This window comes from Ekhidna sp., from assembly GCF_964218185.1.
GTDB lineage: Bacteria > Bacteroidota > Bacteroidia > Cytophagales > Cyclobacteriaceae > Ekhidna.
In genome coordinates, this window is the sequence record NZ_CAXPLV010000008.1 from 519,044 (window position 1) to 606,192 (window position 87,149).

The 87,149-nt window shown below is 42.6% G+C and carries 71 protein-coding genes (1 of these 71 cut by a window edge); 30 read left to right on the plus strand and 41 right to left on the minus strand.

Annotated elements, in window-relative coordinates; genetic code table 11:
* The 4 genes from ACEQZT_RS15125 to ACEQZT_RS15140 form a co-directional block, all read left to right on the plus strand.
* Positions 1-939, plus strand: partial view of a tetratricopeptide repeat protein gene (locus tag ACEQZT_RS15125; RefSeq protein WP_370090295.1) — the 3' portion only. It extends 630 nt beyond the left edge of the window; the window shows 939 of its 1,569 coding nt (coding positions 631-1,569); its start codon lies beyond the left edge, outside the window; its stop codon occupies positions 937-939.
* Positions 920-2,362, plus strand: coding sequence for a LuxR C-terminal-related transcriptional regulator (locus tag ACEQZT_RS15130; protein ID WP_370090296.1), 1,443 nt, complete (start codon positions 920-922; stop codon positions 2,360-2,362). The genes ACEQZT_RS15125 and ACEQZT_RS15130 overlap by 20 nt, the downstream gene beginning before the upstream one ends.
* A gap of 134 nt (positions 2,363-2,496) precedes the next feature.
* Positions 2,497-6,939, plus strand: coding sequence for a T9SS type A sorting domain-containing protein (locus ACEQZT_RS15135; RefSeq protein WP_370090297.1), 4,443 nt, complete (start codon positions 2,497-2,499; stop codon positions 6,937-6,939).
* A 92-nt stretch (positions 6,940-7,031) separates the two neighbouring features.
* Positions 7,032-10,349: a T9SS type A sorting domain-containing protein gene (locus tag ACEQZT_RS15140; protein ID WP_370090298.1), complete on the plus strand. Its 3,318-nt coding sequence runs from the start codon at positions 7,032-7,034 to the stop codon at positions 10,347-10,349.
* Positions 10,350-10,403: 54 nt separating this feature from the next.
* Here ACEQZT_RS15140 and ACEQZT_RS15145 read toward each other — a convergent pair whose 3' ends face one another.
* The 6 genes from ACEQZT_RS15145 to ACEQZT_RS15170 all read right to left on the minus strand — a co-directional run bounded on the left by ACEQZT_RS15145 (position 10,404) and on the right by ACEQZT_RS15170 (position 17,766).
* Complete coding sequence (locus ACEQZT_RS15145; RefSeq protein ID WP_370090299.1) at positions 10,404-10,805, minus strand: nuclear transport factor 2 family protein; 402 nt, start codon at positions 10,803-10,805, stop codon at positions 10,404-10,406.
* A 2-nt stretch (positions 10,806-10,807) separates the two neighbouring features.
* Positions 10,808-11,911, minus strand: a complete 1,104-nt coding sequence (locus tag ACEQZT_RS15150) for a TRAP transporter substrate-binding protein (protein ID WP_370090300.1) — start codon at positions 11,909-11,911, stop codon at positions 10,808-10,810.
* Positions 11,912-11,928: 17 nt separating this feature from the next.
* Positions 11,929-14,928 (minus strand): DNA polymerase III subunit alpha, encoded by a 3,000-nt coding sequence (locus tag ACEQZT_RS15155; RefSeq protein ID WP_370090301.1) that lies wholly within the window; start codon positions 14,926-14,928, stop codon positions 11,929-11,931.
* Positions 14,929-14,931: 3 nt separating this feature from the next.
* Positions 14,932-15,411 carry an endonuclease domain-containing protein gene (locus ACEQZT_RS15160; protein ID WP_370090302.1) on the minus strand — a complete coding sequence of 160 codons (480 nt, stop codon included), beginning with the start codon at positions 15,409-15,411 and terminating at the stop codon, positions 14,932-14,934.
* 54 nt (positions 15,412-15,465) lie between these two features.
* Positions 15,466-16,671 carry a DNA polymerase IV gene (gene dinB, locus ACEQZT_RS15165; RefSeq protein WP_370090303.1) on the minus strand — a complete coding sequence of 402 codons (1,206 nt, stop codon included), beginning with the start codon at positions 16,669-16,671 and terminating at the stop codon, positions 15,466-15,468.
* 93 nt (positions 16,672-16,764) lie between these two features.
* Entirely contained in the window at positions 16,765-17,766 is a 1,002-nt protein-coding gene (locus tag ACEQZT_RS15170; protein ID WP_370090304.1) for a pirin family protein, read from the minus strand.
* Between the two features lie 147 nt (positions 17,767-17,913).
* Between ACEQZT_RS15170 and ACEQZT_RS15175 the strand changes: the two genes are divergently transcribed.
* Positions 17,914-18,453 carry a TIGR00730 family Rossman fold protein gene (locus tag ACEQZT_RS15175; RefSeq protein WP_370090305.1) on the plus strand — a complete coding sequence of 180 codons (540 nt, stop codon included), beginning with the start codon at positions 17,914-17,916 and terminating at the stop codon, positions 18,451-18,453.
* On the opposite strand, the gene ACEQZT_RS15180 is transcribed toward ACEQZT_RS15175, so the two are convergent.
* From ACEQZT_RS15180 to ACEQZT_RS15190, 3 genes are all read right to left on the minus strand, one after another.
* Positions 18,450-19,442: a CBASS cGAMP-activated phospholipase gene (locus tag ACEQZT_RS15180; RefSeq protein WP_370090306.1), complete on the minus strand. Its 993-nt coding sequence runs from the start codon at positions 19,440-19,442 to the stop codon at positions 18,450-18,452. The genes ACEQZT_RS15175 and ACEQZT_RS15180 overlap by 4 nt on opposite strands.
* A 216-nt stretch (positions 19,443-19,658) precedes the next feature.
* Positions 19,659-21,269, minus strand: a complete 1,611-nt coding sequence (locus tag ACEQZT_RS15185; protein WP_370090307.1) for a hypothetical protein — start codon at positions 21,267-21,269, stop codon at positions 19,659-19,661.
* A gap of 75 nt (positions 21,270-21,344) precedes the next feature.
* Entirely contained in the window at positions 21,345-22,094 is a 750-nt protein-coding gene (locus tag ACEQZT_RS15190) for a TMEM175 family protein (protein WP_370090308.1), read from the minus strand.
* A 122-nt stretch (positions 22,095-22,216) separates the two neighbouring features.
* Between ACEQZT_RS15190 and ACEQZT_RS15195 the strand changes: the two genes are divergently transcribed.
* From ACEQZT_RS15195 to ACEQZT_RS15210, 4 genes are all read left to right on the plus strand, one after another.
* A complete protein-coding gene (locus tag ACEQZT_RS15195; RefSeq protein WP_370090309.1) occupies positions 22,217-23,347 on the plus strand; it encodes a DUF2911 domain-containing protein in 1,131 nt (376 codons plus the stop codon).
* 114 nt (positions 23,348-23,461) lie between these two features.
* Positions 23,462-24,604, plus strand: a complete 1,143-nt coding sequence (locus ACEQZT_RS15200) for a hypothetical protein (protein WP_370090310.1) — start codon at positions 23,462-23,464, stop codon at positions 24,602-24,604.
* Positions 24,601-25,752, plus strand: coding sequence for a hypothetical protein (locus ACEQZT_RS15205; protein WP_370090311.1), 1,152 nt, complete (start codon positions 24,601-24,603; stop codon positions 25,750-25,752). The genes ACEQZT_RS15200 and ACEQZT_RS15205 overlap by 4 nt, the downstream gene beginning before the upstream one ends.
* Positions 25,753-25,996: 244 nt before the next feature.
* Positions 25,997-28,558, plus strand: coding sequence for a hypothetical protein (locus ACEQZT_RS15210; RefSeq protein WP_370090312.1), 2,562 nt, complete (start codon positions 25,997-25,999; stop codon positions 28,556-28,558).
* On the opposite strand, the gene coaE is transcribed toward ACEQZT_RS15210, so the two are convergent.
* The 7 genes from coaE to ACEQZT_RS15245 all read right to left on the minus strand — a co-directional run bounded on the left by coaE (position 28,544) and on the right by ACEQZT_RS15245 (position 33,812).
* A complete protein-coding gene (gene coaE, locus ACEQZT_RS15215; protein ID WP_370090313.1) occupies positions 28,544-29,143 on the minus strand; it encodes a dephospho-CoA kinase in 600 nt (199 codons plus the stop codon). The two genes, ACEQZT_RS15210 and coaE, sit on opposite strands and share 15 nt — an antisense overlap.
* A complete protein-coding gene (locus ACEQZT_RS15220; protein WP_370090314.1) occupies positions 29,133-30,065 on the minus strand; it encodes a hypothetical protein in 933 nt (310 codons plus the stop codon). Before ACEQZT_RS15220 ends, coaE begins: the two co-directional genes overlap by 11 nt.
* A 6-nt stretch (positions 30,066-30,071) precedes the next feature.
* Complete coding sequence (yajC, locus tag ACEQZT_RS15225) at positions 30,072-30,398, minus strand: preprotein translocase subunit YajC (RefSeq protein ID WP_370090315.1); 327 nt, start codon at positions 30,396-30,398, stop codon at positions 30,072-30,074.
* A gap of 75 nt (positions 30,399-30,473) precedes the next feature.
* Positions 30,474-31,013 (minus strand): DUF1573 domain-containing protein, encoded by a 540-nt coding sequence (locus ACEQZT_RS15230; RefSeq protein WP_370090316.1) that lies wholly within the window; start codon positions 31,011-31,013, stop codon positions 30,474-30,476.
* A 137-nt stretch (positions 31,014-31,150) separates the two neighbouring features.
* On the minus strand, positions 31,151-31,447 hold the full coding sequence (locus ACEQZT_RS15235) for a YtxH domain-containing protein (protein ID WP_370090317.1): 297 nt from the start codon (positions 31,445-31,447) through the stop codon (positions 31,151-31,153).
* Between the two features lie 11 nt (positions 31,448-31,458).
* Complete coding sequence (gene nusB, locus ACEQZT_RS15240; protein ID WP_370090318.1) at positions 31,459-32,625, minus strand: transcription antitermination factor NusB; 1,167 nt, start codon at positions 32,623-32,625, stop codon at positions 31,459-31,461.
* An 86-nt stretch (positions 32,626-32,711) separates the two neighbouring features.
* Positions 32,712-33,812, minus strand: coding sequence for a Glu/Leu/Phe/Val dehydrogenase (locus tag ACEQZT_RS15245; protein ID WP_370090319.1), 1,101 nt, complete (start codon positions 33,810-33,812; stop codon positions 32,712-32,714).
* Between the two features lie 127 nt (positions 33,813-33,939).
* Between ACEQZT_RS15245 and ACEQZT_RS15250 the strand changes: the two genes are divergently transcribed.
* Positions 33,940-35,724, plus strand: coding sequence for an ABC transporter ATP-binding protein (locus tag ACEQZT_RS15250; RefSeq protein WP_370090320.1), 1,785 nt, complete (start codon positions 33,940-33,942; stop codon positions 35,722-35,724).
* Here the strand turns inward: ACEQZT_RS15250 and ACEQZT_RS15255 are convergent, their stop codons facing one another.
* The 3 genes from ACEQZT_RS15255 to truA are packed head-to-tail and all read right to left on the minus strand — an operon-like array spanning position 35,725 to position 38,788.
* Entirely contained in the window at positions 35,725-36,261 is a 537-nt protein-coding gene (locus ACEQZT_RS15255; protein ID WP_370090321.1) for a hypothetical protein, read from the minus strand.
* Positions 36,262-36,282: 21 nt separating this feature from the next.
* A complete protein-coding gene (locus tag ACEQZT_RS15260; protein WP_370090322.1) occupies positions 36,283-38,052 on the minus strand; it encodes an ABC transporter ATP-binding protein in 1,770 nt (589 codons plus the stop codon).
* A 4-nt stretch (positions 38,053-38,056) separates the two neighbouring features.
* Positions 38,057-38,788, minus strand: coding sequence for a tRNA pseudouridine(38-40) synthase TruA (truA, locus tag ACEQZT_RS15265; protein ID WP_372530167.1), 732 nt, complete (start codon positions 38,786-38,788; stop codon positions 38,057-38,059).
* Between the two features lie 191 nt (positions 38,789-38,979).
* On the opposite strand from truA, the gene ACEQZT_RS15270 reads away from it, so the two are divergent.
* The 5 genes from ACEQZT_RS15270 (at position 38,980) to ACEQZT_RS15290 (ending at position 45,903) form a co-directional block, all read left to right on the plus strand.
* Complete coding sequence (locus ACEQZT_RS15270; RefSeq protein WP_370090324.1) at positions 38,980-39,483, plus strand: DUF4293 domain-containing protein; 504 nt, start codon at positions 38,980-38,982, stop codon at positions 39,481-39,483.
* On the plus strand, positions 39,483-40,073 hold the full coding sequence (locus ACEQZT_RS15275; RefSeq protein WP_372530168.1) for a hypothetical protein: 591 nt from the start codon (positions 39,483-39,485) through the stop codon (positions 40,071-40,073). Before ACEQZT_RS15270 ends, ACEQZT_RS15275 begins: the two co-directional genes overlap by 1 nt.
* A gap of 85 nt (positions 40,074-40,158) precedes the next feature.
* Positions 40,159-42,048, plus strand: coding sequence for a molecular chaperone HtpG (gene htpG / locus ACEQZT_RS15280; protein ID WP_370090325.1), 1,890 nt, complete (start codon positions 40,159-40,161; stop codon positions 42,046-42,048).
* A 414-nt stretch (positions 42,049-42,462) separates the two neighbouring features.
* A complete protein-coding gene (locus tag ACEQZT_RS15285; RefSeq protein WP_370090326.1) occupies positions 42,463-45,027 on the plus strand; it encodes a M14 metallopeptidase family protein in 2,565 nt (854 codons plus the stop codon).
* Between the two features lie 24 nt (positions 45,028-45,051).
* A complete protein-coding gene (locus ACEQZT_RS15290; protein ID WP_370090327.1) occupies positions 45,052-45,903 on the plus strand; it encodes a toxin-antitoxin system YwqK family antitoxin in 852 nt (283 codons plus the stop codon).
* Here ACEQZT_RS15290 and ACEQZT_RS15295 read toward each other — a convergent pair.
* Genes ACEQZT_RS15295 through ACEQZT_RS15330 form a run of 8 tightly spaced genes read right to left on the minus strand, consistent with a single transcriptional unit; the run spans position 45,900 to position 52,760 of the window.
* A complete protein-coding gene (locus ACEQZT_RS15295; RefSeq protein WP_370090328.1) occupies positions 45,900-46,355 on the minus strand; it encodes a GNAT family N-acetyltransferase in 456 nt (151 codons plus the stop codon). The genes ACEQZT_RS15290 and ACEQZT_RS15295 overlap by 4 nt on opposite strands.
* Positions 46,352-47,356, minus strand: coding sequence for a 1-acyl-sn-glycerol-3-phosphate acyltransferase (locus tag ACEQZT_RS15300; protein WP_370090329.1), 1,005 nt, complete (start codon positions 47,354-47,356; stop codon positions 46,352-46,354). The genes ACEQZT_RS15295 and ACEQZT_RS15300 overlap by 4 nt, the downstream gene beginning before the upstream one ends.
* Complete coding sequence (locus ACEQZT_RS15305) at positions 47,357-48,640, minus strand: hemolysin family protein (protein ID WP_370090330.1); 1,284 nt, start codon at positions 48,638-48,640, stop codon at positions 47,357-47,359.
* Positions 48,633-48,854: a hypothetical protein gene (locus tag ACEQZT_RS15310; RefSeq protein ID WP_370090331.1), complete on the minus strand. Its 222-nt coding sequence runs from the start codon at positions 48,852-48,854 to the stop codon at positions 48,633-48,635. Before ACEQZT_RS15310 ends, ACEQZT_RS15305 begins: the two co-directional genes overlap by 8 nt.
* Complete coding sequence (lptC, locus tag ACEQZT_RS15315; RefSeq protein ID WP_370090332.1) at positions 48,854-49,495, minus strand: LPS export ABC transporter periplasmic protein LptC; 642 nt, start codon at positions 49,493-49,495, stop codon at positions 48,854-48,856. Before lptC ends, ACEQZT_RS15310 begins: the two co-directional genes overlap by 1 nt.
* Positions 49,473-50,792 carry a hypothetical protein gene (locus tag ACEQZT_RS15320; protein WP_370090333.1) on the minus strand — a complete coding sequence of 440 codons (1,320 nt, stop codon included), beginning with the start codon at positions 50,790-50,792 and terminating at the stop codon, positions 49,473-49,475. Before ACEQZT_RS15320 ends, lptC begins: the two co-directional genes overlap by 23 nt.
* A 13-nt stretch (positions 50,793-50,805) precedes the next feature.
* Positions 50,806-52,050 (minus strand): hypothetical protein, encoded by a 1,245-nt coding sequence (locus ACEQZT_RS15325; protein ID WP_370090334.1) that lies wholly within the window; start codon positions 52,048-52,050, stop codon positions 50,806-50,808.
* Complete coding sequence (locus ACEQZT_RS15330; protein ID WP_370090335.1) at positions 52,047-52,760, minus strand: type III pantothenate kinase; 714 nt, start codon at positions 52,758-52,760, stop codon at positions 52,047-52,049. The genes ACEQZT_RS15325 and ACEQZT_RS15330 overlap by 4 nt, the downstream gene beginning before the upstream one ends.
* 15 nt (positions 52,761-52,775) lie before the next feature.
* Between ACEQZT_RS15330 and ACEQZT_RS15335 the strand changes: the two genes are divergently transcribed.
* The 4 genes from ACEQZT_RS15335 (at position 52,776) to ACEQZT_RS15350 (ending at position 57,727) form a co-directional block, all read left to right on the plus strand.
* Positions 52,776-53,816, plus strand: coding sequence for an anhydro-N-acetylmuramic acid kinase (locus ACEQZT_RS15335; protein WP_370090336.1), 1,041 nt, complete (start codon positions 52,776-52,778; stop codon positions 53,814-53,816).
* A 38-nt stretch (positions 53,817-53,854) separates the two neighbouring features.
* Positions 53,855-55,087, plus strand: a complete 1,233-nt coding sequence (locus ACEQZT_RS15340) for a Glu/Leu/Phe/Val dehydrogenase dimerization domain-containing protein (RefSeq protein WP_370090337.1) — start codon at positions 53,855-53,857, stop codon at positions 55,085-55,087.
* Between the two features lie 65 nt (positions 55,088-55,152).
* Positions 55,153-56,634 carry a sodium:proton antiporter gene (locus ACEQZT_RS15345; RefSeq protein ID WP_370090338.1) on the plus strand — a complete coding sequence of 494 codons (1,482 nt, stop codon included), beginning with the start codon at positions 55,153-55,155 and terminating at the stop codon, positions 56,632-56,634.
* 106 nt (positions 56,635-56,740) lie between these two features.
* A complete protein-coding gene (locus ACEQZT_RS15350; RefSeq protein WP_370090339.1) occupies positions 56,741-57,727 on the plus strand; it encodes a TerC family protein in 987 nt (328 codons plus the stop codon).
* Position 57,728: 1 nt separating this feature from the next.
* Here the strand turns inward: ACEQZT_RS15350 and purE are convergent, their stop codons facing one another.
* Positions 57,729-58,220, minus strand: a complete 492-nt coding sequence (gene purE / locus ACEQZT_RS15355) for a 5-(carboxyamino)imidazole ribonucleotide mutase (protein ID WP_370090340.1) — start codon at positions 58,218-58,220, stop codon at positions 57,729-57,731.
* Positions 58,220-59,362, minus strand: coding sequence for a 5-(carboxyamino)imidazole ribonucleotide synthase (locus ACEQZT_RS15360; RefSeq protein ID WP_370090341.1), 1,143 nt, complete (start codon positions 59,360-59,362; stop codon positions 58,220-58,222). Before ACEQZT_RS15360 ends, purE begins: the two co-directional genes overlap by 1 nt.
* A gap of 63 nt (positions 59,363-59,425) precedes the next feature.
* Here ACEQZT_RS15360 and ACEQZT_RS15365 point away from each other — a divergent pair, with 63 nt between their 5' ends.
* A complete protein-coding gene (locus ACEQZT_RS15365; RefSeq protein WP_370090342.1) occupies positions 59,426-59,554 on the plus strand; it encodes a hypothetical protein in 129 nt (42 codons plus the stop codon).
* On the opposite strand, the gene ACEQZT_RS15370 is transcribed toward ACEQZT_RS15365, so the two are convergent.
* Genes ACEQZT_RS15370 through ACEQZT_RS15380 form a run of 3 tightly spaced genes read right to left on the minus strand, consistent with a single transcriptional unit; the run spans position 59,537 to position 63,384 of the window.
* Positions 59,537-60,160, minus strand: coding sequence for a DUF2306 domain-containing protein (locus ACEQZT_RS15370; RefSeq protein ID WP_370090343.1), 624 nt, complete (start codon positions 60,158-60,160; stop codon positions 59,537-59,539). The two genes, ACEQZT_RS15365 and ACEQZT_RS15370, sit on opposite strands and share 18 nt — an antisense overlap.
* A 5-nt stretch (positions 60,161-60,165) precedes the next feature.
* Positions 60,166-62,553 carry a bifunctional UDP-N-acetylmuramoyl-tripeptide:D-alanyl-D-alanine ligase/alanine racemase gene (locus ACEQZT_RS15375; protein ID WP_370090344.1) on the minus strand — a complete coding sequence of 796 codons (2,388 nt, stop codon included), beginning with the start codon at positions 62,551-62,553 and terminating at the stop codon, positions 60,166-60,168.
* Positions 62,554-62,556: 3 nt separating this feature from the next.
* Positions 62,557-63,384 carry a GNAT family N-acetyltransferase gene (locus ACEQZT_RS15380; RefSeq protein WP_370090345.1) on the minus strand — a complete coding sequence of 276 codons (828 nt, stop codon included), beginning with the start codon at positions 63,382-63,384 and terminating at the stop codon, positions 62,557-62,559.
* A gap of 100 nt (positions 63,385-63,484) precedes the next feature.
* Between ACEQZT_RS15380 and ACEQZT_RS15385 the strand changes: the two genes are divergently transcribed.
* Positions 63,485-64,747: an adenylate/guanylate cyclase domain-containing protein gene (locus tag ACEQZT_RS15385; RefSeq protein WP_370090346.1), complete on the plus strand. Its 1,263-nt coding sequence runs from the start codon at positions 63,485-63,487 to the stop codon at positions 64,745-64,747.
* Position 64,748: 1 nt separating this feature from the next.
* Positions 64,749-66,722: a polyphosphate kinase 1 gene (gene ppk1 / locus ACEQZT_RS15390; RefSeq protein ID WP_370090347.1), complete on the plus strand. Its 1,974-nt coding sequence runs from the start codon at positions 64,749-64,751 to the stop codon at positions 66,720-66,722.
* Here ppk1 and ACEQZT_RS15395 read toward each other — a convergent pair.
* A complete protein-coding gene (locus ACEQZT_RS15395) occupies positions 66,716-67,339 on the minus strand; it encodes a Pycsar system effector family protein (RefSeq protein ID WP_370090348.1) in 624 nt (207 codons plus the stop codon). The genes ppk1 and ACEQZT_RS15395 overlap by 7 nt on opposite strands.
* Positions 67,318-67,935, minus strand: a complete 618-nt coding sequence (locus ACEQZT_RS15400) for an HD domain-containing protein (protein WP_370090349.1) — start codon at positions 67,933-67,935, stop codon at positions 67,318-67,320. The genes ACEQZT_RS15395 and ACEQZT_RS15400 overlap by 22 nt, the downstream gene beginning before the upstream one ends.
* Positions 67,936-68,009: 74 nt before the next feature.
* Here ACEQZT_RS15400 and ACEQZT_RS15405 point away from each other — a divergent pair, with 74 nt between their 5' ends.
* A complete protein-coding gene (locus ACEQZT_RS15405; RefSeq protein ID WP_370090350.1) occupies positions 68,010-68,936 on the plus strand; it encodes an SdiA-regulated domain-containing protein in 927 nt (308 codons plus the stop codon).
* Positions 68,933-72,520: a metallophosphoesterase gene (locus ACEQZT_RS15410; protein WP_370090351.1), complete on the plus strand. Its 3,588-nt coding sequence runs from the start codon at positions 68,933-68,935 to the stop codon at positions 72,518-72,520. Before ACEQZT_RS15405 ends, ACEQZT_RS15410 begins: the two co-directional genes overlap by 4 nt.
* 36 nt (positions 72,521-72,556) lie before the next feature.
* Here ACEQZT_RS15410 and ACEQZT_RS15415 read toward each other — a convergent pair whose 3' ends face one another.
* Positions 72,557-72,922, minus strand: a complete 366-nt coding sequence (locus tag ACEQZT_RS15415) for a DUF1573 domain-containing protein (RefSeq protein ID WP_370090352.1) — start codon at positions 72,920-72,922, stop codon at positions 72,557-72,559.
* Between the two features lie 129 nt (positions 72,923-73,051).
* On the opposite strand from ACEQZT_RS15415, the gene ACEQZT_RS15420 reads away from it, so the two are divergent.
* Entirely contained in the window at positions 73,052-74,284 is a 1,233-nt protein-coding gene (locus ACEQZT_RS15420) for a sensor histidine kinase (protein WP_370090353.1), read from the plus strand.
* The gene (locus ACEQZT_RS15425) at positions 74,277-74,972 is read left to right on the plus strand and encodes a response regulator transcription factor (protein ID WP_370090354.1); all 696 of its coding nucleotides are present in this window, start codon (positions 74,277-74,279) and stop codon (positions 74,970-74,972) included. The genes ACEQZT_RS15420 and ACEQZT_RS15425 overlap by 8 nt, the downstream gene beginning before the upstream one ends.
* Positions 74,973-75,031: 59 nt before the next feature.
* Here the strand turns inward: ACEQZT_RS15425 and ACEQZT_RS15430 are convergent, their stop codons facing one another.
* Entirely contained in the window at positions 75,032-75,868 is an 837-nt protein-coding gene (locus ACEQZT_RS15430; protein WP_370090355.1) for a T9SS type A sorting domain-containing protein, read from the minus strand.
* 142 nt (positions 75,869-76,010) lie between these two features.
* On the opposite strand from ACEQZT_RS15430, the gene ACEQZT_RS15435 reads away from it, so the two are divergent.
* From ACEQZT_RS15435 to ACEQZT_RS15445, 3 genes are all read left to right on the plus strand, one after another.
* Positions 76,011-77,615 carry a sensor histidine kinase gene (locus ACEQZT_RS15435; RefSeq protein ID WP_370090356.1) on the plus strand — a complete coding sequence of 535 codons (1,605 nt, stop codon included), beginning with the start codon at positions 76,011-76,013 and terminating at the stop codon, positions 77,613-77,615.
* A complete protein-coding gene (locus ACEQZT_RS15440; protein WP_370090357.1) occupies positions 77,605-78,297 on the plus strand; it encodes a response regulator transcription factor in 693 nt (230 codons plus the stop codon). The genes ACEQZT_RS15435 and ACEQZT_RS15440 overlap by 11 nt, the downstream gene beginning before the upstream one ends.
* A 67-nt stretch (positions 78,298-78,364) precedes the next feature.
* On the plus strand, positions 78,365-79,093 hold the full coding sequence (locus ACEQZT_RS15445) for a HisA/HisF-related TIM barrel protein (protein ID WP_370090358.1): 729 nt from the start codon (positions 78,365-78,367) through the stop codon (positions 79,091-79,093).
* On the opposite strand, the gene ACEQZT_RS15450 is transcribed toward ACEQZT_RS15445, so the two are convergent.
* The 5 genes from ACEQZT_RS15450 to rimP form a co-directional block, all read right to left on the minus strand.
* On the minus strand, positions 79,090-79,431 hold the full coding sequence (locus ACEQZT_RS15450) for a hypothetical protein (RefSeq protein WP_370090359.1): 342 nt from the start codon (positions 79,429-79,431) through the stop codon (positions 79,090-79,092). The two genes, ACEQZT_RS15445 and ACEQZT_RS15450, sit on opposite strands and share 4 nt — an antisense overlap.
* A gap of 64 nt (positions 79,432-79,495) precedes the next feature.
* Positions 79,496-80,287, minus strand: a complete 792-nt coding sequence (locus tag ACEQZT_RS15455; RefSeq protein WP_370090360.1) for a DUF3667 domain-containing protein — start codon at positions 80,285-80,287, stop codon at positions 79,496-79,498.
* 76 nt (positions 80,288-80,363) lie between these two features.
* Positions 80,364-83,063: a translation initiation factor IF-2 gene (gene infB / locus ACEQZT_RS15460; protein ID WP_370090361.1), complete on the minus strand. Its 2,700-nt coding sequence runs from the start codon at positions 83,061-83,063 to the stop codon at positions 80,364-80,366.
* 20 nt (positions 83,064-83,083) lie between these two features.
* Positions 83,084-84,325 carry a transcription termination factor NusA gene (nusA, locus tag ACEQZT_RS15465; RefSeq protein WP_370090362.1) on the minus strand — a complete coding sequence of 414 codons (1,242 nt, stop codon included), beginning with the start codon at positions 84,323-84,325 and terminating at the stop codon, positions 83,084-83,086.
* Position 84,326: 1 nt separating this feature from the next.
* Positions 84,327-84,770: a ribosome maturation factor RimP gene (rimP, locus tag ACEQZT_RS15470; RefSeq protein ID WP_370090363.1), complete on the minus strand. Its 444-nt coding sequence runs from the start codon at positions 84,768-84,770 to the stop codon at positions 84,327-84,329.
* Between the two features lie 328 nt (positions 84,771-85,098).
* Here rimP and ACEQZT_RS15475 point away from each other — a divergent pair.
* Positions 85,099-87,149 (plus strand): beta strand repeat-containing protein (locus tag ACEQZT_RS15475; protein WP_370090364.1); only part of this gene is annotated, 2,051 nt, incomplete at its 3' end.

Consider the following 87,149-nt stretch of genomic DNA (forward strand, 5'->3'; position numbering starts at 1 on the left):
AGGTATCGGGAGGCAATCCAATATTATGAGCAATCCCTGGAAATAGCCATCGAATTTGGAGACAAAATAAAAGAAGCCAATGCACACAACAACCTGGCCTCAGTTCTTCACGACATCCCTGATATGCTAAACATGGCTGGAGAACATTATCGAAAATCCATTTCACTAAAAGAGCAGATGGGTGATAAAGCAGGGCTCGCCAATAGCTACGCCAATTACGCCGAATGGCTCATGGACACCAACAACCCCACGGAGGCTCTTGGATTCATAAACAAGTCTGAGCAGTTAGATAATGAGCTGGGCAAAAATCTCTACTCGGCAAAAATCATGAGATTTAAGGGAGAAATTTATCGTGCATTGGGGAGATATAAGGAGGCCTATGAAGCTATGAACACAGCATACTCCACAAGAGAGGATGAATTGAGTGAAGACCTAAACAACAAGGTTGCCGATCTGGAAGTAGCATTTGAAACGCACAGGAAGGAATCAGAGATCACCAGGCTCTCACTTACAAACGAGCTTCAGGCTGCCAACCTGGCTAAGAGCAGGAATGCCATTTACGCAATTGGGGTTGGAGCAGCAATGAGCATCTTGGTATTGGCAGTTTACTTCAACCAGCGCCATAAAAAAATGAAGATCGAGAGGGAAGCTCAGGAGCTCCAAATTGAGGCCTTGAAGAAGCGGTTGATCGATCTCAACATCAGCCCATCAGAGCCTGAAGTAAGTATTGTTGATCTCAATAAAAAAATCAATACGCCACTCTCAGATAGAGAATTTGAAGTTTTACGGCTGACACTGGAAGGAAAATCAAATAGCGAGATCGCTGATGAACTTTCTGTCTCTACAAGTACGGTTAAATTTCACCTGCGCAACACATACGGAAAACTGGGAGTTAACAATAGAAAAGAAGCCTTAGATTATGTGGTTAAAGCCAATTAAATGTTTTGTCATCTTTTTATTCTGCCTCAATGTAGGTGCCCAGACCACCATTGAACAATTGGAGCTGGAGTTGCAAAAGATGTACGAATCAGAACCTTTGTATTTGATCACACTGACCAAGCTTGCCAAAGAGTACGCTGAAACACATCCCGATACAGCTCTGCAGCTTTGCCAAAAGGCCATCACCATTAGTGAGACCTTCAAACGAGACTCACTAAAAGGACAGATTTTTATAGGGTTTTCTACCTCATACAGTTACCTGGCTGACTATGAAAAATCAACAAGGTACTCCTTCCGGGCTATTGAGGTGGCAGAGCAATTTCAGGATACAGTCACCTTGATAGATGCATTCAACAATCTTGGCATTGACTATCTGATGCAGGAAGAAGACGCAAAAGCCGTGGAATACTTTCAACATGTAGAAAGCCTTTCACAACAATTTGGAGACACTCTCAGGTGGGGTCATGCGCTTAATAATTTGGGGATGATGGCTGGATACGCAGATAATTCACAAAGAGAGCTTGACTATTATGAGCAGGCTGCATCGCTATTCATGGCTATCAACGAAAAAGAAGGGTTTGCCAATACCTTGCTAAACTCGGGAACTGTATACTCACTCGTTTTGGAACAATACCAAAAAGCTAATGAACTATATGATCAGGCACTTGAGGTTTTTAGAGAAATAGAAATGTCATCGGGTGTGCAAAACACCTTACAGAGCAAGGCAGAAAACCTGATGTACATGGGCGAACTGGAGCAAGCGAAAAAGCTGGGACTTGAGGCGCTCCAAATTGCTCAAGAATACAAATTTGCTCAGGACGAAGTTTACACTTTTGATCTGCTAAGCAAGATAGCCGTGCAGCAAGGAGATTATCAATCGGCGCTGGAATTTTTGGAAAACAAGAATGAAGTAGCCTCGGAAATATTTACTGAGGAAAAATCCAGACAAATCGCAGAGCTGGAAACCAAATACCAAACCGAAAAAAAGGAGCAAGAACTTGCCATCGCGTCGCTTCAGCTTATCCAACAGCGACGCGAAAAATACCTGCTTGCAGGAGCTATCGTCATCATCTTGCTAGTGGGTATATTTATCATTTATTCCTTAAGGCAAAAGGCTCGACTCGAGCAAAAGCTGTTGGGTGAAGAAATCGAAAATCTGCGACTAAAGATCAATTCACTGCTTGGTGACAGTAGCGCCATTAAGCTAAATCTGGATGAATTGAATTTGAAACTGCACCAGCCCCTCACAGAGCGAGAGTTTGAGATTTTAAACCTTACGGTCTCTGATAAAACCAACAATGAAATAGCCCAGGAGGTCTTTGTATCGGTGAATACCGTAAAATACCACCTCAAAAATGTCTATGAAAAGTTGGGAGTAAACAACAGAAAAGAAGCACTTCACCTCATTGTGGGGCAATCCTAGAAACCCTTCCTACAGCTCCCATTCGATGATTTTTGAAAAACTACCCAAGTGGGTAGGCAAAAACTAGCCCACTAGGTTAGGCTGTTTCTCTTGGTATTGCGACAAGTTTGATTCAAACAAAATCGCAAAACGCCATGACACATGTCTTAGTTAAAAAATTCTTGCTCTTTGCCACCATAGTGGGGGGAATGTATTTAGCGAGTGCTCAAGTATCCGGAACCTTTACCGTTGGACCTGGAGCAAATTATGAAACACTGCCACTAGCCTTCACCGGGATTAACTCTGCAGGAGGAATTGATGGAGATCTCATTCTAGAGCTACAGTCAGATTATGATGTTACTGATTACACCACTTTAGGAGGAATTACAGGTGCAACATCTTACTCGGTCACAATCAGACCAGCCTCTGATGTTACAAACCTTCAAATCAATCACGATTTTAGACTGAATGGAACAGATAATGTCACATTTGATGGGGCCAACCCTGTCACCGGTGATAAGGTCGTTCAAATCAATGGTGAGATCAGAATGTACACTCATGTGAGAGATGTTACTTTCAGAAATTTAAAATTCAACGTCCAAGGTCAATTTGGAATTTATGGATCCAATGGAGGTGCCGCAGCGGGAGCTCAGTATTGGGATGACATCATCATTGAAAACAATGAGTTTTTCACAGAAACTCCTGTTGACCACTCAAACCCTATCTATGTTATCTATTCCAGTCCTGTTTACGGAGCTCAATCTACCTGGCCTAAGAACATAGTAATTCAAAACAACAAGTTTTACGGTTTTGAGCGAACCAACACAGCAGGAGGAGTTATATATATCCGAATGAAATGTGGGGTTAAAGCATACAATAATGTTTTCAGCCATACCTTCACTGAATTCATGACAAGCGCGACAGCTATAAATCATAGCTATGGTCATGGTGAAGCCATCAATAACACCATATACTTTGATGGTGGTAGCACGTCTCAATTTATCAATGCATACGGTTTAAGTTTTTCAGCCGGAACAGGTGGGAGTGGTATTGTCAGAAACAATATCGTGAGTATTAATAGTTCTGGAGATGGAAGCTCCTACAAAAGAGGTATTTCCTTGAACAATAACTACTCGCATAGTAACAACAACATTTATATGTATGACGATGGGGTAAGCACCCCAAACTGGTACAATAGCTATGATCAGGAAGCATCACAAGGGTATTCTCCCTCTGTAACTTTTTCAGAACCGATTTTTACTGATATCGCATCCATTGATTTTTCCTTGGCAGGATCTTCTCTCACAAACCCTGACTTCCGGTCTGCTTATACAACTTCTGTAACAACCGATATTAATGGAGACCCAAGACATAGCAACGTGCCAAGTAAAGGTGCTTTTGAAGCGCCAAATATGATTGCAGATATTACCGCTTTTAATCATGCTAACAAATACGTAGACGCAGTGATAGATAGTGAAAATTCTACCGTCCTGTTAGAAGTAACCAATGGAACGGATCTATCCAACATAGGTCCATCCATTGGCACTTACTTTGGAGCAAATGTTAGTCCAACCAGTGGAACTGTAAGAGACTTCACAACTCCACAGGATTATACAGTTACTGCGGAAGACGGAACGACACAAGACGTTTGGACTGCCACCATCGTTCACCAAAATGACGCCCCAACGGATATTTCACTCAGCTCCATGGACATTGATGAGAATAGCAGTATCGGAACAATCGTTGGGTCGTTTAGCTCTACTGACGTAGACGTATCTGATAGCCATACCTACGAGCTTGTGATGGGTGAAGGAGGTGATGATAATGGGCTGTTTGAAGTCAGTGGCTCGAACCTGATATCAGATTTTGTGTTTGATTACGAAACAAAGAATAGCTACAGCATCAGGGTTAGATCTGACGATAATGTAGCCCATGGTGGAACTTTCGAAAAAGTATTTACCATATCAATCAATGACCTGCCAGACGAAGCTCCAACTGCCATTTACCTGGATAACGACAAAGTAGCAGAAGGGGCTCCAATCGGAACAGTAGTAGGCGTATTGTCATCGGAAGATATTGATGTGGTTGATGATCATGTATATACGCTGGTATCAGGGACAGGTGATGAAGGGAATGGATTCTTCGACATTGTAGACGATCAGCTTGTAACCGCAACCAGTTTTGATTTTGCTGATGGGGCATCTTACTCTGTACTTATCCGAACTACTGATAATGGTGACGCATCCTTTGATCAGGCCTTTACCATCAATATCAAAGAAGTAAATGACGGTCCACAAGGAAGTGCGGCTAGCTCTGAGCATAAAGTCACACCAGCAGTCAGATACAGCTACACATATTTTGGGGAAGATGTAGCCATCTCTGACGGCTATGCGATTGTGGGAGCCCATGCCCATGATTACGACGAAAATGAGGAGAATTGGGTAAGAGATGCAGGGGCTGCATTCGTTTTCGAAAAAGATGAAATGGGTGACTGGGTTCAAACCCAAAAACTTGTACGACCAACTAATCGATCCAGCTATGACAATTTCGGAAAGATATTGGCTATGGATGGCGATTATGCTGCCATTGCCATGCCAAATGAAGATGGAACAAGCACCGGGTTTGGTGATGGAATCATTTTGATGTACGAGAAAAATGAATCAGGCACATGGGAATACAAACAAGAATTAACTCCCTCAGGATCCATTGATGACGGAATCGAATTTGGGTACGATGTGGACCTGGCGGGTGATTACCTTGTTGCATCTGCACCTTATGATGCTTACGACGAAAATGGAGAAAACTACCATAGTGATGCAGGAGCTGCCTACATCTTCAAAAGAAATGCCTCAGGGGTTTGGGAGGAAGTACAAAAGATTGTAGCAAGTGACCGAGAGACATACGGCTATTACTATGGTGAAAGTGTAGCGATTGCTGATGGGTTTGTTGCCATTGGTGCTTATGAGGCAAATTCACTGGCTGAAGATGGTGTTACTACCCTTGAACAAACAGGCGCCATATACATGTATGAAGAAAATGAAAGTGGTGTGTGGTCTGAGGTTGCGAAACTTGTTGCCAGCGATAGAGAAGAATACGATTACCTGGGATATTATATTGATCTCGATGACAATGTGCTGGTCGCCAGTAATTATGAAAAAAATTCATACACGGGTCAGGCATATGTTTTTGAAAGGATAGAAGGTGCTTGGGTGGAGACCCAAATTATTCTTCCTGAAAATTCTTTTGAGGAACAGGAATTTGGAGTTAGTATTTCTCTATCTAATGGTACTCTGGCAGTTGGATCGCTATATGTAGATCCGAATACTGATAGAAGTGGTGTCTACATCTTCTCCAGATCTGGTAGCGAATGGGTACAAAGTGACATTATTACACCTGCGTCCTATGACAACAATTCTAATTTCGGAAACTATATCTCTTTAGATGGTGATAATATTGTCATAGCGGATACTTATGCCAATCTGGATTCTGAGGGTCTCAATGCCATGAGCTATTCGGGAGCAGCATACATCTTTGGTCTTTGTAGCAATCCAGACCTCCCAACCATCGAGGCAAGCGACAATCAAATTTGTGCTGGAACCTCAATTACCCTTTCGGTTGGAGATGTCGGGTTGAACGATGCACTGACCTGGGAGTGGTACTCTGAAAGCTGCGGTGGTACACCTGTCGGAACCGGTACTTCAATCGAAGTAAGCCCTTCAGAAACGACTACCTACTTTGTAAGGGGAGAAGGAGCATGCTCAAGCTCTACTACCTGCTCTTTCATCACCATTGATGTGTATGAAGCATGTCCTGAGGCTAATATTCTGGCTTTTTCATTGACGGAACAAACTGATGAAGCTGTTATTGACAGTGAAAATTATACCATTACAATGGAGGTTGAGTTAGGTACAGATATCACTGCACTGACACCTAGTGTGACAGTTTCACCTGGTGCGAGCTATTCTCCCCAAGGAGCTCAGGACTTTACCAGTGCCGTAACATATACAGTGACGGCAGAGGATGGTGAGACCACTCAAGACTGGGAGGTGACGATTACCGAGGCTCCAAACACAGCACCTACGGTGGCTAACCCAATGAGTGATGCAGAAGAAGATGAAGGATTTGGCACTGTGGAGATAAGCTATTCTGGTGTGTTCTCAGATGCTGATGGTGACGATCTGAATGTTTCAGTCACTAGTAGTAGTGAAGGTGTTGTAACTGCCCAGGTGATTTCTGGAAATCAAATCCGAATTACTGAAGTGGGAACTGGCACAAGCACCATCACTCTTACCGCCAATGATGGCAATGGCGGCACTGTCTCCGATGAGTTCACATTTACTGTCAATGAAGTTTCAGAACCACTAGGACTATCGGATGCAGAAGTAAAAATCTATCCAAACCCTTCATCAGATTTCATTCGAGTGGATGCAAAAGAATCAGTATCAGTGAGGCTGCTTGACCTTAACGGCAGACAGCTGCAAGCGAAAAATGGAAACCAATTAGAGTTGAATATTCAGTCCCTCAAGCCGGGGATGTACATCCTGCAGGTGAGCGATGGTGACCGCTCTACCAGCCACAGGATAATCAAGGCAAACTAAGGCAGCATTAGCTATGGCTATTGCGATGGGTCGGCTCCAGGAGTCGGCCCTTTATTCCCCTCAGAATTAAACTTTCCTCAAATATCAACACCATGAAAAATTTACATAAAATCATATTGCAGTCTTTTCTTCTGTTTGGTATGGCATCTGTCAATGCACAAATAGAACTTGTTTCAGATATCAACTCTTCTTCGGAAGTAAAAGACCTTAGAATTGTCACAGATATTGCAATTGCTGGAGATAAGCCCATTTTCTTTTATGAAGCACATCCGGAATATGGAGATGAGCCCTGGACACTAAACGGTAGCAATGAAGTCGTTTTGATTAAAGATATACTCCCCGGAGCGCAATCTGTGGAACCAAATAACCCGATACAATTTGGCGATAAGGTAATTTTCAGCGTCCAATATCTCAACAGAGGATATTTGCCTACTATAACGGATGGAACAGAAGCGGGAACATTCTCACTAGCTGATTTTGATTCTGGAACGGATGCCTACTCATTCGTACGCCTCAATGAAACTGAATTCATGTTTCAAGTTAGAAAAAGTGATGATAGCCCAATCCAATTATGGAAAACAGATGGCACTGTTAATGGAACTTTGCAAATGGTAACATTACCAGAAGATGTCAACTACATAAATAGTCTGACATTCGCACTAAATAAGATCTTTTTCAGAGCAAGTACAGAATCACTCGGCACAGAGCTTTGGGTTACTGACGGAACAGAAAGCGGCACTAAGCTAGTAAAAGATATTTATGAGGGCACTTCCAGTGGTGACCCCTCAAAATTCACAGAAGCAAATGGCTATCTATACTTCAGAGCGCGAACAGCAACTGAAGGGTACGAATTATGGAAATCAGATGGAACTGTAGAAGGAACCAGCCTTGTAAAGGAGATCCGAACGGGAACAGCGGATGGTTTACCAAGTAACACAGCGCTTGGTGAATTTGATGGCAAGCTATACTTCGCGGCAGATGATGGAATTGTTGGCAATGAGCTATGGATATCGGATGGAACTGAGGAAGGAACTATTCTTTTTAAAGATTTGAGAGAGGCTGGATACGGTTCACCTAACAACTTCTTTGCTTTTGATGATATGCTGCTTTTCAGAGCATACGGTAGTGAAGGAGAAGAACTCTGGAAAACGGACGGCACGGCAGAAGGAACAGAACAGATCTTGGATATCAACACAGGCTCTGGGAGCTCATACGCCAACCACTTTACACTTTTCAATAACAAAGTCTATTTTTCCGCAAAAGGAGCAACCGAAGATGGTCTTTGGGTAACTGATGGGACCTCAGAGGGAACAGAACAAGTGGCAGCCATTGATTTTGGCTCCAGCAGTTCATTTAGAAGTATTGCGGCTTCCAGCACATCATTATTCATAGCCACAGAGCAAGACGGTCCGCAGCTATTTGTCAGTGATGGCACCACTGAAGGGACTATTGGCCTAAGTAACGAAGTGACGATTTTTAATAGCAGTGAACCGCGTGATTTTTTTGCCTTTAGCAATGGCATGATCTTCACAGCCACAAGAGATAATGGAGAAACCAGCTTATGGTATGAGAGCAGTGGTACCGTCGTTGATTTACTACCTGAAGGCGTGGTGGCAAAATCAAGCCTTAATGGCTGGTATTTTCAAGAGGCAATAAATGGCCAATATTTTTTTGTAGCCGACACTGAAGAAGAAGGTGAAGAACTCTGGACTACTGATGGTACCCCTGAGGGAACACAAATGATAAAAGATATAAGACCTGGTTCTTCTTCGTCTGGCATTGAAAGTGTTGCTTTATTCGGAAATAAAATAATTTTTCAAGCCCGAACCGCAGAGGAAGGTCGAGAACCATGGATCTCCGATGGAACTACTGAAGGAACGGTTTTACTCAAGGATGTCAACCCTGGTACAGGTGAAAGCAATCCACGTCATTTCACCGTGATAAATAACAAATGTTACTTCTCTGCTTCAGATGGTAGCACAGGACGTGAAATCTGGATGACTGACGGGACCGAATCAGGTACTGAGCAGTTAGTAGATCTCAATCCGTCCGCTGATGGCGTCCTGCAATTTAAATTCGTATTTAACGACCAACTCATAATCGAAGGATCTGAAGATGCATCTACTTATGGATATGAAGTAGTGATTTCAGACCTTACAGCAGAGGGGACTCAACGAATTACTGATATCAATGAAGGGTCTGGGTTTACCAACATCAGAGACTATGCCATATTTGATTCCTATTTCGTATTCTTTACTTACATCAGTGAGGATCAGAGCTACGAGCTTTGGAAATCGAACGGTACGGCTGAAGGTACTATTCTTTTGCAAGATGGAATTAAGAGATATGTCTTACAGGGCTCTGTAGGTGAGTCAGTTGTATACTTTGCCAAAGACGAAAACGACCTGGTACACCTTCAGGCAACCGATGGTAGCGGTACAACTGTCATGCTGGTTGAAGACATTCCCATTCGCATTGGAGGTGAAGATGATTTGAATGACAAGAACGCAGTTCTGGCGGATGGAAAGTTATTTATCACTGCCGGAATTTTTGAGGATGGTAATGAGTATTTTTCTGCAGGATCCGCACTGTGGGTGACCGATGGTACAGTTGGTGGCACAGTAGAGATATCTGTAGATGCATATGGGAATCCTGTTGCTCCACTAAAAGTATTTGTACACGATGATGAGGTATACTTCAACGGCTACAATACGGAAACCAATGGCTACACCCTGTGGCATACCGATGGCACCACTTGCGGCACACAATCCCTCAATGATGATCCCGTCAGTATTTTGGGAGAGTTAGCGCCTATAAATGGATATCTATACTTTCGCGGATACACTCCTGATCTGGGTTCTGAGCTTTACCGATATAACTTGAGCAGTGACATACCAAGCCTTTTAGTTACATGGTATCGAGATGCTGATGGAGATGGTTTAGGAGATATAAATGATTTCGTTGAGGACTGTAGCCAGCCTGCGGGGTATGTGAGTAATGCAGATGATTGTGTAGATGATGATGCAGAAATTAGCCAGATTACATGGTACAGGGATGGAGACGGAGACGGGCTGGGAGACGAAAATCAAACTATTGAAGCATGCGAGGCGCCAGTAGGATATGTTGATAACTCAACAGACTGTGATGATACTGATGACTCCAATCAATGTGCACTTGGTGTTGGTGATCATCTGGTTAAAATATACCCTAATCCTGCAAGTGATTATATCCATGTGGATTCTAAGGATGCAAAATCTATTCGCTTGATTGATCTTAACGGAAGAACAATATTGTATAACTCGGGAGAGCAATCGAAGATTGATATTCAAAATCTAAGACCGGGTACTTATTTACTAAAAGTGGCTGGAGACAAATCACAATCCACACACAAAATCATAAAGGCAAACTAAGGCAGCATTAGCTATGGCTATTGCGATGGGTCGGCTCCAGGAGTCGGCCCTTTTTTATTCTGCGTTCTTACGATCAAGAAAATGGACCTCCTGAATTTTGCCATTTGATACTTTGTACATCACGATTGCATAGATTTTTCTTCCCTCGCCAAAAGTGACCTCTTCATGTTCTATCACTGTATCACTTACAGCAATGCGGTTCAGGAGATTGCAATTCAGGTCCGGCGTGCTGGCAAACATGCTCCCATATTGTGCCCGCATCGTTTCCTTACCCTGATAAAGCAATTCCCTTTTATCATTAAAAACCTTCACCGAATCCGAATATGGCTCTACAAATGCCTCTATGTCCCGATTGTTATAAGCTTCCAATTGAGCATTGGCTAACTCTTCGGGTGTTTGAGCCAAAACAAGATTTGTAAATAAAACTGTCAGAATAGTTAAAATCGATTTTTTCATTTTTACATAATTCGTTCATAAAACACCCGCTCGCTCACATTCATCCACACACTCACATCTTTTCGAAACTTATCAAATGCCTCATACACTTTTTTGCTGGGCGCATCCTTTTCACAAAGCTCTGCCAAAGCTTCTTTCGTATATCCTTTCAGCGCTTCAAGCACCTCCACTGGAAAAGGGGCCACAGTCACATCGGTTTCATTGATGATCTTTTGAAGGTACTGACCGTTCTTTGCGTCAAACTCCGCCCCCATCCATCGATTGGTTCGGTAGCAAGCCGTTCGAATAATTTCCTGCAAGTCCGATGGTAAAGCATCAAACTTCGGCTTGTTGATCATCATTTCTAATGCCGGACCCGGCTCATGCCATCCTGGATAGTAGTAGTATTTGGCCACATTGTAAAAACCCATCAGGTAGTCATGAAATGGGCCAATCCACTCAGTGGCGTCAATCACTCCTCGCTCCAGGTTGGTATAAATCTCACCACCTGAAACCAATACCGGTGTACCCCCAGCCTTTTCCAGCACTTTTGCACCTAGTCCCGGTATTCGCATTTTCAAGCCCTTCAAATCATCGATCGTTTGGATTTCTTTTTTAAACCATCCTGCCATCTGGACGCCCGTATTTCCACACAGTATTGGTTGAATATTAAATGGTGCATAAAGTTCTTCCCATAGTTCCGCCCCTCCCCCGGAGATAATCCATGAGCCCATCTGCTGGGCATTCATCCCGAAAGGCACAGCTGCAAAAAACTGTGCGGCTGGCACCTTGCCTGCCCAATAATACGCAGCACCGTGATTCATTTCTACGGCTCCATTGCTCACCGCATCAAAGCCTTCCAGTGCTGGAATCAGCTCACCCCCACCATATACGGTGATTTCCATTCGTCCTCCGGACATTTGTTTCACCCAATCTGCCAGGAGCTTACAGCCCTCTCCCACCACAGGAAAATTGGGCGGCCAGGTAGTGGTCATCTTCCACCGGTAGGTATTGTTAAAATTGATGTACGGACCCTGACTCTTTTCTTCAGATTTTACACAGGAGGCCAAGGTGGTTACTCCTGCAGCTGCCAGGGCTGACTTGGTTAGGAAGTTGCGACGTTTCATGGCACTAAAGTTAGTACCTACTTTCCAATGGATTGAAAAGCAGATTCCTGACTTAGCAGTTCCTTCTCCATATTCACATATTGAAGCTTCTCCATCTTGCTTACTTCCAGGGAGTAGAAATCAAATTCTTCCACCACCTTGCCCTGTAAGCGGTATACTCCCGACCCCCGAAATGGCCAGGCTGCTGCCGAAGGTTGAAAATGAACCGTATCTATAAACTGACCTTCCCGATCTACAAACGTCCCGAAGTTCATGCGTTTTCCACTCGATGTGCCGGTATTTTTGATCGCCACTAGATAGCCTATCATGGTCACATTTTTACCAAGGAAATCGGGTAGCTGACAGGAAAGAATCCCACGCTCATCTGCCTCCAGTAAATCAAACGGACTGCAAAGAGGGAATCCCAACAAATCCATTTCATCAAAGGCATTTTCTCTCGGATCCTGGCGGAGACTTGGGAGTTTCCAGGATTTCATGGGCGTATGAAATAGCTGATTCTTCTCCCGAGACACCCCTGATCCCAAAATGAAATGCACCTGCCACAGTATCTCCTTTTTAGAAAGCCCACAAAACCGAAGTGCTCCAATTCTTACCAGCAGCTTAATCTGCTCCAATGAGATTTTCACCCGCTCAATAAAGTCATCCAGATCCAGGTATTGACCATTGACTTCTCGCTCGACCAATATCTGTTCAATCGCTTCCGTATTCAGTCCTTTCACCATGCCCATTCCCAGGTAAATTGTCTTGCCCAGAATGACCGTCAGCCCCTCGCTATGATTCACGCAGGGAGCTTCAATTTCAGCCCCTTGCATCCGTGCCTCATGTACATAAAACTCCACTCGATAAAAGCCTCCTCCATTGTTGATCACCGCCACCATATACTCCAGCGGATAATAGGTCTTCAAAAACAAAGCCTGGTAGCTCTCTACAGCATAGGATGCTGAGTGTCCCTTGGCAAATGCATACCCGGCAAAGCTCTCAATCTGTCGCCAAACATCAGCTGCCAACTCATATGGATGCCCCAGGTCCCTGCAGTTTTCAAAGTACTTATCACGAGCCTTCTGAAATTCGTCCCTCGATCGGTACTTACCCGACATTCCTCTACGCAGAACGTCAGCCTCAGCAAGGGTGAGTTTAGCAAAATAGTGAGCCACCTTGATTACATCCTCCTGATACACCATCACCCCATAAGTATCAGGCATGATCTCTTTCAACACGGGGTGCGCCTCCTCCCTCCGCTCAGGATAGCGATAGCGCAGAATATACTCCCGCATCATCCCAGACTTAGCCACACCCGGGCGGATGATTGAGCTGGCTGCCACCAACCCCATGTACTCCTGCACCTGTAGCTTTTTCAGCAGCATCCGCATCGCAGGTGACTCAATATAAAAACAGCCTATGGCGTCTGCATGCATCAATCGATCCTTGATAACCGGATCATGTTTGAATCGCTTAAAATCATGAATATCAATCGGAGGAGCATCAGGACAATTTTTGGCAATCACGTCTAGTGAATCTTTGATCTTTCCTAGCCCCCGCTGACTCAGAATGTCAAATTTGTACAGTCCCACATCCTCCGCAATGATCATATCAAAATGGGTGAGTGGGTACCCCTTTGGTGGAAGACTGGTGGCGGTAAAGTAATGGATGGGCTTATCGGAAATGAGGATACCCCCCGCGTGGATGCTTAGATGGCTAGGGAAGTCTTTCAGTCGTACACTGTATCGGTGTATCAATCGGCCAATGTGGTCGAGCTTGGATTGATCCTCTTCTGCAGCAATTTTTTCAATCTCATAGCCCGGAAGGCCAAACACTTTCCCTAACTCCCGCATCACCGCCCGGTGCTGAAAAGTACTATAGGTTGCAAGCAATGCCACCTTCTGCCCATCATCAGATCGTCCAAATCGTTCAAAAATATAACGGGTGATATCGTCCCGGTCCTTCCAGGAAAAGTCTATGTCAAAGTCCGGTGGATTCTGACGAAACAGATTAATGAACCGCTCAAAGTAAAGATCCAGATCCACCGGATCTACATCTGTAATTCTAAGCAGATATGCTACGATGCTGTTGGCCCCACTGCCCCGGCCTACATAATAGTAGCCCTTCTTTCGGGCATAATTCAATATGTCCCAGTTCACCAGAAAATAGGAAATAAAACCTTTCGTTTTGATTAGATCCAGCTCCTTTTCTAGCCGCTCGCGAATTTCAGGCTTGGGGCTTTCTCCATATCGGTAGGGCAGCCCTTTCTCGCACAAGTCCACCAACATTTCCCAGTCTTCTTTATCCGAACCTGTATAGGTTTTTATGTTTTGGTGTTTTTCAAAATTCCCAAACTCAAAATCGATTTCACACCGATCAAGCAGACGCTTGGTGTTCACGATAATTTCAGGGTAATCTCGATAATACTCCAGCAATTTCCCCAGCGGGCACATCACATCTTCGGGGTGTCCTTCTTCCGATTTCTGGAGCTTACTGAGTAAGGTATTCTGATCCATCGCACGGAGCAACCGATGCATATTGAAGCTGATCTTTTCATCCCGAAAAGAAACCGTTTGCAAAACCACCAGCTTATCGAGCTGCTTACTCCATTTTGTCATGGAAAACTTGATCATATCACGGGGACGCACACCCAAATATTCATACGGCTTTAGCTCCCAATCAAAATCAAATCGAAAAGGGTAAATGACAAATGCGTGTTCAAACTCAGGTGCCCGATCAGGGAAGTTCTTCTCTTCATGCAGATGTTCAGATAAATACTCATTCAGCTCTCGAAACCCCTCATTGCTTCGGGCAATGCCAACAAATTTCTGTTCATTTCCATTTCGGAAATCGATCCCCAAAATCGGCTTGATCTCTTCTTTCTTTGCTAGTCGTACAAAATTGAGACTCCCAGCTGTGGAGTTGATATCTGTCAACACAAATTCACTGATCCCGAAGGATTTGGCCTGTGCAAGCAAATCTTCCACGGAGAGCGTGCCGTATTTAAAACTGTAGTATGAGTGCGTGTTGAGGTACATGGATTACTCATTTTGGCTGGTTTCCCCCTCTGGAGGCGGTAAGGGGGAGGAAATACTCCTTTTCCTGTTCCGTGGTTTGGGAAGCGGAATATTATTATGAAACATAATTTGCCTTGCCTCATTTTCAATAGCTTGAGCTACACTATTAATTTGAGTTAAAACTGCTTCATCAGAGAATCTAAGTACTTTAAACCCAGCCTGTTCCAACCGATCCTGTTTCTTATGATCTCTTTTCACAACTTCTTCGTAGCTATGCGTAATTCCATCAACTTCAATAATGAGCATCAAATCCTTACACATGAAATCAGCGATGTAATCCAGCACAGGTCTTTGCCGTCGAAAAGTGAACCCCATTACACCCCCGGCTCTAAGGACATATTTCCAAAGACAAGCCTCTGCTTTAGTCATTTCCTTTCTTAACCTATTGGCATTTGTCTTTAAAGCTTTGTTGTATCCGTAGTTGTTTTGGTTAGATGACTTCATTACTTATTCATTAGTTCATTAAATCCACCCCCTACCCCCGCCAGCGGGGGATATTCAGCCCGCTTTCTTCGAAATCCTCAAGTCGCCTTTGAACGGATTAAATGTCCGCAATGCTTTCACGTTCACCGTCTTAGCGCGCACCACTGAGCGGTCTCCGTGTTTCATTCGCATGCGATCAACCGCCTGATAGAGATTGATGATCTCTCCTGTGTCTTCAAATAAGTTGATTTGATAATTTCCATGCACCAGGCTGCTGAAGCGAACACCCACCAATCGAACCCTCAGGCGTCTATCATAAAGCTTATCAAACAGCTCCAAAATTTTCGGAATAAGGATATGATCTGCAGAGGTATACGGTATCCTTATCTGCTGACTGTAGGTATTAAAGTCTGCGTACCTGATCTTGATGGCCACACATGAAGAGAGTTTATTTTCGGATCGAAGCTGAAATGCGAGATGCTCCGTCATAGCCAAAATAATCTCCCTTAGCTTGACAACATCCGTCGTATCCTGATCAAAGGTACGCTCAGTGGAAATCGACTTCCGATCCGAATAAGGAATCACCGGTGAGTTGTCAATCCCGTTGGCTTTTTCCCACATCGCTATGCCATTTTTCCCAAAAATCTGTGCCAGCAAATCACGTGGCATCTCCTGAAGGGTCCGTACCAATCGCACACCCAGACCAATCAACGTTTGGTGGGTTTTATCCCCAATCATTGGAATTTTGTTGACAGGTAGTGGCGCCAGAAAATTTCGCTCCCTGCCGGTCTCGATCCATAGCTTGTTATTGGGTTTAGCCTCTCCGGTGGCTACTTTAGAAACCGTCTTATTGATCGAAAGACCAAAAGAAATCGGAAGCCTCGTTTCCTTGATCACTTTTTCCCTAAGTTCACTGGCCATTTTGTAGCATCCAAAAAACCGATCCATCCCCGACAGATCGGCATAAAATTCATCGATGGAGGTCTTTTCAAAAACGGGAACATTTTCACTAATGATCTCGGTGACATCATTGGAAAACTTGGTGTAATCCGTATGACTCCCTTTGATCACAATCGCTTCCGGACAGAGCTGCATGGCCAACTTCATCGGCATGGCCGAATGAATGCCGAACTTACGCGCCTCATAGCTACAGGCCGCCACCACGCCACGGTCACTCGACCCCCCGATAAGAATAGGTTTTTTCTCCAGTCGACTGTCCCTCAACCGCTCCACAGACACGAAAAACGTGTCCAAATCCATGTGAAGAATAGACCGCTCCATACCTTAAAATTAACTACTTATTTTAGTAATACTAAAAATATTAGTAATTATTGATGGTCTTTTTCTAATAGATTTTTATTGGATAAAATGGGATCAGCTTTTCACCTCTTCCCTGCCATCAGCATGGAGGGCAAAGCGACCTTTGTCTCTAGGATGCACAAATTCGTTTTTTGGCCAGGGCCAGCCACCAAACTGCGTTCGCTGATACTCGCGGATGGTATCATAAATTTCCTCCTGAGAGTTCATCACAAACGGTCCTTGCTGCACTACCGGCTCACCGATTGGTTTGCCTTGAAGTAAGAGCAGATGTGCCTCCTCACTCCCATTTTTCAGTACAACTTTTTGCTCGGCATGAAGGTCAGCTCCCTGCTGCTCAGTCAAGGTTTGTCCATCCACTTCCAACGTATCTCCTTTGTAGAAATAGATCGATCGGTTCACTGCCTCATCAGCAGTTGGAAGTTCTAGTTGCCCGTTTGATTTGATTTTGATCAGCCAAACCGCTACCCCATTTTCAGGGTCTGATGCCCAGGAATCAGGCGTAGTATCGAGTGATTTTGTTTCATTGAAGTCTCCGGCAACAATCGTGACATGAGCATCGTCGGTTTTGTGAATAGGGATATCTTCTGCCCACAGCATTTTGTAGTGTGGCTCTACGAACTTGCTTTTTCGAGGGAGGTTTAGCCAGATCTGAAAAAGCAAAAGCGGATTGTCTTTGTCTGCATTCACCAATGGGAACATTTCCGAATGCAGCACCCCTTTCCCGGCCGTCATCCACTGCACATCTCCCTGACCAAACCTTCCGGTGGCTCCCATGCTATCCGAATGATCCACCAAACCTTCCGGAACTACCGTGATCGTTTCAAAACCACGATGCGGGTGCTGTGGGAAGCCGGGCACCTTGCTACCATGATACATTCGCCAGCCATCTTTGATGGTAAAATCCTGCCCGATCATTCTCCCTTTAAGATGTTCAGGATCGGGTCCCAGCTCATCATTTCCTTTTGGAAAAAGATCTCGGTGATACACACAAAAAAGAAACGGATCTTGTGTCTCCCATGGAAACCCGAGCGGCTTGATTTGCTTGATTGCTGACATTGTATTCAATTTTTAAGATAAACTATTAACCATCGAGTAGAGTTCAAACTTCCAAAGCAGCTTGGTCATTCTGAATTTATTTCAGAATCTAATAAGAGCAGTTCAGGATGACTAAAAACATGCTGAGAGCTTTCTTACCTTTACTGCATGAAGCGAATCGCCATTTTCTGCGGATCAAAAATGGGTAATGATCCTGCCTACAAACAAGCAGCCAAAGAACTTACCGAAGTATTGGTAAAGAAAGGAATTGAGGTTGTATATGGTGGAGGAGATGTAGGACTGATGGGTGTGGTAGCAGAAACCGTATTGGAGAATAATGGCATCATTACCGGAGTGATCCCAGACAAGCTCTATGAAATGGAGGTAGCCCACACAGGCATCACTAAACTGTATCGGGTCAAAGACATGCACGAACGAAAAGCTTTGATGGCTGATCTCTCTGATGGGTTTATTGCCTTACCGGGAGGGGTAGGCACCCTGGAAGAAATGACTGAAGTGATGACCTGGGCACAGATTGGCTATCATAATAAACCCTGCGCATTCCTCAATACCAATGGCTACTACAACCATTTCATCGCCTTCTTCGACCACATGGAAGAGCAAGGGTTTCTGTATAAATCACTTCATGATCAGGCAATTGTGGAGAAAGAGCCCATTAAACTTATTTCACGACTTTTTGAGAATTAAATCTCAAGCCACTCCTTAATCCTTTCTTTATTCTCTTCAAACAGCTGCTGGCCAAATGCCTTTAGCTTGCCCATGTTTTCCTGTGTAGCACAATCCATATCGGGATCAATGTTTGTGGTTTTCAGGTCACCATCAATTCGAAGGTACTGATCAGGATTATCTATGGTGCCGTAGATTTTATTAAGTTGGTAGTGGGCAACCTCCGAAGCTCCGGACATCATGATGTCAATCACGGGTTGTACCCACTCTGCCATTCCCCACTTCTTCGCTTTTTTATACGGATATGACTTTCTGGTATATCCTGTTCCAATAGATAAAATTTTCATATCCTTGGCTGTGGCTTCTTCTCCCTCAATTTCAAAGATATTTCTACCCTCAGCATAGGCAACAAGCGCCGGGTTGTTTACGAAAACTCCTCCATCGATCAGGGTAAAGGCTCCCCCTTTTTCAGACATGATCTGCTCGCACTCAAAATAGGTTGGTGCAGCGGAAGTGGCACGGGCCACATCTTTCACTTTGAAATTGTAGTCAGGGTCATTCTTCGCCTTGTGCTGACCAAAGAAATGTCCCTTTCGGTTGATAATATCGTAAGACGTGACGATGCAAGGCTTGAGCAGGTCTTTAAGCCATGCATCTCCAAAGTACTCTTGCAGGGCCTCTTCAATTCCATCTGCCGGATACTTCTCATCAAGGATGCCTCCAGCCGTACGGATTTTATGAAAAAATGGCACATCAAAAATGGCATCTCCTTTTTTAAAGTAGAGACCTACTACTTCTTCCGCTTTAAATTTTGGAGTATGAGGTTGATTAGGATTTTCAAGGAGAAAGGCGCAAGCCAGAATGCCTCCTGTACTTGTTCCTGCCACCAGATCAAAATCGGCAGCTACTTCTACACCAAACTCCTTTTCTATTTCTACTAAAATCTGACCGGGGATAATTCCCCTGATACCTCCCCCATCAATGGAAAGGATTTTTTTTAATTCTGCCATTTTAGTTTTTATTCACTTTTACTTTCTTGAATCCAAAGAAAGCCAAAAGCAGAGCTAAAGCAACAAAAGCTAGTCGGGATAATTTTCTCATAACTGTAGTGTTTTTATTCAGGTATAAAGTTCGCTAGTTATATCACTGATTATCAATACCCTAATTATGGTAATCTTTCAGAAAACGTGACAATTCACCGAACTATTTGCGGATTATATCGAAAGCTAAAAGTTCCGTTCAAGAAAATGATAGGCATTGTCAAAGCAAATGCCTCTAACAGCTTTTTCCACATCATTGTCATCAGCAAGGTGATATTTCGCCCCATCGATTTCCTTGAGGGTGTGAACCTTTTCATACAGGTCTTTCTCAAAATCATCAAACAAAAGAGAGTTCCCATAATCCTGGGTCGGATCAATGTATCCCTCGAAATCTGTACCCAACGTGAAGTAGCTCCAGCATTTCGATTTTTGTTCATTATTCAATTCACCATTCTCTAAAATCGCATCAACCATCGCTTTCAAATTTTTCCAGATTAGATCAATGCTCTTCACCTTATCTTTCTTATCTCCGAGAATTCGCTGATCAAAGCAAATCCCAACCAAACCTCCGGTTTTAGCTGCCCACATCACATCTTCACCGCATGCGTTGATGTTCCATGGATAGAATCCATCATTAAGCTCGTGATCATTTTCCTGGCCTGCATAGGCAATCGCTTCGTCCAGCGTTTGCCATCCGCTATATCCTACATGGCTCAAAATCACCGGAATGGTGTCTTCTTTACCCAAACATGGAGCAACTACTTTCTCATAATACCATTGTCGAGACAAGGCAGACGTATGCTTCAAATCAACGAGTATTCGCCGACCTAGCGATGGATCCTGATTCAGGTTTTCATTTAATCCAAGAAGTAGTTTAATCGCTTTTTCCCCTTCTGGGAGCATTCCGCCATTCATCCCGTCGGTCTGATCTGATAAGATTCTAAGGGCGTCTGGGAAGCTATGCGCATGCCCACCCAAAAAATTATTAAAGTGATGAGCAAACGTCATGAAAAACACTGGCACTGGCCACTGCTTGATTTCCATAATCCGATCTTCAACTTTATCCAGACTTACATCAGTGCCCAATGCATGCATGCCTTCAATGGTAAGCACCATCGCAATCTGATCATTGTCCAGTGTAGATTTTACTTCGCTATGATCCTTACAGACGATATACCTGCCCGTTGCGTCGAGGGATTCGGGATATTTCTTTCTCAGCTTGCTGGGACTTTTAAACAACCGCTTAATCCCTGGAATGTAAATTTCATTGCGCGTATCATGTCCGCTCTTGCTGAGCAGAAAATCCCTCTCCAAAACCAACTCTTCATAGTAGTCGTAATCGCTGGAAATGAAATGCTTAATTCTTCGTATAGGCATCCGCATCAAAAGCGACTGTAAAAATGCCCGTGCTATTTTTAGAATGGTGGGTGCGCCGGTTGCAAAAGCAAAAATGGCCTGAAACCACTTGAGTGGATTTAAGAGTCCCAACCCCGAAGTTGCCAGCACGTCCAGAATTCTGATTAGCTTACTCTGATCGATCTCTCCACCCTTGTAGAAACCTTTTTCAAAAGGGTAGAGTGAAGCGAAGACCAGCTTGGCTTCACCATTCCACAGCTTCACAGGATCACACTGTGAATAGCTAAAGGCTCGCTTACCTTTTTCCTGTTTTTTAAAATTGCTGAGAACAATATTCCATGGGTGATATTTATCAGCTCTCTGTTCATTTTTGGTGTGGCGCATCCAGTGGAAGGCACGTGAATGAGGGTGACAATGCAGGTCTGCATATTTTTTCTTCATAGCATGGGTGTCGGGTGAATATTAAAGTTCCACATTATTCAACCCAATGCCAATACCATAAATTGGGTATGTTGTCTACCCAAAAAGTTTCTTTGATTTCTTATCGACCATGTATCCAAAAATGATCATCACGGGAGGGTAAAGCATGTAGATGAAGCCTGCAGTTCCGAAATTCAGCCCTCCATGACCAAAGGGGTGAAAGAATGCAATAATGGTTGATAAGAAAGGAATTGAGCTCATGAGAAGATTCTGAACCAGGCTTACTTTGGTTTGAAAAGTTTCATATTCATTCAACTCCAGCTCTTTTCTTTTCTTATAAGCATGCCTGTACAGCCAGGTCATTGCAAGAAAAATCAAGGTTGCGCCAGCACCATAGGCAGTCATGAGCAAGGTCATATTCTCACTATTTATCTCTCCGCCAAAGCCATCCATAAAGTTATCAGGCTTTCCAAAAATCAACCCGGAGTAGAGTTCCACAAGGAATCGAGCGAGAAACTTCAGTGGATAAATGTAGATAAGCACTAAAAAGAGAAGAAAGGTATTTACGGTGACGGTCTTTATGTTTTGAAGACCGTATCGAAGAAAAAACTGGTAATGTTGATACCAGATTACCACGATGAGCACAATACAAATAAAGGAAGGAATGATATCATGAATTGACTTCCTCAACTCCATGAATGTCTCGGGGACGGATGATGACAATACAACTAATGTGAACGCTACCGCAAAAACAGCGTCGCTGAAGGTTTCAATACGCGTTTGGTTGAGTCCACGATACCTGAAGTTTGAATCGAGACCTACAAGTTGATCTTTCAAATTCCTCATAAACGTCTGATTAGGTACTCAATGATAACCATTCACGTACAATATTTTCCCTTGAAAGAAAATAAAAAGGCCAAAGGAGTGGCGGGCGTTTTTAATTATTTGGAAACCAACTCTCAACATACATGAACTACAACAGAAAATTTTTTGGAATGCTAGTCCTCTCATTCGTGAGTTTTGTAGGGTTAGCTCAGCTAAGCACACCTCCAGGTGGAGGTAGTCAGCGATCATATGTGAAACAGCACATCGGTGGTGTGGGTAAGGTTGCTATAGAATACAGCAGCCCTGGAGCCAGAGGAAGAACCATCTATGGCGGTGTAGTGCCCTATGGATTTAATAACCTTGGATTTGGGCTGAGTACAGCAGAAAACCCATCGCCCTGGCGAGCTGGAGCGGATCAAAATACCACTTTCTATTTTTCACATGATGTAAAAATTGAAGGCCAGGATTTACCAGCCGGTAAATATGGATTCTTTGTGGCTCCCGCTGAAGATGGCCCATGGACGGTCATTTTCTCAAAGGACAACAATCACTGGGGAAGCTTTTTCTATAAACCGGAAAATGATGCCCTAAGGGTAGAGGTGGAAGCTGAAGATGCAGAAGCTCGTGAATGGCTCACTTATGACTTTGTTGATCGTCAAAATACCTCGACTACCGTAGCTCTAATCTGGGGTGACAAAAAACTTCCAATCAAGATCGAGCTTGCAGATCCCGTGGGTGCTCATATGGAAGCACTTACTGCAGAACTAAACAATCAGGCCGGGTTTACATTCCAAAATTATGCAGCAGCAGCCATGTATGCCTCCGGAGTAGGTGAGCATGATCAGGCTATTCAGTGGGCTGATGCTGCAATAAACGCCCCATTTTTCGGTCAGAAAAACTGGGCTACTATGTCTACCAAAGGAGCTGTCTTGACAGCAGCAGGAAAGACAGATGAAGCTTCGGTCGTAATGGATGAAGCTATAAAACTGCCAGGAGCTACCGCTGGTGCTATCCACCAATATGGAAGACAATTGATTGGAGCAGGTCAAAAAGAAAAAGCGCTGGAAATCTTCAAGTACAATCACAAACAAAACAAAGGTGCCTGGCCCACCAACTACGGACTAGCCAGAGGCTACTCAGCAGTGGGTAACTACAAGCAAGCATTAAAATATTTGGAGCTGGCTAAGGCTAATCTCCCTGCTGGAGATACTGTGAATGGGCCTATCATAGATCAGAATATTGAAAAGCTGAAGAACAATCAGGACATCAACTAATTTCACTACCAACATAACCGGAAAGCTCACCCTATGGTGGGCTTTCTTTTTTACACTGAAAAACTCGACAGGACTAAGACTCGTACAATGAATTCTCACTTAAAATATTTATCCATGCGACGTACAATTTCAATTTTAGCACTTGGGCTCTTTACGTTCAGCACTTTAGCGAAAGATCCCGGTATGAAAAAAGGCACCCCGGACATTATTTCCATTTCAGTTTTGGAGTTTAATGATGATGGCATCCTTTTCATTGGTGACTCGAAGGGAGGGTCAATCTATGCAGTAGACCTCAATGACAAAAAGAACAGCTCAAATCAAGAGGCTCTGAACATTGAAGACCTGGAAGGTAAGCTTGCTGGCATGCTGGGCACCACAGCAGATAATATCATGATCCATGATATGGCCGTCAACCCTATTTCGCAGAATGTGTACCTGAGTGTATCCAGAGGGCGAGCCAAGTGGACTTCCCGATGGGAAACGCCAAACGATCTGGAGGATGCAAGTATACTAATTAGAATCACCCCTTCCGGTGACATGTCAGAGGCTAGCCTAGAAAATGTAGATTATTCGAGTGCAGCCATCCCCAATCCTGTCGCCTCAGATATCGAGCACCGATGGAAAAAGGGTGCAAAGCTCCGCTCAGATGCAATCACTGATATCGCTTTTGATGGCGACAAGGTGTATATCGCTGGATTATCGAATGAAGAGTTTAGGTCAGCAATGTGGACAGTACCCTATCCTTTCACCAGTGATGTAAAAGCCAATACTTTGGAAATATTTCATGGAGCACATGGAAAATGGGAAACCGCCTCACCTGTGAGAGCATTTTTGCCCTATCAGCTAAACAACCAAAAGCAACTTCTCGCCGCATATTTATGTACTCCGCTTGTCACAATTGATGCTACCAAACTGGAGGACGGCCAACATGTAAAGGGGCGCACCGTAGCTGAATTTGGGTCGGGGAACTTCCCCATCGATATGGTACTGTATCAAAACAAGGGAAAAGATTATATTCTGATGTCGAACAGTGCCTTGCCTTTATTACTGTTTGATCCGACTGATGTAGCAAACTACAAGGGTGAAATCACAGAAGAAGTGCAAGGATACCTATCGGGAGTAAAGTACACTCCCAGATCAGGAAATGGTGTTCAGCAACTCGCAGATTTCAATGAAAAATATATTCTGTCCACCCAAAGACTGCCAAACGGCAAGCTTGCATTAACTTCACTATCTAAAGAGTGGCTTTATCCATGATCAAAATAGTATCTAAAATTATCAAGGGAGGCACTTTAGGCCTCCTTTTCTTTTTGTTTTCATTCGCAGTAAGCGCACAGAGTTACTTCACTGCTAAAACATTACCAACATCTGATCGGTACGGAACCATCACCACCCGACTGGTGCCAGAAGAAATAGTGAAGCTTATCAACAGCAAGAACTTCACTTTTCAGGAATGGTCTTCCTTCTTTTACATCAAGACCAGTCCAAATGCTCCAGCGGTATTGGGTGAATACAGCATCGAGAACAATCACCTTTCTTTCACACCTAAGTTTCTGCCGGATCCCAAAATCAACTATTTGGTCACTTTTTCATATCCTCAACTTGCTCTTTTGCTTTCAGATCCTATTGAAGATCAAAATGTATACAGTGATGTGGCCTCATTTGAGCCGCCAGAAACGACACAACCCGAAGTGATTTCCTTCACGCCGGATTTGGAAGAAGTTCCTGCCAATCTCCTACGGTTTTACGTCCATTTCTCCTCTCCAATGGGGCTTGAAAATCCGTACGACTTCATCACCATAGAGAATGAAAATGGCCAACCACTTGTGGATCCATTTGTGATTATACCAGAAGGATTGTGGAATATCAATCACACCCGACTAACCCTGCTGCTACATCCTGGTAGAGTAAAGCAAGGTGTAGGGCCAAATGTGACTCAGGGAGATGTGCTGCTAGCCGGAAATAGCTATACATTAAGAATAAGCAATGCTTGGAAAGGCGCTAGTGGGGAGCCTTTAAAGCAAAGTTTTTCTCAAACAATAAAGGCATCAAACCCTCTTAGGGGTGCGATGAACATCAATAGTTGGGCACTAAAAGCGGAAATGAACAACAACATTGGCGTTCTGACCGTGGTAACCGATCATCCGCTAGATCAGCCTCTGGCTCAGCGAATGCTTTTTCTTCGTAATCCTGGTAGACAGATATTGCCAACACAGGTTAAGTTTAATAACCCCGAGCAACTCCAGATTTTTTGGCGTGCCGAAGGATCCAGTCAGTTGGAGCTTCTAATTGACCCAAGACTTGAGGATGTCTGTGGCAATACTCCACACTATGCGTTTGATCTTGAGGGGACCGAGCGCTCACCCTCCAAAGAAGAGCTAAAAATTTCATTTAGCGTTAATTAGGCACAAAAAAAGGGAGCACCTTCGTACTCCCATAGCCGATCCCAATGTGCTGGTTGGATCGAACTTTCGATCCGACAAGTGTCGAATCTAATCACCGCCTAATTTACTCGCCTGTAAATGTAGATAGTAAATATACTAATTTGATTTTAATAATTAACGTAAATATCAAGGATTTTTCTATTGGTGATGTTTGTTACCCACTTGTCAGATTTGAGTGATTTTCATGCGTTAATTTGCCATTGATATGGTCAAGCCACTGGTATATATCCTGCTTTTTTCTCAACTCCTCGTTTTTGGAACGCTGGATCGTATCCAAAAAGCCATGGAAAAAAAGGAATATGAAAAGGTACTAGAACTGATCAGTAAAGGCTATGAAAAGGAACCTAAAAACCCCGGCATAAGCTACTACCACGCACTTCTTTTTTTTGAGAGAGATTTTGTAAAGTACAACATTGATACTGCCAGAGTAGCGATTGTTCGGGCTAAGCGTTTGTTCGATCAAGCTTCTCCTGAATTAAAACAGGAGGTCATTGACGATGGAATCACTCTGGAAATGGTCAACAACCTTCTGGAGCGAATCAGGGATCGTGCATTTCAAAATACGCTAAATGATTTGTCCGTAAATGCCATTAGCACCTTTCAGAAGAAATTTCCCAATTCCATCTATGCAGATTTACTTACCTATAAGTCTGATAGTATCGAGTTCAGAATTGCGAAAAATTCTAATTCGCAAAGTCAATTGGTACAATTTATTGAAAGCCATCCAACTTCGATCTTTAAACCCAAAGCAGATTCGATCCTGGATGACATGCGGGTCTCAGAGCTGGTGATGAAAGGTGCACTCAAAGATTATTATTCGTTTCTTGAAAGGTATCCGTATACGCGTCAGCGGAAGGCAATAGAAGGCTACATTCTGAAAGTTTCTACCGCCTCGCACCAGGAAGAAAGATTTAGAGATTTTATTTCATTCTCTTCCTCCAAATCCCTAAAAAAGAAAGCAGCGGATCTCCTCTACTACCTGACCCTAGACAAGAACAACATTCAACACCCGTTCGCAGATTCACTCCAAAAGGTTATTTACTCCTCAAAAAATCGGATTTACCCGGTAATGCAACAAGGGCTAATTGGTTTCTATGACCAAAACGGCAAGCAACAAATCAATAATTTGTACACGGACATTCAAGATCCTACCAAATGCCAACTCATCACTGACGATTGGGTTTTTGTAGGTAGTGGTGATGCCGGACTAATTGTTTCTAAAAGCGGACAGGTTATCCTAAAAGATGTTGATGACTACAGAAGCATAAATAAAGATGCAGGCCTTGTGATGCAGCAGGGCAAATGGTACCTATATCATAAAAGTGGGTTCAAAATTCTGAATCAACCTGTGCTGGATGCCTCCATTTTGGCAAATAAATGGATAAAGGTGAAGCAGGGCGACAAATGGGGACTATTTACCTATCTGGGTCTGCCGATAGCACAAAGCATTTATGATGATATTTATAAAACGGAATCATTTTGGGTATTTGAAAAGAATGGACTGCTTGCCGTTTATACCGAACCATTGATCCTAAAAGAAATTGAGGAGAAAGGACTGTCACTCGAATTCAAGTTTGATGATATTGAGTTGGTCAACAAAAATGCACTCATTGGCTTTAGAGATAGCCGCGAATGCCTGCTCGATTCCACACTCAACTTCCTGATCCCCTGGGGAAATTATGAGATTAATCCCGAAGCGTCGGGCTGGTATCTAAAGTCTGATCAAGGATATCGACTGTACAACAAGTCGGAAGCAGAAGTTATGGACAGACATTACCCCTACCTTGAATCGAACGAAGGGTGGCTGGCTCTAAAAACAGAGAAAGATTGGATGCTGATACCTCGAAATAAAGATCTGCAACCCTCCCGTGAGTATGATTCAATCAAGCTCGTGAATGCCTACTCGGCTATCCTTATCAAAGAAGGCTCAAGCAAGTTGCTATTTTCATCTGGAGAGGCCATACCTGTAGATGGAAAGCAGGTTCGCACCTTTCAAAATCATCCTCAATTCATAAGTATATCCGATGGGTCGAAGACCACACTCTACGATGAAAACGGCTCTCAACTTCTAGCCGGAACATTTGAAAACACAGTTTTCCTAAATGACTCACTTGTGAGGGTGCAAATTCGTGGAAAACAAGGCCTGATTCATGTAAATGGAGACTGGGTATTAAATCCTGTCTTTGATACAATCGATGAAAAAAATGGCCTAGTACTTACGCTGATCAAGGGAAAAATTGGCTGCTACGATCCGCTGATCAATGAGCTCATTGCCACAGAATATGAGGCTAGAGTAGAAAGGTTAGGTAATTACTATCTCGCTAAGAAAGATGGAAAGTATGGAGTGATAGACCATGCGAAATCTCAGAAACTATCCTTTTCCTACGATCAGATACAACCCTGGAACGACACCACCTATCTCGTAAAAAAGAACCATATGTTTCATATTGTCGACCTCAACGAAGAACCTGCTGCCGAGCCTGTTGAGAGCATGAAGTTGCTCATCAAAAATGATGTTCAGTCGATCTATCGCTATGTGAAAAATGGGAAGTATGGATTGCTCAGCAATACGTATGGAGAACTGCTGAAATCTGAGTTTACCGATATTTTCAACATTGGCACAACTGAAGATCCTCTGTTCTTTGCAGATCAACATCTGGATAAAGCTGGCTTTCACGTGGTAAGCTACATCAATCAGAAAGGGGAGTTGATTTTATCAAAGGCTTATACTCTGGACGAGTTTGATAAAATTCTATGTGACAATTAGGTGATTGTATACATCCATCACCTGCTTAATCACAGATTTTGTTCCGTCATTTTCGATGATGAAATCTGCCAAAGGAATTTTCTCCTCATCTTTCATCTGCTTTTGGATGATGTCTCTTACATCTTCATTCGTTCGATGGGCATCTCGTTTGGTCACACGCTCAATTCTCACCTCCTCTTGAGCGGTAACGAGAATTGTTTTATAAAGAGATTTGTATGATCCGGTTTCAAACAACAAAGCAGCCTCCTTAAGAAGAAGCTTAGCGTTCTGATTTTTGCTTGCCCACTCCTCTACATCTCGAGCCACGGCTGGGTGCACTATGTTGTTTAATTTTTCTAAAATCGAGCTATCCTTGAAAGCCTGACTTGCGATGTGTTTACGATCCAGCTTGTCGTTTTGGTAAGCTTTTTCTCCAAACAATTCTTTAACACCTATTATCAGTTTAGAATCATTTTCCATCAGCCATTTTGCTCGGTCATCCGAATAGTACGTAATGGCACCAAGTGTTTCAAACACTTTACAGATGGTGGTTTTGCCTGAGCCAATCCCGCCAGTAATTCCCACTATTGGTGGCTTATTTTTCATAAGTGATGGAAAGAGAATCCGGCATTGTTTCTACCTCTATCACATTTTCCGGATGGAAAAGAACAATGGCCGGTGCGGTTGAATCTGCCTTGTTGATCAAGTTGTAATCCACCACCACTTTAAAGTCGCTTGCAAAATAATCTTCACGTAGCTGCTGCTGCACCACGAAGCGAACAATGATGTTTGGATCCGTGACATAAACGGATGAATCTCCAGGGAAATTCTGCATCTCCACCTTTGCTGCTAATTCCAGTTTGTCAAATTGATCTACCAGGAATTTAACATTTACTGTAGGTGGATCTGATTGTATTCCAATGTTTTCAGGGAAGCCAAGTTTTATAAACCTGTCAAATGTTTTATCAATGCCTTCAGCATCCAGCTTTATGAAATAATCCCCCTTCAACGTATCAATGAAACTGGTGGGGCCGGAGATGATGGCTGTATCAGGTGAAAGGACAATAGGCGATACGATCCGATAATCTTCGTCCATACTGATTTTGGATGAGTCAATTTTTAAATTCACACGCTTAGAGATCCTTTGATCTATGTTGATAAAAAGGGTATCGGTGAAAAGGAAGTTAATACGGTACTCATCCAGCTGATCGGTTATGATCGGCATAATGGTAGGTCTGGTCAGGTATCGAATAGCAGCAGGGTTGTCCAATTCTATAACGATGGGATTGCTTCCAAACCAAAAGGACTCTCGGAACAAATCCCAGCCTCCACCTGAAACATCAATATCTACGTACTCTGGTAGTGGCTTGACCACAATTAGGCTGTCCCGATCAAAAACAAATTCAATGGGATACTTGATGCGCGAGTTGTAATCTTTCCCCAAGGCGCTAAAAAACCAAAAGGTAGTGGCTCCCAAAAATGAGAGCACCACTACCTTCCAGTTTCCTAAAATCTTGGGTATACCCATCTGATATTATTTTTTGTCTTTCTTCTCGTCTTTTGTATTCAAGCGCTTGCTTGCCTCCAGAGAGATCGAAGATTTTTCAATCAACAATTTAGTACCTCTATCTACATCCAGTAGCACAGTCGTGTCAGATACCTCTACTATTTTTCCATGGATACCACCTACGGTCACGGCCATGTCTCCTTTCTTGATTTCCTCAAGGTATTTTTTCGTTTCCTTCTGCTTGCGCTGCTGTGGACGAATAAAGAAGAAATAAAAAATAGCAATCATACCAATAATTGGCAAAAAAGAGGTGAAGTCACTGCCTCCTCCTGCTTGTAATAAAACTGTGTTCATTTTCTGTTATTTGAAATAAAAAATCCCGGCGTAATGCCGGGACAATGTTAATAAAATTTGATGTGGTAAGCGGGCTTATTCTCCCTCCTTCACCACATTTGCTTTGATTCTTACTCGCTGAGTAGTAGGCCATGTATTTGCTGTAAGTGTTACAGTTTTGTTCTGAACACCTGGCTTGTTCTTACTGTTAAATCTTACTTTGATTTCACCAGTCTCACCCACCGCGATTGGTTGCTTAGGCCACTCAGGCACAGTACATCCACAAGTTGCCTTTGCGTCAGAAATGATCAATGGAGCTTCACCATCATTTACGAATGTAAATACGTGCTCTACTACATCTCCATCCTTGATCGTTCCAAAATCATGAAGCTCTTCTGAGAACTTGATTGTTGGAAGTGGTCCATCCGGCTTCTCAGCAGGGGTTGTAGCTGCTGGCGTTGGATTGTTTACAGCGATAGGATTTGCAGTAGGGTTCGCTTTCGCTACTCCTCCTTTGCCTTCAAGTGCTGCTACTCTGCCTTCAAGCTTAGTAATTCTTGACTCTAACTCACTATTGCCACAGCTGGAAAGTACTGCTGCCACAATTACTCCTAAAAAGATTTTTGCTATTTTCATTTGTCTAGTTGTTTTTAATGTCTTTTGAAGAATTTGTCCGAGAAGACTCATTCATCATTTACATTTTACCAGTTGAATTACAAATCTACAAAAGATATGGTTTCAAAAGTCTTAATGAAATGTTAACGGGGTGGACTTTAGTCCTTCTTGATTTGGTTTATCAGCCCATTTACGTCATCCAATAATCGCTCAGCTTTATCCTTTGCGTCCTTCACAATTTTCTCTCCCTGATTCTTTGCGTCATTATTGAATACGGCTTTTCCATCAGCAACGTCATCTACAAAGCCTTCCAGTTGCTTTTTCAGCTTATCCAGTTGATAAGTGAGTTTGTCTCTGGTGTTGGTGCCCTTATCCGGTGCATAGAGGATACCCAGCACACCACCTGTGACTACTCCTAAAAGAAATGCGAAAAAAGAACCGCCTGATCTGCTCATGATTACTGTGTTTATTTATTATCGATAAGGCCTCTACCGCTCTTACGAATTTTACCACTCGAAGTTAGTTCGTTTGAGAGTACATCCAAAACGCCATTTACAAATTGTTTACTTTTTGGAGTGCTGTACATTTTTGAGATTTCAATAGCCTCATTTATGGTCACCTTCACCGGAATACTTGGGGAATTCATCATCTCCACTAAAGCAATTTTAAGAATAACACGATCCGTAAGTGCAATCCGGTCCACATCCCAATTCAGGGTTTTGCTCTGGATTATCTCCTCCAAAAATTCATTTTGATTGATTGAATCCATGAAGAGTCGCTCCAAAAACTTGAAATCATCTTCACCATTTTTGGTAAGCTCAGCCAGCTCAAACTCCTCACCGTCCTGAATAGCCTTGATGGTTTTCACCACCATGCTTTTGATGATGGGCTGATTTTCAGACCACTGCAGATGGTTGCTCTCCAAATAAGATGTAATCGCATCATTCTTAAAGACAACACGCTTAAACAGCTCCAAAACAATGTCATTTTCAGGTGCGTCTTTGGGCTTAGTACCACCAAAGAAATGACTCAATGATTCAGCCGTTCGAATCTGCTCACGATACCAGCTTTTAATTTCCTGATGCTCATTGTCCCAGCTGATCCCAGATCTGGCAGCTTCTTTTTGAAGAAGCTCGGACTCCTTGAGTTTTGCCACAAGTTCGTTACCAATGAAAGGATATACCTTCTTCTCCTTGGCTATGTAAGCTTTATCCTCTTTTTCCTTGTCCAGCTTTTCTCGCTGCTCAATTTCGATAGGAAGAAGTAACAACTTGATATAGGTGTCTTGCAGGCGTTCAGCTTCCTTCATCATCTCATTTTTACGAACCCTGGCTTCTTTGTGCACCAGGCTTTCGTATTCGGAAAGCGCATTGTTTACATTCTGCACCACCTCTTCTTCTACGCCATCAGCCTTCTCTACCTTCCCCTTCAGCAAATTTTCATTGAAGAGTTTCACTGCCTGCTTTTTCCTAGCTTCAAAGAGAGCCTTATCAGCAAAGTCATGCTTTGCAGGATCCAGTGCGTGCATTTCTTCCAACTCATTTCTTTTCACCTCTTTCATGGACTCTACCGCAGTGTAGTGTCCATACAAAGCCTGCATTGCTTTTACCCTAAGTATCCTTCTATTTAGCATGTTTTTTGGCGTTTCGCCTTACTTCTTCCTTATTTCAAATATTTGCAGTCGTCCTCTTTCGGATGCTGAAGTTCTCGGATTATAATTTATTCTCCAAGTTTTACTTTTCCCACCTTGTCTATTCGCTGAAGCGCAAGTTCCAATGCTGCCTCATGAGAACCAATTTTGTTTTCCTCAGCGTGATTAAGCACGTCTAAGCACACATCATAGATGTGCTCTGTCGAGGCGATCACTCTGTCTTTATTGTAATTGCCCAGGTACTCATGATAAACATTGGCGATTCCTCCCGAGTTGATCAAGAAATCAGGGCAGTAAACGATACCATGATCATTCAGCATAGCACTGTGCTTCTGCTCAGTCGCCAGCTGGTTGTTTGCCGCTCCCGCTACCACTGCACATTTCAGTTCAGGAATGGTGTCATCGTTCAGTGTGGCGCCCATGGCACATGGAGCATAGATATCCATTTCCATCTGGAACACCTTATTAGGGTCCACCACAGAAACTTTAGAGTGCTTGTCGGTGATTGCTTTGATTTTGTCCTCAAAAATATCTGCAATGAAAACATTTGCGTTCTCCTCGATCAGGTGATCCACCAAATATTTTCCTACCTGACCAGCACCTTGCACAAGAATGTTTTTCCCTCCGAGTGAGTCAAGACCATACGCCTTTTTTGCTCCGGCTTTCATTCCCATGTATACACCGTAAGCTGTCATTGGGCTAGGATCGCCTGAGCCACCCATGTATTCCGGCTTACCTACTACATATGGAGTCTCCATGCTCATGTACTCGATATCACGCATGGTGATGTTCATGTCCTCAGCAGTATAATATTTTCCGTTCAGGCTATTTACAAACTTTCCGAAGCGTCTCATCAATGCCTCGTTCTTCATCTTTCGTGCGTCACCGATGATCACAGCCTTTCCACCACCAATATTCAATCCTGCCAATGCAGATTTAAAAGTCATTCCTCTGGAAAGTCTCAATACATCATTTAATGCTTCTTCATCAGAGGCATAATTCCACATTCGGGTACCGCCCATTGAGGGGCCAAGAACGGTATTGTGAATTGCGATGATTGCTTTAAGGCCTGTCTCCTCGTCTCTGCAAAATACTACTTGCTCATGCTGGAGGTTAGCCATCTGATCGAACACGCTGTTCGATCTTACTTCGGGTTGTGTGTCTATCATTGTAAATGAACTTTATTCTAATTTTGAACCTTCTTTCCCGAGTGCGGTTGCACTAATGTGAAAAAGGGATGCAAAAATATTCCATTTTAACTAAAACCAATTGGTAATCAAGCCTTTATAAAATTTCGTGAAAGACCTAGGCTACCTCAATAAATACCTGCTCAAGTATAAGTTTCACCTAATATTTGGTGCCTTATTTATCATTATTGCAAATTTCTTTGCAATTGTACCTGCTGTAATTGTTCGATATGCTTTCGATATTCTTCAACGTAGCTATGGTATATTTTCGTCTTTCGAGGGTTTTGAGCTTCAGGAAAATACCATTGGAATCATCGGTTCCAGTATTATAATTCTCGCCATATTAATTCTGGCTTCTGCACTTCTGAGAGGTGTATTTCTTTTCTTCATGCGTCAGACCATCATTGTGATGTCCCGTCACATTGAGTATGATTTGAAAAACGAAATTTATGAGCATTATCAAACGCTTCCGCTGAGCTTTTACCGAAGGAATAATACAGGGGATTTGATGGCTCGTATCTCGGAGGATGTGAGCAAAGTGCGGATGTATATTGGCCCGGCTATCATGTACGGCATCAATCTTTTCACACTCTTTTTGATGGTGATTCCTTATATGATTTCCATTAATCCTACACTCACATTTTATTCCCTTTTGCCTCTGCCAGTTCTTTCGCTCAGCATCTATTTTGTAAGCAACATCATCAACAAACGATCTACAGAAATACAGGAAAGCTTGTCAGGATTATCAACTTACGTTCAGGAGGCATTCTCGGGTATTCGGGTTATTAAAGCTTTTGTAAGAGAAGAAGAAGTGGCTAAAAACTTTGAAACTGAAAGTGTTGAGTACCGGGACAGATCACTGAAGCTGGCGTTTGTGCAGGCGCTTTTTATGCCTTTGATAATGGCGCTTATAGGTCTAAGCGTGATTTTGACTGTCTGGGTTGGTTCCATTCAGGTTTTCAATGGAGAGGTGAGCACGGGCAACATTGCCGAGTTTATCATCTACGTGAATATGCTGACATGGCCTGTGACAGCCCTTGGCTGGATTACCTCCATTATTCAGCGAGCAGCAGCATCTCAAAAAAGGATCAATGAATTTTTGGACACCAAAACAGACATTGTTTCTGAGAAGAACATCGAGCGTGAAATAGACGGACATATCATTTTCGATGACGTAAGTTTTACCTATCCCGACTCTGGCATTCAGGCATTAAAAAATGTCTCGTTTGATGTGAGGCCCGGTGAATCAATCGCCATTGTGGGCACGACCGGATCCGGAAAAAGTACAATAGCCAACATGGTCTGTCGTCTTTATGATATTGATAGCGGTCAGCTACTGGTAGATAATGTTGGAGTGAAAGAATACAACATTTCGTCACTCAGAAGCCAGATCGGGTATGTACCACAGGATGTCTTCCTTTTCTCAGACACGATCGAGAACAACATTGCTTTTGGGAATCGTGCAATGAGCAAAGAAGAAATTGAAAAGGCTGCTGAGGATGCCGACCTCCTCAACAATATCAGAGACTTTAAAAATGGTTTTCAAACACGCCTGGGTGAGCGAGGGATCACCCTTTCAGGTGGCCAGAAACAGCGAGTTTCTATTGCGCGAGCCATTGCAAGAGAGCCTAAAATTCTCATCATGGATGATGCCCTCTCGGCTGTAGACACGAAAACTGAAAATGCAATCCTAAATGCCATGCAGCGAATCATGCAGGGCAGAACTTCCATCATTATTTCACACAGAGTATCTTCTGCCAAACTGGCCGATAAGGTGGTAATGCTGGACGATGGAAAAGTGGTGGAGCAGGGCACTCATGATGAATTGCTCCGAAAAGGTGGAGCATATAAAGAGCTGCACGACAAGCAGCTTGCCGGCGAGGAAGTGGCTTAACTATCTGGCCCAGCGTTCCGTGCTTCTGGACTGATCAGCATAATACAAGTCGAACGTGAAAGGCTGTAAAACCACTCCTTCCTCTATCGCTTTAATTTCCATCAACTGATCGACCTCTTCTCTGGATGCCCCAACCAACCAGTGTCGCGTAAGAAATACTTTGAAAACCTTGCTCGTCTTAAACTCTTTGTACGAGTAGCCTGCCGGCACACGGAGTACATCCTTTATTTCGTCAGTATAGGCGCCAATAAAATAATGGGCAGTATCACTTTCTTCCTCCTGATCATAAAAAACAATGGCAACCTGCCCCTTCAGTCTTCCGGAATCAATTTGAGCCTTGGTCTCATGGTATCGCTTCTTCAAAAGTTCGTAATCATGTTTCTCCCAATACTCCTTCCCGATCACCGTCCGCTCTTTGCCTTCCATTACATACACTTCCACCGGCTCAAAACCGCCCAACGTGTAGTAAGTGCTCCACGAAATGATGATCAGGCAAATGATGATGATGGATGAATAGATTAGCTTGGCTCGCTTCATGAGGTCAAATATAAAGCTGAATTAAACTGCTTTTGCAACCTCTTTGTATTGCATCTGGTGGAGTTGCGCATAATAGCCATCTTTTTCCAGCAACTCATCGTGGTTTCCTCGCTCCACGATCCTGCCTTTATCCAGTACCAAAATCTGCTTGGCATTTTGAATAGTGGAAAGACGGTGCGCAATCACAATTGACGTGCGTCCATGCATCATCTTTTTAATAGCCGATTGAATCAACTCTTCCGTTTCAGTATCAACCGAAGATGTGGCCTCATCCAGCACAATGATTTTGGGGTCATACACCATCGCCCGTACGAAGGAGATCAACTGGCGCTGACCCACCGAGAGTGTAGCTCCTCGCTCCTGCACGTTGTAATCAAAACCTCCCGGAAGTTTTTCAATGAAAGGAAGTGCTCCTACCATTTCAGCCGCTTCTCTTACCTTCTCTCGCGAAATATCCGGATTCTTCAACGTGATGTTGTTAAAGATGGAATCTGAAAACAGAAAGACATCCTGAAGTACGACAGCAATGTGGTTCCTCAGGTTAGCCAAGTCATACTTGTGAACCTCCGTGCCATCCACATAAATACTGCCTTTATTGATTTCATAAAACCGGCTCAGCAGATTGATCACCGAAGATTTTCCTGCACCTGTGGCGCCAACTAATGCGATGGTTTCCCCTGAGTTGACCTCAAAAGAAATGTCCTTCAGCACATAGTCATCATCATTGTAGGCAAACCACACATTCTCAAATCTCACATCACCCTTAACATGATCAGGTCGGAAATCGCCATTGTCCTGAATGTGTTCATTATTGTCCAGCAAATCCAAAATACGGTTCGAGGACACAATCCCCATCTGCAAGGTGTTGAATCGATCGGCGATCATTCGGATCGGACGAAAGAACATTTGCAGGTACAAAATGAATGCGATCAGCATCCCGAACTCTACATTTCCTTGCACCAATTGCCCTCCGCCGTACCAAACAATCAGTCCTATCCCAGCCGCCTGAATCACCTCCGAAACCGGGAAGTATATGGCGTAATACAGCACAGAATTGATATTCGCCTTTCTATGCTCCTTGTTGATTTCCTTAAACTTCTCAAACTCTCGCTTCTCACTGTTGAAAATCTGGACGATGTTCATGCCCGTGATGTGCTCCTGCACGAATGAGTTGAGGTTGGAGACAGCAGCACGCACTTCATTGAAGGCCACTTTGATTTTTTCTTTGAAAATGTATGTCGCAAAGATTAAGATTGGTAAGAGTGACAAACTAACAAGTGTTAGCGACCAATTCATCCAAAACATAAAGCCAAGAATTACGAGTAGCTGCATGACGTCTGCAATGATTCCGGCGATCCCGGTACTGAAAACTTCAGCTAGTGTTTCAATATCTGAAATGTTTCTAGTCACCAACCTTCCAATAGGTGTCTTATCAAAAAACTTTAATCTCAAGCCCTGAATGTGGCGGTAAAGCTTGATGCGAATGTCTTTGATGATATTCTGACCCAACCAACCGGAATAAAACGTGTGGAGATACTGCACAATCGCCTGAATAACGAGTAGCCCAATCAAGAGCATGATCATATTTACTAGCCCGGGATAGTCTCCCTGAGCTACATTGTTATCAATGGCTTTTTGGATAAGCAGCGGGCGCAATGGGCCCACCACACTCAAGGCTATGGTGAGAAAGACCAGAAAATAGAAAATGCCAATGTAGGGTTTCGCAAAGACGAACAGTCGTTTAAGGACTGTCAGATCTACAATATTTCCGCTTGCCTTTTCTTTTTCCAATGTCCTAGTCTAAATAAATGTCTTTCGGGTAAACGACCTTTTGCAAAAACAGCCCCTCTGCCGGTACCGCTCTACCTGCCTTTCTGCGATCATTACTCGCCAGGATTTCACGGAAATCATCCAATGAGGTTTTTCCAAGCCCCACATCGATCAATGTCCCAACAACCGCTCTCACCATGCCTCGCAAAAAACGATTCGCTGAAATTTCAAATAAATGAGTGGCTCCATCCTGCACCCACTTCGCCTCAAAGATTTCGCAGTTGAAGTTGTTTACCTCGGTATGAACCTTACTAAAGCACTCAAAGTTCTGCCATCCCTCAATTATTTCACAGGCAGCATTGATTTCTTCCACATTCAACTCAGGTCTAAAATAGTAGGACACCCCCTGCTTAAACGGACTCTTCGCCTGGTGCAAATGATAGTGATAGGTACGAGAGGTAGCCTCAAATCGCGCACTCACATCGTCTTTTACCGGTCGTATTCCATTGATCGATATATCCTCGCCAAGAAATGAATTGAGCTTGAATGTCAGATCTTCTGGGTCTATCCCTTCCGCATCAAAATGTGCGACCTGCTGCACGGCGTGAACCCCCGTATCCGTTCGCCCACTACCGAGGATTGAAGTCTCAGTTTTCAGAATAGTCGAGAGCGCTTTCTCAATTTCCTCTTGTACCGTCACCCCATTGGGCTGAATCTGCCAGCCATTGAAGTTGGTGCCGCGGTAACTGATGTCCATGAAATACCTCACGGCGACAAAATTGTAGGATTCCTTCCATTTGATGATCGTTTCCGTTCATATTTGCAATGATTATGTTTTTAAAGGGGTCATGCTGAATTCATTTCAGCATCTTTCATCCTGATTTTACGTGGGTAGATTCTGAAACAAGTTCAGAATGACTTTCTAATAAAGTTCTCAAACAAACTAATATGCTTCAACGAGTACAAACCATCTTCATGACTATTGCAGCACTTGCGATGATACTTATGCTTTTCTTCCCCATCTGGGAAAAGTCAGACACACAATACGAGGCGGAAAAGCGTGAGTATGCGATCATGGATGCCTTTACGCTTAGGTATGAGCAGCACCTGACGGAGACTGGTGAGGTGCAGCTGCTCGGAACTCAAAACACATTTTTACTTTCACTTGGCGCCATCCTGGCCGCTTTGGTGATGTTGTTCTCTGTCACCCGATACAAAAACAGAATGACTCAGGTGAAGCTGAATGCTTTATTTTCATTGATCACTGCCGGCACTTTGGTGGGCACTTATCTCTACATCAGCAAAGCCAACCAACTGTTTGACCCGCAAGTGCAGGGAACATTTCTTATTGGTTTCTACCTCCCAATTGTTGCTATGCTCAACAACTTCCTGGCTAACCGCTTCATTCGAAAAGATGAGCAGCTGGTACGAAGCGCGGATCGGATTAGGTGATGAAATCAGTACCCTCAGTTAGAGGAAAATCGCTATTTTTCCTTGCATTAGTAACAATAATAGTCACATGTATCACTGTCTATTTCACTGGGATTGAATACAATAGATCAATATCAAATAATTTATACATATCACTGTCAATCATTGCCTTTTTCCTATTTATTTCTCTCTCAATTTTTTTATACCTGGGAGTAACAATCACTAATAATTATCCTAAAATTCAGAGCTATAAGCTCGGCTCACTAATTTTTAATTCTAGTGGGCCTGGATCTGGTACGGGATTGCCAGACCTTGATATTAATGGTGGTGATGGAATAGGAGGTTTTTTTATCTCAATTCTTATATGGATTGGAATGGCGATTATTTTGATACTTCTGCTCGTTTTATTTGAAGCAATATTCTGGATTTCTCTTTTTATCATTTTTGCCTCCCTTTATTGGATATTCATCCGCGCCATGATTATGGCTCTTTATAAATCTCGAACTACCAAAGGAAATTTACTAGTTTCCATAACCCATGCTCTTAAATACACAATCCTATATACAGGGTGGCTTTTCGGCATTACTCTAATCGTACAATTGATTAGTTAATTCTGCCAACCTGTCAGTTTTCTTCCTCTGGAATAGAATTTGAGTTTAGCGCCTCTGTATAACAACCAAAAATTGTAAACAGACGATGGCAGAGAAAGGCACAATCTCAATACACACGGAAAATATATTTCCGATCATTAAAAAATTCCTTTATTCCGATCACGAAATCTTTTTACGTGAGTTGGTATCCAACGCAGTAGATGCGTCACAAAAAATCAAGCAGCTGGCTTCCCTTGGTGAATACACCGGTGAGCTGGGCAACCTCACTGTCGAAGTGTCATTTGACGAAAAGAAAAAAACCATCACTGTCTCTGATAATGGTATCGGAATGACAGCTGATGAGATCAAGAAGTACATCAACCAGATCGCCTTTTCAGGGGCTACCGAGTTTGTGGAGAAATACAAAGACAAAGCTGACAATCAGCAGATCATCGGTCACTTCGGTCTTGGATTTTATTCCGCATTTATGGTAGCCAAGAAAGTGGAGATCAATACACTCTCTCATCAGGAAGGAGCAGAATCTGCAAAGTGGATCTGTACAGGTGAAACCGATTTTGAAATCAAAAAAGGAACCAGAAAAACTCGTGGAACAGACATCATTCTCCATGTAGCAGATGATTCGGAGGAATTCCTAAACGAACACAGGCTGCAGGGCATCCTTGACAAATATTCAAAGTTCTTACCTATCCCAATCAAGTTTGGGCAAAAAGACAAACAGGTAGAGGATGGTAAAGACAAGGATGGCAAGACAAAATACAAAACGGAAAAGGTTGACAACATCATCAACGATACCGACCCGATCTGGACTAAATCTCCAAGCGATTTGAAAGATGAGGATTACCTCGCTTTCTACAAATCGCTGTATCCGTTCAGTGAAGATCCGCTTTTCTGGATTCACCTGAATGTAGACTATCCTTTTAACCTGACCGGGGTGCTGTATTTCCCTAAGTTGAAAAAGGATTTCGACCTGCAGAAAAATAAGATTCAGCTATTCTCCCGTCAGGTGTTTATCACCGATGAGGTGAAGGATATCGTGCCAGAATTCCTTCAGCTGTTACACGGGGTAATCGACTCTCCGGACATTCCTTTGAACGTATCTCGAAGCTACCTACAATCAGATTCCAACGTGAAGAAGATCAACGGCTACATCACTAAAAAGGTAGCAGATAAGCTGGGTGAGCTTTTCAAAAACGACCGAAAAGGATACGAGGCGAAGTGGGAAGATATTGGTGTTTTCGTGAAGTACGGCATGATCTCCGAAGAGAAGTTCGACGAGAAAGCGAAAGATTTTGCTTTGGTTAAGAACCTGGATGGAAAGTACTTCACGATTGAGGAGTACAAAAAACACATCGAGGCAAACCAGACCAACAAGGATAAAAATGTGGTGGCGCTTTACACGACAAACAAGGACAAGCAGCACAGTTACATAGAGACCGCTAAGAAGCGCAGCTATGATGTGATAGAGCTAAGTGGACCAATCGATAGTCACTTCATCAGCCACATGGAGCAGAAAAATGACAAGCTTCAGCTTCAGCGTGTGGATGCCGATGTGATCGATAAGCTGATTGACAAAGATGAGAAGAAGGAATCTGTACTTTCTGATAAAGAGCAAGAGACCATCAAAGAGATCTTTGAGAAGGCGATAAACAATAAAAACAACAGTGTGGCCGTACAGCCCATGGCGACTGATGACCTGCCGGTGACAATCACCTTGCCGGAGTTTATCCGCAGGATGAAAGACATGCAGGCGACCGGTGGCGGTCCTATGATGTTTGGCGATATGCCGATGACTTTATCAGTGGCAGTGAATGCCAACCATGCGATGACTAAGAAAATTCTGGAGGCTGACTCAGATGAAGCAAAGCAAAGACTTGCAAAGCAGGCTTACGATCTGGCACTTCTTTCTCAAGGCATGTTGGAAGGCAAAGACCTGACAGACTTTGTGAACCGAAGCGTGGAGTTGAGCTTAGCTTAAATTTGAAGTCATCCTGAGCCTGTCGGAGGGCGACCATTCAAATGTCTATGTTTGGACAAGCTCAACATGACATATAAAAAACCCACTCGGTTGAGTGGGTTTTTTATTTATTGTTCTAAAACAGCTGTAGAACTCTGAAAAAAATCTTTTTTGTGCCTCGCAGCACTGATAACTCGAAAAAAACTCAAATTTTCTTCTCGCAACGACGAGTATTCAAAATTTTTACTGATTTTCTTCTCGCAACTCTGATTTCTCAAAAAAATTTCTTTTTAGCTCCACACCGTACTGATTCCTTTAAAAAAATATTTTCCCGTCTTACTCAGTACTGTTCAGGCGAAAAAAAACCACCCATCAAACCCTGCTTTTTTCTACCTCTTCATTTTCTTAGATTAGTCATCCTAAAAAATCCAAGATATGAAGAAGCACCTCACTTTACTTTTAACCACCCTATCATTCTGGTCCTCCGCGCAGGTAGACATGAGCTATTACCTCCCTGACGGGTTCTCTTATAACCCTGACATCCCCACTCCTTATGAGGTGCTGGGCTACCATCCCGGAGAGTGGCATGTAAGCCATGACCAACTACTGTATTACATGAGAGCGGTTGCCGAGGCTTCAGACCGTATGATCATCGAAGAGATTGGACGAACCTATGAAGGACGTCCTTTGGTGCAAATCACGGTTTCCTCACCTCCCAATCTTGCCAATCTGGATCAGATCAAAGCTGACCATAAGAAACTCACTGATCCCTCCACTTCCGGCTCCATGAATACGGATGAGATGCCTATCGTGATGTGGCTGGGCTACTCCGTTCATGGAAATGAAGCCAGTGGTTCGAATGCTTCACTCATCACTGCCTACTACCTGGCGGCCGCTATCGGAGCAGAAATTGATGAGATGTTGGAAAACTCCATCATCATCCTTGACCCTTCTTTCAACCCGGATGGGCTGCACCGCTTTTCATCCTGGGTAAATATGCACCGTGCGCACGTAATCAATCCCGATCCAAACGACCGAGAGTATGATGAAGCATGGCCAGGCGGGCGTACCAATCACTACTGGTTTGATCTAAACAGAGACTGGCTTCCTCTTCAGCATCCTGAATCGAGGGGGCGCATTGCTCGGTTCCATGATTGGAAACCAAATATCCTGACCGATCACCATGAGATGGGTACGAACTCTACCTTCTTTTTTCAGCCGGGTATTCCTTCCAGAAAATTCCCATGGACTCCAGATAAAAACGTCGAGCTGACACACAAAATGGCTGCCTTCCACGCCAAGTATCTGGATGAAATTGGCTCACTCTATTATAGCGAAGAAAGCTTCGATGATTTCTACATTGGCAAGGGGTCTACCTATCCTGATGTAAATGGTAGCGTAGGTATTTTGTTTGAGCAGGCCAGCTCCAGAGGTCATGCGCAGGAAAATGATTACGGCATTTTGACATTCCCTATGGCTGTCAGAAATCACTTCACCGCTTCGCTTTCCACGCTGGCTTCAGGCATTGCTCACCGCAAAGAATTTTTGGATTACCAAAGAGAATTCTATCAGGGAGCTTCAAATCTGGCTTCAAGGGATGGTGTGAAAGCTTATGTGTTTGGCTCGGCCAAAGATCAGGTGAGAAACTATGAGCTAGCTAAAATGCTGGTGCAGCATGAGATCGATGTTTATGAAATAAAAAATTCCATCAGCAAAAATGGAAAGCAGTTTTCATCAGGGAATGGCTACATCGTACCGATGAATCAGAGTCAGTATCGTCTGGCTAAAGCGATTTTTGAAACACGGACCACATTCACAGACAGCCTTTTTTATGATGTTTCTACCTGGACCATGCCGCTCGCATTTAACCTGCCCTATGCAGAGCTGGGCAGCAAAGACTTTAACACAGGCATGCTCGGCGAAAAGGTGGATTATCCTTCGGCTCCTTCCGCACAGCTGGTTGGGGATAAAGGAGCTTATGCCTATGCCATCGAGCCCTACGGATACCTAAGCTTCAGAGCGATCAACCGATTGCTGAGCAAAAAAGTGGTAGTTCAAATGCTACACGAGACCCACAATGACGGAACCAGAACCTATCCTCGTGGTACGATGATTATTCCGGTAGGCGTACAGGAAAATAAGCGAGCATGGATCGAGCAAATCATAGACACCATCGTGAAAGAAGATGGCGTAAATGTTTATGCGCTCAAAACTGGCCTTGCAAGATCAGGAGTGGATCTGGGAAGTACGAGCAACACCACCATGAAAGAGCCCAAAATTGCCGTACTGGTAGAGGGCGGTGTGAGCAGCTATGAGGCAGGAGAGGTTTGGCACCTGCTGGATCAGCGTTACAAAATGAAGGTGACTAAACTTCCTGTAGATCGTCTTTCCAGAGACTTGTCCAGATACAATCGAATCATAATCCCTCACATGTGGGGCTCATTGAGCGATTCTCAAAAGAAAAACCTGAAAGAGTGGATCTCTCAGGGGGGCGTGGTGATAGCCTGGAAGAATGGAGGCAAATGGCTGAGTGATGCAGAGATCACCAGTGTGAAGTATGCGACCAACGACGATGATGACGACAAGAAAAAAGAAGAATTTAAAGCCTATGAAAATCTGGATGCCACACGGGGAGCACAGGTGACAGGCGGGTCGATCTTTGAGGCCAAAGTGGATTTAACTCACCCATTAGCGTATGGAATGGAGAGCGATCGAATGCCGCTATTCCGAAATCACAATCTGGTGATGGAGAAGTCGAAGAACGCTTACGCCAATCCATTTGTTTATACCGAAAGCCCACTGTTGTCAGGTTACGTTTCTGAGGAGAATCTGGAACGCTTTAAAAATTCACCTGCAGTGACTGTATCCAATGTAGGTCGCGGAAAAGTGATTACCTTGGCAGACAATCCAAACTTCAGGGCATTTTGGTATGGTACCAATAAAATCTTTATGAATGCGTTGTTTTTTGGAGAATCGATCAGCCGTGGTGCTGGTGAGTGATTTAAAAAATGAAATAACAACTGGATGAAAGTTCAGATCAAGTCAATATTAACAGTTAGCCTCATTTTCATGGGGCTTTCTGCATTTTCTCAAGACAATGAGTCGCTGGAGAGTCTCTTCAAAGTAGACTATGACACACCGCTCACGTTGGATTTAGAAGCTGAAAAAGGGGAGGATGCTGAGGTCGGTCCGGTCAAGCAGAAGAAGAAAAAAAAGAAGCGAAATGTCTTTTTTGGACTTAAGACACGCAAAGCCTTCACCCGAACAGGATTTGGAAATGATGTGGTTTTTGAAATATTCAATGTACTGAAAGATTATGAAGGGCCACCTGAGTATGCCGCTGATTTTTATTGGTACGATTACAAGAAAAAGAAAATCATGAATTCGCTCCGGGTGGATAAAAAGAACGCCGGAGTGCTTCATGGACCATACAAAAAAATGCTTGGTGATCAGGTACTGGAAGAAGGCTGGTACTACAAAGGCATGAAGCACCGAAGGTGGGTAAAGTTTAACCGTCATGACATCCTACAAGAAAAAGCCTACTGGTGGAAAGGCTGGCCGCAAGAGTCGAAGCTGGCCTACTATGATTTTAAGAAAACAAAGCTAAGAGAGGTAATCCCTGTTCATTTCGGAGAGAAAAATGGAGAGTATTGGGCGTTTCATGAGGATGGTTCTTTAGCTGTACGCGGAAATTATAAGTTTGGTCATAAAGTAGATATGTGGAGAGAGTACTACGATGGTGGTCGAGTGAAGCGAGAGGTGGTCTACCCCAAAGATCCATTCGATTTTAAATTCAATCCTCACATCTCACGAGAGTGGGATGATAAAGGAACATTAATCTACGATCGTGCTAAATTCCTAAAAGGTCAGCGCTAAAGTTTCATCTCCATCTGCACATTGCAGCGAGCATATGGAGAACAATAGCCTTCAGCATCCTGAAAGCCGAGTTTCTTGTACAGATTAATAGCCGGCTCTAAGACACTGTTCGTCTCAAGGTAAATTGTGTCCGCTCCAAGTTCCTTAGCTTTTTCGATGGTAGCCAGACCTATTTTCCAGCCAATTTTCTGTCCGCGCGCCTCCGGTGACACAGCCATTTTCGCCAGCTCAAACTTTCGATCTTCCATCTTGACAAGTGCGCATGTACCAATCGGTTTTCCGCTCAGCTCAGCGATAAGTATTGCTCCTCCCTTATCGAGAATATAGCCCTGCGGATCATTCAACATTTTTCTATCTGATTCTTCGATTTCAAAATACTGCTTGATCCATGCTTCATTGAGTTCCTTGAAAGCTTGAGCATGATTAGTTTGAAAGTTGACTATTTCGATCATTGTTGGTAGCTGTAGAAAAGTCCAGAGATCATCACTATAACTGCAAGGAGGGCAATATTAATTCCCACAGTCATACTTAAAATTGAAAAGATGAGCAGCCACCAAAGTGGGAAAGCAAAAAGACCAATACCGAATTTGAGTGTGGAATAAAACACCACATCGTCTACCCGGCTTATCATCGTATGTATAATCAAAAACGGCAATGGATTTAAAATTTTTGCTAACCAATGGCGCGAGCGCCTTGCTTTTTCCAAAGAAACCGTAGAAACATCCATATTTCTCAACTCTTTGAATGAAAGATTTTCATGCTTTGGTTGAAAGATTTTCTCCTTTCTTGTCTCATAATCTGTATCCTCTTCAGGAATAACTAACACTTCCTTCATCCCCTGGCTTATACCCTCTCGCATCTCGATGAGCCCTTTTGTCGAGTTGGACTTATAGGTTTCCAGATAGTTAGCCACTGGAATAGGCTCTCCGAACTTCATCAAGACTACCGAGTTGGATTTCTGATGATCAAAATAGTTGAGGCCTACAGGGAGTACCATGAGGCCATTCCCTAGTACTTCTTCAGATTGAAGCGCCAGACGCGCGGCTCCTTTTGTCAGGGGTCGCAAAAAATATTCCTTTCCATGATTGCCCTCTGCAAAAATCAGTACCGAGCCATTTTTCTTAAAGACTTCCTTACATGAGGAGAAAACCTGATCATTCAATGAAAGCTTGGCATATCCATCCCTGATCCGATAAATCGGCATCATGTTCACTCGCTTTAGCAGAGGTTTTAACCACCATTTAAAAACATCCGAACGAGTTAAATAATGGATGGGTATCGGGGCGAATGCTCCCACAAGCAGTGGATCGATTAATGCATTTTGATGATTGGGAGTGATGAGAAGTGGGGTATCTCTGGGAATATTCTCCAATCCTTCGATGCGGATTTTTTTAAAGTAAAAACGAAGCGCAAACTTGATTAAAACTCTAAAAAAAGAATAGAAGGAAGTCATCTAAACAAGCTCTTCAGTATTGATGAGAGTTAGTTTTACTTTATCAATACGATTCTCCTCCATCGTAAAGATGGTGATGATGAAAGGAGGAATCTCGATCACTTCGTTCACTTCAGGTATATCTTCGTGAAAAGCGAAAATCAGTCCACCTAGAGTGTCATATTCACCTTCAGGAAGTGAAAGTTCGTATCGATCATTTAGGTAATCAATTTCGTGTCGCGCGCTAAAAATAAAATTATGCTCATCAAGCTGTTGTTCGGTGAGGTACTCATCATCATGCTCATCTCTAATCTCCCCAAATATTTCCTCTATAACATCCTCGATACTCACAAGGCCTGAAGTACCTCCGTATTCATCTACCACTAGTGCCAGACTTTTTCGCTCTGTGATGAACTGTATCAGAAGCTCGTTAGCCAGCATCGTCTCTGGCACGATTGGAATCTCGGTGAGGATGGATTTAATATCCTCAGGCTTCTTGAAAAGCTCCAGTGTGTGACAATAACCTATTACATCATCGATCGATTCTTTATAGACAAGAATCTTAGAGTGACCACTTTCTACAAAATGATTTTTCAGTTCTTCAATAGAATCCGTCACATCTACTGCGACAATCTCCGTTCTCGGGATCATACATTCCCTCACCTTAATGGTTTTGAACTCAATGGCATTGTTGAAAATCTTGGCATCTATCTCCGCCTCCTCTTCATCTTTGATGTTTAAGATGTTGTTTTTGATGTAGTTATTTAGGTCAGTCAGGCCAAACACTGGTTTCTCATCTGAGAGTTTATAGCCAAACATCCATATAAAGAGAGCTGAGATTTTTACCACCAAATAAACAAAAGGATACATCAGAAAATATACTCCTCCCATAGGGATAGCAAATAGTCGAAGAGAAAAATCAGGGTTGATAAGAAACAGGCTTTTCGGAAGAAACTCAGCGGTCAACAGGACGAGTGAAGTTGAAATAATTGATTGAATTACAAGAACAATCACATCGGTGGCGAGGGCATCTGGCAACATAGAGACTACCACCGGCTCAAGTAAACTGGCCATAAAAATTCCGTAGAGAACCAGTGCAATGTTATTCCCAACAAGCATGGTGGCCAGAAACTGAGATTGATTTCCAGTAAAAAGAGCAAGGATTCTGCCGGCTAGTGTTCCTTTCTTCTTCAAAACTTCAATATGAAGCTTATCTGCCGATACAAACGCAATTTCCATTCCTGAAAAAAACGCTGAAAAGAACAAACAGAGGAGTATGATCAAATAGGGGAATGGATCATCCATGCTTTCGCTTCTTTTTTTGTTTTGAAGAAGATTTTTGCTCTTCCTTTTCGCGGGCCTGTCTCTGACCCTTGCGATAACCATATAAAAATAAGAGTGCCAGACTAAACATAAAAATCCAGTAAGACTCTGCCAACCCCACTACGATAGCCTGATCAATGCCAATTATGAAGGTAACGAAGACTAAAACAAAAAGTATAACGTCAAACTGTCTCATTAATCTCGGTAAGCTGGTTTCAATGGAATTTCCCTCTGCGGAGGCCTATTGGGATTATCTTCCATTGTAAATGTGCCGCTAGGTTTTAGTATACGGTATTCCGTGAAGTCCTGGTTAGATTCCATGCCCTCTCCCGTATGCACTTCATCATCAGATATAATTGTCACGAACTTTTCTGTGTAAAATTTTTCTCCCGATTGATCCCAATAAAGCTCTTCCGTATTTAGCTCATCCTTCTTACTATTGCTTCTCACAACTACGTTTCCTTCTGCACGATATAGGTTTTCAGACTTAGTAAAGTATACGTAATTGGCCTTAAAGTAGCTGGTTACCTGGCCTCTGGAATTGAACCAATCGATGTGAAACCCCTCAGGCCACTCACGATCTCCATTCTCAAAATTATTTTGCTTGGAGAAGCTCATCTTCATCACAATGATTGCAGAATCACTCAGCAGAGTGACTGCACTATCCATAGATGATAAGGGGCCCTCGTACAGAGGTTGGTCAATCAGGTCCTTTCGCTGATTGCATGAGAGTATTGTCAGCAAAAGCCCCAAAATCAAAAAGCGACCTGAAAAATGCTTCCAGGCCGCAATTATATTTTTCTTCGTTGTGATATTAGTTAGCAGGTCTTCGCTCAAGAGTTACTGTAGTGTTTATCCAACATCCTATCGTGATCGATTGACCTTCCTCTTTTCCTTCGTTGAAGATGTCTTCAATGGAAGGGAACTGTGCCTTTGCAGCTGCCATTGCAGCTGAGTTGCCAGCTTTTCTATATTCGTTGTACGCGGCTATGAATACCGCTCTATCCTGAACCTGGCTCTGCTCTTGCTTGCAGTCGTTGAAGCTTCCCATATATAGATCACCAATAACCTTATAAGCATCAGAGAATGATGGATCGAAAGAAAGTGCTCTTCTTGCGCTATTTCTAGCAGTCGATTTCTGGCCGTTCTTCATTTGAATACGAGCAACATTCACATACATGTCAGCTTTTTCTGCATTGTCGTCAGTCAGGCTGGCTGCCTCCTGAAATAACTCAATTGCTTTGTCATCATTTCCATCTTGGGCATTTTTCTGTGCCATAAACTTTGCTACACCAAACGTTGGCTCACCTTCTTGCACAATTCCTGCTGCCTTAAGAGCCAGCGGGCTATCCAAACATTTTCCAGCTAGCATCAATCCAAAGATTTTCTTAGCCATGTTTAGATCATCACCTTTTCCAAGTTTTGGTCCAAGTTTCTCTTCTACAAAATCACAGCTGATCTCAACTTTAGTAGCTGTCAAAATTTTATCTACCTGATCAAGCATCTTATCATACTTTTTCTTCTGATCGCCTGTCACTCGGCTTTTCTGCTCATTTAGCGCTTCAGAGATTGATGAATAAAGGTTGATTACATCCTCATCACTCAATGGACCACCAGTAATTCTGTGCTTGTAAACGACTAGCATGTAGGCAACAAGATTACCACTATTCATGTCTGCTCCATTTGCTTCAAAAGCTTGAGTATATAATTCGTAGAGGTAAGGATATTTATCCTGATCCTTTCCATAGAACTTGTAGCCATAGGTAGCTTTTCTATCTATGATATCAGCTTTATCTTCAGGATACACCTCCATACGCTTATCATGAAGATCCAGACCTTTTTGGATGTACTCTTCCTTCTTTGCAGCATCTTTTTCTTTCTCTGCTAGCTCTTCATAGATTTTAGCTCCATTGATATAAATCGACGGATTTAGATCAGGAGTGTTGGTCAATAGCCAGTTTAAAGGTGGTAAGGCTGCTTTGTAATTTTTAGCCTTAAATGCATCTGTATATAGCACATTTTTTTCTTTGGCTACATCCACCTGCTCACCCCAATTCCATCCATTTTGAGCATTTGCACCAACAGTGATTGATAGGAAAAATGCTACTGCAAGTATTTTATTTATCGTCTTCATAACTCACTTTTTGCTAGTCATACTTTCTTTTTATAAACCATCTATCATTTATGGTTGCTCCTATAACAACCTTATAATAGGTTTCCTTAATTAACCCGTTAGAAGATTCTCCAAGCTGGCCCCATTTAAAGGCTAAGTCCAAACTGGAAAAACCACTTACTGGTAAAGAGGCACCAAAATTAATACCAAAATCAGTAAGTGCCTGATTATTTACGATATAAGGAAGTTTGTAATAGTTAAACCCTGCCGAATACTTCGCTCTCTTCCAGTAGGAGTTGACATCATTGTAATCCGGAACCCAATCGGCTCCCACCGCGAATTTGAATCCATCATTGTACGTCTGCGACTCATTTCCAGCACTACTCCAGCTATGAGACTCTATGTCAAATCCTATTTTGAAGTCATTTAACTTTTCATAAGAGAAGCCAAATCCTAATTGACCAGGAAGATCAAAATCAATATTCCCCTCTCTTACTGGGATAACTTCTATTTCTGCTCCAGAATTTGCAACTCGAATCAATGACAATTCTGAAGACCCGTTTAATGGGCTTTTGGGCGAGTAGATTGCACCAAAATTCAAAAATGTTTCATCATTCAACTTATGCCTGTATCCTAAACCAAAAAGAAAATTCAAATCTGAATATGATTCAAACTCTCTGTAGGTCACGTTGCTTACTGGCACATCATCTCCTCCTATAGAAATTGTAGAATTTTTTTCAATTGATCCGAATGTGTAGGTGGTTCGTACCCCAACCAATAGTTTATTCTTAATCTTGAATCCATTGGCCCAAAAGAAATTAGTTAGACCTCCCTCGCCTCTGTTATCTGAAATTTGAAAGACCATATCATCTGTCCCTGGTATCTCCCCTTCTGAAAAGGTATTGTAGCTCACAGAGCTATATGGTAAAATACCAAAGGATGAAGACCATTTCCCCGGCATAATTGGGAAAGCATATCCGAGAAACCTTAACCCCCCATCAGTGGCTGAACCGGAGATGTCCTCGCCTGAAAACTGTCTCCTGTCTACTTCCAGCCCTACCTGAAATGTGCTAAATGTGTTGTAAATAAGATTTGCCGGGTTTTGTGTGTTTATGTGCCAGATCGTTGGGCTACCGATTCCTACTTCGCCCATACCCACATTATTTGGCATTCCCTGATGATTTAGACTTCCTAGTCCCTGGAATGAATAGATCGACTGTGCCTGAACATGTTGTCCTAATAAAATAATACAGGCAAACCCTGCTAAAATCCTTTTCATTGATGCTTCCAAATTCGGTATAATCCCTTCTGCACAATTTTTGAGCCAGCAAAGATGTGAGCTTTTAGATTGGATTCAAAGAAATGAGCGTCTCCTCCTGTTAATATCGTGTTAAGACTTGTGAAATCTTGCTCTATTGTCTTTATAACGCCATTAATCTCGTGGATCATCCCCCAAAATGATCCGCTAAAGAGACACTCCTTTGTGCTTTTTCCAAGTGCTGGTGAGTTCATATCCTGAATTTCATCAGAAATATCCGGCAACTTATCTGTATAATGAGCCATTGATTTCATTCGCATTTTTAGTCCCGGGGAAATAATACCTCCTCTAAACACCGTGGATTTGTCGATGAAGTCTATGGTCATGCAAGTACCAACGTCAATAATCAAATTGTCCTTATTAGGAAATAGCTCAATTGCTCCCACCGCGGCAGCAATCCGATCAGGACCAAGCGTCTCAGGAGTAGTATAATCAATCGTAATAGGCATTGGAGTCAGATGCGAAAGCACCTTCGCATTTTTATTATCCAATAGACTTGATGGCAGGTTTCTAACAGAGGAAATCATTAGTGCAGTTCCTTCATAATAATTTTCTACCTGTGAAATATCCTCCCATATTTTTGTGTTGATGAATTCACCATTCACAACCTCCGTTGTTTTAATTGAACTGTTGCCTACATCAACCAATATAACCTCTAACTTTTCACTCATGATTGTACAAAGGAAATGAAATCGAGGTATTCCATAATAGGTGGGATGGCAGGCTCCTCTATGGATGGGCTGGACTTGGCGCATGTCACATTTAGCCAAGAGCAGGATGAATGGACTTTTGAGGTTGAAAAGGCCACAACCTTTCCATACGATCCTGCGCTTTTCGAACGACTCAAGACATCCCCTTCAATCGATCTAAAGAAACAACAAGAACTTGATGTGGATTTTGGGTTATGGATTGCGGAACGAATAAATGAATTCAAATCAGGCATTAATAAAGTGGATCTACTGGGAATTCATGGGCATACGGTGATCCATAAACCCGAAGACGGCATTAGCTGGCAACTTGGTGATGGGAGAATCATCACAAAAAAAACTAACATTCTAGCAGTCACAGATTTCAGAAGCTTGGATGTGAAACTAGGAGGAGAGGGTGCTCCACTAGTCCCCCTGGGCGATTTTTTACTTTTTCAGGAGTATGATGCCTGCCTAAACCTCGGGGGAATTGCTAATATTTCATTGAAGAAAAACCAAACGGCATGGGATATTTGCCCTTGCAATCAGGTACTGAACTTTTTTGCTGAAAAATTAGGAAAGCCATTTGATGAGGGAGGAGCCTTAGCCAGATCAGGAAAAATTGATCAGGACTTTTATTCAGAGCTTTCTAAGCTCCCCTATTTCTCACAATCACCACCAAAGTCCCTACCCAATAACTTTATCTCAAAAGAAATATTAGATACCATCAACCCCTTGGACGGTTTAAAAACCTATTCTCAAATAATCGCCGAGCAGATTTCCTTAAATCTAAGGGCTGTAGATCCAGGCAAAATACTCATAACTGGTGGTGGCGCACTGAACCATTTTTTAGTAGATTCAATTAAAGAATGTTTAAAAGACTGGGAAGTTATTATTCCTGAAAAAGATTTGATTTTATTCAAGGAATCTTTGGTCTTTGCATTCTTGGCTTTGAAAAAGTTTCGTAATGAAATAAATACACTTTCTTCTGTCACGGGAGCTAGCAAAGACTCTTCTTCAGGTGTGATTCATCTTCCTTAATGATTAGATTTGCGCCCTCAAATTACTAAGCAATAACTATGAAAGATCTCCTAAAAAAATTCGAAGACAAGACCCCTGAAATAGTTTTTGAATGGTCAGACTCTGAAACAGACGCTCAAGGATGGGTAGTCATCAACTCCCTGAGAGGTGGTGCAGCCGGTGGCGGTACGCGTATGCGCGTAGGTTTAGACAAGAGAGAAGTAGAGTCGCTGGCCAAAACAATGGAGATCAAGTTCACAGTTTCAGGCCCTCAAATAGGTGGCGCAAAATCGGGCATCAACTTTGATCCGAATGATCCACGAAAAGAAGGAGTGCTTAAAAGGTGGTATCATGCCGTGTATCCTTTGCTTAAAAATTATTACGGAACTGGCGGTGACTTGAACGTTGATGAAATCCACGAAGTAATCCCTATCACAGAAGATTTTGGACTTTGGCATCCGCAGGAAGGGATTGTAAATGGTCATTACAACCCTCGCAAGCCAACAAAAATTCATATGCTTGGCAGGCTGAGACAAGGAGTTTCAAAGGTTCTTGAAGATCAGGAATACATACCGGACTCACCTAAAAAATATGTTGTTGCCGATATGATCACAGGATATGGAGTGGCAGAAGCGGTGAGACATTATTACCAAATATGGGGTGGTAATATTGGTGAGAAACGAGCCATCATCCAAGGCTGGGGGAATGTAGGATCTACCGCTGCACTTTACTTGGCTAAGTACGGAGTGAAGATTGTCGGAATTATTGACCGTGTGGGTGGACTGATGAATCCTGATGGATTTACGCTTGATGAAATCAAAAAACTATTTCACGACAAGGAAGGAAATAAACTTGTAGCCGATGATCTTATCCCATTCGATAAAATCAATGAAGAAATCTGGTCGATGGGTGCAGAAATTTTCATTCCTGCAGCAGCTTCCAGATTGGTATCTAAAGATCAGTCTGAGGCAATGATCAACAATAGCCTCGAAGTTGTTTCTTGCGGAGCAAATGTGCCATTTAGTGATAAAGAAATTTTCTATGGACCTATTGCGGAGTTTGTTGACAAAAAAGTGTCATTGCTTCCTGACTTCATCGCTAACTGTGGAATGGCCAGAACTTTTGCCTTCCTGATGGATCCGAATAACGACGATGTTTTAACGGATGCTGACATTTTTAATGACTGCTCCAAAACCATAGGCGATGCACTTCAAGCGGTTTACAAAGAGAATAGCACCCGTGTAAACCTTGCTGAAACCGCCTTTACTATTTCTTTAAATAAGCTTGTTTGATTTTTAATAGGTTTGTTTTTGTCTGCGCTAATGATAACTTTATTATTAATCAGTAACGCCTAAGCATGATCGCTAGAATTCTTGTTGCCTTTTTATTTATGTCCGTAATCGTGGTGGCTAATGCCAACGATACTCTGCAGGTGGAAGCGCAACAAGAAACCCATCAGACTATGGGACATGATGTGGAAGAAGGTGGGCACGAGTCTGCCACCCCTCCTCTTTGGAGTGTAATTCCTTTCCTCCTGCTCCTTATCATGATTGCAACAGGTCCGCTTTTTTATCCTCACTTTTGGCATAAAAGCTACCCGGCAATTTCAATAATTCTGGCTTTTCTGGTCTGTACGTACTATTTATTCGTTCTGCACAATCAGCATAGTCCGGTACATTCCGCAGCAGAATACATTCAATTTATTGCGCTACTTACAGGGCTATTTGTGGCCTCTGGTGGTATTCTGATTATTGTAGACAAAGATGCAAGACCGTTGACAAATGTGATCATTTTGGCAATCGGAGCTGTAATCGCCAACATCATTGGTACAACTGGTGCTTCCATGCTATTGATTCGGCCATTTATTCGGCTAAACAAAAACAGAATAAAGCCTTATCACATCGTTTTCTTCATTTTCATAGTTAGCAATGTTGGTGGTTCGTTAACTCCGATTGGTGATCCTCCTCTTTTCCTTGGTTTCCTGAAGGGAATTCCATTTGAGTGGACGATCATTCACAACCTGGTGCCATGGGCTATCGCTTGCGTCCTTTTACTTGTTTTCTTCTACCTGTATGATATTAGAAACAAATCAAACTATGCATTGATGAGAGGTGATGATGAAGAAGAGGAGCCTCCAACGGGAAAAGTGGCCTTGACCGGTAAGCGAAATTTCTTGTGGTTGGCAGTTGTTGTTGGCGCGGTGTTCCTTGACCCAAATGTTTTCGAATGGGTTCCGGCAATTCATTACGATGGCATGAAGTTCTCATACATCCGGGAGATCATTATGCTGCTGGCAGCTTTTGGTTCTTATCAGCTTTCCGATCTCCAGGCTATTCAGGGCAATGAATTTAGCTTCGAGCCTATCCGTGAAGTGGCCTTCTTATTTATCGGGATATTCTTCACTATGATGCCTGCGCTAGAGCTAGTCAGTGAGTTCGCTCAGTCACCTAAAGGTGAAGCTTTGATTGGTCCAAGTACACTTTACTGGGGGACTGGCTTATTAAGTGGCTTCTTAGATAATGCCCCCACCTATGTCAACTTCCTTACAGCCTCAATGGCTAGCGTAGGCGCTGATGTAAATAAAATGCAAGAAGTAATCGCGTTTGCTAACAATGAATACAAAGACTCGCTCCTCGACTTGATGGCTATTTCGCTTGGTGCTGTTTTCTTCGGGGCATTTACTTACATTGGCAATGGTCCTAACTTCATGGTGAAATCAATTGCAGAGCAGGTAGGTATCAAAATGCCATCATTCTTTTCTTACATCGTCAAGTATTCAATTCCTATCCTTTTGCCAGTGCTTATCATCATCTGGCTCATATTCTTCATGGGGCACTAACTTTTATGCCTATAAGGATTAGACTTATATCGAATAAATTTTTCTTTATTTGCGGTTAATTAGTTAATTTGAATTGCGCCCCTAATAATATTAATCACCCAAAATAATGTTGCTGAACTTATTTACAGGACAAAATGAAGGACTACTCTTTGGAGTTTTTGGGGTAATAATCGTACTTTTCTTAATTGTCGATCTCGGTGTTTTTCACAAAAAACATCAGAAGGTTTCTCAAAAAGAGGCGCTTCAACAGTCCATTTTCTGGGTGCTTGTATCGGTAGGATATGGCATGTTGATCTATTTCTATGGTGAAGGTTCGGCAGCTACACTTGAGTTTTTCTCTGCTTATGTTACTGAGAAAGCGCTTTCAGTTGACAATATTTTCGTAATCCTTTTAATACTCCGTTACTTCAAAGTAAAAGAGGAGTATTATCACAACATCCTTTTCTGGGGGATTTTAGGAGCTATCGTTTTCCGGGCTGTATTCATCTTTGTTGGTGCGTTGCTCATTGCAGAGTTCCATTGGATTTTGTATGTATTTGGAGTTTTTCTTGTGTACTCTGGCATCAAGCTTTTTGGTGAAGATGAGGACATGGAACTGGAGCCTGAAAAAAACCCATTGCTTAAAGCAGCTAAGAAGGTGCTTCCGATGAGCACTACCGATAAGGGAGGGAAATTTTGGCTTAGAGAAAATGGCAAATTACTCTTCACTCCACTATTCTTGGTGATTATCCTTATCGAGTCTACTGACTTGATCTTCGCTGTGGATTCAATTCCTGCAGCCTTCGCTATTACTCAAAATGAGTTTGTGATTTATACGTCTAATATTTTCGCAGTAATGGGACTAAGAGCCATGTTTTTCCTTCTGGCAAACGTGTTGGATAAGTTTTATCTCTTGCAGAAAGGGCTTTCTGTCGTGCTGATTTTCATTGGTGCGAAAATGCTCGCGGAGATATTTGATCTTCACATCCCAATTTTTCTATCATTCAGTGTGATTATTGGAGCACTGGTATTGGCTATAGTTTTATCGCTTATGTTCCCGAAGGAAGAAACACCTGAGGAAATAATTGAGGAGAAGCTTCCTTCGGAGGAGTAATTTACTTTTCCAGGCTTTTTACACTCTCCATCACCTTATCTCTGAGGCTGTTTTTGTATTGTTGTAGCTTTTCAGCAACCTGGATATCCGTCGCTCCAATAATCTCTGCGCCCAAAATTCCTGCATTTTTTGCTCCATCCAAGGCAACTGTGGCTACAGGAATTCCACCTGGCATCTGAAGAATGGACAGAATCGAGTCCCACCCATCTATTGAGTTTGAAGATTTGATCGGAACGCCAATTACCGGAAGGGTTGTTAGTGACGCCACCATACCTGGCAAGTGAGCCGCTCCTCCTGCTCCCGCAATAATCACCTGGAGTCCTTTGTCACGAGCATTTTCTGCGTAATCTATCATTCGATGTGGGGTACGATGTGCCGAAACAATCGTGAGTTCATAAGATACACCGAGTTCATCAAGGATTTCGGCCGCTTGCTGCATGATAGGAAGATCCGACTTACTTCCCATGATAATTCCAACTTTTGGTGATGCCATTATGCTTTTACTTTTAGTGTTTCTTTTACCTGTCTCGCTTTTGTCTTCAGGTTTTCGATAGACTGATCCGTGATCGTTACATGCCCCATCTTCCGAAAAGGCTTGGTCAATTTCTTTCCATAAAGATGCACATAAACTCCCTTCATGCCCATGCATTCTTCCATTCCTTCATACTGAGCATTTCCAGTGTATCCATCCTCGCCGAGCAGGTTGACCATTGCCGCAGGTGAAACAAGCTCTGTTGATCCGAGGGGCATATTCAAGATTGCGCGTAGGTGCTGTTCAAATTGAGATGTATGATTTGCTTCAATGGTGTGATGCCCTGAATTGTGAGTGCGAGGGGCAACTTCGTTTACCAGCAGGTTTCCATCTTTCGTCAAAAACATCTCCACTGCCAGAAGCCCCACCATATCCAGCTTTTCAATTACATCTTCAGCCAACTTATAGGCCTTCTTCTCCACTTCATTTGAAATTTGTGCAGGTGCAAATAGAAACTCTACGAGATTTTGTTCCGGGTGATACGAAAGCTCAACTACTGGAAAGCTGGCCATCTCTCCATTCTCATTTCTTGCTACCACCACACTCAGCTCCTTTTCAAAGTCCACCAGCTTTTCAAGAAGTCCGGGTTTATCAAAAGCCTTTCTCAAATCGTTTTCAGTCCTAATCACTTGCACACCTCTTCCATCATACCCCTCTGTTCCCAGCTTGTTGACCGCCGGTAGCATTTCGGTATAATTGGCGACATCAGCCGCATTCTCTGTCAGCACAAAATCAGCTGTTGGAATTCTATTTGCCTTGTAAAATGTCTTTTGCTTGCGCTTATCCTGAATCAACTCGATGATTTCTGGTTGAGGAAAAACTTTGACACCCTCCGATTGAAGTCTTTTTAGGGCAGCTACACTCACATTCTCAATTTCAATAGTGATTAAATCAAACTGCTTACCCCATTCATAAACCCCTTCTTCATCCGTGAGTTTGCCGACTGAAAAATCTTTTACAAGGTGTGCGCAAGGCGCATTTTCATCAGGGTCTAAAATAGATATATCCAGATTGTAATTGATGGCAGACTGGATCATCATGCGGCCGAGCTGTCCACCACCCAGCACGCCAATCTTCAGGTCAGTAATGTCTTTTTGAGGCATGCCGCAAAGATAAGTCACTCCTTCATTTGGAATTATTTTTCTACGGTCGGCGTATATTTAAATGTGGGAAAAAAGAAAAAGGTCAAAAAAGAAACCGAGGAATCAAAGCCTAAAGAAAAAGAGGAGAGCCTGGATAAAGGTGGCTTCCCTGAGGATATCGATTTTAAGCGCTTTCTAGGTTGCGGAGGATAAGTACTTCTTTTGAATGATCCATTCTGCTACGAACAAATTTGGCACCCAACAAAACCACGCAATGGCCTGATAGGCCTCTGTTTCTGGGATTCCCGATATAATCATCAAAGGCATAAATATTCTAAGTGTGACAGCACCTAAGGTCACTGCGAAGCTCCGAATCATCCATCGCTCATGAGCATCTATATCTCGATTTTTGACTCTAATGAAAGCTATAATCGTAAACGCAAACCAGCACACAGCCATCATTCCAAAACCAAGCACATTGTTAAAGCCACCATTGGCATAGTAGGCTAAGTAAAATGCTCCCGGAGCACTAACCATGACGATTGAAACAAAATAAACATAGCCAAGTAAACGATGCGTACTCAAATGTTTCGCCCTGAAGTTTTTTAGAAATTGTGTCCAGCCAAGCCCTAACGCCACCGCTCCTCCTATAAAGTGCATATGAAAAGCTGCTCTCCAGGTAAATACATCTGATATTCCATTGGTTTTGAACGAATAGAAATCTTCACGAAACAAATGTGAAAGTGCATACATAGCCACCCCAATACAGAAAAAGCCATAAACACCATTTCGAAGCTTTATTATAGGTCTGGTTTTCATGATTATTATTCAGAAACGAATACGCGTTTCACCCGGTTACTTACATTGGTCAGTATCTCATACGGTATGGTCCCAGCCCACTCAGCCAGCTTTGCTATTGATGGGTTCTCACCAAAAATGATTACCTCATCCCCTTCTTTCACCTCAACATCAGTCACATCTACCATAGTCATATCCATGCATATATTTCCAATAGTTGGACATAAGGTATTATTGACAAGAACAGAAGCAAGACCATTTCCAAATATACGGGCATATCCATCTTCATAGCCAATTGGTATCACAGCTATCTTGCTGTCTCGCTCCACCTTGCCCCTACGAGAGTATCCAACCGTATCACCCGCTTTTAGCTCTTGAATTTGAGAGACTACCGATTTCAATTGACTGGAATGTCGCAAGGTCAATTCGCCTGTTGGGTCAAACCCGTGAAGCCCAATCCCCAACCTCACCATATCAAAATGATACTGTGGCCATCGAACCATTGCAGGAGAGTTACAGGCATGCTTAATTGGTTGATATCCTAGTTGATCTGAGAGTTTTTTGTATGCATTCTCGAAAGTTTTGGCCTGGCTCACCGTGTAGCTGTCCTCAACAGCTGAATCCGAGCTGGAAAAATGAGTGAATATTCCCTCTACTTTTACCTGAGGATTTTCCTTCAAAACCTCAATCAACTCGCCCAATCCGGATGGAGAAAATCCTAGCCGATGCATTCCTGTATCAATCTTTAGGTGAACTTTAGGTGGATTGACTGTATCACGTATCATTCGCTTTAGATAGGAAATGCTAAAGATTTCAGCTTGCAAGTCGTATCGTTCAAACTGCTCAAAACTCTCGATGTGAGGGTTCATGATCATGATTGGAATGTTTATTCCATTTTTCCTCAGCTGGATGGCTTCATCGACGTACGCCACTCCAAGCATATCTACCTGCTGATGCTGAAGGAAATTCGCCACTTCAAGCAGGCCACTTCCGTAGGCGTTTGCCTTGACCATCACCATTAGTTTGGTCTCAGGTTTTAGCAAAGCCTTGTATTGATTGAGGTTATACTGCAACGATTCAAAATTGACCTCAAGAACCGTCCCATGACTTTTTTCTTGTAATCGCTGCACCACTCGCTCTAAAGCAAAATTTCTTGCTCCTTTCACCACCACCATCTCATCTTGAAAATCAGGGAAATTGGCTAGCAAATCATCGGCAGTTGCGAAAAATTGACTAGAATCTGAAAATAGGTGTGAATAGGATGAAAGGCCAGGACCTACCCCGATTAACCGGTCAACCTGCTTGGCTTTGAGTAGACGGAATATATGCTCATATAGCTCTTTATCACTCTTTCCGGAGTGCAGAATATCCGAAAGTATAAGTGTTTTACGAGTGTTTTGTTTGTGAGACTCCAGGTAGTCTAGCGCCACCTTCAGTCCCGCCTCATCGTTATTGTAAGTATCGTCAAGAATGTAGCATCCATTGATGCCTTTTTTCAACTCTAGTCGCATTGGCACACCCTCTATTAGGCTTACGCCTTTTTCAATCTGCCCTAGTGTAAGTCCCATTTCCAATGCTGAAACAATGGCGTGGGTCAAGTTCTCCAGCTGAGTTGCGCTATCAAATTTTGTTTGAAAAGGATGCCCATTTACTCTCACTATTTCCTTTTCCCATTTCACCTGATAGTCAGCGTCCTGCTTTTCCAATGACCAGCAAATGATTCGGTCTTTTAGCTTTTCATGTAGTTTTGGAAATAGGGGAGAGTCTTTCCTGCAAATGATTTTTTTCGAATGTTCAAAGAGTCTCAGCTTCTCTGTCAGTTTCTGATCTGACGAATCAAATCCATCGTCGTGAGCCTGACCCAGGTTAGTAAAGATCCCAACTTCAGGTTGGATCATACGCTCTAGCTTCACCATCTCGTCCATCTTCGAAATGCCCGCTTCAAATACTCCTATTTCGTGAGAAGATCGGATCTCCAAAAGAGACAGAGGAACTCCGATTTGCGAATTGTAGCTCTTGGGGCTTTTCACCACAAAAAACTTCTCAGATAGAATCGTGGACAGCCATTCCTTCACCGTTGTTTTTCCGTTACTCCCGGTGATCCCAATCACCGGAATGGAGAAACTCTCTCGATGATGTTTCGCTATTTTCTGAAATGCCTCAACTGAATTTTGAACGGTTAAGGTGTTGACTCCAACAAGATCCACTTTCTCCTCGACAATGAAGTTTCTTACTCCCCTGCCAAAAGCTTCTACCACAAAATCATGCCCATTTCTTTTCCCGGAAACTGCTATGAAAATTTCATTCGGATGACCAGTGAGCGTGCGGGTATCCGTAGAAAATCGATGGATCTCCACATCATCCGCTACAGCAGCCTTGCCTTGAGTGATTTGTTCCAGTTGGGAAAAAAGCATCACCTAAATTATTAATTCCATCTCATACTGATTGACTTGATTTTGAAAACCTGACTTTTTGAGAAAAGAATCAAAACCAAATTCATCGTCAGGAATATTCATAATTGTGAGGGGCTTTTTGGATTGTTTTTGTGCCCCCTCAATCAGCGCTTCTCCGATTCCTTTTTGACGATGCAGGCGATCCACTGCTAGCTGTGAGATACGACCCAAGTGGGGTTGGAATATGATGTAGCCTGTGACCTGACTTTCATTTTTTGCAAGTAGCACTTTTTCTGCCCCAAGCTTGAGCTGTGATGAGCAATCAATAAATGACGGCTCAAAGTCATTGAAATTAAAATTTACATCTTCGATACTACCTTGCTCAACAGCTATTTTATTCTCGACAGGCGCAGGCTCGATCAACTTATAACATTTAAACCTCCGCTTAAATGAAAAGCCTATTTTCTCGTAAAGTGAGATTGCCTTTTTATTTTGCTCCACCACTTCCAATAAGATTCTGGCAAGAAATTTTTCTCTGATTTTCGGTATCAAAAATTCATACATCTGCTCAGCAACCTTTTGATTTCTAAATCCAGGCAATACTCCGGTTCCTCCATTGTAAGCCGTTGGAATCCCTTGATAGATGTTTGAGGCGTGAAGGATGAAACCCCTCATTTGATCACCATCAAAACTCCCTGCAGATAAATCCATGCTATACTGTAGCTTTTGATGAATTCGGTATTTGAACTCCTCTTCGGTTGGCTGAAGCTTGACTTCATTCTCACTAAAGGAGACTTTAAATGTCTCGTATAGCTGCGCAAAATCCTCCTGAGACAATAGTCGTATACTCATGAGTAAACTTTAACTTAAAGGAACTAACCTACCCGCATTTACTCTTATTACTTGCGGCATTATTAAAATTACGCTTATCTGACCAAAAGGGAAACCCCTCATGCAACTAAACGAGTTAGAAGAATGCATCGATCTTGAGATCGTAAAAACCGAAAAGAGGAGGCTCGAGATTTTCCTCGGAATTCTACTTTTTGGGTTATTCCTTTTGTGCCTGAATTATATCTTCTTTCCGGTAACCATTTCGGAAGTGTTCTTGGACGAGCGAAGCATGAAGCTGGTGATATACGCCTCTGTCGGGTTCATTTTATTGCTTCTTTTATCCCGATTGATGGTGGGAAAAATAGCCTCCTGCGAGAGACCTCTGCCTACTTGGTACAAGTATTATTCAATCATTATTGACTCCATCATCCCATTTATATGGCTTTATTTTATGATCAAGTGGGAAGAGACGGGTATTTTTCTGGACTCACCTATTATCTTCCTATTTGCTCCCATCATTATTGTTTCCGCTCTTCATCTTAGCTTTTGGCTAAGTTTTCTTAACGGTTTCATAATTGCCACAATATATGCGCTGATTACCTTGTGGGCATTTAAAAACTACGAAACCACCCACATGCTCCCTTCCCTGGTATACTATGTGAAAGCCATCATGTTCCTGATGGCAGGTGCATGTGCCGGGTTGGTTGCCAATGAGCTTAAAAACAGGCTGACGATTTCGATCAAGACTCAGGAGGAGCGAGATCATATCGAATCACTTTTCAGTAAGCAGGTTTCAAAAGAAGTGGTTAGAGCTTTGAAAGATGCTGGGGGTGCGAGTTTTAAAATCAATGCGTCTGTTATGTTTTTGGACATCAGGGACTTTACTAAGCGGGTCCAATTGCTATCGCCAGAGGATGTAAATCGATTTCAAAATCGATTTTTCGGGCCAATCATGGACTGCATCCACGACAATGATGGCATGATCAATCAGCTAATGGGGGATGGATTGATGGCTTCTTTTGCGTCAGAGGAAGGTGATACACCTGAAAAGGCTTTCAAGGCAGCTAGGGATATCTTCTCCACGATCAGTCAAATGAATAAGTCGGACTGGGGTGAAAAAATAAAGATCGGCATTGGAATCCATAATGGGGAGATTATTGCCGGCAATATTGGGAATAGTACGCGTCAGCAATTTTCCATTTCAGGCATTCCTGTGATCACAGCAGCTCGGCTGGAACAACTGACCAAAGAATACAATTGCTCGTGGCTGGTTTCCTCTAATTTTTACAACGATATTAAACACATGACAGACAAAGGGAAATCTCTCGGAGAGGTGAAGCTGAAAGGAATTGATCAGGAAATTGAAATCATCAAACTGGCCTAATGTGAAATTATTTGACCGAGACATCAGCTGGCTATCTTTTAACTATCGGGTGCTAATGGAAGCAATGGATGAGTCTGTCCCGCTGCTGGAAAGGCTCAGGTTCATCGCTATTTACTCTTCCAATCTGGATGAATTTTTCCGGGTGCGGGTTGCCGATATCCGAAACATCATTCAGATAGATAAAAAGAAGATTTATAAAAAGATTGAATTTAGCCCCAAGGAAACCCTGAGTGAAATTCACAAAGAAGTAGAGCAACAGCTCAATCAATTTGGTAAGACATTCAGGGAAATCCTCAAGAAACTTGAAGCGAAGAATCTTATCATTTGCACCAGTCAGGATGAGATTCCTGCCTCGCTAAGATCCGATATTTTACACTATTTCAAAACTCAGATTGCTGCTTACATTAAAGTGATTCCACTTGGTGGAAAAAGGGTATTCATTGACAATCAGTGTATATATCTAGCGGTTCGGTTTTCATCGGGAGGTGAGGCTCTGATCAATATTCCGTCTGATAAGATTTCCCGATTTTACTATCAAAAAACATCGGATAAGGATTACTACATTTTCATCGATGATGTCATCAGGATGCACCTTGATATGATTTTCCCGAAAGAGAAAATAGTCGAGTGTTGCTCAATCAAGCTCAACAAAAATGCTGACTTGAACCTTGATGATGAGTATCACGGAAACCTGGTCAAGAAGATCGAAAAGCAGATTCAGAAACGGAATCTGGGAGTCCCTTCTCGATTCTTGTATGATTCAGCCATGAGCAGCACCCTTCTTCAGTCACTTACTGAAAAGTTAAATCTTACAAAGGATGATCTATCTGCAGGAGGGCGCTATCACAACATGAATGACTTATTTCAGGTGAGGGCAAATGATCCCTCTCTGGAATACCCAAAGCAGCCGGCCATCGCTAAATGCGAGGTTATCAAGAGCAGATCTTTGTTTCAACTAATTGAAGAACAAGATCAAATTTTTCACTTCCCATACCATTCTTACGATTACATTCTCCAGTTTTTCAATGAGGCCGCTATCGATCCGGAGGTCGAAGAAATCAACGTCACCTTCTACCGAATGGCCAAAAATTCAATCATTGGGGAGGCACTGATCAGTGCTGCTAAAAATGGAAAAAAAGTGGCTGTTTTTATGGAAGTGAAGGCTCGCTTTGATGAGGAGAACAATCTCCAATGGGCCAGGAGAATGCAGTCAGCAGGTATCAAGATTGTCTACAGCTTACCCGGATTAAAAGTGCACGCAAAAGTTGCGCTGGTAAAAAAGAAAGACAGGATGTATGGGTTTTTTGGGACAGGCAATCTGAACGAAAAAACTTCTGAAATCTACTGCGATCATGGTCTGCTATCCTGCAATGCAGATATGACTAGGGAGCTTTCAAATGTTTTTCAGCATCTGCTCACAAAATATACACCACCTGTATTCGAACACCTGATTGTTTCGCAGTTTGGTGCCCTAGAGGTGTTTCAAGAGAAGATTGATCGTGAAATTAGGCATGCGGAAGCAGGAAAGGAGGCAAGGATCATCATCAAAATCAACAACCTGCAAGAACAACAGATGATCGCCAAACTATATGAAGCTGCAAAAAAGGGAGTGGATGTTAAGTTAATTGTGAGAAGTATTTGCTGCCTTGTCCCCAACAAAAATCTCAAAGTAAAACGGATTGTGGACCGGTACCTGGAACATGGCAGAGCATTTTATTTCCATAATGATGGTGCTCAGGAAATCTATCTTGGGTCAGCTGATTGGATGAATAGAAATCTTCACAGCCGCATCGAGGTTTGCTTCCCGATTTACAATGAGGAGATCAAGCAAGAGATCTTAAGCATCCTGAAATTTCAATGGAAAGATGATGTTAAAGGAGTGTGGCTTTCCCCGAAAATTAAGAATGAAAGGCCTGAAATCGAGAAAGAAATCAGGGCGCAAACAGCCATCTACGACTACCTGAAAGATCAGTAAGGATAGGGGGATTTGAAGAAAAGCTCGGCAACTATAAATCCTAGTATAGAGAGTACAAAACCAAACATAAAAATGGTGTAACTCAGCCTTAGTAATCGATATTTTTTTCCAAGAACTGCGCCCAGGAAATAGATGTCTTTGATCATACTACCATATAGGTAATCTGCGTCTTTCAGCATCTCTGTCATTCCCCACTTATAGTCTTCCAACTTCATCCGGTGGAAATTTCCAAAGAACAGCAAATTTGCTTTCTTGTTGATAATATCCTCATGCTTAAATCTACCAGTGGTCACATTGGGACGGGTGGCCAATACGGCGAAAACGATCGTGGTAAGGCATACCAACGTGAGCATAATTGCTGGGATGATCATATGAGGGTACTCTTCTAATTTGCGAATCAAAACCGAAACAAGGACAGACAAAATGATCGAGTTGATGGAGATCATAATATTCGCCTTATTATCCGCAATGGCACTCAGCTCCATGTGATTTTTGGAGGTGGTTCGAAACATCGTTTCAATACCACGAGTCGGCTTGAGCTCCTTCTCTTCTTTCGCCTTCTGTTTTAGCTTACTGATCTTTTTTTCGAGCTTTTCTATTCTTTGGCTTTCTTCCATGATGTTAGGCGCTCACGTACTTTTTTAAGATTTTCCTTAACAGCAGATTCGTAGTTTTTCCTGGCATAATCAGTGAAGAAACAATGCTTGTCTAAAAATTCCTGGTTCATCTGCAGCCACTCCGTCTCTGATATCTTACACAATTTTGTCTTTTCTATCTCCTTGTGTAGAAGATCCGCTTTTTCAAAATAATTACCTCCCGCCAAATGCATGAGATCAGCGTCACATAAAATCTGCTCTAGGTTATTCTTTGGTGTTTGTGGCATCTGTGTCGACATGATGCAGCCTACCACCTTTTCTATCTGGTCTTCAGGGTATGATTTTGACTTAAGAAATTTTCTGGCAATTTCTGCGCTATTCTTTTCATGATGGTCGCATCCACAGGTATACCCAATATCATGAAACCAAGCCGCAATCAGCACAACTTCAAAATCATCTTCACTCAACACTTGTTGCTCAGCAATTTCTTTTGCTGAAGATACGACATCTCGTGTATGATTGATTGAGTGATACGTCATCCCCTCAGGCAGCTGCTCCGAAAGCACCTTGATGGTGTAGTCTTGTACCTCACGAATTATCTTACTTTCAGCCATCATTCTCCATAATCCTTCACAAATTAGAACAAAAGTTTACGATTTTAGTGTTGTAGCTTGACATTTTAGTCTAACCAATGACTTCATTAAAGAACATAACCTTCATTTTATTGTTCATGCTGCTCACTTCTTTTTCGTGGAGCTGCAGTACTGGTGGTTTTGGTTTGCATGCTGACAGTCTTTTCCTCATTACCTCTAAAGTTCATCATCATTATAATCTCAAAAAACCTACCGAAAAACATTATCTCCCTTATGTCTTGGAAGAAATCTCAGGGCTCACCTTCAAACCTCCTCACCACATCCTGGCTGTAGACGATGAGTCGGGGAAGGTCTTCGAGTACGATTTGAAAAGTAAGAAAATTGTTCACTCCATCGACTTCTATAAGTCTGATGATTACGAAGGAATAGAACTGGTGGATAACAAAATTTATGTTTTAAAAAGTGATGGAGATGTTTTTGAGTTTGCATATAGCAGTTCAAAAAAATTGATTGCAGAGAAGTACGAGAACAAGTTGGATAGTGAAAACGATACTGAAGGCTTGGGGTATGATAGAACCACAAATCAGTTGATCATTGCCTGTAAAGAGGATGGAAACATTGGCAAGGAGGATGTGAGTGGAAGAGCGTTCTATGCTTTCGATCTAAAAACAAAGAAGCTCAATCAGGCTCCACTTTTCATCATCGGACCAAAAGAACTGGAAGCATTTTGGGAGTCTGAGAAGGACTTTGATTATGATAGAAACAGGATCAAGTTCAAGCCTTCAGCGATAGCTACCCACCCAATTTCAGGAAACTACTACATCCTATCTTCTGTTGGGAAGATGCTTGTGGTTGTTGCAAAAAGTGGTGAACTAAAAGCCACATACCCCATTTCACCACGGGTGCTTGGACAACCGGAGGGTCTCTGCTTTGACGAGAAGGGCAACATGTACATTAGTAGCGAAGGAGAAGGAGACAGGGGATACATTCTGAAATTTGAAATGCATAAAAAATCTAGTCGGTGAGAAAACTCCTAATCCTCATATTCCTTATTCCATCCATCAGTTGGTCTCAAAAGGTTTTTCTCATTGGTGATGCCGGAGAGCCTAAGTCCCCCGATAAAAACCTGATGCTGCTCCAGTCTCAGTTTAAGGACGCCACTGAAAATGATTTCCTGATTTTTCTTGGAGACAACCTCTATCCCAAAGGTTTGCCTGGCAATGAAGATCCGGAAAGAGAGGAAATGGAAAATAAATTGATCCCTCAGCTTGAGGTGATGAAAGCCTTTCCTGGCAAAGCACTGATCATTCCGGGGAATCACGACTGGGCACAAGGTAGAAATTATGGATGGGAGCGTGCTTTGGAAATGGAGCGATACGTTCGTCAATATTTTGAAGGGCAGGATGTTCTGCTACCAATTGGTGGGTGTCCCGGGCCTATCGAAATTCCTATGAGTAACAAATCCACATTAATCATTCTGAACACACAATATTTTCTGCACAACTGGGATAAGCCTGATGAGGATGACAATTGTGAAAACAAGAGCACGGTAGAGGCATTGGAGGAGCTAAAGTCCGTCATTATTAGAAATAAAGGGAAGCACATCCTGATAGCTGCCCATCATCCCATCTATACTTATGGAGAGCATCACGGAAATTTCAGTTTTAAGGAACAACTACTGCCCATTCCTGTCCTAGGAAGCATTCACCCACTTTTCAGAAAGACTATTGGCAATATTCAGGACAACACTCACCCGAAGTATAAGGCTGTGATGAATCAAATACTCACTGCCATGAATGAAGCAGAAAGTGTGGTTTATGCGGCAGGACACGAGCATTCCCTCCAGCTCATCCAAAGAGATGGACACCACTTTATCGTGTCAGGTTCGGGATCAAAAACCACACATGTAAAGCAAGGGAAAGGGAGTCTGTTCGCTCGAAGTGAGCAGGGATTTGCCGTCTTGGATCTTCGTGAAAACGGAACCGCATCTGTTGATTACTTTGGAATGGATAGCGGTGCACTATTTTCAAAAGAACTATACCAAAAAGAACTGAAGGAAATTGAGGCAAATCAGAATACACCAAATTTTACAGATAGCACAATAACAGTAGTAGCCAGCAAAAAATACGAGGGTGATAAAAAGAAGTATCGTTGGTTGGGTAAAAACTATCGTGAAGTCTGGAGTACACCTGTTGAAGTGGAAGTATTTGATATTGGGACTGAGAAAGGTGGTCTTGAGGTGGTCAAAAAAGGTGGGGGTATGCAGACCAAATCTTTGAGACTGGTGGCAAAAGATGAAAGGGAATATGTGCTTCGATCCATTGAGAAGTATCCTGAAAATGCCATCCCTACCGCTCTTCAAAAAACATTCGCCCAGGACATTGTTGAAGATCAAATTTCTTCATCCCATCCCTATGGAGCCTTCATTATTCCTCCGCTGGCGGAGGCCGCAGGCATCTATCACACCAATCCTAAACCTGTTTTCATTCCCGATGATCCGAGATTAGGACAATTTCAAAATGTGTTTGCTGGTACTCTGGCATTGTATGAAGAACGACCAAACGAAGCTGCTTCAAGAGACGCACATTTCGGAGGTGGTGAGGACATTGATGGGACAACCACAGTCATTGAAAACCTGAAAGAAGACAATGACAATTCTGTTGATCAGAATTTTGTTGTACGAAATCGAATCTTCGATATGTGGATAGGCGACTGGGATAGGCACGACGATCAATGGCGCTGGGCACAGTTTGATGATGGAAAGGGCAACCTCTACCGTCCTATTCCAAGAGATCGAGATCAGGCCTTTTTCATCAATGAGGGAATCATACCCAAAATAGCAGCGCGTAAGTGGGCTCTTCCCAAAATCGAGGGATTTGACGAAAAAGTAGACTGGGCTCCTGGGTTAGGTCAAAATGCACGGTTCTTCGATCGCTCATTTATGAGTGAGCCTGACTGGGATGACTGGATGGAGCAGATTCGTTTCTTACAAGCCAATCTGACCGATGAAGTTATTGAAAGTGCAATCGCTAGTTGGCCTGATCAAATTCAAAACCTTACGGGTGAAAGAATCAGAACTGGCTTGCGAGCCAGGAGAGAAAATATGGAATCCTACGCTCGTGAGTTGTATCTCTTTCTTTCCAAGGAGGTTGAAGTTGTCGGCTCTGATAAGCATGAGTACTTTTTAGTTGAACATTTGAGTCCTGTTGAGACCAAAGTGACTGTTCGAAAAAGAAAGAAAGATGGCGAGCTCGAACAGATCATATATGAGCGAATTTTTAAGGCAGATGAGACGAAAGAAGTTCGACTTTACGGGCTGGACGGAGAGGATGTCTTTGAAGTGAAAGGCGTTGATTCTAAGATCAAGATCCGAATCATCGGGGGTACAGACAAGGATTTGATCATCAATGGAAATGCGGACGAGAAGCTCAAAAATGTAAAAGTTTATGATCGCTTCAAAAGCACACAGGTGCAAGGAAACTCAAAGGGAATCTTAAAGCTGAGTGACAATCCAGAGATCAATAATTATGATCGAAAGGCATTCAAATATGATATTCTTATGCCGCTGGTGACGGCTGCCATCAACCCGGATGACGGAATTTTTCTTGGTGGTGGATTTGCTTTTACAAAACACGGTTGGAGAAAAGAGCCCTTTGCAGCCATGCATAAATTCACAGCACTCGGAGCTTTCGAGACGGGTTCCTTTCAATTTAACTACTCGGGAGATTATACCGATGCGATTGGGAAATGGGATTTAAATACAGCTGTGCTGTGGCAGGAGCCCTTTTTTGTCAATAACTATTTCGGACTTGGAAATGAGTCAGCGTTTCTGATGGATCAATTTGTAGCTCCTGATGATGATCCCATAGACTATTATCGGGTGCGAATGGATCGGCTGGAGATAGGTGCGGGAGTTTCAAGAAATGTAGGAACCAAGGCAAAACTTTATTTGAGTTCAGGCTACAAATCTGTGGAGGTTGAGGAAACACCCAATCGATTCATTACGAGTGGAGGTACGGATGCCAGCACTTTTGATGATAATCGATACGCAAAATTTGTCGCAGGAATCAAGTTGGACTCTCGTGACAATAAAGTCTTACCAACTGCCGGGATGACTGCACTGGCAGAAGTAGAGCATTTGGAAGCCATCTCTGATTTCTCCCGAAGCAGCACGAGATTGCGTGCCGAGTGGGTTTTCTACCTGTCAGCCAAGCTGCCATCAAGGTTGGTCATTGCCAATAGGTTGGGTACTGCACACATCACATCCGGCAATTTTGATTTCTTCAATGCCAACATCCTGGGGGGTCGATCGAATCTCAGAGGAACAAGGCGCACCCGATTCTACGGCCAAACATCCTTTTACCACAATCTGGACCTGAGGCTTAAACTCTTTTCATTTAGGAGCTACATCTTCCCGGGCCAGTTTGGGATTTTGGGATTTCATGATACCGGCAGAGTGTGGCTGGAAGGTGAAAATTCAGATACCTGGCACACAGGCAAAGGTTTTGGAGTTTGGCTGAGCCCGCTTAATACGCTTGTGCTCAATTTCAACTATGCGTTCGGCGAGGACGAAAACCTGCCAACCTTTTCCATGAGCTTTTTCTTTTAAAGGCAAGCCACCTGACCAGCAGCTTGCCTCTTCATTCTATTCTACCACTTCTCCGTTGAAGTACAAATAAGTGTACTCATCAGAGTCTGAGGTTTTGATTCGAATGTTTTTCTTGAAAGCTCCCAGCTTTCCTGATTTAAAATTTGCAGTGATTGAAGCGGTCTCACCTGCTTTGATCTCACCTTCCGGATACTTCACATTTGTGCACCCGCAAGAACCTTTCGCTTCGACTATTCTGATCGCTGAGGTTGAATTGTTAGTAAATTCAAATGACAGATCTTTCATTTCGTTTAAAGACACCTGTCCCAGGTCAATTGAGGTTGTTTTCCACTTTAATGGAGACATGCCGGCCACCACAGCTACTGCGATTCCTAGCATTAAGATAAAAGTTGCTTTTCTCATATTTTGAAAATTTTGTTTGAGCCAAATCTGTATTGTCGTTTGAAAAGTCAGTGTTAATGATCTCCTAATGATTGTTAATGAGTTGTTAAACCCCATTTTCTCCCATAGTAAGTCGCTACATTTGATCTTATGAAGAATGCACACATCCGTGTTTTGGTCATTCTCGCCATTCTTTCATTGGTTGGCATCATCGGCAGTCAGGTGTTTTGGCTAAATCGGGCTATCGAGCAGCAAGACCAGGTGTTTAACCATAACGTGCAAGCAGCTCTCCGTAACGTTGTTGAATCTTTGTGTGAGGCTAATGGAAAAGATTTCCCTTCTGTAAACCCTATCGAGCAAGTATCCGGTAACTACTTCATTGTGCGAACCAACGATCGGATTGATCTGGCAAATTTGGAATATCTCATTTCTGCAGAAATCAAGAAAAGGGCCATATCCCAGGATTTTGAATATGGTGTGTACGATTGCCAAAATGACCAGATGGTATATGCTGAAAATGTAAAACTTGACCGTATTCCCACGGCTGAGATTTTGCCAGTTCTCCAAAATGAAGAGTACTACTTTGGGGTGTACTTTCCGGAGAAATCGAAGAGTCTGATGGCTGGATTTGATCTGTGGAAATTCACCACCTCTATTACGATCGTACTGATTCTTTTCTTCGGCTATGCTTTGTTTGTGATCCTTCGTCAAAAAAGGTTGAGTGAGGTTCAGCGAGACTTTATCAACAATGTAAGTCACGAACTCAAAACTCCTTTGGCTACCCTTTCGCTGGCTACACACTCCCTGGCAGAAAAGTCAAAGGATGATAACCGGTATGTCAGCATTATTCAGTCTGAAGTTGAGCGTCTTCAGAAAAACGTAGAGGATATTCTCCACGCATCCCTCATCGAGACGAAAACTGATTTTGTTAAAGAACCCATCGAGCTAAAAAGCTATTTTGAAGAGCTTATCAAAGAATTGAAAAATCAATATGCTTCACGAATGATCTCCTGGCAGCTTGATTTGGATGTTCAGAAAACCATCCTTTCCAATAAAGTATTACTAGAAAATATCATTCGAAACTTGGTCGATAATGCTGTGAAATATGGAGGAAAGCAAATCAGGATTCACCTGATCCAAGACCATAAAAAAACACACCTGTCCATCTCTGATAATGGCAAGGGGATACCTCCAGTCTATCAGAAAAAGATTTTTAATAAGTTTTTTCGAGTGCCAGATGAACAGCACCAGCACAATGAAAAGGGATTTGGTCTAGGGCTCCACATTGTAAAGTCTGCCGTAAGCAAACTTGGAGGGAAGGTCGATTTAAATTCTAAACAAGGCACTGGAAGTACATTTATAATCACCTTACCTAATGGCTAAGATTTTACTTGCAGAAGATGATGAAAATCTTGGATTCATGATTCAGGACAGCCTTTCGGATGTGGGTCATGAGGTCGTTTGGAAATCAGATGGGCAGTCCGCGTTGGAAGTCTTTACAAAAGCTGACTTTGAGATCTGCCTGCTCGATGTGATGATGCCCAAAATGGATGGTTTTGAGCTTGCACTTAAGATCAGGGCTTTGAGTGAGTTTGTGCCAATTCTTTTTCTGACAGCTAAATCCCAGGAAGCAGATAGACTAGAAGGCTTTGAGGTGGGGGGAGATGACTACATCACGAAACCATTTTCCATCAAGGAGCTGGCCTTCCGTATTCAGGTTTTTCTTAGAAGATCGGGCTCTCCAAGCTCTCCTGTAAAATCCTCAGAAATTGTCTCCTTCGGCCAATCATCGTACGACCCAGTAAACCTGACATACTCTTATCAGGGTACTAATCAGTCTTTAACTCAAATGGAGGCCAACCTGCTCAACCTCCTCCTTCAACATCGAAACGAATTGGTGAAGCGGGAATTCATTCTTGAAACAATTTGGGGAGAAAACGATTATTTCAAAGGAAGGAGTCTTGATGTATTCATCACTCGCCTGCGTAAATATCTTAAAAATGATGAGTCGCTGGAAATCAGGAATCATCATGGAGTTGGCTTCAATTTATTGATAGCTGAAACAGGATGATCTTGAGAGATAGAAAAGCCGGTCAAAATTGACCGGCCGCTATTTAACCTTAATTGAGCTTAATTGATTACGATTTTCTTAGTCAACCTTTTCTTACCCTGGCTGATCTCCAGTAAATAAATCCCCTCTCTTTGTCCGGATAGGTCTATGGTTTCATAGTACGTACCACTGAAACTTTCAAAGTATCTATTGAAAACCTCTTTGCCTTCCAGATTTGAAACTTTGATGGTTAGTTCATCTTCACTAGGCACATTAAACCGAACCTTGAATCGACCATTTGATGATGGATTTGGGTAAAAGCTCAGATCATCCAACACCAGCTTGTTACTATCTTCCACTTTCCCCTTCTTTCCAAATTCATCATCTACCTCTTCAACTTTGATCCGTTTTATTTCAATCACCCTCACATGCCTATCGTCATCGCTATGCAGTTTGTCAAAGAGATGCTCCATTTCCATACCTAGTTCCTTCATCTTTTCACGATACTCCTCCATATCCATTCCGTCTAGCTGAATGTCAAAAAAACTATCTTCAGAATCATCATCGAAGTGCTTGAAGAAAAAGCTATTTTCCCCTTCTTCTCCATCACCATGAAAGAATCTAAAGAATGATTTATTCTGATCTCTCTGACGATCAAGCTGGATCATCATGTCCTCATCACTCGATCCATCAAACCAAAAATTGAAACCATCTTCTTTGCCTGCAAATTCCTGATAGTTAGGATCGGCTCGCATTTCTTCGGTGCTGTTGTATTCTCCCTTAAAGGTTTTCTTCTCACCATTAACCTCTTTGGTGATTTCCACCTTAATTTTTCCTTCATCTTTTGTCTGTGCCATCAAATCGCCCGCCATAAAAACAGCCAGCGACAGCATCAGGATTTTCACTTTCTTTTCCATTTTATTTGAGTTTGTTAGTTTTTTCTAAATCGCTAATCGAAAGTACGAAGTAGTGCCTTATCTCTCTGTTAATCAGTCGTTAATCCTTGTTAAAAATGGTTAAACACAAACTAAGGAATACACTTCGTCGTATTTTTGAGGTATGCAGCGAAAGACATTGAGATGGATAATTGGATTGATGGGAATGGCCATGATTGGGCTCATTGCCTTCCAGCTATATTGGATTGATTCGCTGGTGACCGCCAATGAGGAACGTTTCCGAAAAGACGTGCTGGATGCCTTGAACACTGTTGCGAACAAACTTGAAAAACAAGAAACTTATGCAGCACTTCAAAAGCTAAACTACCTCAATTCCCCAATCCATGACGAGGAAGAAGTTGTCCATGTAGACAGGATGAGGAAGGTAAACAGAACAAAGCCCAGAGGGAGCGTAGAAGTAATTAGGCAGGGCAATCAACAAGTATTCTTTTTTGCCGATACGGTGCAAGATGGTGGTTTTGAGTTTGTAGTGAATTTTTCTAGCGTAGCAGACAATTTCTTTTTTGAAGAAGTACCTCCTCCGCCAGGCTCTTCACTAGATGAGATGCTCGAAGAAAGAGATGTAAAGATTCAACAACTGGAGAGCAAACTTGCCAAAGTATCCAGAAAATATGAGCTCACATTCGATGTGGTCAAGGATTTAATGGGGCCAAATAGAACTATAGCCTCGCGGTTCAACCCACAACAACTAGACTCACTTCTGAAAAATGAGCTTATTAGCAAAGGCATTGACATTGACTATGAGTATGGAGTAATGCAGCCTCAGGAGGAACGCTTCCTACTTTTAACCAGTAATAAAAAGCAGCAAGAACTGGAGCAGAGTGAACTTCGTGCCGCATTGTTCCCCAATGATATTTTTGGAAATGATAGCATGCTTATTGTCAATTTTCCTGGTAAGCAAGGCTATCTTCTCGGAAAAGTTTGGTCTGCAATGGTGAGCTCAGGATTTCTTGTGATTGTGATTCTATTTTGCTTTGGCTATAGTATCCGAACCATCGTGAGGCAGAAGAAGCTGTCTGAAATGAAGAATGACTTTATCAATAATATGACGCATGAGCTAAAAACTCCAATCTCTACTGTGTCCCTTGCAGTCGAGGCTCTCAACGATAAAGACATAGAGCAGAGTACACTTCGTGCTAAATATCTTAAGGTCATAGGTGAGGAAAATAAGCGGCTCGGTGATCAGGTAGAAAAGGTGTTGCAAATCGCAGCGATTGACCGAAAAGATTACAATCTAAAGCAAGAGCTACTGAGAATGAGTGACATGGTGAAAAATGCAGTAGAGCATATCGCCATGCAGGTGGAGCAGCGTGGTGGACGATTAAATATGATTGAAAAAGCCGAGAAAGATTTGGTTCAGGGAGACGAATTGCATTTGACAAACATCATCTTAAATCTCTTGGACAATGCAAATAAATACTCTCCTGACGCTCCCAATATAACACTTCGCACTGCATCCGACGAAGAGGATTTCATCATTTCCATCCATGATAAAGGAATTGGAATGACCAGAGATCAGCAAAAGCATATCTTCGAAAAATTTTACCGTGTACCTACTGGGGATCTTCACAATGTGAAAGGATTCGGTCTGGGTCTGGCTTACGTACAGCGAATCGTGGAAGCACATGGGGGAAGTATCCATGTGGATAGTGAGCCCGGTAAAGGAAGTAAATTTTCAATCACAATACCATTAGCCCATGAAGCCTAAATTATTAATTGTAGAAGACGATCCAAATTTGGGTGAGATCCTTAGTGAGTACCTGGGGCTAAAAGGCTTTGACACCACACTGAAGCGGGATGGTGAGGAAGGCGGCCATGCTTTTCAAAAGGACACTTATGACCTTTGCATCCTCGATTTGATGATGCCAAAAAAAGATGGTTTCACTCTGGCTAAGGAAATTCGGTCGACAGACAGTGAGACTCCTATCATTTTTCTGACAGCCAAATCCATGAAACAGGATATCATCAAAGGCTTCACCATCGGGGCGGATGATTACATGACCAAGCCGTTTAGCATGGAAGAGCTTCTCCTGCGCATTCAGGCAATTTTGAAGAGATCAGTAAAAAAAGAGGAGGAAGCGGCGTTTCCTAATCCATTCAATATTGCCGGGTTGACTTATTATTATCAGGAAAACAGACTAGTGACGCCTAAAAGAGAAATTAACCTTACTACAAAGGAGAATGAGTTGTTGAAAATTTTCTTTGAAAATGTAAATAAAACGGTAGATCGAAGCATGGCACTAAAGAAAATCTGGAAAGATGATAGCTACTTCAATGCCCGAAGCATGGATGTTTACATAGCTAAGATCAGAAAGTATCTTCAAGATGAACCCAGTCTTAAGATATTGACAATTCATGGTGAAGGTTTCAAATTAGTAGAGGTAGTGTGACCGATTTCTGCTTCGAATTTTGTATCTTTAGAAACGAGCGATTCTAAAAGAACCAATCTCACTAATCATGTTACTTGTACCATCAATTTCAGTTATTGAAGGGAGGACTATTCGCCTCACCAAAGGAGACTACTCCAGCGAGAAAGTCTATGATGACACCCCAATTGATGTTGCTAAACAGTTTGAAGATCATGGGATCAGCCGTATTCATCTGATCGATCTGGATGGCGCCAGAAAAGGCACTTCGGTGAACTATGACATTCTGCATATGGTTTCCGCCTATACAGATCTTAAGATCAACTTCACGGGTGGACTTCACACAGATGGAGATGTCCTGAAAGCTTTTGAATATGGAGCGGAGAGCATTACTGCAGCTTCTGTAGCTGTTTCTAACAAAGAACAGTTTGCCAACTGGCTCATGTCTTATGGTAGAGAAAAGGTAGCACTCGCTGCTGATAGCCTTCAGGGAAAAATAAGAATCAGAGGATGGCAAAAAGCCACCTCAAAGGATCTTTTCGATCACATTGCTTACTTCTATGACAGAGGACTGAAATACCTGAAAACGACTGACATCTCCAAGGATGGAGCAATGGAAGGACCGTCTTTTGACCTTTATCAAAACCTCCTTAAAGAATTCCCCAACCTGTGCATTTTCGCTAGTGGTGGAGTTCGAAAAATGGACGACATTAAAAAACTAAGAGATATTGGTCTCTACGGAGTAATATTTGGGAAAGCATATTACGAAGGGAATATCACGCTCAATGATATCGACGACTATCAGTCTATTGAAGCTTAGGGAGCTTCCTCATACTTGAATTTGTAAAGGAAATAGAAGATAAAGTTGTACTTGCTTACTGAGTCATCTTCTACCGAGTCTGCCTTTTCTTCTGGCTTGAAGTTTGGCTCTTCTGCCTGAGGTTCGGATTTAGGCTCTTCCTGAACTCCAACTATAGAAGTTTGGGAATTATTAACATCTCCATCAGGCCTTACCATCCCCTGATCTGATCTTCGCCTACCCTCTTGCTCTTGTTCCTGATTTACGGATTTGTTTACTACACCAGTTGTATTAGCATAGCCAACATTGACTGCAAAAATCAATGTAAGAGTAAGTAATATATTATGATGTTTCTTCAAGATTTTCATCTTAATCAACAAAGTAACGAAATTATCGATGGAAGGTTATGCTTTTTTACAAAACTTAACCTTGTGGTTGTATCATTTCAGGATTTAATATTGCAAAAATCAGACCAACCACAAATCCTACAATTATCATCAGAAGAATAAGAACCAAAACAGCCCCCACATATACTCCAAGAGACTTTAAAAGTGCAATAAGATAGTTTTTCCTGGGAAAAGTTTTCTGTAAAATATATGAGTAAAACAGTATGGTGAGTATAATCCCAGTAACGTTTAATAAATGACCTGTAAAGGCCAGTACTCCAAGCATGATCATGGTAATCCACATGGCCTGACAAGACATGTAAGTGGAAACAACTACCCTTTCGATATAATTAAGCTTTTCCACTCGATAAAACCAACCCAGTGAGATTGCCAAAAATGGGATCATTAATGCTGCCAAAAATCTAAAATTTCTAGCCATGAACTCCATCAGTTTTTGCTGCAATTCAGCTTGCTGCACAGTCATTTCTTGATTTGGATTAAATGTCTCGCTATTTACTTTGAGGAAGTCACTCACTTCTAACCCAAATAAATCAAAGGAGATAATCAACAATGCTGTCATGATTACCACATATCCTAAGGGCCCCAAATACTTGGTCCTATTACCCTTTAAATACGAATTTATAACCTGCCCAGGGCGCACAGTCATATCAATGACAGTCCTTCCAAACTGATTGTCAAACCCAATCCATTTGGAAAAAAATTCTTCAATAATTCCCCGAAAGGTAACTCGCTTGACATCTAATTTTTGACCGCACTCAGGACAGTGTCGAAAGACACTTTCATGACCACAGTTCACACAGGTTTTCATAAGGCAATAGGTTAGGAACCACCTAAAATAAAAAAAGCTTACCAAATGGTAAGCTTAAGTCTTAAATCAGGTCATTTTAAAGCGTTCGCTTCACTTCTTTCATCTCAAAGCCTTCGATAATATCTCCAACCTTGATGTCATTAAAGTTCTTAATGCTCAATCCGCATTCATATCCATTTTTCACCTCGTTCACGTCATCTTTAAATCGCTTCAGTTGGTTGATTTCTCCAGTGTAGACCACTATACCATCTCGCACGATTCTCACATTGTTTGATCTCTTCACAATTCCATCTGTCACATAACATCCGGCTACTGTGCCCACTTTGGTGATCTTGTAAACCTCTCTCACTTCGATATTGCCCGTGATTACTTCCTCGCTGGTAGGCTCTAGCATGCCTTCCATTGCATCCTTCACATCGTTGATGGCATCATAGATAATAGAGTAAAGCCTGATTTCAATCTCTTCTGACTCGGCAAGCTTTCTTGCTCCACTAGATGGACGTACCTGGAAACCAACAATAACTGCGTCAGAGGCCGATGCAAGTAGCACGTCTGACTCTGAAATCTGACCCACAGCTTTGTGTAGAATATTTACCTGAACTTCCTCCGTTGATAGCTTCAATAGTGAATCAGCTAGAGCTTCAATTGACCCATCTACGTCACCTTTTACGATTACATTAAGCTCCTTGAAGCTTCCAATCGCAAGTCTTCTTCCGATTTCATCAAGTGTAATATGCTTCTTAGTTCTGATCGACTGCTCTCTCAGGATTTGCTCTCGCTTGTTGGCTACTTCACGTGCCTCTCGATCACTTTCCATTACGTTAAACTTATCGCCAGCTTGTGGAGCTCCATCCAACCCAAGCATTAAAACTGGCGTAGATGGTCCTGCTTCCTTCAGCTTTTGACCTCTGTGATCAAACATGGCTTTCACCTTACCAAAGTATGGTCCGGCCAAAAGCACATCCCCAACTCTCAAAGTTCCTGCCTGCACCATAATCGTGGATACATAGCCTCGACCCTTGTCTAGTGATGCCTCTACCACAGAACCAACGGCAGGCTTGTCTGGGTTAGCTTTTAGTTCCAGGAGTTCTGCTTCTAATAATACTTTATCCAGCAACTCATCAATTCCTTCTCCAGTTTTCGCCGAGACATGCTGACACTGGTACTTTCCACCCCAATCTTCTACAAGAATGTTGATTTTGGAAAGATCCTCTTTGATTTTGTCTGGGTTTGCATTCGGCTTATCAATCTTGTTGATTGCAATTACGATAGGTACGCCAGCAACCTGGGCGTGGTTGATTGCCTCCTTGGTTTGTGGCATCACAGAGTCGTCTGCTGCTACCACAATAATTGCCACATCGGTGATTTTAGCTCCTCTGGCTCTCATTGCAGTAAATGCTTCGTGACCCGGTGTATCAAGGAAGGCAACTCGCTTTCCGCTATTGGTCATCACATCATATGCTCCAATGTGCTGAGTAATACCCCCTGCTTCTCCCTCTGTCACTTTTGACTCACGGATGTAGTCCAGCAATGATGTCTTACCGTGATCTACGTGCCCCATGATCGTTACAATTGGAGCTCGATCCGTCAGCTTGCTTTCATCATCAGCTTCCTCTACAATATCCGTTTCCTCCTTCGCTTCCGTAAAGTCAACATCAAAGCCAAATTCATCGGCAATGACCGTAATGGTCTCTGCATCAAGTCTTTGGTTGATTGAAACGAACATACCTAAAGACATACATGCCGAAATAACATCGTTGGCAGTAACATCCATCAATGATGCAAGGTCATTGGCAGAGATATACTCTGTTACGTGTAGTGTCTTTGATGCCTCTTCTGCCTGCAGCTGTCTTTCTTCCTCTTCTTCCGCTCTGGCAGATCTTTTATCTTTTCTGTACTTAGAACGCTGTGATCCGCCCTTTCCGCCACCTCCACTTAGTTTAGCAAGGGTTGCTTTAATCTTATCCTGAATTTCCTTATCGGAAAGTTCTTCCGTTTTTCTACCCGTCTGAGTTCTTCCTCTATCACTTCTTCCACGGTCTCCACCACCGCCACGTTGTGGTGGTCCACCAGCTGACTGAATACGTTTTCTAGGACGCTTCTTTCTGTCCTGATTTGAATCTGATGAGGCAACCGGTTTCGGCTTGTCTTTTGGAAGCTCAATTTTGTCAAGAACCTTCAACCCTCTCAATGAGTCCGCCTTGGCTTTAATCACCTCTTTTTCAGGTGCTTTCTCTTCCTCAGGTTTTTCTTCCTTGGCTTTTGGCTCCTCTTTCTTCTCTTCTTTTAGAGCCTCCTTCTTAGGTTCTTCTTTCTTCTCTTCAGCCTTGGGTTTGGCTTCCTCCTTCGGCTCCTCTTTTGCCACAGGTTTTGCCTCAGCTTTGTCTTCCTCTTTCTTCTTTTTGTCAAGATCAATCTTTCCGACCACCTTCGGACCATCCAGCTTTGTTCGAGCTGAAATTTTTTCTGGTTCCGAATCTCCGGAAACATTGTCTTTTATGAGAATGCGATCATCCTCATTTTTTTCTTCCGCAGATACTTTTTCTGCATTTATGACCATGTTATCGGTCTTTCCACCGATGGTCAATTCAGATGCTTCTTCTTTGTCATGAGCCGAGTCTGCAAACTCACGCGCAAGCATGTCATACTGATCCTGAGGAATCTTAGAGTTGGGGTTTGAGTCTACCTCATAGCCTTTCTCCTTCAAGAAATCCAGAATAGTATTCTTACCTACGTTTAGCTTTCTCGCTACTTGACTTAATCTGTATTCTGCCATATAAACTTTTCAAAATTACTTTATTCGAACTCCTGGCTCAGAACTCGAATCACCTCATGTACTGTTTCTTCTTCTAAATCTGTCCTTCTCACTAAATCGTCCGTACTGAGCTTCAATACACTCTTCGCCGTATCGAGCCCGACACGCTTTAGCTCATCAATTACCCAATCTTCCAATTCATCAGTAAACTCTTCCAAATCCACATCTTCCTCTGAGCTTTCATCTAGTTCTCGGAAAACATCGATCTCCATTCCTACTAATTTACTAGCCAATTTAATGTTTTGACCTCCCTTTCCGATGGCCAAAGATACCTGATCTGGCTTGAGATAAACAGACACTCGGTCTTTCTCGTCACTTATTTTCATACTTGTGATCTTCGCAGGACTAAGCGCTCTTGCTAAATACAGCTCTAAATTGTCCGTGAAATTGATCACATCAATGTTTTCATTTTGAAGTTCGCGAACGATGGAGTGAATACGTGATCCTTTCATACCTACACACGCGCCTACCGGATCTATACGATCATCATAAGACTCTACTGCTACCTTCGCTCTCTCCCCTGGCTCTCTTACCACGTTTTTAATCGTAATGAGACCGTCGTATACTTCTGGTACTTCCGCCTCAAAAAGTCTTTCTAGGAAGACTGGTGAAGTTCTGGATAAGATAATTTTCGGGTTACCGTTCACCATTTCCGCACGGTGCACAATCGCTCTCACTGTATCTCCTTTTCTGTATCGATCTTTAGGGATTTGTTCGCTCTTCGGCACTGTAAGCTCATTGCCCTCTCCATCTGTCAGCAATACCTCACGACCCAATACCTGATACACTTCGCCTTGAATAATCTCACCAACCAAGTCCTTGTACTTCTGGAAAAGAATATCTTTTTCCAAATCCTTGATCTTCTGAATAAGGGTTTGACGTGCTGTCATCACGGCTCTTCTTCCAAAATCTTCTAGTTTGATTTCTTCTGCTACTTCCTCACCGATTTCAAAGTCAGGTTCAATCTGACGGGCCTCAGTCAAACTGATTTTGTCGTGATCCCAAATATCCTCCGAGTTATCGTCAACAATTTCTCTAAACCTCCAAATCTCAAGGTCACCGTTATCGGCATTTATTACAATATCGAAGTTGTCATCGGTCTCGTATTTCTTACGGATCATCGTTCTGAATACATCTTCCAGAATTCTGATCATTGTAGGGCGGTCTATGTTTTTGCCTCTAGCAAAATCCGCAAACGAATCAATTAATACTGACGCTTCCATCTTACTTGAATGATACTTTTACTTTTGATTGTTTTATTTCTTCAAATTTTAGCGATCTCATCTCCTGATTACAATTCAATTCAATCGCCTCATCTTTTACTTCTTTCAACTCTCCTTCAACTTTTTCTCCTTCCACAGTTTCAACCACCAAGCTCCGGCCAATATTTTTAACATACTGGCGATGAAGCATAATTGGAAAATCCAACCCAGGAGAAGATACTTCCAAAGTGTATTTACCTTTCATAAAATCTTCTTCCTCAACTTCTGCACCTACCTGCCTGCTGATCTTACTGCACTGGTCTATGGAAATTCCGTTATCTCCATCAACGAAAATCAAAACCTTCTGATTCCCCTCATTTCCTTTGACTTTTACATCCACAAGAAATAAGTCCCGATCATCCGAAATGACCCGCTCCGCTATCTCTCTGATTCTCTTTTCTTCCAAAATTTCTATTAATGAAAAGAGGGGACTGATGTCCCCTCTTTCGGTATTCTTTCTATAATTCTTTGCAAAGGTAGAAAACTAAAGTTGAAATCCTTCAATTCGTTCAAAAAATGTAAGGAATTTAAGTTCGAATTGATTTCAAAACCGAAAATCATCCATTCATCTAAAGTTCTGTCTCTAACTCGCTGATTTTTTGGAAATTATCACCGCTTAGTCTAATTTTTACCTCCAGTTATAGAAATAGTCTCACCGCCCTATTTTTTAACCTTAAAACCAACAAAAGTCCAGCCATAACGGTTAGCCTTAGCTTCATTTAATATCCCCACTTATGAAACTTTTAAAGTATTCAGCTTTTGCTGCTCTAATGCTGTCCTCGGCATACTCATTTGCTCAGGATAACTCAGTCGGAATCAACACCAATTCTCCAAATGCGAATGCCGTGCTTGAGCTTGTCTCACCCAATTCCAATCAGGGCTTCCTGGTTCCCAGGGTTACATCCTCGCAACGGACGTCTATGTCGCTGACCAATCAGGACAATGGCTTGATGGTATTCGACACGGATTTTGACCTTTTCTACTATTGGAATAATGGTAGCTGGAAAGCCGGACTTGGGGTGTTAAATGTTACAACAGCAGGTGGGGATCTGACTGGTAACTATCCTAATCCAATCATCAGAGCTGGAGCGGTGAATGAAGGAAAGCTGGCTGACTTTTCTGTTTCGACTGCTAAACTTCAAAACAGCAGCGTGACAACCGGGAAAATAAACAATGGGGCAGTTACAACTGACAAGATCGCTAATGAGGCAGTAACCGGAGCAAAACTTGAAGATGTGGGTATTACGCCAAATACATATGGTAATCAGTTTACGGTTCTGCAACTGACTGCAGATTCTAAAGGGCGAATCATAGGAATTTCTGAAATTCCAATACTGATAACATCTACACATATTACAAACCTTTCCGTTCTCAATGAAGATATTGCTAATGGAACAATTACCATTTCTAAGCTAAATGCTGAAGGGAACTCCAATACTGTTCTAACTGTGGACGGTTCCGGAAATCCTGTTTGGACAGATCGATCAGAGTTTACTTCATCTACTCTTGCACAAAATAATATCTATGTTGGAAACAGCTCAGGGGTTGCTCAAGGCCTTCCAGTTTCAGGAGCAAGCGACATCACGGTTACCAACGGAGGAACTACAGCCGATCTTCAAATTAGACCGAATGCTGTAACAACAAGTGAAATTTTAAACAACACGATAACAACGGATGATATTGCTACTGATGGAGTTGCGCAGGATGAAATTGCACCTAATTCAGTAGGAACTAGTGAGCTTATTAACCTAAACGTCACTAATGCTAAGATTGCAAATGATGCAATTACTTCAGAAAAAATTCTCAATAGAGAGGTGGAAACTCTTGACATTGCTACAGGGGCTGTTACAGAGAATGAATTAGCAGATAATGCAGTGACTGCAGCTAAGATTGCAGATGACAATGTAACCAGAAATGAAATCAATGCTGATGTTGCTGGTTTAGGGTTGGTTCAAAATGTTGACGGCAGCCTGGAAATAAATGAAGGTAATGGGCTCCAAATTAGTGGAGATATTCTATCTGTAAATCTTGGTGATCTTGCTGGCGATGGCATTGTAGAGGATGCTGTAAATCAAGAGTTCGACATCAATGTTGACAATGCAACTCTAGAAGTTAGTGGGGACATCCTCCAGGTTATGAATTTGGGTATCACAACTAATAAACTTGCCGACAGATCAGTTACTCAAGGTAAAATTTTGCCTGCCAACTCAAATGCGATCTTGATTTCCAACAATGTTCCTGATGCAGCGTGGTTTTCACCTGGTGTAAATCAGATTGTAGTAACAGGTGCCGGAGGAGCAATAACCTCACGCCCCGTAACTGATTTTGCTACTAAGGATCTCAATCTTGGAAGTATTTTCGTCGGAGACGCGTCCAATCAAGCCCAACAATTATTTGCTGGCCAGGCAAACTATATGCTTGTTGGCAATGGAAGCACCGTTGTTTCAGCTCCTATTTCAGGTGATATCGCCTTTGCTTTGGGTGGGCCGAATATTGTTTCCACTATTCAGAATAATGCGGTAGATGGGACAGATTTGGATCTTACTACTGATTTCGTAGTACCAGGATCAGGTCAATTTATTCTAAATAACACTAATGGATTAAGAGTTAACAATGCAACAGATCTGAACGGCACCCTCGATGTAGCCGGACAAACAAACCTCGCAGCTGCCGGAACCAACACCACCGTACGTGGGGACCTGGCCGTAGATGAAGCCGCGGATTTCAACAGCTCCGTCAATATCGATGGAACTGCAACCGCCAACAATGGACTGGATGTAACTGC

Coding starts and splice junctions, on each gene's coding strand:
- ACEQZT_RS15130 (WP_370090296.1), top strand. CDS start 920: ATGTGGTTAAAGCCAATTAAATGTTTTGTCATCTTTTTATTCTGCCTC.
- ACEQZT_RS15135 (WP_370090297.1), top strand. CDS start 2,497: ATGACACATGTCTTAGTTAAAAAATTCTTGCTCTTTGCCACCATAGTG.
- ACEQZT_RS15140 (WP_370090298.1), top strand. CDS start 7,032: ATGAAAAATTTACATAAAATCATATTGCAGTCTTTTCTTCTGTTTGGT.
- ACEQZT_RS15145 (WP_370090299.1), bottom strand. CDS start 10,805: ATGAAAAAATCGATTTTAACTATTCTGACAGTTTTATTTACAAATCTT.
- ACEQZT_RS15150 (WP_370090300.1), bottom strand. CDS start 11,911: ATGAAACGTCGCAACTTCCTAACCAAGTCAGCCCTGGCAGCTGCAGGA.
- ACEQZT_RS15155 (WP_370090301.1), bottom strand. CDS start 14,928: ATGTACCTCAACACGCACTCATACTACAGTTTTAAATACGGCACGCTC.
- ACEQZT_RS15160 (WP_370090302.1), bottom strand. CDS start 15,411: ATGAAGTCATCTAACCAAAACAACTACGGATACAACAAAGCTTTAAAG.
- dinB (WP_370090303.1), bottom strand. CDS start 16,671: ATGGAGCGGTCTATTCTTCACATGGATTTGGACACGTTTTTCGTGTCT.
- ACEQZT_RS15170 (WP_370090304.1), bottom strand. CDS start 17,766: ATGTCAGCAATCAAGCAAATCAAGCCGCTCGGGTTTCCATGGGAGACA.
- ACEQZT_RS15175 (WP_370090305.1), top strand. CDS start 17,914: ATGAAGCGAATCGCCATTTTCTGCGGATCAAAAATGGGTAATGATCCT.
- ACEQZT_RS15180 (WP_370090306.1), bottom strand. CDS start 19,442: ATGGCAGAATTAAAAAAAATCCTTTCCATTGATGGGGGAGGTATCAGG.
- ACEQZT_RS15185 (WP_370090307.1), bottom strand. CDS start 21,269: ATGAAGAAAAAATATGCAGACCTGCATTGTCACCCTCATTCACGTGCC.
- ACEQZT_RS15190 (WP_370090308.1), bottom strand. CDS start 22,094: ATGAGGAATTTGAAAGATCAACTTGTAGGTCTCGATTCAAACTTCAGG.
- ACEQZT_RS15195 (WP_370090309.1), top strand. CDS start 22,217: ATGAACTACAACAGAAAATTTTTTGGAATGCTAGTCCTCTCATTCGTG.
- ACEQZT_RS15200 (WP_370090310.1), top strand. CDS start 23,462: ATGCGACGTACAATTTCAATTTTAGCACTTGGGCTCTTTACGTTCAGC.
- ACEQZT_RS15205 (WP_370090311.1), top strand. CDS start 24,601: ATGATCAAAATAGTATCTAAAATTATCAAGGGAGGCACTTTAGGCCTC.
- ACEQZT_RS15210 (WP_370090312.1), top strand. CDS start 25,997: ATGGTCAAGCCACTGGTATATATCCTGCTTTTTTCTCAACTCCTCGTT.
- coaE (WP_370090313.1), bottom strand. CDS start 29,143: ATGAAAAATAAGCCACCAATAGTGGGAATTACTGGCGGGATTGGCTCA.
- ACEQZT_RS15220 (WP_370090314.1), bottom strand. CDS start 30,065: ATGGGTATACCCAAGATTTTAGGAAACTGGAAGGTAGTGGTGCTCTCA.
- yajC (WP_370090315.1), bottom strand. CDS start 30,398: ATGAACACAGTTTTATTACAAGCAGGAGGAGGCAGTGACTTCACCTCT.
- ACEQZT_RS15230 (WP_370090316.1), bottom strand. CDS start 31,013: ATGAAAATAGCAAAAATCTTTTTAGGAGTAATTGTGGCAGCAGTACTT.
- ACEQZT_RS15235 (WP_370090317.1), bottom strand. CDS start 31,447: ATGAGCAGATCAGGCGGTTCTTTTTTCGCATTTCTTTTAGGAGTAGTC.
- nusB (WP_370090318.1), bottom strand. CDS start 32,625: ATGCTAAATAGAAGGATACTTAGGGTAAAAGCAATGCAGGCTTTGTAT.
- ACEQZT_RS15245 (WP_370090319.1), bottom strand. CDS start 33,812: ATGATAGACACACAACCCGAAGTAAGATCGAACAGCGTGTTCGATCAG.
- ACEQZT_RS15255 (WP_370090321.1), bottom strand. CDS start 36,261: ATGAAGCGAGCCAAGCTAATCTATTCATCCATCATCATCATTTGCCTG.
- truA (WP_372530167.1), bottom strand. CDS start 38,788: ATGGACATCAGTTACCGCGGCACCAACTTCAATGGCTGGCAGATTCAG.
- ACEQZT_RS15270 (WP_370090324.1), top strand. CDS start 38,980: ATGCTTCAACGAGTACAAACCATCTTCATGACTATTGCAGCACTTGCG.
- ACEQZT_RS15275 (WP_372530168.1), top strand. CDS start 39,483: ATGAAATCAGTACCCTCAGTTAGAGGAAAATCGCTATTTTTCCTTGCA.
- htpG (WP_370090325.1), top strand. CDS start 40,159: ATGGCAGAGAAAGGCACAATCTCAATACACACGGAAAATATATTTCCG.
- ACEQZT_RS15285 (WP_370090326.1), top strand. CDS start 42,463: ATGAAGAAGCACCTCACTTTACTTTTAACCACCCTATCATTCTGGTCC.
- ACEQZT_RS15290 (WP_370090327.1), top strand. CDS start 45,052: ATGAAAGTTCAGATCAAGTCAATATTAACAGTTAGCCTCATTTTCATG.
- ACEQZT_RS15295 (WP_370090328.1), bottom strand. CDS start 46,355: ATGATCGAAATAGTCAACTTTCAAACTAATCATGCTCAAGCTTTCAAG.
- ACEQZT_RS15300 (WP_370090329.1), bottom strand. CDS start 47,356: ATGACTTCCTTCTATTCTTTTTTTAGAGTTTTAATCAAGTTTGCGCTT.
- ACEQZT_RS15305 (WP_370090330.1), bottom strand. CDS start 48,640: ATGGATGATCCATTCCCCTATTTGATCATACTCCTCTGTTTGTTCTTT.
- ACEQZT_RS15310 (WP_370090331.1), bottom strand. CDS start 48,854: ATGAGACAGTTTGACGTTATACTTTTTGTTTTAGTCTTCGTTACCTTC.
- ACEQZT_RS15320 (WP_370090333.1), bottom strand. CDS start 50,792: ATGAAGACGATAAATAAAATACTTGCAGTAGCATTTTTCCTATCAATC.
- ACEQZT_RS15325 (WP_370090334.1), bottom strand. CDS start 52,050: ATGAAAAGGATTTTAGCAGGGTTTGCCTGTATTATTTTATTAGGACAA.
- ACEQZT_RS15330 (WP_370090335.1), bottom strand. CDS start 52,760: ATGAGTGAAAAGTTAGAGGTTATATTGGTTGATGTAGGCAACAGTTCA.
- ACEQZT_RS15335 (WP_370090336.1), top strand. CDS start 52,776: ATGAAATCGAGGTATTCCATAATAGGTGGGATGGCAGGCTCCTCTATG.
- ACEQZT_RS15340 (WP_370090337.1), top strand. CDS start 53,855: ATGAAAGATCTCCTAAAAAAATTCGAAGACAAGACCCCTGAAATAGTT.
- ACEQZT_RS15345 (WP_370090338.1), top strand. CDS start 55,153: ATGATCGCTAGAATTCTTGTTGCCTTTTTATTTATGTCCGTAATCGTG.
- ACEQZT_RS15350 (WP_370090339.1), top strand. CDS start 56,741: ATGTTGCTGAACTTATTTACAGGACAAAATGAAGGACTACTCTTTGGA.
- purE (WP_370090340.1), bottom strand. CDS start 58,220: ATGGCATCACCAAAAGTTGGAATTATCATGGGAAGTAAGTCGGATCTT.
- ACEQZT_RS15360 (WP_370090341.1), bottom strand. CDS start 59,362: ATGCCTCAAAAAGACATTACTGACCTGAAGATTGGCGTGCTGGGTGGT.
- ACEQZT_RS15370 (WP_370090343.1), bottom strand. CDS start 60,160: ATGAAAACCAGACCTATAATAAAGCTTCGAAATGGTGTTTATGGCTTT.
- ACEQZT_RS15375 (WP_370090344.1), bottom strand. CDS start 62,553: ATGCTTTTTTCCCAACTGGAACAAATCACTCAAGGCAAGGCTGCTGTA.
- ACEQZT_RS15380 (WP_370090345.1), bottom strand. CDS start 63,384: ATGAGTATACGACTATTGTCTCAGGAGGATTTTGCGCAGCTATACGAG.
- ACEQZT_RS15385 (WP_370090346.1), top strand. CDS start 63,485: ATGCAACTAAACGAGTTAGAAGAATGCATCGATCTTGAGATCGTAAAA.
- ACEQZT_RS15395 (WP_370090348.1), bottom strand. CDS start 67,339: ATGGAAGAAAGCCAAAGAATAGAAAAGCTCGAAAAAAAGATCAGTAAG.
- ACEQZT_RS15400 (WP_370090349.1), bottom strand. CDS start 67,935: ATGATGGCTGAAAGTAAGATAATTCGTGAGGTACAAGACTACACCATC.
- ACEQZT_RS15405 (WP_370090350.1), top strand. CDS start 68,010: ATGACTTCATTAAAGAACATAACCTTCATTTTATTGTTCATGCTGCTC.
- ACEQZT_RS15415 (WP_370090352.1), bottom strand. CDS start 72,922: ATGAGAAAAGCAACTTTTATCTTAATGCTAGGAATCGCAGTAGCTGTG.
- ACEQZT_RS15420 (WP_370090353.1), top strand. CDS start 73,052: ATGAAGAATGCACACATCCGTGTTTTGGTCATTCTCGCCATTCTTTCA.
- ACEQZT_RS15425 (WP_370090354.1), top strand. CDS start 74,277: ATGGCTAAGATTTTACTTGCAGAAGATGATGAAAATCTTGGATTCATG.
- ACEQZT_RS15430 (WP_370090355.1), bottom strand. CDS start 75,868: ATGGAAAAGAAAGTGAAAATCCTGATGCTGTCGCTGGCTGTTTTTATG.
- ACEQZT_RS15435 (WP_370090356.1), top strand. CDS start 76,011: ATGCAGCGAAAGACATTGAGATGGATAATTGGATTGATGGGAATGGCC.
- ACEQZT_RS15440 (WP_370090357.1), top strand. CDS start 77,605: ATGAAGCCTAAATTATTAATTGTAGAAGACGATCCAAATTTGGGTGAG.
- ACEQZT_RS15445 (WP_370090358.1), top strand. CDS start 78,365: ATGTTACTTGTACCATCAATTTCAGTTATTGAAGGGAGGACTATTCGC.
- ACEQZT_RS15455 (WP_370090360.1), bottom strand. CDS start 80,287: ATGAAAACCTGTGTGAACTGTGGTCATGAAAGTGTCTTTCGACACTGT.
- infB (WP_370090361.1), bottom strand. CDS start 83,063: ATGGCAGAATACAGATTAAGTCAAGTAGCGAGAAAGCTAAACGTAGGT.
- nusA (WP_370090362.1), bottom strand. CDS start 84,325: ATGGAAGCGTCAGTATTAATTGATTCGTTTGCGGATTTTGCTAGAGGC.